Consider the following 94,099-nt stretch of genomic DNA (forward strand, 5'->3'; position numbering starts at 1 on the left):
AGACGTTTAATACCATAACAAATAGTTTTATAACATTCATTTTTACTGGTTAAAGGCACAAAAAGCTTCATTCGGGCTTTCTTTAGTACATTATAAATCGTAGGCCGACTGACCATAAAGCGTTTAGCCAAATCAGTGACGGTGATTTTTCTTTATGATATAGGCATCATCATCTGTTTGGGATACAGAGTTATGTCTATGCATTACAATTGTTTTTCAAATTACGGTAAACAACGCAAGTCATTCCTACAAATACTTAATGTGCTATCACTTAACACATTTTAACCAGCAGCGTTCAACTGCTGGTAATGAATTGTACGTTCTTGCTAATTCAAAACAACACCTTGATCTTTCATATTATAATTTACCTGCACTACCGCAAATACGAATTTTATCTTCAACAATTTTTTTCATGGCAGCTTTTGCTGGCTGCATATAGTGTCTTGGATCGTTGACGTCAGGATGGAGTTTAAAATCTTGTTTTAAAGCATCTGAAAAGGCAATTTTTAATTCAGTTGCCACATTTACTTTGCAAATACCCAATGAAATCGATTTTTTTACCATCGCCTCAGGTATACCCGATGCACCATGTAACACTAGTGGAATATCAACTTTATTTCGAATTTTGGCTAATCGTTCAAAATCAAGTTTAGGCTCACCTTTGTACATACCATGAGCTGAACCAATAGCTACCGCAAGTGAATCTATTCCTGTGCGTTCGACATACTCTTTTGCCGCATTGGGATCTGTAAAAGCACTATCTTTGTTATCGACAATAAGATCGTCTTCTTGCCCGCCAAGCCGCCCTAATTCGGCTTCAACACTAGCATTATATTTATGACTAAAAGTAACCATTTTACTAACTATATCAATGTTTTCTTCAAAGGGGTGATGCGAAGCATCAATCATAATCGATCTAATTCCTGCCTCTATTTTTGTTTGAATATCACTGATATTTTCATGATGATCCAAATGTAACGCAAAAGGAAAATGATGAATGCTTGCTGCTGTTTCACAAATACTGATTAAATACTGTATTCCTGCGTAACTATAAGTTGCTGGCGTTGCTGCAAGTATCACGGGGGATTGCATCTGTTTAGCGGTATCAATAACAACTTGGATAGTTTCAAGGTTGTGTATATTAAATGCGGGCACAGCATAACATTCACGTTGAGCTTTTTTTAACATCTCTTGACTAGAAATAAGATACATAATTTAATCCTCATTAATCTGTTATTTTGCAATGATTTTGGTGACTTTAACGTGTTGATAATACTTGTCATAATTATCCATATTGACAAAACCGGTTTGCGATTCCATTGCATTTAGCATTCCCATAGTCATCGCACGTTTAAGCATTACCTCTACAGCTTCATTTTCATGAATGCTAACAGCAAGCCCAGCTAACGTAACATCACCCGATCCAACAGGATTAACCACGTTAATTTTAGGAATTGAAACTTGGTAATAATTGTGATGACAACGAGCAAAAGCACCGTTTTTACCTAATGAGATGATGATAAAAGCAATATCATTTAGTAAAGGATGATTAACGGCTTTAACTAATGAAGTTACATCATTTGGATCGATATCCATTTGAATAATCTGCTGTAGTTCATCTTTATTGGGTTTGATTAAAAAAGGTTTATTTTTAGAGATGAGCGTTTCTAATAACATCTTACCGGATGAGTCTAGCAATACAGGGATCTGATACTTATTTGCCTTTTCAATTAATTGAGTATAAAAACCGACTGGAAATCCTTGTGGCAATGACCCTGAAATAGCAATAACCTGCGCTTGGCTAAGCAAATTTAGGTAGTGTTCCAGAAAAACATTGACATCATGATTATCTAATACTGGCCCTGACTCTAGGATTTCAGTTTGATTTCCCTCATGTAAAATGGCAATACAGTTTCTTGATTCATGTTGGGTGATATAAAAGTTGTAATTAATATTATCGTTATCTAATTGTTTTTGAATATACTCGCCCGTTGTTCCACCAATAATGCCTGATGCAAGAACAGGAATACCTGAGTATTTAATGCCTCGAGTTACATTAAGCCCTTTACCTCCTGCGGTTTTTTTTACCTCTGAAACTCGATTAATATCATTAATCGCTAATTTATTTAATGGATACGATATATCCACCGAAGGGTTCATCGTAATTGTTAATATCATATTTTCTCCTACGCATTGATATCGTTGGGAGAAATAACAAGCTTAAATGATCACTACCATTAAATCGACTTGGCTAGAAGCAAAAATTTTTATCATTTAGGGTATCGAACCTAAACGAGTAATGGTTTTTAATATTTATGACCAATTAAGATATAAAAACACACGAGTGTAAGCACAAATATTAAACCGCTATTAATTTAATACCCTTTACCACAAATTCTTGTTTACAGCTACTGTCAACATCAGTATCAGTAATAATGGTATCAAGTTGGCTAAGTGGTAACACAACATTAATCCCATTACGACCAAATTTTGATGAATCGAGCACGGCAATCACATTTTTGGCGACATTAGCCATAACACTGCTGATAGTGTAACCTTCGTTAAACGTTGTTATTCCTCTTTTTGCATCAATTCCATCTGCACCAACAAACAAAATATCAGCAGAGATGCCAGTTAACGATTGCTCAGCAATTTTTCCATGAAAAGAACGCGTTTTATGTCTAAGTGTACCACCACACATAAATAGCATAATGTCACTATTGTCTGATAATATAAATGCAGAAGTAAGACTATTGGTAATCACAGTAATATGCTTCAATTTTACGAGTTCTTCAGCTATCAACATGGTTGTACTACCACTATCTAAAATAATAGTGTCACCTTCTTTAACATGTTTAACCGCTTCAATTGCAATACGTTTTTTAGCTTCTATAAATCGCTGATAACGTTCTTCTAATTGCAGTTCTTTAAATGATTTTAAGTCACCGTTATTTATGATTTTGGTTGCTCCGCCATGAAATCGTGTTAGCACTCCTTGTTTTTCTAGCAATCTCAGATCGGTTCTGGTTGTGACCTCAGAAACATTGAACTGTTCCGACAAATCAGAAACTAACACAGTTCCTTTCATATTAAGAAGTACTACTATCTGTTGGCGTCTTTCACTTGCATTCATAATATTTCCTTTTTCGAAAATTTTTTAGCAGTGTATAACAAACAGAATCAAAAAATAAGATTTCATTTTCAATCGCTGACTTAAATCAAAATAATTACATGCAATTTAATAAAATTTTGCCATTCATAGGACGACCATTTAAGGCAGTCACTTGTTTAATAAATGAATCAAATTCCTCTATGCCAGCAATCAGCTCATCAAGTTTAATTTTTCCATCCATAAAGTACTGACTTACTAATTGCCACTCTTTACCTGGCCATGGCGCTGAATAGTTCATCCAACTGCCTAAAATTTGTAACTCTTTTCGTAAAATCAGTCCAAATGTTTTTTCTGGAAGTGTAATATCATGATGAAGTGTACCCACCAAGGCTATCTTCGCTCTAGGGCCTGCAATTTCAATGGCTAAGTTGACCGTAACTGGTGAACCCGCCGTTTCTAATACAATTTGATCAAAGCGAGATAAAGATAAAGCTTGGTAAATCGCATCGGTGCTAAGATCTTGAGAATGATATACCATATCAGCGCCTAGTTGTTTGGCTAGATCGAGGCGCTGCTGGTTAATATCAAGCACCGCAACTGATTTTGCCCCCATTGCCTTGGCACATTGCATAGCAAGTAATCCAATTGTGCCACCGCCAACGATGACAACATTTTTGCCCTCACATCCATTAGCCAATAACAAAGCATGCATTCCAACAGTCATTGGTTCAAAAAATGCACCCTCAAGCGGGCTGATACCTTTAGGTAATTTAAACGCATTTTTCTTATCTAACACAATATACTCAGCAAAACCGCCTGTTATCCTTGAACCAACAAAAGTATAATTCTTACAAAGTGAATAATAATGATTTTGGCATTCATCACATTTAAAACATGGTAACAATGGCACGCAAGATATTAAATCATCAATCTCAAATTCAGTCACACCACACCCAATTTCAACAACTGTGCCACTAAATTCATGTCCCAATGTAATGGGATAAAAATGAGCACCATGGTGAAATATACGCGGAATATCTGAACCACATAAACCACAATAAGCCACTTTAACTAAAATTTGATCTGGAGATGTTATTTTGGGCATTTCTATATTTTGTATAGATAAAGCTCCCCCTTCATTGACAACAACCGCTTTCATGTTATTTTCCTTTATTGGTAAACAAATTACGTTGATGTATTGCTTTCACTCGTTACTGAGTGAAAGCTTTCTGATTGATTTTGGTGATGACTGTTTTGGGATTATTTTATTACTCCATCTTCTTGATATAATGATTTATTTTTTAAAAATAACTGGTATTTTTGTGCACGTTTCCATGTCAAAAATAAGCAGAAAAGGTAAAACAATCCAATAAGGGCAAAACCAATAGGTTGTTTCAAGTTGACCAACTGAACCATAAGATAAGTAATGGGTGACCCACCTTGATCCATTGCACCAACTGAAATGCCATTATTCGTAGCCATCGTGCCTGCATTAATGGCTAGTTGAGTAGTCAATGGAACCATTTGGGTGGCAATCCAAAGTGTAATGGCGATAATGATAGAACCAGAAATAATGATTCTAAACAGGTTACCTTGATGAACCGCTACCCCCATTGCGATAAAAAAGCCAATAGTTGCCAGATCACCAAAAGGTAAAACTTCATTACCAGGTAGGATGATGGCGATAAAAATACTTAATGGAATAAATATTAAACTTGCCGATACTACCGTTGAATGTCCTAATAACAATGCTGGATCTAAACCAATAAGAAAATCTTGCCCACCAAATTTTGATTGCAAATGTTTACGAGCTTGTTTAGAGATCGGTGTTAATCCATCCATAATAGGTTTAATTACGCGTGGCATTAATAACATTACCGCTGCAGTTTGAATCGCTAGTTGTAGCGTTTCTTTCACACCATACCCTGCTAATAAACCTAATATGATGCCCATGAATAAGCCTACGGTAACAGGCTCACCAAACGCACCAAACCGCTTTTGCATATCAACAGCATTAAAATTAATCTTATTAATGCCCGGGATTTTTTCAATGACAGCGTCAACAAAAACAGCAATTGGACCACAATATGCAGACGTACCATGAGGAACCGCAATACCGTCAAGCTCAAAAAAATTTTTGGTATCTTTGGCAAACCAATCACCCAGTTTATAAGCAATAATGGCATGAACAATAACCCCTACAATACCAAGCCAGTAAGAGCCTGTTGCAATGTAAACAAGCGCGCCAGTAAATGTCATGTGCCATATATTCCAAATATCAACATTAACAACCCTAGTTAATCTTAAAACTAACATAATAATATTTACTGCAATAGCGATGGGAATGGCTACTAAAGCAATTTGTGAAGCCCAAGTCATAGGCGCTGCACCAGGCCAACCAACATCGATAACATTTAGACTAATATCAAATCTTTCAGCCATCGCTTGAGCAGCAGGCCCAACAGAACTGGTTAACAAACCAACAACTAGTCCTATACCAACAAACCCTATTCCTATATGAATTCCAGCTTTTAGTGCATCACCCAACTTCATTCTTAAAGCTAATGAAAACAAGATAATCACAATGGGTAGCATCACCGATGGGCCTAGATCAAGAATGTACTGCATAATTTCAGTAAACATAGATTTATCCTTTTAAAATAGATAATATTTTTTCTTTTAGTTGATCAATACCAACCCCTGATACAAAAGGCATTCCATGAACAATTGGAATATCACCAAAATTCTGATCCATTCGGGCTGTAGTACAGATCAAATCAACATCATCAATAAAAGTATTAATTTCATTAATGCGACATTGAATAAGATCAAATTGAATATTATTCTCGTTGCACAATTCTTTTATCTCTTCAGCAGCTAAAGTGGAAGTTGCAACAGCACCACCACAAGCAACAATAATCTTCTTTTTCATAATGCCTCCTGAAACTTATTGATTAAATATCACGTTATTAAAATGATCCACAACTTCATTTTGCGGAGCGTTTAATAAAAATTGGTAAAAGTCTTTATTTTGTAAATTTGAAAAAAGCGCTTTTAATAGCTCAATTTGATCCTCAGGTGAAGTCACAACAAGTGAAATAATCAATGAAATATCAATATTGCTATCATCATCAGCTCGATTAAAAGCAACTGGGGATTGAGTGCGAATAATAAAGATTGCAGGAGTATTTGCATGTTTTGCTTCACAATGCGGAATCGCCACAGCATAACCATCAAAAGCAATACCCGTTGGAAATAATGCTTCCCTTTCGATTAAGGCTTTTAAATGACTTTCTTTAACAATGCCCTTTTGTTGTAATTGCTCACTAATATAAGTTAATGCTTCTAATGCATTATCAAATTTAAGGTTGTTTTCGAAAAAAAGCTGAAATTTATTCATATTTGTTCTCCACTATTTTTTAGTTTATTTTTTCGAATTTGACTTTCGAAAACAAAACAATAACGAAAGATTATTGCCTTTCGAATTAAAAAGCAAATAAGATTTTATATTTTTGTGATCGGAATCTATTTTTCAATAGTAACGCTCAACTAATAGATAATTTTCTATTTATTAATAATTAAAAGTAAAACCTGATCCAGATCACAAATAAACTTTTTTTATATTGCAAATAGAGGTTAGCATGTCAAAATGTTACCCGTAACTAGTTGGATGTACGAAGGATCAATAATGGCTAAAAAAAATAAACAAGTTTTTGTATTAATGGGAGTATCTGGTTGTGGTAAATCAGCTGTTGCCAAACAAGTTGCTTACAATCTGGATGCTGCTTTTTTAGATGGTGATTTTTTACATCCAAAGGCTAATATTTTAAAAATGCGGAGCGGTACACCTTTAAACGATGAAGATAGAATGCCTTGGCTTAGCTTAATCAGTAATGCCGTATTTGCTATGAGTAATGTTAACGATGTCTCAATTATTATCTGTTCGGCATTAAAACGAAAATATCGAGATATTATTCGCGGTGAGAATAAAAACGTACATTTTATTTATTTGAAAGGAAGTTTCGATGTAATCGCTGAAAGACTAGCTAAACGTAAAGGACACTACCAAAAAACAGGGATGCTTCAATCTCAATTCGATACTCTAGAAGAACCAACTACTGATGAAAAAGATGTCTACCACATCAATATTGAACAACCATTAGAAAAGGTTGTGCACGATACTGAAAAAGTAATACGCACAATATGTCATTGTTAAAAAAATAGAAAAAAAATAAGACGAGGTCAATGTGAATCCGACTATTCAGGCTGTAACTCAACGTATTATTGAGCGTTCTAGGGCATCTCGTACCGCTTATCTGCAAAAAATAGAAAGAGCTATGCATAAAAAAGTAACTCGATCTAGTTTACCATGTAGTAATTTAGCCCATGGTTTTGCTGCTTGTTGTAGCGATGATAAAAGTGATCTAAAAAACATTTTAAAAAGTAACATAGGGATTATTAGTTCTTATAATGACATGTTATCAGCTCATAAACCGTATGAGTTTTATCCTGAACAAATTCGAAAAGCACTTCACGAAGTTGGCGCAGTTGGGCAAATGGCTGGTGGAGTACCTGCCATGTGCGACGGTGTAACTCAAGGCGAGCCTGGAATGGAGCTATCATTAATGAGCCGTGATGTGATTGCAATGTCGGTTGCTGTCGGGCTTTCACATAATATGTTTGATGGTGCTCTATATCTTGGAATATGCGATAAAATTGTACCAGGTCTATTTATTGGCGCATTAACGTTTGGTCACTTACCTGCTATTTTTGTACCTGCAGGACCAATGCCATCGGGCTTACCTAATAAAGAAAAGGTGCGTATCCGCCAGCTTTACTCAGAAGGTAAAGCTTCGCGTGAAGACTTACTTGAATCAGAATCGGCATCTTATCACACTAGTGGTACTTGTACTTTTTATGGTACCGCAAATAGTAACCAAATGGTTATTGAATTAATGGGACTACATTTGCCAGGGACGGCCTTTGTTCATCCTGAAACAGCATTACGTTATGAATTAACCAATGCTGCTGCTAAACAAATTACTCGCCTAACCAACCAATCAGGAAACTATATGCCTATTGGTAAAATGGTAGATGAAAAGGTGATTGTCAATGGTCTAGTTGCACTACTCGCAACTGGCGGTTCAACTAATTTAACAATGCATATTGTGGCGATGGCTAAAGCAGCAGGCATAATTATTAATTGGAATGATATTTCAGATCTATCAACAGCAGTACCACTACTTTGCCGAATTTACCCGAATGGTCCAGCCGATATAAACTATTTTCAAGCCGCTGGAGGGACATCTTTATTGGTTCGCGAATTATTATCGGGTGGTTTATTACATGAAGATGTTGAAACTGTAGTAGGGCGTGGACTTAGTCGTTATACTCAAGAACCTATTTTAGAAAATGGCAAACTTACTTTCCGTGAAGGTCCAACAAAATCATTAGATGACAGCGTCATTGCATCAATCAAAAGACCATTTAATTCTCATGGTGGATTAAAAGTGATGTCAGGAAATCTTGGTCGTGCAATTATGAAAACATCAGCCGTTGCACCTGAACATCAAATTATTGAAGCACCAGCAGTCATCTTTAATAGCCAATATGATTTAGATGCCGAATATAAAGCAGGCAAACTAAATAAAGACTGTGTAGTTGTTGTCCGTTATCAAGGCCCAAAAGCAATTGGCATGCCAGAATTGCATAAACTAATAACACCGCTAGGTGTTCTGCAAGATAAAGGTTATAAAGTTGCGTTATTAACTGATGGTCGATTATCGGGGGCTTCAGGCAAAGTGCCCGCCGCAATTCATGTCACCCCTGAAGCTTATGATGGAGGTTTACTCAGTAAAGTTCAAGAAGGCGACATGATCCGTGTTAATGGTCAAGCTGGCGAAATAACATTATTAGTAAGCGAGGCAGAATTAGCCAAACGTGAACCTTATTCTTTCGATTTAGCGGATTCACATCTCGGTTATGGGCGTGAACTATTTACCGTTATCCGAGAAAATTTAACTTCCGCAGAAGAAGGCGCCGTTAGTTTTTAATTCATTTATTCTGCCGCAAATCAGCTGCAGATCCCCCCAAATTATACTGACCCCCCCCTATTTCCTGAAACTTTTTAACAAAAACTCTCTGTAAACTTGTCATTTAAAATAAATATAAAAAATAATATAAACTATTTCTTGATAAAATTATCCACCAATAGATTTACTACATCGCCCATTTTCCCTTGCAAAGAAGCTTTTACACTGTAAAGCGCCATTCCCATAACCTGCGATGCTTGAATTTCAGGCGGCATAACTAATTCATTAGAGCTGGTTTTAACATCTAATAATGCAGGACCTTGATGCGATAAAAATGATTGCATTGCTTCATCAAGAGAATCAGAGTTATCAACTCTTATCGCAAATAATCCCATCGAATCGGCAACTTTTGCAAAATTAGGATTCTGTAAATCGGTATAGTGATCAACTAAACCTTCAGATTTCTGTTCCAATTCAACAAAATTAAGTGAACTATTATTAAGCACAATAATTTTAATTGGCAAATTTTCTTGAATTGTAGTTAACAAATCGCCTAATAACATACTAATACCACCATCACCTGATAAAGTAATGACCTGACGATTAGGAAATGCTTTTTGCACACCTAACGCTTGCGGCATTGCATTTGCCATTGTGCCATGTTTCAAACTAATTACAGTACGTCTTTTTCCGTTGGTATTAAAATGCCTACAAGCCCAAACCATAGCTGATCCAACATCAGCACAAAGCACAGCGTCTTGTGTCGCATATTTATCAACAAGCTCGGTTAAATATTGAGGATGAATCATTGTTTGAGATGGTACAGCTTTCTTATTCAATTTATCCATTGCTTTTATATACAATTGGCGACATTTTTCTAAAAACTTAGAATCTTGTTTTTCATCAACTAAAGGAATTAAAGCGGCTAACGTTGGCTTACTACTACCAACAACCCCCACACTCACTGGATGACGCCGCCCAAGATGAGTGGCATCAATATCAACTTGAATAATAATCGCTTTATCAGGATAAAATTGTGACCACGCAAAATCAGCACCTAACATAATTAACACATCACACTCTTTAATCGCTGTTGTTCCTGACTCCATACCAAACATACCAGTCATACCAACGTTATAAGGATTATCATACTCAACAAAATCTTTACCCCTCGATGTATGCACAATAGGTGATTTTAATTTTTCAGCAAAGGCAATAAGCTCATCGTGAGCCTCACACACTCCTTGCCCAGCGAAGATAGCTATTTTATGATTATTATTAAGTATTTCTGCGATTTGATTCAATTCTTCATTTGACGGGCGAATAATAGGTTTAGGATGATAAATTTTATGCCCACTATTATCTTCAACCTTAATTAAACTAATATTATAAGGTACCACTAAAACAGCTACACCTCGTTGATTAATTGCAGCTTGAACTGCTGCGGTTGTTATTTGTCTTACTTGGGTTGGATCATTGATTTGCTGACAAAATACAGAACAATTTTTATAAATAGATTCAAAGTCAACTTCTTGCGGAAAATCGGTACCTTGTTGCGAAGTCACCAATTGGCTTGCCAATAAAACAACAGGTACTTTATTACGGTGTGCTTCATAAATACCGTTAATAAAATGCAAACTTCCTGGACCACAAGATCCAGCACAAGCTGTAATTTGGTCTGTTAAATAAGCTTCTGCCCCTGCGGCAAAAGCACCGACTTCCTCATGACGAACATGTACCCATTCAATATTACTTTTTTTAATAGAAGAAGTAATATGATTCAAAGTATCCCCAACAATACCATAACAATGCTTAACACCTGCTTCAGACAAAACATCAACTATAATTTGTGCAACAGATTTTTTTGATGACATATTCTCTCCTAAAGAGTTAACGATTAAATAGGTTTAGTTGCTTAAATTACACCTACTTTTCAATAATGCGAATAGGTCATAAAGAAAATAGCAAAAAATGTTAAAAAACGAAAAATAACGTAAAAAAAATTAACGATAAAGTAATTATAGCCATATAAACTTTATTTAGAGATATTCCCTATTACAATAAATCAAGGTATTATGTACAAAATGTAATCTGTATCATAGAGCTACTTTTTGTGGAACATTTGTCATCTGAGGATGGTTTAGTATCATCAATCGCTAAATTCTTACCTAATTATTTTATTGAATATTACCCACTTATTACTGTCTGCATATTATTATTAATAGCAATTTTAATGTTTTCGTTCAGCAAATTAAGAATGGACATTATTGCATTGCTCACAATCACGGCAATCACCATCACAGGCGTATTAACACCAGCTGAAGCCCTCGCTGGATTTAGCGATCCTAATATTATCTTAATTGCTCTTCTATTTATTATTGGTGAAAGCTTGGTTAGAACAGGCATTTCATACAAAATGAGCGAATACATATTAAAAGTTGCAGGCAAAAACGATATTCGCATTATCACCTGTATTATGTTAGGCGTTGCTTTGCTTGGCTCAGTGATGAGCTCAACTGGCGTAGTTGCAATTTTTATACCTGTTGCCATTAGCATTGCTAACCATACCGGTATTCATGTAAAAAAATTAATGATGCCACTTTGTATTGCGGCATTAATAAGTGGCATGATGACACTGGTTGCCACCGCACCAAACCTTGTGGTAAACAGTGAATTAAACCGTGCCGCTTTGACTGAATTCAGTTTTTTCTCGATCACCCCAATTGGTATTGGTGTTCTAATTGTCGGGGTTATTTATTGCATATTAACACGCAATTGGTTACTCACAGCAGAACAAGTTACCCCAACTAATACCCAACCACAAAGACGAAAAATCACCGATTTAATTCGAGACTATAAATTAATTGGCCGAGCCCATCGAGCACAAATACTAGCTGGCTCACCTTTTGTTGGGCGCACAATTGATGGCTTACATTTGCGTAGTGAACATGGTGTAAATGTTATTGGTATTGAACGTTGGCGCAAATTCCACAAAGTATTAATCCCCGTTAATGGCTCAACCGAATTTCGTGAAAATGATATTTTATTACTCGATATGTCACACTCCGAAGCCGATTATCGAACCTTTTTAAACACTAACAACCTTGAACCGAAAGTATTACGAGGTGAATATTTTTCAGAACAGGTTAAACAAGTCGGCATGGCCGAAGTTGCCCTGCTCCCAGAATCGACACTGTGTGGAAAAACACTTAATGAAATTGATTTTAGAGGAAAATATTTCCTGACTGTAATTGGTATTTGGCGTAATCATGCACCAGTTGAAACAAACAACTTATTCCAAGAACGTTTAGAAATGAGTGATACATTATTAGTTTGCGGTGACTGGGGTTCGATCCAAAAACTACAAACTCGAACCAATGACTTTGTTGTATTAGACTTTCCAGCCGATATCGACGATATTGCACCAGCAAGCTCACAAGCACCAGCGGCTTTAATTAACCTAGCCATTATGATTATTTTAATGGTGACAGGTATTGTGCCTAATGTGGTTGCGGCATTAATCGCCTGCTTACTGATGGGGGCAACACGATGCATTGACATGACCAATGCCTATAAATCCATACATTGGCCAACCTTAATTCTAATTATAGGTATGATGCCTTTTGCACTAGCACTCAACAAAACGGGGGGAATTTCACTCATATCAGCTTGGCTTGAAGTCCATTTACGCTCTTTCGGCCCATACATGGTGCTAACATTTATTTTCTTATTATGCTCAACAATTGGATTATTTATATCCAATACTGCAACAGCAATTTTAATTGCGCCAATCGCTATTGATTTAGGACTAAAATTCGGTTACTCACCTTATCCATTTGCCATGACGGTGGCAATTGCCACATCAGCGTCATTTATTACGCCCGTATCCTCACCGATTAAAACCATGGTGGTGGCACCGGGAGGATACAGCTTTAGCGATTTTGTCAAAATTGGTGTACCATTAACGTTTTTAGTAATGGCGGTAGATATTGCTTTAGTACCGGTGTTTTTTCCGTTTTAAAGCCTAACTATGGTAATGATTGAAAATAATACTAATATAAAAACATATTTTATTAAATTGAGAAATAGGAGAATTTAAAAATGATGAATTTTTTACAAACCATTATGGGACTTGCAGTTTTTGCTGCATTAATTATCGGACTGTTGACTTTCTTAGGCATATTTATTCTATTGCTATGTTACACAATTATAAAGCAAGTAAAATCAGATAAAAAAAGTGATAAAATAAGTGATGAAATATTAATACAACACTATAATATGTTTAAAAAATACAAAGATAGTGTTGCTCTTGCAGTTTTGTGCTACGGCATTCTTTATATGTATGGCATGAAATTAAATCAAAAAGCTTTTGATGCTTATAAACAATGTATGATTAAACGTAATTTACCTTTATAATTTTTACTCACCAATTTAAACATAGTAATGGCAACAACAAAATAATCCACCAAACCTCCTGTTTTGCGTGCTGCTCTTACTTATAATTGTCATTACATTCTGACACCATAAAGAAGATTCCCATATTTACTTTACGGTGTTGTGAGCGTTTATTTTGATTTAAAACCATCAAGATATAGAATTTGATTGTATTGGAATTTTTGTTTTGCTTTTTTAAATTAAATCTGTTGGTTACAGCGTGCTAAGATTTTGTTTGGTGTAGTGGTTTTAGACGTTTTAGCCTTTTGGTGGAATAAATAACAATAGTGGCAAGCAAGCTATGCGAATTGCCAGATCCCATTTAACAATCTCATTCTTAGCTGTACAGAATAAAGCCTACTTATATTTACTCATATTATCCTGATACTCGCCTTTTCGAGATCATTTTCACTTTGCTCAAATATTCAAATTTGTTACAGAAAATATATCCGCCAGCGCTCAGTTTTAACTCATCCGCTATAATTCGTTCTTGACTAGCGCAGCCAAACATTCCTGTTGGCTTGGCCTTATGGAATTTCGCATAAAATTCGCCAAATCGGACGTTAGTACGAATGTTATTTATTCTATAAAAAAGTCTGAAACATTGTCGAGCTCAAATAACTGTATAGCTGTATAATTGAATTAAAAAAACTCAATAAAATTAGTTAATATAATTTTTTATTATTTATTGGCACACAGGCCTATCAATTTTCAAATTTGAAACCGCTTTATTCATTTGTTTAATCATATCTTTAGGGCTTTGAGCAATATAAACTTTTCCTCCTGTTGCATTAGCAATACAGTCAATTTTGTGTTCACCAGCAATATCCACAATATTAATCTTTAATCGTGGTTTTTGTGCAGCTATATAATTTGCTAATGTACAAATATTTTTCCTTGTACAATTATCTTCACCATCGCTAATAATAAGAATATAATCATCACGATTTATGCCATCAAGCATTTTACTCGCTTTTTCTAAACCATTATATAAAGGTGTTCCACCTCCTCCGGCTGCAGTCGGTGTTAAGTTTCTAATTCTATGCTTTAGTGATGGGCGATTTTTGTAATTATAAAACGGCGAAACTTCTGCTGCTGGGCAATTAGTCAACGTTACCAGTGAAATACCAATATTCGGTTGTATCTTATCAATACTCGATGTGGCCACACTCTTACTACTTGATAAACGAGTTGGTAAACGGGTCATACGCTTTTCGTATTTGATTCTTTCTTCTTCTGACATATTACTACCATACGTCAAATATCGAAAATATTGTTCAACCGCTGATGGTGATTCATTTAATGTTACTGTCATTGATAATGAATTATCAAACACTATTGCCATTTTAGATGGATTAGGATCTTTATTCATCTCTTCTTTGGTTATACAGTTCGGTGGATTTTTTACCTTTGGCTTTAACGGTGGCTGAGGTATCGGTTCAGGTTTAGGCTCTGATGTTGCAATTGGCGTAGATTCTTCAGGCACGGTATCTTTTGGCTCAGTAACAGGCTCAGACGCCGGTTTAGGTTCAGGCTTCTTCACTATAACAGCCGGCGCAACAATAGCTATAGGATCGGGAACAACTGTTTTTTGTTTACCAAAAGGGCAAAATAAATACCACAGAATACCAAGCAAACCAACAAGCAATAAGGCTAATAGTAAAAAATGCCACCAACGCCAAAATGGTTTTAGTGGAATAACTGGAGCTACTACAGGTAAAACTGGTTCTTCAAAGGTATTAATAATAACGGGCTCATCATTAATAACATAAATTAGGTTACCTAAACTTTTAATTCTTGGAAGCCATGCTGAAACTAAATTTCGCTCTTCATCGTTTAATGGCATTAGTTTAATAGCATTTTCAATATCATTAATACGTGTTTGTAATGTCTTGGCTATTTTGTTTCTATGCGATTCATCGACAAGACTATCAAGTAATATAGGTTGCCCTTCAAGATTAGTGTACCATCCAATATATTCATTGTTATCAATCAATTTTGGTATTGCTAAAACCGAAAAAGTACGATCAGTTAAATGTGATTTTAATAATAATATTAAGGAATTATATTGTTCTAATAGAGAAATTTTCTCTAGATTATTATAATCAAAGACTATCCGCGTTATTCGTTGCATTATTGATTTAATTCCTTACATTCTCATATTATTACTCTAAATAATGTGCTAAATCTAACTTTTATAGATAAAAATATAAAAAACGATACATTCGAGCTATGTAATTGTATCGTTTTATTTAAAATTGATTATTCGCATATAGGTTTACTAATATTCATACTCGAAATAGCTTTATCCATTTGGTTAATTATCTGTTTTGGACTTTGAGCTATATAAACCTTACCTCCAGTTTTGTTTGCTACACAGTCAATTTTATGCTGCCCAGCGATATCAACAATATTTATTTTTAAACGAGGTTGTTGAATGGCAATTTTGTTCGCTAAAGCACAAATATTAGCTTTGGTACAGTTATCTTCACCATCACTAATAACTAATATGTAATCATCACGGTTTACACCATCAAGCATTTTACTTGCTTGTTTTATACCACTATATAAAGGTGTTGCGCTTTTATTTTCTAATGGTTGTAACCTATTTATTTTATTTTTTAACTTGCTTCTATTTTCATAATGATAAAATGGAGTAGTTTGTGCAACAGGACAAGCAGATAGAGTTACTAGCGCAATATTAACGTCTGCTTGTATTTTATCAATGCTCGACAATGCTACTTTTTTACTTGTTGATAACCGATTTGGTAAGCGAGTCATTCGTTTTTCATATTCATCAATTTCTTGTTGTGTCATTGAATAAAAATCAGCATGCAAGTATTGATTAATGGATGCCTGAGTTTCCATTAAAGTCAATGACATCGATGCTGAATTGTCAAATATCATAACCATTTTTGGTGTGTCTGTATTATTCGCAATTTCTTCACGAGTAATACAACTTTTAGGTGCTGGTATCGGTTCAGGCTCCGATTTTACAACAGGTTGTTGCTCTTCTTTTTGTGGGTCTGATTTCTTTTCTTCAACTGGCTGAGTAATTACAGGCTTTGTATCAGGAATCGTAGGCTTTGCTTTTCCATATGGGCAAAATAAGTACCAAATAATACCAAGCAAAGAAAGTAATAATAGGGCCAGAAGTAAAAAATGCCACCAACGCCAAAATGATTTTGGAAGAATAACTGGTGCTGGAGCAGGTAAAACAGGGTCTTCAAAGGTATTAACAATAACCGGCTCATCATTAATAACATAAATATGATTGCCTAAACTTTTAATTCTAGGTAACCATGATGAAATGAATGCCTGCTGCTCAGCTGTTATGGGTATTAGCTTAACAGTTGTTTCGATATCGTTAATACGATATTGTAGCGTTTTTTCTATCTTAGCTTTAAGTGATTGATCACTAATTTCGTTCAATAAAACAGGTTGTCCTTCTAACTCGGTATACCAACCAATATATTGATTATCGTCAATCAATCTTGCTATTGCTAAGATAGAAAAAGTACGATCAGTTAAATACGGTTTTAGCAATGCTAACAATGAATTATATTGATCTAATAAAGATATTTTTTCAGAATTATTACGATCACACATAACTCTTGTTATTCGCTGCATTGCCTATTTATTCCCTTTTATTTAACTTCAGTTTTTGTTTGAATATTGATTAAACCAGAATATATTTATATATTCAGTGCTTTTTGCAATTGTTGAAGTTTTTTATTTAACTTTTCTAACTCAACTTGTTTTTCAAGTTCAGAACTACCTGAATTGTTAACTTTTTTCAGTTGCTGTTCTATATCTCTGACTTGAGCCTGTAGATCGTCACGGCCTTGGGCTTTTTGTTTAACTTCATCAGTTAGTTTAGTTAAATCAGTTTTTAATTTTTGCTGCTGTGCCTGTTTTTGTTTAATGCTTAATGAAGTGTCATTTTTTTGTTTTTCAATTACGGCATAAATTTCTTTAAACTGCTGATTAGCTCTTACTTCATTCTCTAGAATTTGCTTTTTTTGATCAATTCGAGCTTGGTAATTCCCTGAATAATTACAGCTGATTTTGTCCATAATACCAATGTTAGTATTAGTTGGATCACACTGTTCGGGCGTTGTTGAACAACCAACTAAAAAAATAAACGGGCTGAGTAATAGAAGATATTTTTTTTTCATAATTAGCTAACCTTAACCGCTGAACGTTGTTTTGTAACAAGATTAATTTGATTTTCAAGTACTGAAATTTGTTTATGTAATTGGCTTATTTGTTTATCAAGTTTTGATACATTCATACCTGATTGTCGTTCTTGAGATGATATTGAAATCCAATCATTTTCAACGCCTCTCATACGTTGTAATTTATCTTGTAAATAAGCAATATTAGCATCAATTTGAACTAAATCTTTTTGAGCCTGTTTTTTATTTAAGGTTTCTTTTTTAATTTGATTATTTAATACATTAAGTGTCGCTAAATTCTTATCTAATACAGCTTTAGCTGTTTCAGTTACAGCTTGTACTTCGTAAGTGTTTTGTTGAATATCTTGGATGTAAACATCGAGGCGCATTTCAGCATCCGCATATTCTGCTCGTTTGTTGTCAAGATAATAGTTTGCTCCCATCATAACACCACAACCTACGGCTGCAGACGCAATACATACACCTGTTTTTCCTCCTGCTAGCATACAGCCAATACCGCCCAAACCAGCACCAATAGCACAGGATTGCCACGCTGATTTACTAAAAAATTTAGCTGTATTACTTTTGGCCAATGCAGGATCGACATTTCTGGAGCTCACTCCGCCAGAACCTTGGCATCCTGTTAGAATAAGCGATACACACAAAGCAAGTGTTAGGATAATTTTATTCATCATTTATTTCCTTTTATTTCGGTACATGTTTGTAGCCAAATCGTTCGTTCGATTTTTCCCGATTCAATATATTGATTAATATGTTTGAAGTAAAGTTTTAAATAATCACTCATATTAGCTTTGCCACTATTTTCTAAAATAAATTGAGTTGATTTGGCTTGATCATTAATCGTATTTTTTTCGTAATTTGACGCAGTATTAACTATTGTGTCAGAATAATATTTCAATATAAAATCCCGTGCACTTTTAGATTCATCAACAACTTTTTTTAAATTATCTAGCTTCGCTTTTGAGCACATATTGTCATCTTCCAATGCGTCTGTTTCTTTTGGATCACAAACCTCATTGGTCATTGTTTTATATAAATTGTCATTATACTCAAATTTGCTGTTTAAATCTGAAACATTAGCGCACAAAAATGCGCCTAGCTGTAATGCCGATTGAATGGAACGATCCCGTTGTTCATCTCGAGCTTGATTAGCACTTCTTAAAAGCGTATTTAGTTTATTTAATTCTTTTTTTGTTTTTTCATCTTCAACTTGTTTGGTGATTTTTTCAAGCTCATTAACGACATTACCATTTTTTGTACTGTCTGTTTCGTTACCTAACTGACTCCATTCTTTATCTAACTCTTTGATTTTGTCATTCGAATTCATCACTTCGGTTGTATAAACTAAACGAAATCCAACATCTTTACTTTTATACGCACCTTTATCATCATAAAAAGGTTTTTCGGTACGAAAAGCACTGGTAGTTGATGATTCTGGTGTTAAATAACTCCCACCACGGACAATCACTCCACCTTGTTGACCATGGTAGCGATCTAGTTTATTCATTCGAAACGAATCAAACATCATTTCGCTTGCATTACCTAAAATATCATAAAGATCTAGCGGGTTAGGTTCTAACCTACCAATCAGTTGTAATTTACCATTAGCAGATTTTGCGCCAGAAAACCATGCATAGCTTTCGAGATTACCTTTCATCGGAAATAGGGATTCACGAAACTCCGATTCTGTCACTTTTGACCCACCGCGAGCGGCATACTCCCATTCGGTATTATTAGGTAAACGAACATAACCATTAGGTAAATTACTTGATTTTATTTTTGATTGGTTTTCAATTAACCAACGATTATATTTATCCGTAAAGGCGATGACATCAAACCAGCTAATATCAGTAATGGGAAAAGAAAGATTTACTTTAGGAGTTGGACAAGTCTCGTTCATTACTGATTGATATTGCAATGCGGTAATCTCATATTTACCTATCAGGTAATACCGTTCTTTACCTGCATCAGAAAAACTACCAGCAATATAATTAGGTGTTGCATACTCGGCAAAACCGAGTTCTTTTTGGTTACTACCTAAAATGATTTTAATATCATCTAACGGTTTATTGGTCGGGGTAAAAACCTTTTTCATCACTAAACTGCCATCACATGGCATAGGTAAAATCACGTCATCTTTTGTTGGTTTGGGATTATAAAATTTACTATCCCAAGGTTGAGCAAAACTTAATGATGGATGTAGATTAATTGCAGCCAATCCCCAACAAGCTAGTCGGACGTATCGAGTACAATTATGCTTCACGTAAGCTTTCTGCTGGTTGAATTTTGATAGCACGTCGCCCTCCTATAAGCACAATGCCTGCAGCAATAAATAAAGTGAGTAAAAAGGCTATGATAAGATGATAAAATTGTAATTGACTTACAACAGATTGTGAAACCAAATTTTTACCTAAAACTAAATTAAACGCATAATTACCTATTACAAAAAGAGTACAAGAGGCAACAAAAGCCAAACAGCTTAAAATCATAGCTTGGTTTATTAAATAAAGCATAATACCTTTAGAGCGAAAACCGATTAATCGCATAAAGGCAATATCTTTACGTTTGCGTTCAATATTTGATAAAAATGATCCTATAAATGATAAAACACACCCCAAAATCGCTGTAATTGCAATAACGCTAAAAATAAAATTAAGTACTCTATTAATCGCTTGCATGTTTTCAATTGCGTTAGCCTGTGTACGCGTTTCAATGTGTTTTTCTCTTAATTTAAATGCTAGTGGTGATACATTATCAAGTGAGTCTGCATAAATACGAGCTCGTGCGAACGAGGTATGTTCAGGTGGATTTAATTGTCCTGTTGAGGTTGGAAAAATGTCACTTTGATAACCATCATAATAATTTTCCATATCAATAAGTAATTCTAAAGTAACAAAAACCGCGGCACGGCTATAACGGTTTTCGGGAATAATGCCAACCACATCTAATTCAGTCATGCCTTTTTCTAGTTTTCCATCAAGCTGCCTAGTAATTACCATTTTGACTCGACTTCCTACTGTTACTTGCATTTTTTCGGCTGATAATGAACTTAATAAAATTTGTTTTTTATTATTAAGTAATGGCAAGTTTTTTGTTATTGGATCATCTTTGGCCGTAGGTATAATTTCGGCATTATTAACAAAATGGCTAGCATCTTTCATTAAATCAGCTTGCGTATTTAATGAACGAGTTAATGGAATAACAAAAGCTGTTTCTGGCTGTTTCTTTATCCACTCAAACACTTCATCTTTTAGTTGTAAATTACCAACTATTTTTACTTCTAAATTTTGCGGGTCATTAAGCAATTGCTCTCGAAGTTGAGAAACCACACCATATTTTAAACTAAATAGCAATAATAGCGGTGTAATTACTGATATTACTGAGGCAATAATACAAAATGAAACTTTTTTGTCATACCATAAGTCAGCTACAGACAAACGAGTTATAAGTAACCATTTTGATATTGCTTTAGTCATCTTTTATGCCTTATCTTGTAATGGTAGAAATTCCGAAGATTGTGAGGAGGTTAATTTAGCCGATAAAGTAAATAATCCTTTGTTAGCTATACGCTGCAGGTCATGTGTTACAATCATGGCAGCTATATTATCCTGCTGAGCTTGTTCTATAATTAAATCAAAAAGTAAATTTGCATTATAGGGATCTAATGCCGAAGTCGGCTCATCGGCGAGTAATAACGCAGGTTTATGAATAATAGAGCGAATAAAGGAAGCTCGTTGCCTTTCACCAATTGATAACTGTTTAGGATATTTATTTAGTAAATGAATAATGTTGAGTTTTTGCACTAAATAATCAAAGCGATCATTATCCACTTTTTTCTGTAATAACTTTAACGATAATAAAATGTTGTCACGAACCGTTAAAAATGGCAGTAATCCACCTGTTTGTAACATAAAACCTAAATACTTAGCACGAACATCTGCCAGTTGATCTATTTTATCTTGTTTGATGAGTGTTGCAATATCAATATCACAACTATCTATAGCCAGATTATAACAGCCAATTTCGTCTGGTTTTAGAATCATCCCCACCATTTCAAGTAAAGTACTTTTACCTGCACCACTGTCGCCCTGAATAACGACCACCTCACCAGCTTTTACAGTTAGCTTTGGTAGGCAAACACTAAAAAAGGATTTGCCTGTTGAGCGTGAAATTGCAATTTGATTGATGGTTAACATATTTTCTAACAACACAACTTTATGGCAACATTTCTAATGGTATAGGATACACATTCTCACGCGGATCGCTACCTTCAGCTAATGAAATCCAACGATCTACATCTGCATTACATTTTTGATAATAGCGAATTTTACTATTTAAATTACGAATAAATTTTTCTTGTTCAAGCCCACTCATACTTTTCCATGTATCTTGATCAAGCCCCGTTACATCGCTCTTATAAGGGATATTATCTAAATATTCACCAAGTAGACCCAAATCTGCAATTTTTGTGACAGAATCTGATTTTAATTTACTTGGATCTTGCCCCATTGCGGCAGCAACAGAGCGAAGTTGCGAAAACATATCATCGGCAGAAATCAATCCATCATTAGCTGCATTTGCAATTTTGCTAACAACATCACTCAGATCACTCAGTTGTGATTTTGTTAATAATATACGTGGCTCTGCTGTTGGTATAGTTGGTTTAACAAAATCTTTATCGGCAATCCAAGCCTTAAAAACTGACGGTGCTTTAGTACCTTTTACATCCCCTAAATAAGCAAGTTGCATTGCCTTACTTAATAACAATGCATCTTTTAACATATCAGAGTTATCATCTTTTGCATTTAGAGCATTACCAACAGAAGCTTCACCTTTATATGCTAGTTTGACTTGTTCAGATAGTGCTTGCGCTAATAAATCTACTTTTTTACCAAATTCATTAACATCACCAGCATTAACTGGGTAATAAAGTGATTTATGAATGAAATCGTTATAAGTTAAGTCTGAATATTGTGCTGCCGCTACTTGGTGATCTTTTGCACCACTTGGCGTTTTTAAATGTAGTGCATAAATGGCAACTCCTTTATGCTGAGCTTCTAGCCTTAATTGCGCTGCATCCATGCCAGTACTAGAAAGCTTATCATCCCCCGGAATCGCACTAGCATCTGTTATTAAAATCATATAACGTGCGCCAAAACTATTCCAATTAATATCATTTAATGCTTGAGCAATGCCCGCATAAGAATCTTCCGCAAAATACGAGGTAGAAACAGAAGCTTGTTTAAGTGAAGCACTTAACTTTTTAAAGTCTTCTTTATCCTTAACTTTATTTGGGTCAGCAAAAATCTTGGTAACAAATTCGAGCTTATCCGATGCTTTTAAGCTTGAGCGGAATGATATCAATCCGAATTTTACTTGTTCTTGTAGCTTTTCTTTTTCAATATGCTGATAAACTCGCGTTACCGCTTCTTTAGTTCTTGAAATATAAGGATCCATAGAAATAGTTGAATCAATAACAAACACAATAGCGGCTTTAAAAGGTACTACTTGATTTGCACTATCATCAGCAGTTTGAGCAGTGTTTTGCTTTGGGTTATTTTTTATCAATGATTCTTGTTTACTTACTGATGCGACTTCTAGCACTCGCTCATAAAATCCTCGCCCATTCATTACTTCTTCACCTTGCAAAATAGGTAATAAATAGAAATTACTTTTAAAATCTACAAACTCTTTAGGTTCTTGAGCAAGCACTTCTGGAGCTGCTTTATTCGCTTTTAGAGCTTCACGAATAGGTTTTAATAAAGTTTCAGGTTTATCGGCATCAACAATCGCAGTCAATGCAGCCTTATCCTTGAAAAATAGCAAAGGATCACGATCAACTGGATTAGTAAAAACTAATGTCATTTGCATATTCCAAGCAATAGTACATGAATCATTAATCCAACCAATAGTTTTTCCATAAGAATCTGGTCCTACATTAAGCCATTGCTGATTATTCTGATTTTTGCGCTCATAAACATAATAACGTGAAAATGCAGGTAAAGATTTACCAGTAGGATCAGCAATATTACTTTTTAATTCGCATGTTGGCGTACTTAGTACACGCTGATATAGCGTTTTTTTACCTACCTGCTTAAGTGGCTCTGCGGCAAAACCAATTAATGGTAAACATGTTAAACCTATTGTGGAAATCAGTTTTGAGATAGCTAGCTTATTCATTCTTGCTCCTCACTATTTTTGTAATTGGGTTAAACGATCTTTAACGAATGTATTCTTTGGATCGTTAGTCAAAGATGTTTCATACCAATAAATAGCCGTTTCTTTATCAGATTCAAAACAATTATTCACTTCATAAAATTTTTCGTCATACTCTTTTGCATATAGCATAGCAATGTTAGCATTTGTTTGTGCTTGATTTGCATATAAACGCTGAGCTATATTACATTTTCCTGCTTTTTTAGCTTCAGTAATTATCTGAATAATTGCTCCCGTTTCAGGTTTAGTCTGTAAACATTGTTGAATAAATGTTAAATCATCAGTAGAAATGTTGCTTAAACTACATTGTTCACTAACTTCCACTGTGGGAGTCGGTTGTAATTGTTTTTGGAAAAATAAAAAATACCACGCCGCAAGACCTAGTCCAATTAGTATCATACATCCAACAACAATAGAAACAATTAGCCCTAGGCGACTTTTTGATTTAACTGGTTCCTCAGGAGTTATTCCAGATTCTGACTCCGTTTCAATAGGTTCGACTAATGTTTCCTTTTGAGAGGTAATATTAGATTCTTCAATTAATGGCGGTTCATCTTCAACAATAGGATCATTAACTGGCTCAGGATGTTCTATAACTTGTTCTTCATTAGATAAAGTTGTTTGTGCGTTTAATGCTGTTGAGGCAAAAACAGTTTCTGCAATACTAACAACACCACCATCAACATAACTTTGATTTTGCTTATCACGAATTTGTATAAGAAATCGGAGCTGACTTTCTTGTGTCACCAAAGAGTCGACCAACCATTCACCAACGTATCCCGTTAATTTTTCATTTTCAACTGACATATTTTCAAGAGTATGCCAATTTTTTTCGGGGTTCCATTGATTCAAACCAGATAAGTAATAGCCATCCTGATTGCGTTGTACAAGTATATCAATTTGAGAACTACCACTCCATTTTTGAGCTAAAAACTTCGCAATACCGGGTTTATAACTATCTAATTCAATTCTTAATGCCATGATATCCTCTATTTTTATACTCAAATACGCGAGTATTATTCATCCGATCTATTGAATAGGGAAACATTTTCAACTCAAATAAGACTTCCCTATTACTCTATTTTTTATTTAATTTTAATTAATCTGCGATTGTTTGAAAAAATTAAGAATTTCACCCAATCGGCTATTTTGTTCTTGACTAATTTCTCGTCCTGCATGGTGCCCCACATTTTCTTGCGCAAGCATTGCAAATGCAACAAACCAATCAAATATCGCATACTGGGAATAATTTTTAGTTTTATCGTCCAGTTTCGGTAATGAATGTGATGATTGAACATTCAATTCACTTAGCGGTGAAGAAAATATCGGTTTCCCCTGATTAACTTTACTCATTGGTATATCACCTCCCTGCCCTTGAATAAAACCAAGCCATGCAATAAAATCGGCTAGTAAAGTGTGAATAGTACTAATTTGTCTAGATTCTAGATCATCACGCTTACTACCAGTATTTTCGTTATTCAAAATATGCTCGGTTAAACTTGCTTCGAGTTTCATTCGATTAGCTGCAGTAATAAGTTCTTCTACAATAAAAGAGAGTGATTTTTGATTGATACCAAAAAACTGTAAAATATGCTTATCTAATACAATATTCCTTAAATGCTCTAACCATGCCGAAAAAACAGTTTTGGCAAACTTTGATTCGGTTGGTAATGTGGCAACTTGTTTAGTGGTCAATGGTGAATTCTCATCAGAAAATAACTCGAAATCAGCATTTAAACCAAAATCATTCGATAAATTATCTAACAAATTATCATTGCTATCTTGCTGTGTTTCATTTTCTATTGTATTGGAATGATAAAGTGCTCTAATTGTTTGATCTGGTAATTCAAACACTTTAAGTAGTTCACCTAATAATAGTGCTTTACTTTGCAATTCTTTAACTGCATCAGCAATTACTTGCTTTTTCTTAACTAGCTCTTCATCACTATCCGCTTGATACCAAGTATCAAAACGCATATTAATAATGTAATCAATTTTCTCATTAAGTTGTTCAACAATACGTTGTTGTTTTACTTCCGTAATGGCAACTTGCTCCAAGTATTGGCTAATTCGGCCTATACCGCCATCATTAAGTTTTAACATGGCATCCCATGCTTCTTCTGGCTGGAACACATATTCTTTAATATCACTATTTTGCACAAATGTATTTTTTAATACATTCATTTTATCTTGATAATTTTCTCTATAATCAATCTCTTGGCTAGTGCTCGGTTCGACATTTAAAAATGGCACATCAAATCCTGGTTTTCGAACTAGAAAAATATTATTAAATTTGTGATTGTTCGACCAATTACTTAACCAATCATAACTACCAAAACGTTCTAAGATAGTTTGTTGTAACAAACCTCCTTTGCCCCAGCTATTTTTTAAATTATCTTCAGATAGTGTTAATGATGTGCCAATGCGTTTATCAAACATGGTTATTGCCCATAATAATCCCGGCTTTTTAGTAGCTCTTTTTTCAGCTGTTTCACCTTGGGTTTTATCAATCCAGCGCTCAAGTACTGGACCTACATCATTAACATCAGATTGTTTATCTGATGGTGTACAAACAACTAGCACATTCATTTCCTGGCTGTCAGTATATTTTTCAAAAAGATAAGCAACTTTACCACGCAATAAAAGCTGAGCAATTGGATTACCTTCTTTAACATCAGAAATCGATATTAAGTTTAGACGGCCTCGGTATCCAGGAAAATCAAGTAAATCTACATTTTCAAATGTTGGTACTCTGGTTTTATTGACTAATGGAAAAATTAATTCGGCAGTTAAAAAAGCCAATTGAGCTAAAGATATAGTTGTTGGTGCGCCATTTAATGGCGTTATAGTGACAGATGAATCTTTGTCGGTATTTAATCGCTCAAGAATATCAACATTCATAATACTGTCAATTTGTGACTTAGTACCGTTATTATCTTTGATTAAGACAGAAAGCGGCGCATATACCGTTTCAGCATGACTAAAACTTGATAAGGTCGTCGCTAGTTGGGTATAGATTGTGGTGAGTTCAGAAATACCACCCCATAAAACAGAAATCAGTTCACCACGATCAGATACAGGCAAATAAGGAAGAAGGTGCGTTGCTTTTTCCCAATATCCCCCTTTCAAACCTTCAAGCGAGTTACCGAAGTTCTCAGATAAATAATCATAAAGATCAACAACATCATCTTCAATAATACCGCCAACATAGCTTATTTGTTTTTTATTTTCTAACCGTTGAATCAACTGATTTAGCTGTGAAAACTCAATTTTATTGGATACTTTTTGTTGGTCAAAATCTTTAAAATAGGCATTTATTAAGATTTTTACAATTTCTATCTCTTTAAATAATTTTAATTCTAACGGATAGTTAGCTATACCACCTTTAGCAATACGGCTAAAACGAGTAACAAGACCTGTCGCTTCTTTACCACTACCTACAGGGTTTACATGATCAATAAAGTCTAAAACTTCGTTATCAACAACCGTTTCAAGCTTACCATTTTCACCCGCAGCTAGCGCTGAAATAAGGTACGATTTACCTGCCTGTGATAATCCAAAAAAACCAACTGCAACAGACTTAGTTGATACATCACCCAATCGTTTTGCACTATTACGTAAACGACGTAAATCTAAAATTAAATTATCTGCTTCACTATCTAAACGTTTAGATGAATGGCGTGTTTGATCTACCCACTCAATGGCCTTTGCTGATGCTTGATAGACCTGTTCCCAAGATTTAGGAAGTTGTTCATTTAAGTTTTTCATCGTTTTATCATTCCACTATCAAGCCAATATTGCGTACTTATTAAACCAGAGTTAACCATTGTATTTAAACTTAGTTTAATATCCTGATTTTTATTACAGGCTCGCCCATCAGAGGCTTTTACATCCTTAATATAAAAATTTTCGACCGTTTTTTGTTTGTTTTTTATGCCGAGAGTAACTTCTAATACGACGCCTTCAGCACTTAATCGCTTGGCCACTTCACTATTTTCAATTGTTAAAATATAAATAGGCGATGCTGGCCACCTTTCAACTTCGAGTTGCCTAAAACCAAGTCTTGTGGTGCCTCTAATTTCAAATGAGAGATCAGGGAAATCATAATCAGGATTATCTAAGTCAATATCTTGATAATAAACATTTTCTTTTTTAATCATATTAAGATTATCTAAAAGTCCAATGTATTTAACTGTTGAATATAAATCCATATTAGAAGATCTAAAATAGAAATTAGGTAATCGTAAATTTTTGCTTAGAAAACAAAGCATAGCACCCACAGCAGCCGTTGTTTTAGGATCATCAATGCGTTCTTGTTTATGGAAAGGATACCAACCACCAGTATGATAACCATGTAAAGGCAAAATTCGCCCTGCAGGCATAGATAAGCGTGATCGGAAATAACTTTGAATTCCCGGTAATCGAGAAGGGCGACCAGTTAATAAAAGAACATCACACTGATAACAACTAATAATTTCGGATAATGCATCAAACGTTTTACAGATGTTGTAATAATCACCACGAATAAACAAATAATGTATACGTTTAAGGTTAATATCGATACTTAAATCAAGTACCGAAAACTCAGGGTTATTTAATGCACGCCTAATAGGTTCATTTATAAAATTAAGCACATTGTCAGTCATAGTATTATGTTGTAATAATTCGCCAAAGGTAGAACGATAATCATGTTGCTCTGAATGTAATGGATCATAAAGTTCATACGCTTTTAATATTTGTAATCCAACCGGTGTAAATAACTGTAAAGTGAGTTGTTGGCGCAATACCGCATCTTGGATAGATAGTTGTTGTGAACCAATAATAGTAGATAAAATTGGGTTTGGATCTGCAATTCCAGCTTGTTTTAGACCATTTGTTAAAGCGGTTAGAATGGTATCTTGAATGATATCAAGTAAAATATCATCCCCTGCAACCTTAAATCCATCACGAAAACGTTGCGTTGGTACAATATAAGCATTACTACTGTTGGTTTGACCACTTACACCATAATCTAATTGGTAATCGTTAATCACTAAATCTGTTGTGCCGCCACCAATATCAACTGTTGCAATAGTTAGTTTCTGTTTATTAGCTTTACCTGGACGTACCATTGAAGCAATAAATTCTTCACTGCGCCCATTATAATTATTTTGTGTCTCGTTAAAGAGGTAAACCACTTGCCCGCAAGTCGCCTCGTCCCATTGAATATACACTTCAGGGATATTTGGCCATACACTTTTTAGTTGTTCTGGATTATTGAAATCAATATTTTTATCTGAACTATCCCAACCAAGGCTTTTCCAAACCAAACCTATTGCTTGATATACGCAACTTTTAAATATTGCTTGTTCTGGTTTTGGCATAGCTGGCGGAATAGTTAAAATAATAGATCTTAAATTACGTGGCGTTTTAGCATGCTCGAGTTTATTACGCTGAGCAACACTATTCATTTGCATTAATGCATGCATTAATACTTCACATAACATAAAAGTCATCAAAGAACTACGTGAGTATTTGGGGTGGAAAACCGGCATTTTACGGTCATACTCTTCTTCAATATCATTACTTAAAATATGTAATGCTTCACCGTATTCATTAATTAAGCTTGAAAAAGGTTCTGCTGTTGCAAATGGTTCATGATCACTTTTTACATAATGAGAATTAAAACGCCAACCTTGTTCGTATTTATCTTGATCCCATAAATAGCGTTTAGGGCTTGAAAGACCCGTTGCACCTTCATTGCCCTCTCGCCGACTTGCAAGCCGACTTGCCTCTTGGCCAACACGGACAATACTAGGCCATCGGAATGTATCTCGTCGACCGCTTTGTAATGAAAAATGTTCTTTACCGAAAAAAGTTTGGGCAAATTCTACTCGGCTTTCAAACGGTTCATTGTAAATATGCTCTGGTTGGGTTAAGTCTCGAATTTCAAGCTCATAACGATGATTTAAACTATCTTTATCTTGGGCATGATCTTCAATTAAAATGCCACAAGTGCGTGAATTACCCACATCTAAAATCATATCAACAGGAATTGATTTAACAACATCATCTTTATTGTTTGACACAATTTTAATTGTTGGCAATTGCAAGGAGTCGGCAAGTAAGTGGATGATATTTAGGTAATGCGCATAATAAGATTTATTTTTAATCTCTTTATTAATATCATCTTTATGTATCTTTAAACGTTCAGGTTGTGGCGCGAGTTCTTGAAAGAGATCAATTAACCAACTGGTTATCCATTTGAGTTCTAAATACCATGAAACGTGATCTGAGCGGTGTGCTAAACTAAATACTGCACCAGTCATCACATCGTTTTCGGTTGGCGCAAGATAAGCAACATCTTGTAAGTTAGCAAATACTTTTGTATCAAAAGCAAAAGTGATTCGATGTGTATTACCATCAGGATCTTCACCTTCAGGAATACTAACGATTCGAACTCGGCTCCAGTTATGTGGCCCTTTATCAAAACGATTTGAAGGTATTGAACGTAACATAGGAACTGGTAACCAAATGCCATCGTATAGTTTTAAGGACTGTTCAACACTAATTTCCTGTGTTGGATTAACAGCAAATGTGGGATTATCTGGTGTAAAAAATTGACCACTTTCCACATCTTCAACCAACCTAATTAGCGCACCACTCTCAGAGGGATCCATAAAGCACCCATTAACTTTACTGCGCCATTCATTATCTTTCCAATCGATTTTAAGTGCAAAGTCAAGAAACTGAATACCGCTATTCATAATAAGTGTCACTTCTTGACCATAATTGCGTAATTCTGGAAGCATATACAACCTTTATTGTTTTTTCATTGTTATTGGGAATGAAGTCCCATTATTATAAATTCCCTGACAATTAGCATTATTATTTTTGTCTGGTGTACATTGAATCTTTGGTAATTGATATTTGGTATTGTCACTACAAACAGCCTCAGTGTTACCCGTTATATCTAAATTGGCATTTTTAATGTTTGTACCCACATTACCTGTACATTTGACACCATCACTACGTGTTACAGTGACTTCGCCATTCCCATCATTAAAGTTATAACTTAATTGTAATGGTTTACCAGTGGCTTTATCTTGAATACCACCATTTACAGACCATTGACCATTTAAGAATTTTGTCGATCCTTGTTTAATTGCATCAGCTGGCATAGCTAAATGATTAGTTTGATCAACAGCTGAATTAGAATCTGATTTATTATCTTTATCCGATGGCGAAGATGTCTGCTCAGCACTATCTTTATCTTGTTTATCTTGCTCGCTTTGATCATTTTGGATATTTGCATCATCTTTTTTATCAGGATCTAAAGGGGTAGATTTGTCATCTTTATCATCCGTTTTTGTTGCATCTTGCTCGCTTTTATTATCTTTGACACCAGGCTCTGGAATATTATTACTATCATTTCCATTGTCTGTAGGTAAAGAATGATCAACTGAATCACCAGCCACGTTGCTATTGGTAGGAATATTATTTGCATTGTCTAAAATCGTACCATTTGGTATAGCCTTATTGGTGACACCTAATCGATTATCAACGACAACATTTTTTGGCTCTGGATCTTTTCTATCTTGTTTTTCATCTTTTTCTGGTTGGCTAATATTACTATTATCTAAAGATACATTCGGGTTAATCGATATTTGAGGTTTTAGCCAACAGCCGCGTAATAAAAACAATGCTAACAAAAGTAACAATAAAGGTAATAACCCTAACAACCATACCCACCAACGTTTCCACCATGGTCTATTATTAATTTGTGGAGTAACTACTTCTGTGATTGTTGGCGTTACTTTTTTTGCCGGCTCTAAACAATAGAATGGAGAATTTACTTGAGGCGTTTGTGGATAAACAAACCCCCAAAAAGTAATCACAGGTTTACCATTAACAATATAAACAAATTGATTACTAGGAAAGCGTATTGCCATCAAGTTGGGTTCTAGGCTTTGTGGATTGTGTTTTGGATCATAAATAAGGCGGCTGAACAATAACTGATCGCCTTTAATATTTGGGTTACTAGCTAGTTGCTCACCTAGAGCCACAACTTTTCGCTCAAATTCCTTTAAAAGCTCAAGAGCTGATTCTTGTTCGGATTCACTAGCTGATGTCCAAGGAACTATATCATATTGCCCATCTGGTTGATTTGAATCAAAAGGAATATACCAATCAATAATATTACCTTGGTCATTGCGTTGAGGAATGGCTAAATAATCGGCAAATTGTTTGCCTAATTTAACTCTAAACGTTTCCCGAATTTGAGCTGCGACTAAATAAGCAGCTTTTCCATCATGCCCAAGCATTTTGAAATCTTTAATATCACCACTTCGAAGTAATGTATTTGCCATATATTTCTTTTCATTCCTTTATATCATTTTTATTTCTTATAATTTCTTTTTAAAATTATGACAAGTTTAACAGAAAACGCCATTATTGTAATTGATATCATCATGGATATTCTGAATTTTAAACATATCTTTTAATAGATTATGTCATAAATGGCAGAATTAATACAGATTATAAAAAATTAAATAATCAATTGAATTATAATAACTTTAATCATAATTGCGATACCATTGATGAGCTTAACTTTTATACTAAAACATATACTTTCCTGAAAGTTTTTTACAAAATTATTTTAAGAACTCATCATCTGTTAATACTCGTAATGGTTGCATATCGCTTTCACCTTTTATAACTAAAGAAGGATCGGAGCGTAAGCAAGTCCCACCATAATGTCCACCAACAGTAAAAGTACATAACTGTAGATAACGATCTTCGACTTTCGGTAAGCACCATAGTTCTTGATAAATATTTTCTTGTTTAGCAAATCGACCTACTGTTTTATCAAGGATCTGTTCTTGATTATTCACTAATTGAATATCACTACCACGGCGTCCAGCTATTGGTTTTATTGCATAACCTTTTTTAATTAGGCTTTCATTGAGTTCAAATGTAGACTCTAATAGGTAACGATGATTAGGAAATAAAGACCATAATACGGGTAAAATAGCTTTATTACTTGGAATAACCGTCCACAGTGGTTCGAAAACAGAGACTTCCGGTCGCAAAAGCACATCGAGCAATCTAACTGAATTTTCAGGATGCCATGTACGAATTGGTAAACCTGCAATTTGTGCCTCGCTTTCTTCTCGAAGTTGCTCTAATACCGTTTCCCAAGCCCATGTTTTCCAGACACAAGTTACTTGGCGATCTTCATCATCAACAAGTCGACCACGTTTATCCCATCTTAGTCCAGTAAGCCCTCGTAAAATTTTGCTATTAAATCCCGCTTGAGTAAGTGCTGTTTGCATAAATAATGCATGATAATTTTCTTCACTATCATTATCTTGCATAATATGAACAAAAGATTGAGCATCACTATGCTTCCAACAGTTAGCTAAAGAATTAAGCAAACCACTACTAGGATTGGTTCCTATATTCAGTCCAGCTTGAATAGCCCATTTTTGCAAAATATGACCTGCCTCAGTATGGCAAGAAGCAGAATCAGCATTATATTCATAGACTTTAAAGCCTCGTTCATCCATACAAAAATCTAACCGCCCAGTAATCATTTGGTAACGGCGCTGCTGCCATGAAAGTCTTAATCTTGGCCATAATATTTCTGGGATATTAAAATTAAGTAATAAATTATCGTCCTTTAATACTTTATCTGTGGCATGCAAATACATTAAATGTAATTCATTGGTTGCGCGAATAAGCTCTTGTTCGGCACTTTCAGAAATAGTGAAATAGCGATAGTGATCATCATGACTAATAGCATGACCTGTCGCTGAAACATACGCACTTTCTAATGGATCTGATTCATTTAACCAATTTTTATCAAATTGACCTTGGTTTTCAATATGCGCGCTATGAATTTCAAGTAACGGTTTAGGAATTTTAGGTTGCGGTAAACTATATTCAGTCTTGTCAGTTTGAATCATCCACCCTAAGATTTTCGTATCATCAAACGAGTCATGTAATTGGTAACCGTCACTGGTCACTGTCATTTTAAGTTCACGAGTCCATTGCTGCCCAATTGGTAAACGCTTATGTATGACATTTTGTTCTGCTATCCGTACTTTATCTTTAAATACTTCAGTAATGATAGCCACATGACCTGTACGGTCAAAAAAACCACCATCATCCCAAACAAGTAACGCACCAGCCTCGGGCTTTTTTTTGCTTCCGTTTGCAAAAGCTTGCAAAGGTAAAATCGCTTCATTAACAACTTTCCTTAGAAAACGTAGTGAAAAAATTTCATGCGCCATACCAACATCTGTAAAAACAATACCATAGTTTAAAAATAAAAATCGCCTTGCAAATTCAACGCATTGCCATTTATATCCCATATATTCATAACCAGAATAGCTACGAAAAGATGCATCATTAGGGTATTGTTTTTGATCTAAAGTTTCATAATCAGATGAATAAATGGCAACGCCACCTGGCGCATACCCTAATAATGTACCAAAAGGTTCTTTATTATTGGACTTAGATGACATGTTATTTTAGCCTTATTAGTAAATAGCAAGATACGTTAATTACACTATGTTATAATTTTCTATCATAGATCAAAATATATACTTTAAAAAGCAATGTTTATTATTCGTTACTTGAAGAATAGTAAATTGCCTATATATAGTGTTTATTCTTGGTAGTCGTAACGATACATCGAACCAAATAAACGAGAAAAATAAAATTATGCAAAAAACTAAATTAAATGAGTTATTAGAGTTCCCATGCTCTTTTACCTATAAAGTAATGGGAGAAGCAAAACCAGAGCTTGTAGACAAAGTGGTATCAGTGATTCAACGCCATGCTCCTGGCGATTATACGCCATCAATCAAACCTAGTAGTAAAGGTAATTATCATTCTGTATCAATTACCATTAATGCAACGCATATCGATCAGGTCGAAAATCTTTATAAAGAATTAGGCGAAATCGATATTGTAAGAATGGTTTTATAGTGTTTTACTTTTTGCTAAAAATTGAAAGTTTTATCGGTATAGATAAGGCTTTCTGCTATACAATAAAAAATTCAATAAAATCAATACCCTACCTGAATGATTTTTAGTGAATATTCATCTTTATTACAACAAAAGAATTAATTAGAAAATATTATAGAATCAATGTATTTTATTAAGATATTCAAATTAGTATTGTATAAGCAGTAACATAAATTCATTCAAGATGATAAAGCGCAAGATAGTGTTAACTGCCTTGCGCTTTTAATAAAAAACAAATTATCCTAAAATTTTCACTAATTCTTTTGTTACTTCAGTTACAGCTTGCGTTCCATCAATACGGAAATATTGTGTCCGCCCTTCTTTGGCTTCATGCTGATAATAACTAATTAGTGGTTTAGTCAAATCGTGATATTCAACAAGGCGTTTACGAACGATTTCTTCGTTATCATCTTTGCGAATAGTAAGTGGTTCACCAGTCACATCATCAACATTTTCAACCTTTGGTGGATTATGGCGAATGTGATAAACACGACCTGAAGGAGCATGAATTCGGCGCCCACTCATGCGATCAATAATCACTGCGTCTGGTACATCAAATTCAAGCACATAGTCAACCTTTATGCCAGCTGTTTTCATCGCATCTGCTTGTGGAACCGTGCGAGGGAAGCCATCTAGCAAAAAGCCATTAGCGCAATCGCTTTGTGCAATACGTTCTTTAACTAATGCAATAACGAGTTCATCGGTAACTAGCTTACCGGCATCCATTAACTCCTTAGCTTGTAAACCAAGTGGACTACCAGCTTTTACTGCTGCTCGCAACATATCACCAGTTGAAATTTGAGGAATACCATATTTTTGCATAATAAATTGTGCTTGTGTTCCCTTTCCTGCTCCTGGTGCTCCTAATAAAATAATTCGCATAAAATAACCTCTTATGGCTTTAATATAAATAAAGCTTCTATTCTGGTAAATAATGAAATATCACCTTACTGCTGGATATCAAACCATCAGTTGGGCAAATATAGTTAACCGCTCCACAACCTTTGATCATTTGAGCTTTTTGCAAACAAGTCGGGCAAATATACTGTTCAAGATAATGTTGCTTACAATGAGGACAATTAAAATTCTGTGGCGAAACAACACTCATTTTATGATGACACTTTGGACAAAGGCCTTCTTTCCCTGAATCATTCATTAATTTTCCTGACATAAATTAGTTTCGCCCTCTTACATGCTTCATTAATCGACGGCGTTTACGTTGCTGTGATGCAGTTAAAGTATTTTTTCTACCTTCGAATGGGTTAGCCCCTTCTTTAAACTGAATTCGAATTGGTGACCCCATGATTTTTAGTGATCGTCTAAAATAGTTCATCAAATAACGTTTATAAGAATCTGGTAGATCTTCTACTTGATTACCATGAATCACAACAATTGGTGGATTATAACCACCAGCATGTGCATATTTTAGTTTAACACGTCGCCCTCGAACTAAAGGCGGCTGATGGTCATCTTGTGCCATTTGCATAATCTTGGTTAATAATGCGGTATTAACGCGACGTGTTGCACAATCATATGCTTCTTGAATCGAATCAAATAAGTTACCAACACCACTACCATGCAACGCAGAAATAAAGTGCACACGAGCAAAATCAATAAAATCTAATCTATCATCTAATGTCGTTTTAACTTGCTCTTTGATATCTTGTGACAAACCATCCCATTTATTAACGGCTATTACAAGTGAGCGCCCACTATTAATAATAAAACCAAGCAATGATAAGTCTTGATCGGATACACCTTCTCTGGCATCAATAACTAAAATAACTACATTAGCATCTTCAATTGCTTGTAACGTTTTAATAACTGAAAATTTTTCAACTGTTTCAGTAACTTTTCCTCGTTTACGTACACCAGCCGTATCAATCAAGATATACTCACGTTCATCTCGATTCATTGGTATATAGATACTGTCTCGAGTTGTCCCTGGCATATCATATACAACAACTCGCTCTTCACCTAAAATTCGATTAGTTAGTGTTGACTTACCAACATTTGGTCGGCCAACAATAGCAACTTTGATAGGTTGATTGATTAATGATTCTGTTTCATCAACAAAATCATCACATAATTCAGTTAGATTATCTAATTGTTGATTATCATCCGAGTTATTATCTTCGTTATTATCGAACTGGAAAATAGGATCTAATACAGTTTCAATTAATGAACTTACGCCACGACCATGACTAGCTGCAATTGGGTGAATTTCTCCCAATCCTAAACCATAAAAATCAGAAATCGCAGTATCGACATCAATACCATCAATTTTATTGGCTACTAAAAAAGTAGCTTTATCGCGAGAACGGAGATGTTTTGCAATAGCATGATCAGCTGGCATTGTACCAGCTCTAGCATCAACCAAGAAAAGAACAATATCAGCTTCTTCTATTGCTTGTAGGGATTGTTCAGCCATAAAGCTTTCAACCCCATCTTCTGTTCCATCAATACCACCAGTATCAATCAAGATATATTCATGGCCCTTGATCTCAGCTCTTCCATATTTACGATCACGAGTTAATCCAGGAAAGTCAGCCACTAAGGCATCTCGAGTTCGTGTTAACCGATTAAATAGAGTCGACTTTCCAACATTTGGACGACCAACAAGCGCTACAACAGGTACCATGTTTCTTCTCTAGATTACTTTAATTCTTTGTAAAGGCGTAAATATCACCATTTTTAGCTTGGACAATTAACTTATTGCTTACAACTAATGGTTTAGATATTAATCCGCTACTACTCACTTGTGTTTTAGCAACAAGTTCACCGTTTTCAGCATTTAACCAATATAGGTAACCTTCAAAATCACCAAACACGACATAATTTTGGTAGATGACAGGATCAGTTAACAAACGATGAGTAAAGTTTGACTGAGTCCAAAGTTCTCCGCCACCACTCTTAGCGATGGCCCGAACATTGTCATCCTGATCAATAACAAACAATCTATCGGTATCAACAGCAAAGCTATGAATAGATCCAAGTACTTTACGCCAAACAGTTTGACCATTACTTAAATCAAGCGCAACAACACTACCATTATAACCAACAGAATAGACTAAATTACCTTCAACTACCGGAGTAGAATCAACATCATTTAATTTTGCTATTTCTGTAGAGCCTGATGGCTGTGAAATGCGTTGTTGCCAAATTAATTGGCCATCATTAATATAGTAAGCATTTACTCGACCATTATCATCACCAACGATTGCTGCACCATGAGCGATAGTGGGTGTAGAGTTACCTCTTATTGATAATGTTGGAACTTCGAAGGAAACATCCCACAAATAATCACCAGTGTCACGATTAATACCTTGAAGAACACCATTAGCAGTATGAATTATTAATTTGTTATCAGAAGATACCGGGCGGGCAAGTACTTCCCCTTTCACTGCTTTTTCCCAAACAACTCTACCGTTGAGACGATCTAACGCATAGACAATGGCACGTTCACTACCTACATAGACATATTTATCATCAGCACTTACACCACCTGAAAATAGTGCAGTTTTACTACTGAAAAGTGTACTTTTAGATAAATTGACATCCCATATAGTATTACCGCTTGATAAATCAATTGCCTTAACTTGTCCACTACGACTCGCTACATAGATAGCATTATCATAATTAATCGGACCTAATAATGAATAAATATGAGTATTACCAGCAGTACTATTTTTCCATACTTGTTGAATAGAAAATTGATTATCTACTTTCGGTGACGGTGCAATTTGTACAATCTCATCTTCTTTACCGAATAAAGAACACCCAGCTAGTGAAAAAACAAAAACACCAACAAAAAGATATTTTGATAACTTCATTGTATAGACCCTTATAGCAGGATAAATTAATTTTTACTTTCTTCAGATGCAGCTTGTTTCGCTTTAGCTTCTTGCTCTGCTTTTTCTTTGGCTGCCTGAGCCTCTTTTTCTGCCTTTTCTTTAGTAGCTAAAACTTCTTGTTCAACTTCTTGTTTTGCTTTTAAATATTCAGCTTGGTTCAACTTCATTTTAATACTTTCTTCTAAATCTTTAGTTGGTGAAGAAGTCAAAGCAACATTATAAGCACTCACTGCGTCAGCATAACGAGTCATTTTAACAAGCACATCACCTCGGAGATCATTAATTACGGCACCCCAACTTTCATTAGTTACATTACCTAAAGATGTTAGACTTTCTGGATATTGACCTTGTTGATACTGTAAGCGTGCTATACGAATATTGGTAATCGCTTTAACAGGCTCTGAATCCGCTTTCTTTAATGCATCAACTAACAAGGCTTGTGCCTCAGGATAATCTTTTAATACCTCAACATAAAATTTTGCTGCACGCAAATTAGCAAACACGCTATAAATAGTATCGTTGTTTTTAGCAAAAGATACTAATTCATTAACAGAATCTGGTTTATTATCATCTAATTGAGCAATTAATTGTTCATACTTATCTGATGATGCTATCGCCTTTTCAACTTTATATGATTGCCAATAACGCCAGCCATAAAAGGCCAATAATCCAATCACAATAATGGCAACCATAATTTTCCATGTTTTAGCAAAAAAACCTTTTATCTCTTCAATTTGTTCTTCACTGGATAACTGATGACTCACGTTTTTCTCCTATTTCCTTTACTTAATAGACAAACAAGTTTGGACAATATCTGCTTGTGCCACTTCAACTTGTTCGCCTGTTTGTAAATTTTTAATCATTACTGTCTGATTAGCTAATTCATTTTCACCAATAATAACTGCTATCTTAGCACCTAATTTATCTGCTTTGGTAAATTGTTTCTTAAAATTACTGCTACCATAATTTGTCATGATTCGCCAATCAGGTAGACCATCACGCAATTGCTCTGCAACACTTTGAGCAACTGAAATGGTTTTTTCATCACCAGAGGTGATCATATAAATATCAATCGAATTATCACCATTAAATGATGGATTAACCGCTTGAACTAATAATACTAAACGTTCAACTCCCATTGCAAAACCAACTGCTGGTGTTGGTTTTCCTCCAAGTTGGCCTACAAGACCATCATATCGTCCACCACCGCAAACGGTTCCCTGTGCCCCTAGGCTGTTAGTTACCCATTCAAAAACTGTTCGATTATAGTAATCCAAACCGCGTACTAATCTTTGATTAATATTATATTCTATCCCAGCACTATCCAATAGTCGGCATAAGCTTTCGAAGTGAATTTTGGACTCCTCATCTAAATAATCAAACAATTTTGGAGCTTGATTCAGCAGCTCTTGAACAACTGGATTTTTTGAATCAAGTATGCGCAACGGATTAGTATACATTCTACGTAAACAATCTTCATCCAATTTATCTTTATATTGTTCAAGAAAAGTAACTAATGCATTTCGATAGTTGACCCTAGCCTCAAGCGAACCAATTGAATTAAGTTCAAGAGAAGTATGCTGTTCGATACCAAGTGCTCTCCAAAAACGAGCCGTTAATAAAATCAGCTCGGCGTCAATATTGGGCCCTTCAAGTCCAAAGACTTCAACACCAAATTGATGAAATTGACGATAACGCCCTTTTTGTGGTTTTTCGTAACGAAATGCCGGTCCTAAATACCAAAGGCGTTGTTCTTGATTATAAAAAAGTCCGTGCTCAATTCCTGCACGAACACAACCTGCAGTAATTTCAGGGCGTAAAGTAATGCTTTCATCATTTCGATCATTGAAAGTATACATCTCTTTTTCAACAATATCGGTGATTTCTCCGACCGCTCGCTTAAATAGTGCGGTATCTTCAACAATAGGCGTTCTAATTTCGTTGTAGCCATAACTGTTTAGTACACCTTTAACGATTTTTTCAATCTGTTGCCAACTTGCACTATCTGTTGGGAGTAAATCGTTCATCCCTCGTATAGATTGGATCTTTTTCTCTGTCATTTATTTATTCACTATCTAATAAAATTATAATTCAGTTGCTGCAATTCTGTTTTTCAATATTAATGCTTTAGCACGAATTCTAGCTTCTAACTCATCAATCATTTGTTCATTATCAATACGACCAATACGTACACCATCTTCATAAAAACCACTTTTGTTATGACCGCCAGCAACTCCCATAGTTGAAGCTAATGCCTCCCCAGGACCGTTAACCACACAACCAATAATTGATACATCCATCGGTGTAATAATATCTTCTAATCGCTGTTCTAATGTATTGACTGTATTAATCACATCAAACTCTTGGCGAGAACAGGTTGGACAGGCAATAAAATTAATGCCACGAGACCGTATACGCAGCGATTTTAAAATATCAAATCCAACTTTCACTTCTTCTGTAGGATCAGCAGCTAAGGAAACTCGAAGTGTATCGCCAATGCCTTCTGATAGCAATAACCCCAATCCAATGGCCGATTTAATAGCACCACTTCGAACACCACCTGCTTCAGTTATACCTAGATGTAATGGCTGCTTTATTTGCTTAGCTAGCAATCGATAAGCATCAACGGCAGTAAACACATCAGATGCTTTTACACTGACTTTAAACTGCTCAAAATTAAGTCGATCAAGTATATCGACATGGCGCATCGCTGATTCAACTATCGCTTTTGGTGTAGGTTCACCATACTTTTCTTGAATATCTTTTTCTAGAGAACCAGAATTAACGCCGATTCGTATCGGGATATTTTTATCTTTAGCACAATCAACAACAGCTCGAATTCTTGATTCATTACCTATGTTGCCAGGATTGATTCTTAAGCAATCAACGCCATATTCAGCAACTTTTAATGCAATACGATAATCAAAATGAATATCAGCAATGAGTGGAACTTTTGCCTGCTGCTTAATAAATTTAAAAGCTTCAGCTGCATCCATTGTAGGTATAGAAACACGCACAATATCTACACCAACACGTTCAAGTGCTTGAATTTGGGCTACTGTTTTTTCTACATCTGTGGTTCGAGTATTTGTCATTGATTGAACTGCAATCGGAGCTCCACTACCAATAGGAACATTGCCGACATAAATTCGGGTAGATTCTCGTCTAACAATTGGTGAATCTTGATGACTCATACATACTTAACCATTTTACAAAATAACTAGTAATGATCTTAACAAGATTTAAGACAAATGTCTGTATGAGAATAAGAAAATTTGCTAACTATTAACACGAGTAGCTGAGGCTGGAGAAATATAATGACTTACTTCAATAAGATTACTTTTATTATCTTTATTGGCATAATATAAAATTACACCAAGCGCACAAAGAATTATAAATATTCCCCAAAAAATAAAAGGAGCTTTTCTAGTTCTTTTTGTTTTAAATGCTTGCGTTTGAACTTTCTTTTGTTGAGACTTAGATTGTTTAGTTAATTCATCGAAATACGGTTGATAGTGTTCTGATGATAAGCCAACAATTTCGGCATAAGAACGAATATAACCTTTTACAAAAACAAGTGGGACGTGAGGTAATTGGTCATTTTCGATATCAACAATTACTGTCTTTCGCACATGAATTTTATTGGCAATATCATCTTGAGTTAATCCCATTTGTTCTCGTAAATCAACGAGCATCACTCCTAATGAAATATTATCCATCATACCCTCATTTAATACTAATCGTTAGCTAATTTAATCTTTACAAACAGTTACATATTTTTACAATTAATCAATTTTATTTGCATTAAACCATTGTGCTGGTTTTTCAATTTCATTTTGAGCTGCAACTAATTGTAATTCATATTCATCTTGTTTTAAGGTTTCAAGCATAACCGCATACACGGCCGAAGTAGTATGTTCTAAAGCTTCAACCAATGATTTCCCAAGTAAAACATTAGCTAAAAAAAGTCCACTTGTCATATCACCAACACCAACGGGTTGTCTTACACCAAAGTCAACTAGTGGTCGGTCAATATGCCATGCTTCTCCGCTAGTTACAAGCAACATTTCAAAGCGATCAATTTTATATCCAGCTCTGCTTAAATGTTTAACTAAAATCGCTTTAGGCCCTTTTTTACATAACTCTCGACAAGCTAAAATTGCTTCATCAACATTATTAATACGTTGTTTTCCATTAAGCTCTTCAAGTTCCAAAATATTGGGTGCCATCATATCAGCCATAGGCAATGCTGTATTGCATAAAAACTCAGAAACACCTGGTGCAACAAAACATCCTTTTTCAGGATGTCCCATTACAGGATCGCAAAAGTAAATAGCATTAGGATTAACAGCTTTTACTTTTTTAACTATTTCAATAATTGCATTACCTTGTTCAGGTGATCCCATATAACCACTTAATACTGCATCACACCGTTTCAATTCATCAATTTCATTAATTCCATCAGCAATTTCGCTTAAATGCGATGCAGACATTACCGTTCCAGTCCATTGTCGATATTGAGTATGATTAGAAAATTGTACGGTGTTTAAAGGCCAAACATTTACGCCTATTCGACGCATAGGAAATACAGCCGCACTATTCCCTGCATGACCAAATACAACATGTGACTGAATCGATAAAATATTTCTCATGAAATTAACTCCAAATTAACAAACAGTAATATTTTTTACCACGACGAAGTAAAGTATAACGATTATATAGTTTATCGCTATCAGTAAAATGATAATCAGTTGTAGTGTTACGTTCACCATTAACAGAAATAGCATTAGATTCAATCATCGTTCTAGCTTGTCCTCTTGATGGTGCAAATTCCGCATTAACAATTGCTTGTTGTAAATCAACATTTTCCTCAACAGCTAATGTTGGCATACCATCTTGAGCTAATTGTTCAAAATCAGCTTCAGACAAGTCAGTTAATTTACCAGAGAATAGACTTTCTGTAATACGTTTTGCTGCGATCAATCCTTCTTCACCATGAACTAAGCGTGTAACTTGCTCAGCAAGTACATATTGAGCTCGTGGTGCAACACCACTATTTTTATCTTCCTCTTCCAATGCATCAATTTCACTTAGAGGCATAAATGTGAAGAATTTTAAGAATCGATAAACATCAGCATCAGCAGTATTTATCCAGAATTGATAGAATTTATAAGGACTTGTCTTCTTAGGGGCTAACCATACGGCACCACTTTCAGTTTTACCAAATTTGGTCCCATCGGATTTAGTGATTAACGGTACAGTCAAACCATAAACTTGTTTTTGATGTAAACGACGGGTTAAATCAATACCTGCAGTAATATTACCCCACTGATCAGACCCACCAATTTGTAAAACAACATCATGTGATTTATTCAAACAAGCAAAATCATAAGATTGTAACAAGCTATAAGAAAATTCAGTAAATGAAATACCCACCTCATCACGATCTATACGTTGTTTTACTGATTCTTTATTAATCATCGCATTAACTGAAAAATACTTACCAACATCACGTAAAAATGTCAGTACATTCATGCCACTAAACCAATCATAGTTATTAGCCACAATCGCTGAATTTTCACCACAATTAAAATCTAAAAATGGTGACACTTGTTGTTTGATCTTTTCACTCCACTCAATAACTGTTTCCTCAGTATTAAGTTTTCGTTCAACAGCTTTAAAACTTGGATCGCCAATTAATCCAGTTGCTCCCCCTACAAGCGCAACAGGTTTATGACCAGCTAACTGAAAACGTTTTAAACAAAGTAATGGAACTAAATGACCGAGATGCAAACTATCTGCTGTTGGATCAAAACCACAATAAAGCGCAATAGGATTTTGTTCAATTTGTTCTATTAGTGCTTTTTCATCAGTAAGCTGAGCAATCAGCCCACGTTCTTGTAGTTGTTTGATCACATTTTTTGTCATGATATTTTACCTATTAAATTTATTACAGTTATATTCTAGTTTAAATAAAATTTATTCTAATTTATTTTGTTGTGATAACGTTTATACGCTTGTTTAAAATGATCTGCTACTGTTTCGTTTGGTTTTTTATCAAAAAGACTAAAAATAATAATAGCTATAGAAGCAAATAAAAATCCAGGGATAAGCGAATACAAATTAAACCAATTAAAATTAATCCATAGCAACACAGTTACAGTACCAGTTATCATTCCAGCTAGCGCCCCATTACGTGTCATACGTGACCAAAAAACAGAAAATACGATTATAGGACCAAACGCCGCACCAAATCCAGCCCAAGCATGACTCACTAAATCAAGTACACTATTATTTGGATTAATAGCTAATAAAATAGCAATAACTGAAACTAATAGCACCATTATACGACCAACCCAAACCAGTTCCTTCTGTTTTGCTTTTGGTCTAAAAAACGCACGATAAAAATCTTCTGTTAGAGCACTTGAGCAAACTAATAACTGACAACTTAATGTACTCATGACTGCAGCTAAAATAGCTGCCAACAAAATACCAGCAATCCAAGGATTAAAAAGTAATTTCGACAATTCGATAAAAATACGTTCATGTTTACCATCGTTAATCAAGTAAGATAAATCTGGATTATGAGCAAAAAAGGCGATACCAAAAAAACCAACCGTGATTGCGCCAGCTAAACACAAAATCATCCATGTCATACTAATCCGTCGAGCGTTTTTCATTACTTCATGTGAATCAGCAGCCATAAATCTGGCTAAAATATGAGGTTGCCCAAAATATCCAAGCCCCCAACCTAATAATGAAATAATGGCAATAAAATCCATATGAGCAAATAAATTGGTATAATCTGAATTGAGCGATTCAATATATATCAATGCATCAGAAAGCCCACCAGCATTCACCATAACCATAATTGGCGTTAGAATAAGTGCAAACATCATTAAACTAGCTTGAATAGTATCAGTCCAGCTTACTGCTAAAAAACCACCGATAAACGTATAGGCAATTGTTGCACCTGCACCCGCTAACATCGCCCAGCCATAGCTCATACCAAATGTACTCTCGAATAACTTTGCGCCTGCAACTACACCAGAAGCACAATAAATGGTAAAAAATATTAAAATAATGACAGCTGAAATAATGCGTAGAAGTGAGCTTTTATCATCAAATCGACGAGCAAAATAATCGGGTAAAGTTAATGAATTATGATTGATTTCAGTAAAGACTCGTAATCGTCCTGCAATGAGTAGCCAATTTAAATAAGCACCAATAATCAATCCGATTGCAATCCAACTTTGTGAAATACCAAACAAAAAAACAGCACCAGGTAATCCCATTAATAGCCAACCACTCATATCTGATGCGCCAGCTGAAAGCGCAGTCACAACACTACCGATACGACGCCCACCTAAAATATAATCACCAAAATTTTGCGTTGAGCGAAACGCAAAAAAACCTATGGCAATCATACCTAAAATATATACAGCAAAGGTGACAATCATTGGTAAGGGCATATCTTTAAAAAACCTTATTTGATAAAATTAAGAAATAGTACGCTAGCTTATCATAAAATGACTATGCTAAAAAGTCAGTGAGTATAAATGTGAATAGACAAATAATAAAAAACTAAACAACATTAAAAATAAAAATATCTTACAATTATTAATCAGTATGTTTCATCGTTCCCATCTATATTAAAAAAACTAAAGGCAACTTACAGATAAACAGTAAATAAAAGTATATAATATGCACCTTACTATTTTTTAATAAAATTATTTTGTGAAACAATCTACCCGAATTCAAATTCTAGAAAGATTAAAGGATCATATTAAAGATCCAACAACAGAACTAGTGTATGCAACACCTTTTGAACTATTAATCGCAGTAGTACTTTCTGCTCAAGCGACTGACGTTAGTGTAAACAAAGCCACAAAACCACTGTTTGCTATTGCAAATACGGCTGAACAAATTTTGGCTCTTGGTATTGAGAAATTAAAAAGCTACATCCGCACCATTGGCCTTTATAACAGTAAAGCAGATAACATTATAAAAACATGTCAAATTTTGGTAGATAAATATCAGGGTGAAGTCCCTGAAAGTTTTGATGCACTAATTGAATTACCGGGTGTTGGTCGTAAAACGGCAAATGTTGTGTTAAACACCGCTTTCGGTTGGCCTACCATTGCAGTTGATACACACATATTTAGAGTAAGCAACCGTACAGGTTTTGCACCAGGTAAAACGGTAGAGGTTGTTGAAGAAAAATTACTGAAAGTCGTACCTAAAGAATATAAAATAAATTGTCACCACTGGCTAATATTACATGGCCGTTATACCTGTATTGCTAGAAAGCCTAGATGTGGATCCTGTGTTATAGAAGATTTGTGCGAATTTAAAGAAAAAATTTACCCAGAGTAGAAATCAATGCCAAATAAATTTAATTTAGACCAAGATGATATAAACTTGTTTAAAAATAGTATTGGTAACATCACCAAAAAACTAAAACAAGATACTGTCGTTCATAAACCACAAAAACGTTCACAAAAAGCAATAGAAACCCAAAAACAGCAATATGAAAAAATTAATGCTGAATTTTATTTTTCTGATGATTATCAGCCGCTATTGCAAGAAGACCCAATTCGCTATAGCCGAGAAAATGCAGATCCCTACGAAGTAAAAAAATTGCGTCGTGGATTTTATGAACCAGAATTCTTTTTGGATCTACATGGGTTAACTCAACAAGAGGCTAAAAAAGAAATTGCAGCTCTTATCGCAGCATGTTTACATGAAAGAGCTCATTGTGCTTGTATCATGTATGGACATGGGAAAAACATCTTAAAAAAACAAACACCCATGTGGCTAGCTCAACATCCTCATGTTATCTGTTTTCATCAAGCACCTAAAGAATTTGGTGGCAACGCAGCACTTCTTATTTTATTTGATATCGAGAACAAACTAATAAATAGTTAGCTTTTGAAAACTTAACTATCTAGATAATCATAAAAATAATTTTTTACTCTTCTTCCGTCAATTTTCATCTAAACCTTTGTGATGACATTAGCATGTAGATAAAAAAACAAAAAATAAAATAACGTTAACTAAAGAATAATGTTTAAAAAATAGTTGTTAATAACATAAAACAAAAAAACCAGCTTAGCGATAACGTCAAGCTGGTAAACATTGGAAGCAATGTGAGCAATGTCATACTTTTTCAAAAGCCTCTAAAGCTCTAACAAAGTACGAATTAATGATAATGATTATCATTAACAAAATCAAGCATTTTTTTATTTTTCTAAGCTAAATAAAAATAAACGCTTTATTCACTAATTTCATAATAAGAGGATTGATATTTAACAATATAAAAAATAAGCAGAATATTCCTATTCTGCTTTTTATAAAAAATTATACGCAATGGCTAATTTAGGCGAAATAAAATAGAGTATAATACTTATTATTTTTGATAAATAAATTCAACACCTTCTTCATCGCTTTCGTCCCAGTCATCAAAATCATCGTCATCATCAAAAGCCTCATCCATTGCTTGTTGATGGTAATCATCCCACATAAATTCCACTTTTTCAGGTGATGACTCTTCTTGTTCGGCTTCACGTGGATGCGCATTGATATATTCCATTAAGTCCCAACATAAGGCCTTTATACCTTCTTGATTAATGGCTGAAATAATATAATATTTATCTCGCCAATCAAGTGCCCTAGCTATTTCAGCTGCACGTTTAGTGCTCTCTTCAGGACCTAATACATCCATTTTATTAAATACCAACCAACGTGGTTTATTAGCTAATTTTTCACTATATTGTTGAACCTCTTTGATTATTACTTTAGCATTTTCTATCGGATCTGATTCATCTACTGGTGCCATATCGATCAAATGAACTAAAACACGACAACGTTCAAGATGTTTTAAGAAACGAATACCAAGTCCTGCACCGTCTGATGCCCCCTCTATTAAACCAGGAATATCAGCAACAACAAAACTTTGTTCATTATCCATTCTTACTACACCTAAACTAGGCACTAAGGTAGTAAATGGGTAATCTGCAACTTTCGGTTTAGCTGCTGAAACTGAGCGAATAAAAGTTGATTTACCAGCATTAGGCAAGCCCAACATCCCCACATCAGCAAGTAATAATAATTCTAATAATACATCGCGCTTTTCACCTGGAGTACCATCAGTTTTTTGTCTTGGCGCACGATTTACCGATGATTTAAAACGCGCATTTCCAAGCCCATGAAAACCGCCCTTGGCAACCAATACTTTTTGTTGGTGATGCGTTAAATCACCAATAATTTCACCTGTATATTTGTCGGTAATTCGTGTTCCCACAGGCACTTTAACGGTAATATCTCGACCACGCTTACCCGTACAATCAGAACCTTGTCCATTTTGGCCACGCTCAGCGCGGTAATTTTTTTCAAACTGAAAATCAACTAATGTATTTAAATTCTCATCAGCAATAAAAAAGACATCACCACCATCACCACCGTCGCCACCATCAGGACCACCTTTAGGTATATACTTTTCTCGGCGAAAACCGACACAACCATTTCCACCATCTCCAGCTTCAACACGGATTGATGCTTCATCAACAAATTTCATTATTCTTCCCCTTTATTGCGGTTAATTAGCCAGCCTTTCCTTGGATGCCAAATATAATGTCCAATGGTCGCAAACATAGCACCCGCAACAACAGATACTGCACCAATATAACCTAAAATATTTAAATATTGCATAGCAAACTTTTCAGGCAAAATTAAAGCAAACAAATCTGAAAAGATGAGCGAAAATAATGGCGTTAAAGTTGTTATTGCACTCACTTGTGCTGCTTGCCAGCGCTCCATAGCCATCACTAACGCACCATAAGCAATAATAGTATTTAAACCACAAAATATGATAGCAAACAGTTGAGTTGCATCAGCATTTATAATTTTACTTGACGACGTAAAAGGCAACAAAAAAACAGTACAAATAAGGTAAATTAACCAAAGTAACTGTTCTGCACGTAATTTCTGTAATAGTACTTTTTGAGCAAGCGCATAGCAAGCCCATGATACCGAAGCCAGTAAACCAAGCCAAACACCAATACCATACGAAGCCATATTAGAAAACAGATCTACAATATTTTTATTAAAAAATAACGCAAGCCCAACTAATAATACTAAAATACCAATAATTTGAGTCGGCCTGAGTCGCTCTCTAAAAATAAAAGCACTTGAAATCATAAAAATCACAATGCCAGTTTGCCCGACAACCTGAGCAGTTGTAGCTGAAAGATACTGAACTGCACTAGCAAACAGTGCAAAATTACCCAACAACCCAAAACCTGCAATCATCAATAAAACAAAACGACGATGTTTTCTGAACATCATTAAATTAGGAAATTGCTTTTTGTAAGCCAACCAAATAGTAATACCAAGAGCTGAAATAGCCAATCTCGACCAAGCTAATGTCAATGGATCAACAACCACTAGCGCATATTTCATTGCAATTGGCACAATGCCCCACATCACTGCGGTTAACATGGCAAGTGCAAAACCTAATTTAACATTTTGCTGCTTTATCATATCACCATCAATTTTATATTAACTTCAAGAAATGAAAAAAGCCCCACAATAATTGTGAGGCTTCCAAAACTTTTTGAACCGTTTATGAATTAACTGTTAGCAACTACACTAACATAACGACGATTCTTAGGTCCTTTAACTTCAAACTTTACTTGTCCATCAATTAAGGCAAATAAGGTATGATCACGACCACAACCTACATTAGTGCCTGGGTGGAATTGAGTTCCACGTTGACGAACTAAAATGTTACCAGCAAGAACTTCTTGACTACCATAACGTTTAACACCTAAACGTTTACTTTGGGAATCACGACCATTACGTGATGAACCACCAGCCTTCTTATGTGCCATTGTTCGATACTCCTATTAAGCGATTGCAGTGATCTTCACATCAGTGAACCACTGACGGTGACCTTGTTGTTTACGATAGTGTTTACGACGACGGAATTTAACAATTTTCACTTTATCGCCACGACCGTGTTCAACAATTTCTGCTTTAATTGTTGCACCTTCAACAAACGGAGCACCAACTTTGATGTCTTCACCATTTGCTACCATTAAAACTTTATCGAAAACAACTTCTGCGCCTGTTTCGACTTCAATTTTTTCCAAGCGAACGACTTGTCCTTCGCTAACTCGGTGTTGTTTACCACCACTTTGGAAAACTGCGTACATACTTAACTCCGCAATAAAAAGCAGACGATTACTTGATTAAACATATATGTCTGCGTGATTAATCTTATAGGGCGTGAATTTTACGCAAATTTTATTCTTGTTGCAAGCGCTGTTTAACAAAAGATCGCAAAAAGTTACAAAAAAGATCAGATAGATACTCTTTTCAAGCTACAATAACCATAAATTACTATTTAGCTAAAATAAAATTACAAAATAATATTGAGTGTTTATATGTCGAAAATAAAAATTCGCCCCACCGAATCAATTATTAATCGTTTAACACTATTACTGTTCTGTTTAGGTGCTATTGCTTTAATCGCTTTATCGTTTTCAATCCAGGTAGCCAATGATACAAAAGGTGGGGCATATATGGTTAATCAATTAGGCTTACTAAGAATGAAGAACTACCAAATACTAACAATGGTTCCACTCAATAAGAAAGATTATGATAATTTAAATATTTTTATTAATCTTTCTTCATCACAAAAACATTTAACGCTTTTAAAACGCTATAATTTAATTAATGAATTTAATCAGTTAGAAACTGATTGGAATACTCGACTTATTACTAAAATACAGCAAGCACAAAAAATCGATGAAATAAGAATTGATATTGAAAGCTATGTTGCTCGTATCAACCATTTGGTAGATAAGATTGATCAAAAAACCGAAAACAAAATTTATTATATTTCTCAAGTACAACAATTATTTATTGTTATTATCGTAATTTTTTTAGCTGTTCAAATTTATTACTTACGTTACTACCTTCTTGCACCATGGCAAAAATTAGTTAGTATGGCTGAAGCAATTTCTAGCCACAATTTTAAAGCGCGTTTTAATATTAAAAGCAGAAAGAATGAATTTGATCTTTTAGGGCTAGCTTTTAACAAAATGTCCGAGCAAATTGAATCACAATATTTATTGTTAGAAAAACAAGTTGCAGAAAAAACAGCTAAATTACAACAAACCAATAAAATTGTTTCATTTCAATATCAAACAATTAAGCAACTACATACTTCAGAGCCATTGTGTGAACGTTTTCTAAAAATACTACACAAATTAGAAGATTTAGTACCATTAACTCAATTTAAAATCCGTTTTTATGAATCAAATGATCCTGAGCATTATCAACAAATCAGTTACGATAATGAGCAAAAATTACCTTATTGCCAAAATTCTAAATGCAAAGCTTGTTTAATCTCATCAAAATCTTATCAAAAAAATAACTTTCAACGCCATTGGCACCTTCAAGAAAACGGGGAAAAATATGGGATATTATTTGCTTTGCAGCCAAAAAATATCATATTAACCAATGAACAAGAAAACTTAATTGTGGGAGTTATCGAGCAAATGACTACTGCAATGAAGCTCGATAGACAAATTGAACAACAAAAACAATATTTATTAATAAAAGAACGCTCAGCAATGGCCAGAGAGCTGCATGATTCCATTGCTCAATCTCTATCTTGTTTAAAAATACACCTCAGCTGCTTACAAATGCAATCAGATTTAACATCACAAAGCAGTATTGATTTATTGGCAACAATGCGTAAAGAAGTCAATATAACCTACTCTCAACTAAGAGAACTAATTACCTCTTTTCGCTTACGCCTTAACCAAACGGGTTTTTATGCAAATTTAATGGAATTAATTGAGGAATTTAATCAAAAATTACAATTCAATATTCAGTTTGAATATTTATTGCCGCTGAATATTATCAATAGTAAATATGCATTTCATTTATTACAAATTATTCGTGAAGGACTAAATAACATATATAAACATGCTAAAGCCACACAGGTTATTGTCAGTTTAAAAATTGATGATCATCAAATTATTTCTGTCTGTATTGAGGATAATGGCATTGGTTTACAAAACAATATTAAACAGGATAATAGTTATGGTCTAATCATTATGCGTGATAGAGTTGAAATACTAAATGGTAATTTAACAATAAACAGTCCTCCCCACAAAGGGACACAAATTATGATAGCATTTAAGGTTAATAAAACCATTTCATTCAAAGCAATAGAAGAGTAAAAATGGAACAAATAAATTGCTCAATACTTCTTATTGATGATCATCCAATGTTAAGAAATGGCGTAAAACAGCTGATAAATACAGTCAACCATTTTGACATTGTGGGAGAAACTGGCTCTGGAATAGAAGGCGTTAAATTAGCCGAAGAGCTTGATCCTGATATTATTCTACTTGATATCAATATGCAAGATGTTAATGGATTAGAAATATTACGCTACTTGCGTGAAAAAAAAATATCGAGTCGCATTATTATGTTTACAGTATCAGATGCAAAAGAAGATATAATCACCGCACTAAAAACAGGTGCTGATGGCTATTTATTAAAAGATATGGAGCCTGAAGATTTTCTAAAATCACTACAAGAAATCTCGATTGGAAAGCTAATTATGGATAATGCTATTTCACATATTATCCTCAATTATATGCGTAATAACGAACAACTAACTACAAAACAAATGCATGATGTCAGTTTATTGACACCAAGAGAAAATGAAATTTTTAATTTATTAGTACAAGGACTACCAAATAAGCTAATTGCAAAAGATTTAGGTATCGTTGAAAGCACAGTCAAAGTACATATCAAAAGTATATTCAAAAAACTTAATTTTAAATCAAGAATGGAAATGACAGTATGGTATTTACAAAGTAAGGAATAAACGTATACATTGAAAAATAAAATATATCTTGTTCAGCGATGCACCAGATAAAATCATTTATTCAACAGAATAACAAACATCACAAAACGGAGTATAGCATTTAAAAAATATAGAAAACTACCATGATCTATTATAGAATTAGATTAAAAAACAGCCACTATTTATAATAATAAAAATACCAAATCTAAACTAGGAATATTTGAAATGCCAATATTGATAAATGCTTATTCTACAGTCACTCATCCACCAGCCATTAATTTTCCCTGCGAGCGTCTATACCATCGCGGATTGGATGATTCTGAGTTGACGAAACACCTTGATGGTTTTATCGGTTATGTCATGCAAGCAGGAGATGGGCAGATGAATTCACGCCGTTATGCTTTGTATCGCCATATCCAACGAGTTAAACATCAATTTACCTTTGAGATTGAAGAAGATAATTTCAATGAATTTACCACTTGGGGCTGGCAGGCGAATGCAATTATATTTATGCCTGATGGAACTATTCGGAATCCTGACGGAGATGTATTACAAGATCCTGATGGTAACATTGATTTAGATGTAATCGTCCCTTATCCACTAGAAGCATTAAAGCGAAAAACAAAAACTGAACAGTATTTAGCCAAATTGGGGTTGCATACACCTACACATTTACCACCGGTTATTGCCGAATCGGAAGTAATACTTAGAACATCTGACGAAGTAGCTAAACGAGCCTTAGCAATAATGTTAACAGGTATTCAGGCTGAAAGTTTTAGAGAAAATGATCCAATTAATCCGATGGAATTTAAAGAACGTTGTCCAATGGGGTTTGAGGCTTTATCAAATAATGAGCGTGACTTTATTTATAGCGGGCAGCCGACAGAGCAAGATGTGATAGATATGTCTTGGAAATACGAAGCATTATTACCTTTACAATGGGCTATCAATTGGCAATCTGAGCTCCCTTTTGCTGATACTATCTGCGATGTTTCATCGTTAGTTGACCAAGGAATGCAACATAGTGGACAAGATTTTTCAACCGTGGCCTTAAGACCAGTTAGTGAATTGTTGGATGCTTTAGATTTACACTACCGCTTACATTGGATAACCACAGATTTTCGAATGAAAGATAAGCAACCTCCCGCATCGATTATAAGTGATGTTATTCAAGAGCGTCATTATGCTTTAAATTGGTTAACCAATTTTGAAAATGCTGATTGGGATGATGTCGATACACCAACCTAATATTTTCATCTTCTCATTTGTTGACATCATATTTAATATGGTGTCAAAGTTCTAAATATTAACCATAATATCAAAGCTAATAAATAGTTTAAACTTTCGTTTTCTATCTTTTTAAATCGCTAAATATTTGCTGATTATGTCACATCACCATAAAAAGAATTAACACGATCCTTACCAAAATATTATACATAGCCCCCTCTATCATTTTTTTATTTTGATAATATTGTTGTTCATATTGTTCTAGCAATACCTAGTTCTTGGCTGAACAACCACGCATACAATAATAATAGATTTCAATATATTTAAATAGTGCTTTATTGGCTAGCATCCTCGGTCACTGCGAACGAGCATATTTTTAAGAAAGTAGCGCCGAAACAAAGCTTGCTTTAATGTATTACAGACTAAATGACGGTCTAGGTAACGACTCGTTTGCCTAGCTTTTCGATATTATGAAAGTTAATATTCCCCCATAAAATCGTTCAGGTAGCGTATTGATTTTATTAAAGTTTTTATATTTAATGTTTTTGTAAAATCAAATACTTATAGTTTGCTTTATGTTTTTATTACGATGTTTTTTTGGATTATTTACCACTCTTACAAATTGCTGACAACTGCAACAGGATAGCAAAGAGACCATTTTATCCCAGCTAAAGCCAAAAATTGCTAAGAAAATCGCTCTATCTTCTTAGCTCATACATTGCTACTAAAACTATTTAAAGCAAAAGCTCAAAACGTCCGAAACTATACCGAATAAAAACAACCATTAAAGTTTACTTTTTTTAATAGATTGTCTGCTATTGAGAATATAATTCCCCCCAGCAGTCAAGGACTAAATCCGAAAGGCTAATTAGCAGCACAAAGTCCATTCCTACTAGCTCTCCCACCGAGCACATCACCGTCGTCCGAGTCAACACCGAATAAGTAATTATTTCCAGTATCACTTGTCCAGTAGTTGCGACTAGCAAAATCTGCGTTGGTATAACGGCTCATATCTCCCCACTCAGTAAAAAAGCCTACGCCAATTCGACGCTGGTAATGATTACCAGATGATGATGGGATGGCACCGACAGAACCTTGACACCAGTGACCTGACCACTTACCGGAACAAACCGCATTAGTTAAATCCCTTACCTGTGGAAAACGATAACCTAAATGGCTACACCAAGAAGCTTGTTTAGAAGCGTCAGTCGCTCGAAATCCACGATTAACGAACCATTGCTTCAACACAAACCCATACTTGACAACCACACTACCTTGACTATCTCTACCCACTAACTCGAATGTTTGAGGCAAGGTTGGCTTGCTAATTGGACTTGGGGAATCTGAGCTTTTTTGGTTATCACTTGCCCTAGGACCCGTTAACGTAACGCGCATTACCTCTACTGAATGATTGGATATCCAATTATCGCCTGCATTTGGTAACGTCCTTGTCACAGTAGCTGTTATTCCCCCATGTGTAACAGGAGTCCAAGTCAACTGACTACCTCCACCTATGTCTAAATCAAAGTACAAACCATCTGCACCTGTTGTCGGAAAATTTAATTCGTAAAATGTTGGATTAGTTGATTGAACTAGAAATCCTTTAGTTGGATTCCAAATATTAGCTGGACCAGCGTAATCACCTGCACCATAGGTTAGATTTGGTCTTACATGACAGATTTTAGGAGGTAAATTTGGGCTGATGTAGTACTCCACCGATTGACGGTGGAAATAATTTGTATCTGGTACACCGTACTGTGTTTTTAAAGACCCCTCTGTACTACTTAATATCACCTTATAAGGTGCTTTACAAATATCTAAAATATCATTACGACTAACAGCATTACCATTTTTATCGGAAAAATAAGCAGATAGATTTCCTTTTGCGGTTACGCCATTTATTCCCTGACCATCACCATCATCATCGCCCCAATAATGATAAGTGTTCACTATATCATTTAAACTGACTGAATCAACTGATGAGGGAATCAACATGTGAATATCACTTAAAGTACTTCCTTTAGGTAAAGTTATTGGATTTGTTACGCTTGATGTATTGGTTGATGGAGTAACTATTGTTCCATCCAATAGAGTGATATTCAATAAATCATCGGTTGTGATCGCTTTAGTTTTACCACCATCAAATGTTAAATATGGTGCACTACCTTGTATAACATTACTAGTATGCGCAGTTAATGCCTGCAAATTAGGCGAATACGGCAATAACAACAATGGCACTAATACCAACGTTTTTTTTGTAGATAATTGTATGGATAATTTCGATGCTAAAAATGAAGTAAGTGTAAAAACTCGTCTAACGTGGTTATTTAATAAATTTAAGACATAGGTTTGCCAGTGCTGGTGTCTGGTGTCTGGTGTTGATAAGTATACTGCATAACATCCCTTTTGTAAAGTAATGTATTGTTTTATTTTATTTTTTTAACGATCTATAATCTATAAAATATAGCTGAATTAATTCTAATTTTTAAAATTATAATGTTTAAAAAAAATTTGGCTACATTTTTAACTAAAAATTTTGTAAAGATTTATTAAGATACTTGATTTTTTTTGGATGTGCTGAGTTTCGATCGTTTTTATCTTGTGATAAAACACACTCGGCTCAATAAAACAGAGTATTATAAAAAAAATGAAAAATAGAAGAATTAAATTCCATTAACTCTTTTCCTTCATCAGGATGTGCTGTCACCTAAGCGAAATTAGCACGCCAAATAATAATATTTGGTAAATTATTGATATAAATGTTATTTCTTTCACGAAAAACTAAAATTTAAACACAGATTTTTATCTGTACTATTTCAATCAATTACGCCATAATGTTATAAAAATAACAGTGCTTGGCTATATTTGTTATTTTTATAACATCCCTATTTATTTACAGACTAACAATATTTAATTAAACATTATTACAAAGACATTTTAAGGATCTCGTTATGAGTTATGCAAAGTATATCGATCATACTTTACTTGCAATGAACGCAACAAAAGACCAAATAACTAAACTCTGTGAAGAAGCTAAACAATATCATTTTTATTCAGTTTGTGTAAATTCAGGCTATGTTCCTTTAGTGGCTAGTTTACTAAAAGGTAGCGACGTAAAAGTGTGTTCAGTCGTTGGCTTTCCTTTAGGTGCAATGCTAACTAGCGCTAAAGCCTTTGAAACCGAAATGGCGGTTAAAGCAGGCGCGCAAGAAATCGATATGGTTATTAATGTGGGTTGGTTAAAAAGCAATGATTGGGATGCGGTTAAACAAGATATTGAGGCGGTATTTAATGCTTGTGGTGCTGTGCCATTAAAAGTGATTTTAGAAACTTGTTTATTAACTAAAGACGAAATTGTTAAAGTTTGTGAAATTTGTAAGCAAATCGGTGTTGCTTTTGTTAAAACCTCAACAGGGTTTAGTGTATCTGGCGCAACGGTTGAGGATGTTAAGTTGATGCGTGATACCGTTGGCAATGAGATGGGCGTTAAGGCATCGGGTGGTATTCGTGATCGTCAAACGGCTGAAAAAATGGTTCAAGCGGGGGCTTCGCGTTTAGGGGCTAGTGCTGGTATTGCGATTGTTTCTGGTGATGTAACTTCGACCAGTGATTATTAATCAATGATATCAATTAATAAGCTACTTATGTAGCTTGTTATTATTGATTTATAGGATCAGCATGGAAACACAATCACAAAAAAGAGTGAATGATCTTATTCAACTTTTAAAAAAAACAGATAAGATTCATTTAAAAGAAGCCGCTAAGTTGTTGGCTGTTTCAGAAATGACCATTCGCCGAGATTTGAGCAATGTTGGTTGTTCCCTAAGTGTTTTGGGTGGCTATGTTGTTAGTGATGCTCGTCATCAAATTACCCCGTATTTTTTGTCAGACCAACAAGATAAACAGGTTTATGAAAAACAATATATTGCCAATATAGCTAGTAAATGCATTGTAGAAAACGATACCGTCTTTTTTGATTGCGGTACGACTATTCCTTTTATTATTGATGCCATTGATGATGAAATAACTTTTACTGCTATCTGTTATTCATTAAACGCATTTTTAGCATTACAAAATAAATCTAATTGTAAGACAATTTTATGTGGTGGTCATTATCAGGCTAATAATGCGATTTTTAGCACTATTGGACAGCATAGTGAATTAAATTCGATTTGCCCAAATAAAGCTTTTATTTCGGCCGCGGGGATTGATATTAAGCAAGGCGTAACGTGTTATCATTTTGATGAGCTTAATATGAAGCGTGCAGCAATACAACGTTCAGGTCAAGCTATGTTAATTGCGGATCATACTAAGTTTGATCAAGTTAGGCCAGCTTTTATTGGTGGGTTAACTTTGTTTAATCAAATTATTACAGATAAAGTGCCAACCAAGGAATTTATTAATTTTTTAGCTAATCATAATATAGATTTAATGTATTAATATGAAAAATATCACAATTTTAGGTTCGACAGGTTCAATTGGTTGCAGTACGCTAGCGGTTATTGCTCAAAATCCACATCTATTTAAAGCTTATGCTTTAGTAGGAGGTAATAATGTTGCCAAAATGACTGAGCAATGTCTGGCTTTTAAGCCTAAATACGTTGCCATGGCAACGGCGCAAGCCGCGACAGAGTTAAAAGCAAATCTTGCTAATTTAAAATTGGATATTGAAGTGTTAAGTGGTGAACAAGCCATTTGCGACTTAGCGCAGTTGCCCGAGGTCGATCAAGTGATGGCCGCAATCGTTGGAGCCGCAGGATTAAAACCAACTCTTGCTGCGATTAAAAAAGGTAAGCGTATTTTGTTGGCCAATAAAGAATCGCTAGTAACCTGTGGACATTTATTTATGCAAGCGGTTAAAGAGTATGGTGCTGAGTTGTTGCCGGTAGATAGCGAACATAACGCTATTTTTCAAAGTTTACCAACGACGGTACAGCATGATTTAGGTTTTGCTAACCTTGCTGAGCATGGTATTACTAAAATCGTGTTAACAGGTTCTGGCGGACCATTTCGTGATTGGGATTTAGCTAAACTGGCACATGTCACCCCCGAGCAAGCGGTTGCTCACCCTAATTGGTCGATGGGTAAAAAAATATCTGTTGATTCAGCAACGATGATGAATAAAGGGCTGGAATATATTGAAGCTCGTTGGCTATTTAATGCTAGTGCCAACGAAATGGAAATTATTATTCATCCGCAATCAATTATCCATTCAATGGTACGTTATCAAGATGGTAGTGTGATAGCTGAGCTTGGTGTGCCTGATATGTGCACGCCAATTGCTTATGCCATGTCTTACCCCGATCGTGTTCCTTCAAGCGTACCACCTTTAGATTTTACGCAAATTTCGTCGTTAACATTTAAACAACCTGACTTTGACCGTTATCCATGTTTAAAATTGGCAATCGATGCCTTTAATCAAGGCCAAGCGGCTACCACGGCGCTCAATGCCGCCAATGAAGTTGCGGTTGAAGCATTTTTGCAACATAAAATTGGTTTTATGGATATTGCTAAAAATGTATCAAAAGTATTAGATCAATTGGCTTTCCCTGAGCCATCGACAATTGATGATGTTTTTATGATAGATCAATGGGCAAGATCACAATGTAGTCGGTGTTAAATGCTATTTGATTTTATAAACAGTAATTTAACTAAATAGTTGAGTTATTAAATAGTTAAATTACTGAGTAGTTAAGTTATTGAGTGGTAAAGGGCAGTCAATAACAATTATATTTTGAAACTATTGTGCTCAATCTTGCTGCCCTATTAGTAAGTTTTTACTATTTTTATTATGCCATTTGTTTTGCTGTTAATGTTGGATTATCGCTAATAAATGATTGTAAAAATGTACTATCAGGTAGTGCAGTTAATGCGCCTTTTTTGGTTGTAGCTAAGGCTCCACAAGCACTGGCAATGGTCATCATGCTTTCTAACATCAGTTTATCATCAGGCATGCCTGATGATGCAATACTGCTGAGTAATCCTGCGACAAAAGCATCACCTGCACCGGTTGTATCAACACTATTTACATGGTACGAATCAAACGAAAATGTTTTGCCTTGCCATAATACAATGCTGCCATCTTTACCTTTGGTAATTAATTTTAATGATGCTTCATAGTGTTGTTGTAGTTTATTTAATGCTTCACTCCAATCATTGCTTTGAGTTAACCAAAATAGTTCTTCGTCTGATAGTTTGAGGATATCAGCATCATGACAAAATTGGGTAATGGTGGTGCGCATTTCGTCTTTATTGGCCCACATCTGTTCGCGCAAGTTAACATCAAAGCTGATTAGGCCATTTTTAGCGGTAAGCTGTTCAATCGCAATTTTAAGTGTTTGACGGCAGGTGTGGCCAACTAGCGCCAAAGAGCAAAAGTGTAAAATATCTTGGTTAAAATTAGGAATTGCTTGCTGAGATAAAAATTGATCAGCTGAAGGTGAAACCAAAAAAGTAAAACTACGTTCACCGTTTTTTCCTAAATCAACAACCACAGTACTTGTTCGATGATGTTCATCTTTTTCAAGGCTTTGGCAATCAACGTTATATTGGCGGAATGTGGTTTCCATAAAATCACCAAAAGGGTCATTACCAACACGACCAATAAACGCTGAAGACAGTCCTAATTTTGCAATACCAATTGCAACATTTGCAGGTGCGCCACCAGCACATGCTTTATAATTCATATCACCAAATGGCAATAAATCAATAACGGCATCCCCAAGGGACCAAACTTTAGTATTATTCATTTTTTAACTCGATTATAGTCAGTTACTGCGGTAATCTAGTATAGAGACAGATTACTTGAGTTTTTTGAAATATGTCATCTTTTTACTTTTTAGTAAAGTCATTAATAGTTAATCTGTTGTTGAATTTATAATAGTCATTTTTTAAAAGTCCATCATAGACTAAATCATTTGACAAAAAATTCATTGTTAACGTTAAAAATATGTGACTATCATCACATATTTTATCGCTAATTTCATTAACAGTTAACGTTAACAATTAAATTAAGATACTATTAAATAAAGGTATCTAATATTGGATAAAAAAGGGGTTTTTATGTCTACTGCTATTGATAAAGCCAATCTATCTGTTAAAAATTTAGAAAAAGTAATGAATAAACAATATTATCCACATTTTCATTTAGCTCCACCAGCTGGTTGGATGAATGATCCTAACGGTTTGATTTACTTTAAAGGTCAATATCATGCCTTTTATCAGCATCATCCTTATGATGAAAATTGGGGACCAATGCATTGGGGACATGTTGTTAGTGATGATTTAGTCACATGGCGAAGGTTGCCAATAGCTATTGCTCCCGATCAAGAATTTGATAAGTCAGGCTGTTTTTCTGGATCGGCCGTAGATAACAATGGTGAGTTATGCTTAATTTATACTGGTCATATTTGGTTGAGTGGCCAAGGTTATGATGAACAGATTCGACAAAGCCAATGTCTTGCAACTAGTAAAGATGGCATTCATTTTGAAAAGCAAGGCACAGTACTTATACCCCAAGACGGAGTAATGCACTTTCGCGATCCTAAAGTGTGGCAACAAGATGGTAAATGGTGGATGGTTGTTGGTCAAAGAACGCCAAATAATGTTGGTCAAGTTTTACTATTTAGATCTGATGATTTAAATGAATGGCAATTGGATCATGTTGTAGTGAGTGATATCGATCCTGATGTTTATATGCTTGAATGCCCTGACTTTTTTCCACTTGGTGATAAATGGGTTTTGATGTTTTCACCACAAGGGTTGAAAGCAAAAGGTTATCAGTATCGTAATCAATTCCAATCAGGCTATATAGTAGGTAATTGGCAACCTGGGCAGCAATTTTCAATAGTTAGACCTTTTCAAGAAATGGATTTTGGACACGATTTTTATGCACCGCAATCATTTCTTGCCGCTGATGGACGTCGTATTATTTTTGCTTGGATGGATATGTGGCAGTCAGCCATGCCAAGCAAAAAAGATAAATGGGCAGGCGCATTTACACTTCCTCGTGAACTGATTTTAGATCAAGATAATAAAGTCAGAAATCGCCCAATAAAGGAACTTGAAGCATTGCGCGAAAAGCCAAAATCATTTGGTGAAATAACGCTCAATAGTGAACTTAAAAATACCAATATTGAGTCAATTTGTTGTGAACTTTGTGTTGAGTTTGATCTAAAAGAAAGTGATGCTGAGCGTTTTGGTTTGCAACTTGCTGCCACTGAAAATGGTAAACAAGCAACATTACTATATGTTGATTTACAATCTAATCGTATTGTTCTTGATCGTAGTTTATCTGGTCTTGAATTAACTGGTTATCGTAGCGTACCATTACCAGAAAGCCAAAAATTAACTTTACATGTGTATGTTGATGCTTCATCTGTAGAAGTATTTGTTAATGGTGATTTATATAGCCTTTCGAGCCGTATCTATCCAAAATTACCAGCGGAGCGAGTAGTTAATTTATTTGCTGAAAATGGTAGCGCCAAAATAACCAAATTAGATAGCTGGCAGTTAAAATCTATTTATGCGTAATTGATGATTGAATTGATCGCCATTGGGCGGTCAATTTATTTAAGTAAGTTATAATGAATTCCTTTCTAAATAAGGTGATGCTACCTGTATTATCTGTTTTTGGTTTTTGTTATTAATTATATGTAAAGCTGCTTGTTCTCCAATCTCATAATGAGGCAATTGCACTGTTGTCAGTGGTGGATAAAATAGTTCACCAGTACCTACCATGTTATCGTAACCTAATACAGCCACATCAGAAGGAATATGAAGTCCTTGACCGAGTAAATATTGATAAGCAACAAAAGCTATTCGATCATTACCACAAATTAATACATCAAAATCGGGTTTTTTATTGCAATGTTGTTTCAGTATATCAACCGTCATCATATATTCTTGAGCAAGATCATCTGATAAAGTTGAGGTATGGTAACTAGTAATCTTATTTAAATTGTAACCCGCATCTAACCACGCTTGCTCAACAGCTTTACGTCTAGTTTTTCCTGCTAATGTGGTTTCTGATAAATAGATGCATAATGGTTTTTTATAGCCTTTCTTTATTACTTGTTGCATGGCTTGATATTGACCCAAATAGTCATTTGGAATATAGCAAGCTAGTTGTTTTGAATCACTTATACAGTTGGCTAATACAACATTTTTATCTAATAACTTTTCAGGAAGTTCAACTTTTCTTAATCCCATTGTGGTATAGATAATACCGTTAGGGCGATATGATAGCAGGGTGTTTATTGCATGATCGGGATCTTTATCATCAAATAAATTAACTATAAAGGTATTCCAGCCATGATCTTGTGCAGTCTTTTCTATGGCTTGTAGTAATTCTACCGAAAATGGCGTCATTGCTGTTTCTAATGCCAAAACACCAATTGCACTTGGTCCTGACTTATCACCACGAATCTTCCTTGCCGATAAGTCAGGTACGTAATTAAGGTGCTCAATAGCTTGTTTAACGCGCTTGTAAGTTTCTTTATTTAATTTTTCAGGGTTATTTATTGCGCGTGAAACCGTCATCAATGAAACAGATGCTAGCTTTGCAACATCCTTAAGTGAAGCCATAGTTAAATCCTTTTGTTTAACAAGATAAAAATGATTATCAGCCATTACTATGCATGATGATACCACAAATAGAAATGATAAAAAGTGTGAGGTAAGTAACATTTATGACAATTGGTTCTATCTATTTAGTATCAAATATGACAATAATGTTAACATTAACATGTTAACGTTAAACTTCATCGATTTTCAACAATATAAGAGTAATAAACATGAATATGATAAAAAATAGAAACTATTGGTTCTCGTCTGGTTACCTTATTACTTTTTATGCTGCGTGGTCGCTGTGGTGGTCTTTTTACGCAATTTGGCTAAAAAGTAAAATTGACTTATCAGGTGAGCAGTTAGGTATTGTTTATGCGGCTAATTCTGCCGCAGCTATGTTTTTCATGATTTTCTATGGCATTATCCAAGATAAATTACAAATAGGTAAAGCCGTAGTGACCTTCCAAAGTATTATCATGGTTCTTATTGGCCCTTTTTTAATTTATGTGTATGAGCCTTTATTAAAAAATGATTTTATTTGGGGTGTTTGTATCGGTGCACCAGTTTTAAGTGCTAGCTTTATTTCGGGCAGTGCTTTGATTGACTCTTTTATTGAACGTATTAGTCGATTATTTGGCTTTGAATTTGGTCCTGCTCGTTTTTGGGGATCATTTGGTTATGCTGCTGCAACGTTTGTTGCGGGTATTTTATTCGGCATTGATCCTCATATTAACTTTTGGATGGCGTCGGGTGTTGCGGTTATCTTTTTCACCATTAATATGATATTTAAGCCAAAACAATATCAAGCATCACCAACTGAAAATAACGATACTGCTTTAGTAGAAAAAACAACGACTATACCAACAATGGGCGAAATCTTATCGCTGTTTGGTTTGCAAAAATTTTGGTTGTTTGTGTTGTTTGTTATTGGTACTTATAGTTTTTATACTATCTATGATCAGCAGTTATTTCCTAATTTTTATACTGGTTTCTTTGAAAAACCAGAAGATGGCTATCAAGTTTACGGTTATTTAAATTCCTTCCAAGTCTTTTTAGAAGCAACTTGTATGATTATTGCTCCTTATTTTATTAACAAAATGGGAGCTAAAAAATCGCTATTAGTTGCTGCACTAGTTATGATTTGCCGAATTGCATTATCTGCAACGTTAGATAATATTTATCTGATATCATTCGTTAAGTTATTTCATGCAATTGAAATTCCATTATTTATTTTGGCAATGTTTAAATATATTGTAGGTAATTTTGATGCTCGGTTATCTGCTACACTTTATTTAGTTGGTTTTAATATTTCATCAAATCTTGGCGTTATTGTGTTGTCATGGTTTGTGGGTAAATTATTTGATAATACAGGATATGCGACAACATTTTATGTGCTCGCAGGTGTTGTTTTGATTACTTCGATAATAGCTATATTTACTTTAAGTGACGAAAAAAGAGCAAAACAACAATGATTTTAAATTAGCTCTAATAATTATAAAAATGGGGACATATTGTTTCCATTTTTCTTTTTATTGATGTCAAATCAATACAATCCTTGCTTCTAAGGAAAGTTTGCGAAACAATATTAGCAATTTAGATAATATGTATAGGGACTTGTAGTGAACGATGTAAAAGTAGTTGTTAAACCCGAGATGTTATGGCAAACCATTCGACAAGAAGCCTCTGAGTTAGTTGAAAGCGAGCCGATGTTAGCTAGTTATTTCCATGCAACTTTACTCAATCATGAAGATCTGGGGAGTGCTTTAAGCTATATTTTGGCTAATAAGCTTGTTTCTCAGGTTATGCCCGCTATTGAAATTCGTGAAATTGCCCGTCAGGCTTATCAAGCGGACCAAAATATTATTCAGTCGGCTATATGCGATATCATGGCTGTTTATATTCGCGATCCAGCCACTAATTACTATTCAACACCACTTCTTTATTACAAAGGATTTTTATCCTTGCAAGCTTATCGAATTGCACATTGGCTTTGGAAGGAAAACCGTAAATCATTGGCTATTTTTTTACAAAGCCAAATTGCGATTGTATTTGGTGTTGATATTCACCCTGCGGCAAAAATTGGCTGTGGAGTAATGTTTGATCACGCAACAGGTATTGTGATTGGAGAAACAGTAGTAATTGAAAATGATGTTTCTATTTTACAATCGGTTACATTAGGCGGAACGGGTAAAGAAAATGGTGATCGCCATCCAAAAATTCGTGAAGGGGTGATGATTGGAGCTCACTCAACGATTTTAGGTAATATTGAAATAGGTAAAGGTGCTAAAATTGGAGCTGGTTCTGTTGTGTTAGATCCCGTACCTCAGCATACAACCGTTGCAGGTGTACCAGCCAAAGTGGTGGGTTGCCCTGATTGCGAAAAACCAGCGTTAAATATGGATCAAGATATTTAATTGTTATTAGATAATAAAAAACTCCGTTGATAAACACAGACGGAGTTTTTAATAATTGATTGGCTACTTATTGTTAAGATTTACATCCATTGTTGGGTATGGAATATTAATATTATTTTCAGTTAATCCATTTTTGATATTTTCAAGCAGCTCACCTTTTACCGCACCATAATTTTCGTTTAATGTCCAAACTAACACATTAAAATTCATCGATGACGCATCTAAAACATCTAATCGAATGGTAGGCTCTTTGGATGTTAATATATTATTAGTTTTATCAACTGCTTGCTTTAACACTTGATAGACTTTTTGAATATCTGAATCATAACCAACATTAACCACCAAATCTAAACGTCTTTCTGGTAAGCGAGTATAGTTGATAATATTAGCACTTACTACTTGGCTGTTAGGAATTATAACTAGTTCATTGGTTGGTGTAACAATAGATGTTGAGAAAATTTGTATAGAATCAATAATACCTTGCTGACTATTGATTATTACCGTTTCACCGACTTTAAATGGGCGAAAAATAATTAAAATCACTCCAGCCGCAAAGTTAGATAGTGAACCTTGTAACGCTAAACCAACAGCTAAGCCAGCCGCACCAATCACTGCAACAATAGATGCTGTTTGTACTCCTAATTGACCTAAAACAGCAACCAATGTCATTACAATAGTCGCATAGTATGCTAATGCACTGACAAATTTAACAACAGTTGGATCAACGTGTCGATTTGATAATATTCTTTTTAATTGGTTGCTAATAAATCTAGCGATAGTTCTACCAATCACAAAAATAACAATGGCAAAGCAAAAATGAGCAATATAGCTAAATACAACCCCATCATATTTTTCAATAAATGAAAGGGTATAATTTAAAAAACCTTCAAAATTCATATTATTATCCTCAGTAATGGGTAATAGAAATTTTTTTTAAAGTATTTTAATTCACAATTGGCTAAACAAGTTGTTTGATTAATAAAGACCAACGTGTATCAAAATTAGTTGTTGGTAGATATTTAAAACCTGAACGAGAATAACGTGCCATCATTCCCTCGCAAAAAGCTAATAATTGGCTAGATAAAATACGTTCATCAGTTATGAAGGCAACACCTTCACGAATTTTTCGCTCGCGTAAAACTTGTTTAATTTGAGTTTCAATTCGTTCAAATAGCTGGCTAATACGTTCTTGTAACTGATCTTGCTCAAACATTAATGCGTGCCCAGTCATAATTCTGGTTAATCCTGGGTTCTTCTCAGAAAACCCTAATATCAAAGCAAGAATAAGTTGTAACCGAGTAAATGTATTTGGCTCTTCATGCATGATCACATTTATACGGGATAACAAGATATCTTCAATATAGACAATTAAACTTTCAAACATTTTTGTTTTACTTGGAAAATGTCGATATAAAGCTGCTTCAGAAACACCTACTGTTGCAGCTAATTTAGCTGTAGTTATTCTTTGAGTGCCTTCATTAGATTCAAGCATTTTTGCCAATGCTTGTAAGATATCTTCTTTGCGATTTCTATTTTTGCTACTCACGATCATTTTTTACCCGAATGTCCAAAACCACCTTCGCCTCGTACTGATTCAACAAATTCATCAACAATGTTAAATTCGGCTTGTACAACCGGAACAATGATTAGTTGGGCAATTCGATCGCCTGCTTCAATCACAAAAGGAGTTTGGCTTCGATTCCAAACAGGCACAAATAATTGACCTTGATAATCCGAATCAATCAAACCCACCAAATTACCAAGTACAATACCATTTTTTGAACCAAGCCCTGAACGCGGTAACACTAATGCCGCTAAACTAGGATCAGCAATATGCATTGATAAACCAGTCGGCGTTAGGATAGTTTCTCCTGGTTTTATTTCGGTTGTTTTATCAAACATTGCTCTTAAATCAATGCCTGCAGATCCTTCAGTTGCATAAGTAGGCAGAGGAAATTCGTTACCTAAACGTTTGTCTAATACTTTTATATCAATTTTTCTTTTCATCATGACTCGCTTTATATCGTGTTATAACAGTTTGAAGTAACTGTGTTGCTAATTGGTTTTTACTGCTTAATGGTAACGTTTGCTCACCATTTTGCCAATACAGTGTTAATGCATTTTGATCGGAATTAAAGCCAATGGCTTTATCGGAAACATCATTAGCACAAATTAAATCTAAGTTTTTTGCGGTTAATTTTTTTAGTGCATAAGCTTTAACATCATTAGTTTCAGCGGAAAATCCTACCACAAAAGGGCGATGTGTTTTTAGCGCTGCGACACTTGCTACAATATCGGGATTTTTAACTAATTCAATCACAAGCTCATCGTTATCGCCCGTTTTTTTAATTTTTTGTGTCGCAATTGTTTTAGCATGATAGTCGGCAACAGCGGCACAAGAAATAAAAATATTTGATTTTTTAGCGTAATTCATTGCTTCATCGTACATCTGTTTAGCGCTTTTAACGTCAATTCGGTTGACATTATTCGGCGTATGTAAATGAACCGGTCCACTAATTAATGTGACATTGGCACCCATTTGAGCAGCGGCGTTTGCAATTGCAAATCCCATTTTTCCTGAACTGTAATTACTAATATAACGAACTGGATCGATTTCTTCGATTGTTGGTCCTGCCGTAATGGTAATTGATATATCTGAAAGCACTGAGGTTGATTTAAAATAGTGGGTTATTTCTTCAACAATAGTGAGCGGCTCAAGCATACGTCCTGGTCCAACATCACCGCAGGCTTGAAAACCACTGTCTGGACCTAAAATTAAGGTATTTCTTGACGCTAATACAGATAAATTATGTTGAGTTGCGGCGGCTTTATACATTTGTTGATTCATCGCCGGAGCAATGGCAATTGGCGAAGATGTTGCTAAACAAATTGTTGATAACAAATCATCGGCAATACCATTTGCCATTTTAGCAATAATATTGGCGGTTGCAGGCGCAATTAATACTAAATCAGCCCATTTGGCAAGTTCAATATGACTCATAGAAAGCTCGGCCGATGGATCAAAGAGATCGCTAGAAACCTGATTGCCAGAAACAGCTTGAAGCGTCATTTTAGTGACAAAATGGCTAGCAGAATCAGTCAAAACAACACGCACTTGTGCGCCACATTTTTTTAAATGACGAACCAGATCAGGGCATTTATAAGCAGCAATGCCGCCAGTAATTCCTAATAAGATACGTTTACCTGTTAGACTCATAAGCCAGCTTCCTTCCTACCAAAATGAAAGCGTTATATTACCACAATTAAGTTAGATAATAAGTAGCTCTTTCGCATTGGCTAATGTTGCGTCTGTAATTTTATCGCCGCCTAATAATCTCGCTAACTCGTTTAATCGCCCATTTTCGTTTAATTTTTGCATATCTGTAGTGGTTTTTTTACCATTAGTTTGTTTACTAACAAAATAGTGTTGGTTAGCTTGTCCTGCAACTTGTGGTAAATGAGTAACGGTAATTACTTGAGTTGATTGTCCAAGCTGCCTTAATAGTTGCCCCACTTTTGCGGCGGTTGGACCGCTGATCCCAACATCGATTTCATCAAAGATTAGAGCTGGCGTATCCATTTTTTGAGCAGTTAACACCTGAATTGCCAAAGCAATACGCGACAACTCACCGCCTGAAGCAACTTTAGCCAGAGGTTGGGGACTTTGTCCTACATTAGTACTAACTAAAAAAGTGACTTGATCAGCACCATCTTCATTTAATCGATTTTCATCAAAAGCAATATCGATACTAAATTGTCCATTGGGCATAGATAATTCATGCATAATAGTGGTCACTTTTTTAGCTAATGTTTTGCTTATCGTTAACCTTTTTTGATGCAATTTTGTAGCAATTTCAACAGCGATTTGATGGTATTTAGTAATATCATTTTTAAGTTGTTCACTTTGTTCATCTTGCTGATTAATTTGTTTAAATTCAGCTAACAAAGTTTGATGTAAATCTGGCAATTCTTCGGGCAAGACATGATGTTTACGCGCCAAAGCAATCTGTTTAGATAACCGTTGTTCTAGTTGCATGACTCGAGCAGGATCAAGTTCTAAACGTTCACTATAATGACGAAGCTCATCGCTTGCTTCTTTAATTTGAATAGATGCCTCTTCCAACATGTTATAAACGTTATTTAACGCTGGATCGAGCGTGGTTAGTTCTTGAACACTATTTTTCACACTGCTTAGTAAATTATTAACGTTATAGTCGTCCGCCTCGTCTAACAACATGACAGATTGCTGGCTTAGATTAATTAACTGTTCGCTATTAGATAACCGTTTGTACTCTTCATCAATTTGTTGAAACTCCCCTTCAATGGGCGAAAATTCATTAAGTTCTTTTAATTGATATTGCAAAAGTTGCATATGTGCATCACGCTCTTGCCTTGTTGTTTCGTATTGCTGGTAAGCCCGTGTTGCTTCTTTCCATTTCTTATAGGCTTGATGCATTTGAGCAAGTAGTGTTGGTTCATTCATATAATGATTTAACAACAACTGCTGATAATCACTGCGTAACAGGCGTTGATGCTCATGTTGCCCATGAATTTGAATCAACATTTGCCCCAAATCTTTTAATTGCGAAATAGGAACAGCTCGACCATTAATAAACGCTTTAGAACGCCCATCTTGATTAATCACTCGGCGCAAAATGCACTCATTGCCCTCATCAAGTTGGTTTTCGCGTAACCAATTAAAAGCCGCTGGCGTATCATCAAGCACAAAACAAGCCGAAATATCAACACGATCAGCCCCATGCCGAATAGATGAAGCATCAGAACGATTTCCTAAACATAATCCCAATGCATCAATAGCAATCGACTTCCCTGCTCCTGTTTCCCCCGTAATAGCGGTCATCCCAGTAGTAAAGTCGACAAGAAGTTGATCTACAATAGCAAAATTATTAATAGTTAGTTGAGTTATCATAATAAATTAATACATAAGGCTAGTTATAATATTGGCAGTATAGCAGTAAAAACACTGTAAATAAATACAGGTTTGGTTTTTTTGTTTTTTGAAATGTTTTGGGGATATCTACAAGCGCTATTTATATGAAATCGAAACTATTTCACCTAGGAGGTATGCAACTTTTTGATGTTATTTACTATTTGGTTTGTCAAAATTACTATCATTTATTGAATTTTGATTTAAATAGTCAATAAATTATTAAAGTTAAATGGGCTTTAAGGACAAAGAAATGTATCTCGATTTTTGTACACGGTTTATGTACATTCCTCTTTTTAAACGATCATATTGTAACTATCCCCTAAAATAGTACAGTAAAAGAGTAGAAAATTCTCTTTATTAACCCACAGAGGATTTAAATATGAAAAAAATGACTGAACATCAGATTGTATCTATTACTAAATATTTTTTCTTAACAATAGGATTCAATGTATAACTTAGAACTCTTACACTTAGTCCTAAACGTTTATGAGCATCAAAAATCAAACTACTACTTAAATTATCTAGCTTCTTATCCATTTTTCTATCTCCCTAAAATGATTAATTAATATAACTGCCTCTCGTTCTACGGTCTTAACAAAACTATTATAAATACGAAGTCTATCTTGAGTCGTCAGACTTTCTATCTGCTGAAAAATACTATTTATGTCATGTTGTATATCTGGTATAAAAGAATGTAATAGTTCATCCATATATTTCTGAGAAGAAAAATGGGGGCCGTAATAAACCATAGCACCATAAAGAAGTGGTTCAAATAAACTATGTCCTTTTAAAGAGGAGTCAAAAGAACCAAATACAATCGATGCGTGTGACATAGAATAAATGCGATTCAAAACCCCATAACTTTTTACAAAAACAATATCTGACAATATATTTTCAATATCGTTACATTCCGATATAACCTCTACTTGATTATTATATTGCTTTTTAATCACCTGAATAAAATCATCAAAAAAATTAATATGTCTGGGCACAAGTATTATTTTATAATCAAGATGAATTAATTTAGATAAAAGAACATTAACAGTATTAAGTTCATTGGGATGAAAATTAGAAATTGCTATTACTTTCCTTTCGGAAGTGATATTTTCAACACCATTAACGCGAATATTTAAGGGAAGTTTGTAGCTAGGCACAACCGACACATTAATATCTGGCATTATATGTAGCAGTTTTGTTCTAAGGTCATCTGTTTGTACATAAGCATTTTTAATTGGCGAAAACATTAACTCTCTATAATACCTGTTACTAAGACGTTGTATTGTTTTATCTGAAATATGACCATTTAAAAGTATCACCTCTCGCTTTAGCATATTCATTACTGCAAGAAAGTTTGGCCAAAAATCATGCTCAATAATTATTGCTTTTTTGATATGAAAGTGACTAAGAAACAAAGTTTGATGAATTAATGAATCAAAAGGAAAATATAATATTTTCAAATTCAGTTTATTCTTATGTAGTTTTTTATAAGCCTGAATAGATGTTACTGTTAATATAATATTTTCATTTGATTCTGGTTCAAATGAATTAATTAAATTAATTGCTGCATCAACTTCTCCTAAAGATATTGCATGAATCATTATACAATTCTTTTTATTCCATCGATGAAACAAAGAAGTAAGAAAATAATGTTGACTAATATGTTGTAAATTATCTCTAGTTTTAATATTTTGTTTACGAGCCTTAATGAAAGAATAAACAGCAAGCACAGGCAAAAATATTAACAAAAACTGAGTGACTATCAATAAACAATATCTAAATAATTTATCCATTTTTTCTCTATCGTTTAAATAAAACTGTAACTATCCCCTAAAATAGTACAGCAAAAAAATAGAAAATTCTCTATGATAAAAGTAAAAGAGGATTTAAATATGAGAAAAATGACTAAACATCAAATCGTAGCTATTTTAAAAGAAGCTGAAGCTGGTATTCCCGTTAAAGAACTTTGCCGTGAATATGGCATGGAGAATTCAACTTTCTATAAATGACGGGAAAAATACGGCGGAATGGAAACTTCAGACATCAAACGCTTAAAGGAGCTTGAAGCCGAAAACCGTAAACTTAAACAGATGTTTGCCCAGCTCAGTTTAAAAGCTCAGCTTCAGGAGGAAATCATAAAAAAGCTCTAGAGTCTACTAAGGCACGGAAAACTTGGGCAGTGCAATTGCAAGAAAGTCATTTCATCACAATAACTTTTACACCAACCCCACTTATTCTTCTTTTATCCCAAATTACACAGGAGTATAATTTATACACCTATTATTATAATTATGGAAAACCCAGTATGTTTGGAAATAAAACAAATCGTCAAGTCATTATTTGGACAACAATCATTGGTGGTTTTATTAGTGCTTTAGTTAAGTGGGGATCCGAGGTTAATATGCCTCCTCGTGTTCCGGGTGAAATTTCGCCTCCAGCGGCACATATTGATGCATGGCTTGGTTGGTTAGGGATTGATTCTCATTCACTTGATTATATTTATCAAACAGCAACTGTTTCTGGTGCGGTAACGCTTTATCACTGGTTATTCAGTTTTGCTTTTGCCTTTGTTTATGTGGCTGGTGCATATTATTGCAACAAAATCCGACTATGGTATGGCGCTGTTTATGGCACGATTATTACTATCTCTATGCATGGTTTTTTAATTCCATTACTTGGCTTTCGTCATCCTGCTTATGATGCCGAAGGTACTGTTGGTTGGTTATGGAATTTAAATGGCTATGAACTTTGGAGCGAAATTTTGGGTCATATCTATTGGGGCGTTTCAATTGAAATTTGTATGATTGCCGTTCTTGCTCATTTTTCAAGACCTATTCGTGGCGAGTGGCGTCAATAATTTAAGTTAAATCACTTAATACTAAATCCTACTATTTAACTATAGTGGGATTTTTTATTTTATTAGTTATAGTTAAAAACTATATTAACCAATAAAAAACTAGAATTATTCAATATCTGTTTTTTTTGTTATCTTCTTTATCACTAAAGAAAGTCGATAAAAAGGAAATAAAAATGAATACTGCTGTTATTGGATATCCTCGAGTTGGTAAGCTTCGTGAACTTAAATTTGCAACAGAAGCCTATTTTAAAGGTAATAAAACACAAGCTGAATTATTAAACGAAGCTAAAGCGCTACGAGCTGAGCATTTAAAACAACAAGCGGCTCAAAAAATTGCCTTTATTTCATCTAATGATTTTTCATTCTATGATGCGGTGTTAGATACAGCGTGTTTACTTAATGTTATTCCAAAACGTTACCAAGATTTAGGTTTACCTGAACTTGACCGTTATTTTGCGATGGCACGTGGTTATCAGGGTGAAAAAGGCGATGTGCGAGCACTCGCTATGAAAAAATGGTTTAACACCAATTACCACTATTTAGTACCTGAAATTGAAGATTCAGTACAAATTAAGTTAACAGGCACTAAACCTTTTGACGAATATCAAGAAGCTAAAGCGTTAGGTGTACAAACCAAGCCGGTTGTGATTGGTGCATTAACCTTTTTTAAATTAGCGCAGTATTTAGGTAAAAAACAGCTTGTTGATTTTAAAGCTGATATTATTAAAGCTTATCAAGACATCATCCAAAAATTCACAACGCTTGGCGCTGAGTGGATCCAAATTGATGAACCCATTTTAGTCACTGACCTAAATAAAGACGATATCGCTTTATTTACCGAACTTTATCAAGCGATTTTATCGGTTAAAGGTAACACCAAAATTGTTCTACAGACCTATTTTGGTGATGTACGTGATTGTTATAAAGAACTTGTCGCTTTACCTTTTGATGGTATTGGTCTTGATTTTGTTGAAGGTAAACAATCATTAGCTTTACTTGAAAACAATGGTTTCCCTGCCGATAAAGTCTTATTTGCTGGTGTGGTAAATGGAAAAAATATCTGGAAAAACAATTACCAAAAAACCTTAGCATTACTTGGTAAAATCAAACAAAAAGCCGCAAATATTGTAATCAATACTTCTTGTTCATTACTGCATGTTCCTTATACATTGCAAAATGAGACCAAATTAACTATTCAACAACGTGCTTATTTTGCTTTTGCACAAGAAAAGCTACAAGAACTTGCTGAACTTGGTCAATTATTTAAGGATGCAAATCCTGAAAATAATGCCGCTTATAAAGCTAACCAAACATTATTTACTCGTGAGCGTGAGGGCGCAAACCAAGCGGTACGCCAAAAAGTGGCCGCATTAAAAGATTCGGACTTTACTCGTTTACCTGAATTTTCAGTGCGTGAAGCAGCGCAGAAAAAGGCCTTTAATTTGCCATTATTACCAACAACCACTATTGGATCATTCCCACAAACACCTGATGTACGTTTAAATCGTGCTAAATTCAAAAAAGGTGAAATTTGCCTGAACGAATACACTGAGTTTAATCAACAAAAAATTGCGCAGTGTATTAAATTACAAGAAGAAATTGGCATTGATGTGTTAGTACATGGTGAATTTGAACGTAATGACATGGTGGAATATTTTGGTGAAAGCTTAAATGGCTTTGTGTTTACTGAAAAAGCATGGGTGCAATCTTATGGTACTCGTTGCGTTAAGCCACCAATTGTTTGGGGTGATATTTCACGCTCAAAACCGATTACTGTTGCATATTCAAAATATGCACAAAGCCTGACAGACAAACCAGTTAAAGGTATGTTAACAGGACCTGTAACTATTCTAAATTGGTCGTTCCCACGAGAAGATATTTCTCAAAAAGAATCGGTATTCCAAATAGCATTAGCAATTGGTGATGAAGTATTAGATCTTGAAGCAGCGGGTATTAAGATCATTCAAATTGACGAAGCGGCATTAAAAGAAAAATTACCACTACGTAAAGCCGATTGGAACAGTGAATACCTTGATTGGGCGATCCCTGCGTTTAGATTGGTACATAGCAAAGTGCAAGCAGATACGCAAATCCACACCCATATGTGTTATAGCGAATTTGCTGACATTATTAAAGATATTGATGCAATGGACGCTGATGTTATTTCGTTCGAGGCTTCTCGCTCTAATTTGCAGTTGATTGACGTACTTAATGCAAACAACTTCAAAACTGAAGTAGGACCAGGGGTTTACGACATCCATTCACCACGTGTACCACCAGTAGCCGAAATCAAAGCAACGATTGAAAAGTTACTAGCGAAGATTGATAACCAAAAATTGTGGATCAACCCAGATTGCGGTTTAAAAACTCGTGGCGAAAAAGAAGTGGTTGAAAGCTTACAACATTTAGTACAAGCCACTTTAGAAGTAAGAAAAACACTGAACTAAGTACTATTTTTACAAAGTCGTTGAGTTTTTTATTAACAAATCAGGCTTTGTTCATAGCCTTACGTTTCCGCCGCCTATTTGGGCGGCGGAAGTGTCAATAAAGGAAATGAGTGACATAACCAATGGATGAAACAAATGAAAACAAATCTACTATTTAATAAAAAAACCGTATTCTCCTTTGAGGTTTTTCCCCCTAAAAAAACCTCACCTCTAGAAACAATTTATAGTACATTGCGTGAACTTGGTTATTTTAAACCTGATTTTATCAGTGTCACTTATGGTGCAGGTGGTAGCTTAAATGGTCAAACCACCATTGATATTGCCCACTCAGTCAAACACACTTATGGCATTGAAAGCGTCGCTCACTTGCCGGGGATCAATTTTGATAAAGCTGAAATGCAAAAAATCCTACACGATCTTAAATGTGCAGGAATTGATAATGTGCTCGCTTTGCGTGGTGACATCAGCCCGAATGTACAACCTAAAGATGATTTTCGATACGCTAGCGAACTGGTGACATTCATTAAAGAAAACGGTGATTTTAACGTGATTGGTGCATGTTACCCAGAAGGACATCTTGAAGCAGCAACACTAAAACAAGATCTGATCCATTTAAAAGAAAAGGTCAATGCAGGTACCGATCAACTTATTTCACAGCTATTTTTTGATAATGACTATTTTTATACATTTTTAGATAAAGCTCGCGATATTGGCATTAATGTTCCAATAGAAGCAGGCATCATGCCAGTGACCAATAAAAACCAAATTGAGCGTATGGTATCGATGTGTGGGGTGAATTTACCTAAAAAATTCAAACAAATGATGGAAAAATACGAACACCACCCAGAAGCATTTCGTGATGCCGGTATTGCTTACGCAATCGATCAGATTGTTGATTTGGTTTCGCAAGATGTCGATGGCATTCACTTATACACCATGAACAATAGCTACATAGCAAGACGCATTAGCGAAGCAGTATCTACATTGCTAGCGGTGCCAAAATTGGAATAGTGAATATAAAAACAGGAAAGTATAAACAATGATTTAGAATTGGTTGCGGGGGCTGGATTTGAACCAACGACCTTCGGGTTATGAGCCCGACGAGCTACCAAGCTGCTCCACCCCGCGTCAAAGAAGTGGCTATATTATAGCAATAAAATAATAAAGCAATACCTATTTAGCTTAAACGCCACATTTTTAAACATTCTTGAGTTAATCTAGATTATTTTCTTACATAAACACAAATTCACTTGAAAGTTTTTAACAAAAATTTTAGTCTCCTCCAAAACCAAAGACAGCAAAATCCAACTACACTGAAAATAGCAATAATTTTATAACCATAGGATTTTAATAAAAAAATCAAGGTAAAAACTTAAATAAAATCAATGCTCTACCTGAACGATTTTGATAAGTAACACACTGATTTTTTTACATCAGTATTTCAGTACACTCAGATAAATAAACAAAAGCCATTAACATTAATATAATGATTAACAAATATCGAGGAGTGATCAACATAATGCTACTATTTGATTATCTAAAATCTACAGATATTGAATTAATCAATACTAAATTAAAAAAAGTTGCTATGACAAACTTAAAACATATTCTTAATGATCACTACACAGAATTAGAGCTTAATACTAAACAAGAGACCCAAACACTTACTTTTCATGAAAGCTTAAGTGTGATTTTAACGGGAGATTATAATGAACCCGTTTTTCAAATGTGTTTAAAAATTTATAAAGATGAAATGTATCTTGGTTATTATCACTATTTAACAACATTAGACCTTACCTTTGTTGATGAATTCTTTGTTATTAGATAACCAATAAAAGCACGTTGTTTTGCATTCTATAGATGATCAACTACCGCTCTTTTTTAGTTTATATTAAATACAGGTATTATCGATTTTTACAATTCCTCATGCTCCGTATAATCTTCTAACACCGCATCAGTCATACGGTCTAAATGTTTGACTTTGCTAAGGTCTTTTAAATTACTGTAAGGGATATAGCTACAACGCTCCGATAATGGCCCACTTTCTAGTAACGAAAATACAGGGCGACGGATCTCTTGAAATACTTTTTCCTGACGACTGTCTGGGGCGACAATATGGAGATTAATATTCATATTGGGTTGTAAGGCGAGTAAATCCGCCATGCGTAAAATACCAGAGTAAACCGAAGTGGTATGTTCGACTTCAAACGCGCGTGTGATAGCGCGCCCTTTTAACCAAATCACATCAATTTGTTCAATGGTGCTTAAGGTGGTTTCGTCATAATTAAGTGGTAATTTTTCTAATAATGCTTCGGTGCCTTTTTTCCACTCTTTTAATACCCGGCTGCGATCCGCTTTCGGTAGCCAAATCTTCATCCCCATACAGGCACCAATTTGGGCAAGTAACGCCTGCATTTTGATCGATTCGCGTACTTCTGGGGTTGTTTGGTTTGGGGCTTCATCATCGACCAGTTCATTATCACTCGGGACCGAAACCTCAACCACTTTATCGGTTCGATTGACAGTATGGGTTTTTAATTTCTTTTGATCTTGCTCATTAAGGGGATAATCAGCGGCGATGTCATGTTGCTGTAATAGACAGTGCATTAATAACTTGCCATCTTTTTCATTAATTTTATTTAAACTATTACGCAGCAATCCGGTCCAACCTTTACTGTTTTTCTCAATGTTTTGGGTAAAAGAAAGATGTTGCCAAATTTGGTCAGTATACATAGGGATAGCTTGGGGGAATGGTAACCACACTTTAACCCGAACATGAAAACGTATAATAAACGGATCATCCGATGCTAAAAAAAGGGGCGTGCTATCTTCATAAGGACCATCAACCACTTCAAGCAGCCCGCACCAGCGAGATAGTCGGGTGAGATAACAAATAAAAATATCCCCAGCTTTTACTTTTTCTGCCAATAATTTTTGTCGAACCCGAAAACCAGATACTGTCTTATCTGAATTCATAAAAGCTTGATACGTTTCGGGTGAAAAGATGTTGGTATAGTAAGCCATAAATAATTATCCGTTTTTAATTAACCTTACTTTAATGGTTTGGATCTATTTAAAAGTAATCAGTTAAATTGTTGTTTAATCTCGGTCATCCAACGTGGAAGTTCGTCATGTAAGGCTAAATTTAGCATAAATAAGTTATCAATATCTTTATTCGCTTTGCTTAAGTCAATTGTTTGAATAATTTCAGCAAAATAAGGCACAATGTCCGATTTTGATAGTTCAAACTCAGTTATTGCTTGTAATAATAGCTTGCTATCAATACCCCATTCGTTGGCAAATTCGTTTGCAGCATGTTTGATTTTATCGTTTTTCCAATTGGTAAATGCTTGATCAAAATGGACTTGGCTAGATAGGCGACCGGTTAATAATTCGGTATCGACAAATTCCTTTAATATTTTTGCTTGCTGATCTTCGCCCATTTGGCTTAATTCTTGAATTTGTTCGTAGATAATGCGCCTAGTTTCGTCGTTAATGGTTTGTACACCATCAACATGCGACACTTTAGATCCAATTAAGCTAAGGATATGCGCAGCATCAATCACCTGTGTGCCTGCTAATTTGGTTTTACCAATTAAAGTGGGCACAATGGTTGGCGTTTTAGTGGTAGTTTCTTTAGCGGTTAAGTTTTTAAATGCGCCAACATATTGCAACCAACGGTGCTCGGTCATACCAAAAGTGGCATTATCCCATTGATATTCATAATATTGTTGGACAATATTAAGCTGATCAGCCGCTATTTTAAATGCTTTGCTAAATTCAGTTAGTTTTTTATCATCATGTTGAATTAATTGCCATTGGGTTGGATCGGCTAAGGTTAAAACTAATTGCTCCAAATCGTTAGCTAAAATTCGCACTGCAGTGGCATAGGTTTCAACAATCGCTTTGCTACTACCACCACCACTACCATATAGCTCAAGGGCTTGGTTAACCATTTGTTCGGTTAGGCGAGGGGTTTGGAAATTTACAATTGTGCCAAACTCTTTGCTAGAACCAAACACGCGATTGGTGCGTGAATAAGCCTGAATTAAATTTTGTAGCTTTAAGGTGCGGTCAACATAAAGAGTATTGAGTCGTTTAGAATCATAGCCTGTTAATAGCTGATCAGCAACAATCACTAAATCGATATTCTTACTATTACGACCACTACCGCCACGGGTAGTACGCTCGACCACATCCTCAAAATAGGCTTGTTCACCATGTTTTTTATCACCTGCTATAAACTTAATGCCAGTAAATGCAGCGTAATCATTAAACATGGTATTGATAATTTCGGGATCGACATTATCCGGATCATTTTCGTTACCAAAGCTAAAGGTCATGGCAATATTGATTTTTTGCTGTTGGCTTGAAAGTTGTTTTTTAAATTCCTGATAATAGGCAATCACCCGTTCCTTATAAGCGACGGTTAAAATAGCATTAAATTGTTGCTGTTGCGATTGCGCTTGCCAGTTGCTTAAAATCTCTGTAACCACTTGCGGTATATGGGTTTGATCATGATAAACTAATAGCGCTTTATCAATGGCTTGCTTTTCAACTTCGCTTTCGCTCCAGCTATGTACTAATCGGGCGATTTCGCGATCGGATTGTTCTGGCTTTTCGATTTTTATACGCTCAATAAGCTTATCACGCAAATCGTCATAACTGTTAAATTCGCCAGTATTGATGTAATCAACATGAAATCCAAGCACGTTACCATCAGCAATAGCTTCATCAATGGTATATTGATGTAATTTAGGACCAAATAACTTTTCGGTAGTGTTAATCACTTCGCTGTTTTCGTTTATTTTGCCTTTAATTTTGTTTTCGTCAAAAAGCGGCGTACCTGTAAATCCAAAAAATAGCCCATTTTTTCTAAAATGGCTTTTTATGTCGCCCATCATATTTTTCATAGTGGAACGGTGCGCTTCGTCAACAATAAAGACGATTTTTTTATCAGCTAAACAACTATCTTTGCCCTCTTCAAGGGCTTTAACCAAATTATGCAGTTTAAAGATAGTGGTTACCACAATACCATTGTGTGGCGAGCTAAGGTGTTTTCTAAGTTGCGCTGTGCTGTGCGTATCATCAACCGTGACAGGCTCAAAAGCAGCATAAGCTTTAAAGTTATCACTGGTACGACTATCAAGTTCACGCCGATCGACCAAAAAGACCACTTTATCAAAACCGGCGCGCGTCGATAAAAATAGGGCTGTTTTAAAGCTGGTAATGGTTTTACCTGAACCCGTCGTATGCCAAACAAAGCCGCCATGTGGTTTTTTATCGGGATTATCCCAACCAAATGCCGCCCCTTCAACCGCTTGTAAAGCAAAGACCTGATAAGGACGCATTAGCATATGTCGGCGGTTTTCTTCTTCTTTGGCTTCATCAATGACTAGGTAGTCGCCCACCATTTGATGCGCCATTGGGATCATTAAAAATTGTTCTATTACTTGCTGCCAATGATTAATCGGTTGATTTGATTTATTCGCCCAATGAAACACAAAGCTAGGATTAAAGTCATTAATTGTTTTGGGCGTGGCAAAGTAACGGGTTTCGATTTCGCTACTGATTACCATCATTTGCGAAAAAGCCATAAAATTGTTGCTATATTCGCCATCTCGATAATAACGCTTAAACTGTTCGAATGCTTCGTCAAGGTTTTTATCGGTACGTTTTTGTTCGATATTAATTAACGGTAAACCATTAATTAACAGCACCAAATCAAAACGGTTACCGTTAGGTGTTTGCACTTCGCGGGCAATGCGATAACAGGAATCACCGCCACGCACCTCGGGTTTTTTAAAGATAGTTAAGGTGATTTGTTTACGGGTGATAAGCGGGTTATCATCGCGATAGATGCCATCGATTTTGCCTTTTGACTCTTCCATGGCGAGCAGTTTTGCCGCTTGGTAGCTGTTTTGTAGTTGGTTAACTTTTGCCATTACTTGGCTAAATTCGTTATCGGTTAACTCAACGCCTTCAAGCTGATCGGCATTAAGCCGATTAAGTTCTCCTCTCCAATGTGTGACTAAATCATTAACCGTTACTTTACGTCGATTACCATCTAAAAAGTCAGGTGCCTGCCATTGTTGTTTTTCTAATTCCCTGACAAAGTTTTCTTGAAAGGTTTTTTCTGCGGCATCTTTTACAACCTGACTCATTCCTTAGCTCCTTTTTATACAAACATTTCGTTTAAATAAGCTTGTTTGATGTTTTTTAATTTATCTAGTTTTTTTTGTTCTAGGGCGATTTTGTTATCGAGTAATTTAAAGAAATTACCGATTTGTTGTTGTTCTACTTCACAAGTAACAGAAACCTCAAACTTCGAAAATTTTGAAATCCAATGCCTTTCATGATTTTGAGGTACATACATAATATTTCTCAATACGTAATAGACAAAGACAGAATTATAATTCTGATTTTTTAGCGTTAAAATTTTTATTGCTGAACTCTTAACTTTAAAGGGGAAGTCAACATAGTGTGACAAAGTAGTAAAATCATCAAATATGAAGACAGGGTTATTAATATTTGCTTTATAAATATTGTTTTTTTCATTCGTATAACCCAATATAAAACTTTTCCCTGCTGTTAAAACAGGGATTTTATAAGCGTCATTATAGTCAACATTATTTACAATATACTTAGTTGGTTGTTCATATTTTAATAACTGAACCAGTTCCTTATTATTCCAGTCTTCTTTAAACCCACTAAACCGTAACTTAGGTTGTAATTTTCCCCTACTTGGAAACATTTCCGTCAGATAGGCAGATTTTAGGGTTTTGGCTTTTTCTAATTTTTTTTGTTGAGTATTAATAAGGTTATCAAGTTTCTTAAAGAATTCACCTATTTGGGTTTGTTCAGTTATTGAGCTAGGTAAATTAATTTTTAATGTACTTAATGATTTTTGACTAACTCCTTTTGCTGTGCCACCACTTGTCATCATCAATAATGAATTATATATGCTAGGTGATTTTAACAATATAGCTAAAAAATCATCAGTAATTTCTGATTTGTTAACTTCAAAAGCAATTGTGCGTTGGCTTAGAATATATCCATTATCGTCGGGGATTTGTGCTACATTTCCCATTGGAGCTTCTGTAGTAAATATAACCTGCCCTTTTCTTAATTCATTTCCCCCCATCCATTTTAGATACAAATTATTATCCCCATAATGTGCATCTGCACTAAAATCAATATAACCATTTTTAACATTTAAGGCAGAAAGCGCCAAAAAGCCGCATTCACTCCAATCCATGCCTAATTTTTTAGGAGTCCTACCTCTAAAGTCGATAATATGAATGATAACTTGTAAGAAATATGATTGTTTCCAAATTTGAGCTCCCTCAAACCCCTTAAACCGTCGCCTAGGAACTAATTTTTTACTTGCACTCATTGCGTTACCACCAGATCTTGCATCATCGCTTGTAACTCGGCTTCGAGTTGCTCGATCTCTTTATCAATCGAAGTTAAGGTATCTTGATAACGTTCGTTTAACATTTGTAGGGTTTTTAATTCGGCTTTAATCGGTTTTTCGATTAATTCGCTCAGTAACGCAATGGTATTACCAAACCATTTTTTGTACATTAGTGTGTTAATTTCTTGATCCGTTAAGCTTAAAATCCGTTCTTGTACCGCTTCTTTTAATGCTCGTTCGTCCGTTTTAATTTGCTTACTTAATGTCGATTTTTGGCTGATTAATTTATCGACTTTTTTCAGTAATGGATAAGTTTCCACCTCTTTTGCGGTATTTTTTAACTCATCTTTGAGTTTTTTGTTATCAAATGTATCGAGCGGTTCGTCATCATCGTTCTTTTTCAACGATTCATACAGCGCATCGTACTCCGGGCTGTCTTCGACTTTGGCCGCTTCAATAAGATCCGCAAGTTCGCTTTCTAGCGTTTGGATTTGCTGTTTATTGTTGTCGATATTGGTTAACTCATCGGCATATAATTCACTCGCAATTAATTCGCTTGGGATCAGGCTGCTAATAAAGCCGTCTTGCTCAGACCGTTTTTTAGCACCGCTACCTTTGTTGACCATATTCGGCACTCGGTTACGTGCTGCGGTATAAAAATCAGTGGCGGCAATAATTTCAGCATCATGGAGTAATGCATTTTGCCAAATTTCGGCAATAATCTGATAGCCGTCATAGATATCAAGATGATTAAAGCTGGCTAGTAGGCTTTTTATGTCGTTTAACATCGCTTCCATTAGCGGGTGAATCTGCTCAGGATCATTAATTGCAATGATTTGTGACCAATAGCTGTCAATATAAGCTTGCGTTTGCTGCGCTAATTGCGCCGATTGCTGTCGTACCCGTTCATCATTTAAGATTTTAGTGCTTAATTCGCTAATCTCTTCTTTTAAGGTGAAATAGTGCGGACGCACAGGCACTAATGCCGACTGCAATAAGTCGGGCGTGGTGGCACGGATAACGGCAAGTTGTTCAATATTGTGCTGTGGTATGCCACCTAATAGATGACCTTCAACATCGTGGGCAATATCATCGTCAATAGCATCGATATAACGGGGTATATTCAGGTTATATTCGTTAGCAATAATCTCTTGGCGATTGGCTAAATGGCTATACCCCGCTTGCTCTTGGCGTGATACATAAGTATCAACAATTTTGGCGATGTCTTTTTCTTGCAAGACATTTTGCTTACCGACTTTTATAAAGGTATTTGAGGCATCAATGATTAATACCGGATCAGTCAGTTGACGATTCTTTTTTAACACTAAAACCACAACGGGGATGCCTGTATTGGTAAACAGGTTGCTTGGCAAGCCGATGACGGTATCAATGTAATTCTTTTCTAATAATCGTTTGCGGATTTCACCTTCAGCTCCACCACGGAATAAGATTCCATGTGGTAACACGATTGCCATAGTGCCACTTTGCCCTAAATGGAATAGTCCATGTAATAAAAAGGCAAAGTCACCTTTTGAATCGGGCGGCAATACGCCTGCTATTTCAAAACGGGGATCGCTCACTTTTAATCCTGCGCGATTCCAGTTTTTGACTGAATAAGGTGGATTCATGACTACCGCATCAAATTGGACGCCCTCACTAGGACGCTCAGGATCTTCAGGCCAATCATGAGCTAAAGTATCGCCATTTCTAATGGTCATTTTATTGGGTTTGACTTCATGCAGTAATAAATTCATCCGCACCAAATTATAAGTAGCGGTATTTTTTTCTTGACCGTAATAGGTCAAACTTTGTTGCGCTTGTTTGGTTAGATGTTTTTTAACTGTTAGCAGTAATGAGCCAGATCCAACCGTCGGGTCATAAATAGAACGAATATTGGGTGTTTTGGCAGCAATTTGTGCCATTACTTCACTTACTTGGCGTGGTGTATAGAATTCCCCGGCTTTTTTACCGGCTTCCATAGCAAATTTACCAATCAGATATTCATAAGCATCGCCTAATACATCGCCTTTTTGTAAAGCGACCATATCAAGATCGGCAAATAATAAGATTAAGGCTTTAATATTTTTACTGCGCTCATGTAAATTACTACCAAGTGCAGTATCGGTTAAATCTAAGGTTGAATTAGAAAACAGATTCTTAAAGTCATCGGCATCTTTGCTATTGGCAATTGACCGTTCAAAGTGATTTAAGCTGTCGATTACTTTTTGTACTTCAAAATTACCTTTATTAATATCTGCGATCCAAGTTTGATAAAGGTGCTCCGGTAAAACATAATAACCCAGTGTTCTTTGCAGCATGCTTTCTAATTGAGGACCACGTTCAGCCATGCCATTATAATAGTTGGCGATAAGTTCGGACTGCGTGATCTCATCTCGGGTTGTCATCGTTTTAAATGCAGATAATGTTTTATCACTTAAAAATTTATAAAACATTAAACCTAACATATAATCTTTATAACGACTGGCATCCATCGAACCACGCAGCTCATTGGCGCCATCCCATAACCGACTTTTAATCTCTTCAGATGTAATCACAACGTATAACCTCGTTAACTCATTTACTTTGGCATGAAAGTATCATCGGTTTATTTTTGATTTATCCCATAGCCAACACAATTGCGTCGTATTTTAGCGGTAATTAGTTTCAAATCCTAGCTAAATAAGTAAAAACCCATACCATATAGAAATCACTCAAGTTTTTTACAATAATTTGGAAACGATTGTAATGAATATAAAATATAACGCCTTTTCATAAAGAAAAAATGACTATCACTGATTGGGTTAAACGTTTTATAGAGTGATACGAAATTAGAATTGAGATATGGAATAATCTATAGAAAAACGCCGAGTTGTTTGCACTTCATAGGTTAAAATAATCCTCTAAAAACTCATAAAATGTTTTTCCAAAAATCACTTTATTCGGTTTAGCGATATTATAAAAATTAATAAAGCGTTCAAGTTTTTGTTTTCTACCTTTTGAATCGCTAAATATTTGCTGATTATGCCACATCGCAATTCAAAGTTCGTGTTACTCTTTCGACTTTCCATTTGTTTGTGGGTAGGCTGCTTTGGTGAATTTTTGATTAATAAGGTAGTTATGACTCATTTTTATTTTCTCACTTTTTAAGATGTTCACCACTGCTGTTTATTTTCCCATACTACTTTATTCAAAAATAAGCACATAAAAATTATAGAAGCATTGATTTATTTAATTTGTATAGATAGAATCATATTTTTAATATATCCAAAATAAATAATAACTTATAATGAAAAAATTAACTTTATTGAGCTGTTGTCTTTTCTTACTACTACCACTAAAAGCGCAAGCTGTCGTTGTAAATGATGTTACAGGTATGACACCAGTACAAGCATCTGCGGTTATGCAACCAGAATCGACTCAACAGGTCTCTGAACTAGTTAAAAATACCTCTGGTCCAATTAGTATAGCTGGTGGCAAATACAGCATGGGTGGACAAACAGCAATAAACAATGGAATTCAAATAGATACACAAAAACTCAACCATGTGATTGATTTCAATCCTGAGAAGAAAATTTTAACCATTGAAACAGGCGCAACTTGGCGTCAAGTACAGGAATTGATTGATCCCTACAATTTATCGGTAAAAATCATGCAAAGCTATGCCAATTTTAGTATTGGTGGTTCGCTTAGTGTAAATGTGCATGGGCGTTATATTGGAGAAGGCCCTATGATTTTATCTGTTGAGAAGTTCAAAATTGTCCTAGCTGATGGCGCTATTGTCGAAGCCAGTCCAAAAGAAAATCAAGATATATTTTATGGCGCTATCGGCGGTTATGGTGGATTAGGTGTAATTACAGAAGTCACTTTGCGACTTGTTGATAATGTTAAAGTAAAACGCATTAGCGATGTTATGCCAATTGCCAAGTATTACCCATATTTTATGCAACAGATTCGTTCTGACAAAAGTGCCATATTCCACAACTCAGTAATTTACCCACCTGATTTTGAAGAAGTTCGTGCTGTCACTTTTAAAGAAACACAAGAACCATTGACTATTTTGGACAGATTACGCCCAACCGACCAATATTCGTTTGAACAGGAACAAAAAATAAAAATTGTCGCCTCATCAAATTTAGGCAAACATTTACGTAAATTGTATGATGATATAGATTATATAAAACAACCAGTAATGTGGCGTAATTATGAAGCCAGTTATGATGTGTCGAATTTACAGCCAATTAAAAGCAAAAATAAAAGTTTTGCTCTACAGGAGTATTTTATCCCCATAGAACGGTTTGAGGATTTTTATCCTGAATTAATTGCTATCCTAAAAAAACATCAGGCCAATGTGATTAATATTTCGATTCGTCATGCAAATCCTGATAGCGGTTCATTACTAGCATGGGCTAAAACCGAAGTGTTTGCTTTTGTTATTTATTATCAACAAGATACTGATGAACAAAGCAAAAAGAAAGTAGGAATCTGGACACGAGAATTAATCGATGCAGTATTAGCAAAGGGTGGAAGTTATTATTTACCGTATCAATTACATGCAACTGGTGAACAATTTCAGCGCGCATACCCACAAGCAGATCGCTTTTTTAAACTTAAAGCACAATTAGACCCAGAAAATAAATTCAATAACATGCTATTAGATCGATACCACCCTAAAATAATTCAGTAAACAAAATAAGGCATATTTATCTTGTTTATTATTACTATTTAACAATATTGGACGTACTTTTTTTGATAAGTTTTATACTCAAACACCATGTTACCTGAAACTTTTTAACAAGAATGTACGCTTATTTGTAGAATGAATTAAGTTAATTTGTCTTCTAATCAATATAAAGGAGGCTTAGAGCCTCCTTAATTCAAAACAAAAATCTTATATTATTGGTTTTCTGATTTTGCCTTCCAACGTTTAAGTAAAAGTGCATTGGTTACAACGCTAACACTACTTAACGCCATAGCGGCACCAGCTATCATTGGATTTAAAAATCCCAATGCCGCTAGCGGAATACCAATTAAATTATAGAAAAATGCCCAAAATAAATTTTGTTTAATTTTATTATAGGTTCGGCGCGAAATATCGATCGCATCAGCAATCAAAAACAGATTACCACGCATTAGAGTAATACTTGCTGCATGCATAGCCACATCGGTGCCTGTGCCCATAGCAATACCAATATCGGCAGCCGCTAAGGCTGGAGCATCATTAATACCATCTCCTACCATTGCCACTGTTTTATTGCCAGTTATATCTTCACTTTTTTGTAGTTGATAAATATAGTTTGCTTTATCTTGCGGTAATACTTCAGCAATAACCTTATCTAAGCTTAACTGCTGCCCTACATAATTAGCTGCTTTCTGATTATCGCCAGTTAACATAACGGTTTTTACATTTAACTGATGTAATGCTTGAATAGCTTTTTCGGCTTCCCCCTTTATTACATCAGCAAAACCCAAGAGTGCTAATATCACCACATTACCTTCTGATTGCTGTTTCGCTAAAAATGAAATGGTATAACCTTTACTCGATAACTGATTAGTTTTATCGTCCATACCAACAAAATAGGCATTTAATGATTTCATCCAACGCAAACTACCTAAATAATATTCGGTGTTATCAACGGTTGCCATCACTCCTGAACCAGCTACCGAAGTAATATTTTGAGCATAATGATACTCTTTAGCTTTACTTAAAATAGCTTTAGCAAGTGGATGCTCACTACCTGCTTGTAATGACGCTGCGAGCGATAAAATTTGATCGGGCGTCTCACTACCCATAACATCCATTTCAACTAATTCTGGTTTACCAATGGTTAATGTGCCTGTTTTATCAAATGCAACCATATTAATATTATGCAGTGTTTCTAATGCCTCGGCATCTTTAATTAAAATACCATGACGAGCAGCCACTCCTGTACCAACCATAATTGCTGTTGGTGTTGCCAAGCCTAATGCACAAGGGCAAGCAATCACTAACACAGCCACCGCATGGAGTAATGCTTGTTGCCAATCATGCGATATCACACCCCAAGCCAATAACGTAACAAGTGCAATCAATAAAATCACTGGCACAAAAATAGCGCTAATGCGATCAACAACTCGTTGGATTGGTGCTTTTTTAGCCTGAGCAGATTCAACCATTTCAATAATTTTGGATAAAGTAGAATCCGCTTGAATCGCTGTAGTTTTAACGATAAGTAACCCTTCGCCATTAATTGTACCGCCAGTAACAACATCATTAACGGCTTTATTTACAGGAAAACTCTCACCTGTTAGCATTGATTCATCACTACTAGATGCACCTTCAATCACAACGCCATCAACTGGAATGCGCTCTCCAGGCTTAATAATAACAATATCATCCACTTTAACTTGGTTAATGGGTAAACTTATTTCTTGATTATCACGCCTTACTAAAGCAACATCAGGGCGTAGCGCAGACAGGGCTTCAATTGCTTGTGTTGTTTGATGTTTAGCTCTTGATTCTAACCACTTACCAAGCAAAATTAAGGTAATAATAATAACTGAAGATTCAAAATAAAGGTGCTCATCATTGCCCATGATAAGCTGATAAACTGATAACCCATATGCCGCACTAGTACCAATGGCCACTAATAAATCCATATTACCCGACAACGCTTTAGCCGCATTAAAACCGCTTCGATAAAATTTAGCACCAAGTCCAAATTGCACAATAGATGCAATAACCAGTTGTAACCAAGCTGGCATCATCAAATGAAATCCAAAAGGTTCTAATAACATAGGTAACACAAAAGGAATGGCTAAAATAACAGAAATCACAATCGGTAAAATAGATGCTTGTTTGTTAACTTTATTTGCACCTGATTGTTGATCTGAAATTTTAATAGCGCGATAGCCAGCTTTATCAACCGCAGACATTAATGCTTCAAGTTTAACATGAGTATCTGCATTAATTGTTGCTTTCTCAGTTGCCAGATTAACACTGACATCAATTACACCATCAACTTTTTTAATTGCTTTTTCTACACGACTAACACAAGAGGCACAACTCATTCCTTCAATATTAAGATGATATTGTATTGTCTTCATAAAATGCAGCCTTAATTTTTATACGATTATTGATTAGTATATACTCAAAATTGATAACAATGCAGAAAAATACTAGACAGATCGCAAGAATTTAACTTGCGATCAAAATAAGAGGAAATAAAAAAGATAACGTTAGTTACGTAATTTTTCGGGCCACTCGTTTTGAGTAGAAACTAATAAATCCTTAACAATTCTAGGATTACCCGCAACAACATTGCCCGAAACCATATAATTATTACCACCTGCAAAATCGGTAATAACACCACCTGCTTCACGCAAAATCAACTCACCGCCAGCAATATCCCATGGTTTTAAGCCAATTTCAAAAAAGCCATCTAAACGACCTGCGGCAACATAGGCAAGATCTAAAGCGGCAGAACCAGTGCGACGAAAATCGCCACATCTAACAAATAATTTTTGTAATACGCCAAAATAACTATCGCTATATTGTTTAGCTTTAAACGGAAAAGCCATTGCTAGCACGCTACCGTCTAAATCTTTCGCATTACTCACTCGAATACGATAACCATTAAGTTGAGCGCCTTTACCACGAGCAGCAGTAAACAGCTCATTACTCATTGGATTATAAACAACAGCAATTTCGGTTTTACCTTTAACCCGAGCTGCGATAGACACTGCAAAATGAGGGATATTTTTAATAAAATTGGTCGTACCATCAATTGGGTCAATTATCCACTGAGTATCGGCATCATTACCTTTAGCTAAGCCGCTTTCTTCGGCAATGATAGTATGGTCAGGATAAGCTTTTTTAATTGTTTCAATAATCAAAGCTTCAGCCGCACGATCGGTATTAGTGGCAAAATCATTAGCGCCTTTGGTTTCGATTTCGATTGAACTAGGGTTTTCATAAGCCTTGATGGCTACATTACCTGCTTTACGAGCAGCACGAATAGCAATATTCAGCATCGGATGCATAAATTTATTCCAATTGATGATGTTAAAGAACGAATTATATTAGTATGCCATTTGTCATACTAAAAACTGTTATATAGTATAAAGGTTTTGTGGCTTTATTGCCAGTGTGTGTGGAGTGTTTTTCGGTAAAAAAACAGTTAAGAAAACTTTAATAAAATCATCATCTTTTCTGACTGATTTTTAGTGAAAAATAATTTCTTTTTGTTTTGGTGAATAAAATAGATTGGTGCGGTGGTTTCAGCGTCGGTGGCGGTAGGGGCGGCGCAGTTTTGTGGCTTTGCCACAACTGCGCAACCCTAAGGGAAAATACCCCCAACTTGTGCGGGGGCTTTATTCTTGTCTATATTGTCCTCTCAGAAAACATAAGCACCTTTTGCACCCTAAAGATTAATTAACCACTACCTTAAGCAAAGACCGTAGCTCTCAGAACCGGCTAAGTTATCACTGTGCCTATAGACGTAGCCTCTGCTCGAACTAACAGCGGACATATTACCTGATCGGCCACCTAACCAGTAGCTAACGCCAAGGAATTCTGCATTAGGGTAGCCGTATATGTAACCCCACTCCGTAAGAAATCCAGCGCCTATTTGACGTTGGTATTCCCCATGTCCTGACGATGGCTTGGCGCCATCGTTCATTATGACATAATCTCTACCCACTTTTATTTTAAAACATGGGAAAAAATGATCTCCTCTTACACCACACTTCGCATTGGTTAAATCACTTGTCCCCGGCATGCGATAACCCAAACCACTACACCATCCAGATTGTTCATTATAATATCTTCTTACGGCCCCACTACTGATGAACCACTTCTTCAACACAAATCCATATTTTACTAACTCATAACCATCTTTATCTCTACCCACTAACTCAAACGTCTGCGGTAACCTTGGTACAGTAATTCGGCTAGGGTTAAACCTTTGATTTCTTACCTCTGGACCTGTTAGCTTAACACGTGCTACAACTTGTCCCCTATCTTCATAAGGAATCCAGTAATCATTAGGTACAACATTTATCACGCTTGCAGTAATTCCCTCATGCCTGACAGGTGCCCATGTCAATTCTCTTACATCTATTCCTGTAATGAGTAAATCAAAATATAAATTATCCGCACCTGTAGTTGGAAAATTGAGGTTATATGATCCTGGATTGGTTGATTGAACTAAAAAGCCCTTCTTAGGATTCCATATGTTAGCAGGGCCTGCGTGTTTGCCGTCACCCATTTGTAGATTCGGTCTTGCATACTTGATAACTGGCATAACTGGCTCCGCTGGTAATGGTTCGGATAGTAATATTATTGCATCACTACGATTACCCGCTCGATACTTTTTGCCATTCGCCTGTACATTCCATGACAATGACAATAATAACAGTGCTGATACTAGCAAAGCTGTTTTAGGTGATTTAGGTGATTTGAGCGATAATTTCGATAATTCGTTGAGAAATAATT

At 35.2% G+C, this 94,099-nt stretch carries 75 protein-coding genes, 1 tRNA gene and 1 pseudogene; 22 read left to right on the forward strand and 55 right to left on the reverse strand.

From position 1 onward, the window contains the following. The 8 genes from J6569_RS11220 to gatA form a co-directional block, all read right to left on the reverse strand. Positions 1-146 (reverse strand): HTH domain-containing protein (locus J6569_RS11220; RefSeq protein ID WP_366941228.1); only part of this gene is annotated, 146 nt, incomplete at its 3' end. Positions 147-357: 211 nt separating this feature from the next. Further along, complete coding sequence (locus tag J6569_RS02530) at positions 358-1,212, reverse strand: tagatose bisphosphate family class II aldolase (RefSeq protein ID WP_085164531.1); 855 nt, start codon at positions 1,210-1,212, stop codon at positions 358-360. A 21-nt stretch (positions 1,213-1,233) separates the two neighbouring features. After that, the gene (locus J6569_RS02535) at positions 1,234-2,178 is read right to left on the reverse strand and encodes a hexose kinase (protein WP_085164533.1); all 945 of its coding nucleotides are present in this window, start codon (positions 2,176-2,178) and stop codon (positions 1,234-1,236) included. Positions 2,179-2,359: 181 nt separating this feature from the next. Further along, entirely contained in the window at positions 2,360-3,133 is a 774-nt protein-coding gene (locus J6569_RS02540) for a DeoR/GlpR family DNA-binding transcription regulator (RefSeq protein ID WP_085164535.1), read from the reverse strand. A gap of 94 nt (positions 3,134-3,227) precedes the next feature. After that, complete coding sequence (locus J6569_RS02545) at positions 3,228-4,271, reverse strand: alcohol dehydrogenase catalytic domain-containing protein (RefSeq protein ID WP_085164537.1); 1,044 nt, start codon at positions 4,269-4,271, stop codon at positions 3,228-3,230. A 101-nt stretch (positions 4,272-4,372) separates the two neighbouring features. Further along, complete coding sequence (locus tag J6569_RS02550; protein WP_174798848.1) at positions 4,373-5,755, reverse strand: PTS galactitol transporter subunit IIC; 1,383 nt, start codon at positions 5,753-5,755, stop codon at positions 4,373-4,375. Between the two features lie 4 nt (positions 5,756-5,759). After that, positions 5,760-6,044 (reverse strand): PTS galactitol transporter subunit IIB, encoded by a 285-nt coding sequence (gene gatB / locus J6569_RS02555; RefSeq protein ID WP_065606572.1) that lies wholly within the window; start codon positions 6,042-6,044, stop codon positions 5,760-5,762. A gap of 15 nt (positions 6,045-6,059) precedes the next feature. Beyond that, on the reverse strand, positions 6,060-6,512 hold the full coding sequence (gatA, locus tag J6569_RS02560; protein ID WP_085164542.1) for a PTS galactitol transporter subunit IIA: 453 nt from the start codon (positions 6,510-6,512) through the stop codon (positions 6,060-6,062). 288 nt (positions 6,513-6,800) lie between these two features. On the opposite strand from gatA, the gene gntK reads away from it, so the two are divergent. Continuing rightward, positions 6,801-7,328: a gluconokinase gene (gene gntK, locus J6569_RS02565; protein ID WP_296317449.1), complete on the forward strand. Its 528-nt coding sequence runs from the start codon at positions 6,801-6,803 to the stop codon at positions 7,326-7,328. Between the two features lie 31 nt (positions 7,329-7,359). After that, a complete protein-coding gene (edd, locus tag J6569_RS02570) occupies positions 7,360-9,165 on the forward strand; it encodes a phosphogluconate dehydratase (protein WP_296317452.1) in 1,806 nt (601 codons plus the stop codon). A 131-nt stretch (positions 9,166-9,296) separates the two neighbouring features. On the opposite strand, the gene J6569_RS02575 is transcribed toward edd, so the two are convergent. Further along, positions 9,297-11,018 carry a thiamine pyrophosphate-dependent enzyme gene (locus J6569_RS02575; RefSeq protein ID WP_296317454.1) on the reverse strand — a complete coding sequence of 574 codons (1,722 nt, stop codon included), beginning with the start codon at positions 11,016-11,018 and terminating at the stop codon, positions 9,297-9,299. A gap of 305 nt (positions 11,019-11,323) precedes the next feature. Here J6569_RS02575 and J6569_RS02580 point away from each other — a divergent pair, with 305 nt between their 5' ends. Further along, on the forward strand, positions 11,324-13,165 hold the full coding sequence (locus tag J6569_RS02580) for an SLC13 family permease (RefSeq protein WP_363318992.1): 1,842 nt from the start codon (positions 11,324-11,326) through the stop codon (positions 13,163-13,165). Between the two features lie 80 nt (positions 13,166-13,245). Next, entirely contained in the window at positions 13,246-13,560 is a 315-nt protein-coding gene (locus J6569_RS02585; RefSeq protein ID WP_065609344.1) for a hypothetical protein, read from the forward strand. A gap of 703 nt (positions 13,561-14,263) precedes the next feature. Here J6569_RS02585 and J6569_RS02590 read toward each other — a convergent pair. From J6569_RS02590 to gss, 13 genes are all read right to left on the reverse strand, one after another. Next, complete coding sequence (locus tag J6569_RS02590; protein WP_085164549.1) at positions 14,264-15,712, reverse strand: VWA domain-containing protein; 1,449 nt, start codon at positions 15,710-15,712, stop codon at positions 14,264-14,266. 128 nt (positions 15,713-15,840) lie between these two features. Continuing rightward, the gene (locus tag J6569_RS02595) at positions 15,841-17,208 is read right to left on the reverse strand and encodes a VWA domain-containing protein (protein ID WP_296317458.1); all 1,368 of its coding nucleotides are present in this window, start codon (positions 17,206-17,208) and stop codon (positions 15,841-15,843) included. A gap of 65 nt (positions 17,209-17,273) precedes the next feature. Further along, positions 17,274-17,756, reverse strand: a complete 483-nt coding sequence (locus J6569_RS02600) for a hypothetical protein (RefSeq protein WP_174798843.1) — start codon at positions 17,754-17,756, stop codon at positions 17,274-17,276. 2 nt (positions 17,757-17,758) lie between these two features. Continuing rightward, a complete protein-coding gene (locus tag J6569_RS02605; protein ID WP_296299834.1) occupies positions 17,759-18,451 on the reverse strand; it encodes a hypothetical protein in 693 nt (230 codons plus the stop codon). Continuing rightward, a complete protein-coding gene (locus J6569_RS02610; protein WP_296299835.1) occupies positions 18,448-20,073 on the reverse strand; it encodes an SUMF1/EgtB/PvdO family nonheme iron enzyme in 1,626 nt (541 codons plus the stop codon). The genes J6569_RS02605 and J6569_RS02610 overlap by 4 nt, the downstream gene beginning before the upstream one ends. Then, a complete protein-coding gene (locus tag J6569_RS02615; protein WP_085164559.1) occupies positions 20,030-21,253 on the reverse strand; it encodes an FtsX-like permease family protein in 1,224 nt (407 codons plus the stop codon). The genes J6569_RS02610 and J6569_RS02615 overlap by 44 nt, the downstream gene beginning before the upstream one ends. Before the next feature lie 3 nt (positions 21,254-21,256). Further along, positions 21,257-21,973 (reverse strand): ATP-binding cassette domain-containing protein, encoded by a 717-nt coding sequence (locus J6569_RS02620; protein ID WP_065625390.1) that lies wholly within the window; start codon positions 21,971-21,973, stop codon positions 21,257-21,259. A 19-nt stretch (positions 21,974-21,992) separates the two neighbouring features. After that, positions 21,993-23,957 carry a vWA domain-containing protein gene (locus J6569_RS02625; protein ID WP_085164563.1) on the reverse strand — a complete coding sequence of 655 codons (1,965 nt, stop codon included), beginning with the start codon at positions 23,955-23,957 and terminating at the stop codon, positions 21,993-21,995. Positions 23,958-23,969: 12 nt separating this feature from the next. Continuing rightward, a complete protein-coding gene (locus tag J6569_RS02630; protein WP_296317460.1) occupies positions 23,970-24,974 on the reverse strand; it encodes a hypothetical protein in 1,005 nt (334 codons plus the stop codon). Between the two features lie 114 nt (positions 24,975-25,088). Further along, a complete protein-coding gene (locus tag J6569_RS02635; RefSeq protein ID WP_085164567.1) occupies positions 25,089-27,761 on the reverse strand; it encodes a virulence factor SrfC family protein in 2,673 nt (890 codons plus the stop codon). Then, complete coding sequence (locus tag J6569_RS02640) at positions 27,758-30,784, reverse strand: virulence factor SrfB (RefSeq protein ID WP_296317463.1); 3,027 nt, start codon at positions 30,782-30,784, stop codon at positions 27,758-27,760. The genes J6569_RS02635 and J6569_RS02640 overlap by 4 nt, the downstream gene beginning before the upstream one ends. Positions 30,785-30,793: 9 nt before the next feature. Next, a complete protein-coding gene (locus J6569_RS02645) occupies positions 30,794-32,341 on the reverse strand; it encodes an SrfA family protein (protein WP_296317464.1) in 1,548 nt (515 codons plus the stop codon). A 285-nt stretch (positions 32,342-32,626) separates the two neighbouring features. Continuing rightward, the gene (gene gss / locus J6569_RS02650; protein WP_034913310.1) at positions 32,627-34,501 is read right to left on the reverse strand and encodes a bifunctional glutathionylspermidine amidase/synthase; all 1,875 of its coding nucleotides are present in this window, start codon (positions 34,499-34,501) and stop codon (positions 32,627-32,629) included. A 199-nt stretch (positions 34,502-34,700) separates the two neighbouring features. On the opposite strand from gss, the gene ybeD reads away from it, so the two are divergent. Next, positions 34,701-34,967 carry a DUF493 family protein YbeD gene (gene ybeD / locus J6569_RS02655; RefSeq protein WP_034913328.1) on the forward strand — a complete coding sequence of 89 codons (267 nt, stop codon included), beginning with the start codon at positions 34,701-34,703 and terminating at the stop codon, positions 34,965-34,967. A 276-nt stretch (positions 34,968-35,243) separates the two neighbouring features. Here the strand turns inward: ybeD and adk are convergent, their stop codons facing one another. From adk to putP, 11 genes are all read right to left on the reverse strand, one after another. Then, the gene (gene adk, locus J6569_RS02660) at positions 35,244-35,888 is read right to left on the reverse strand and encodes an adenylate kinase (RefSeq protein WP_065574343.1); all 645 of its coding nucleotides are present in this window, start codon (positions 35,886-35,888) and stop codon (positions 35,244-35,246) included. Between the two features lie 37 nt (positions 35,889-35,925). Then, positions 35,926-36,177, reverse strand: coding sequence for a zinc-ribbon domain-containing protein (locus J6569_RS02665; RefSeq protein ID WP_081296711.1), 252 nt, complete (start codon positions 36,175-36,177; stop codon positions 35,926-35,928). A gap of 3 nt (positions 36,178-36,180) precedes the next feature. Continuing rightward, positions 36,181-37,647, reverse strand: coding sequence for a ribosome biogenesis GTPase Der (der, locus tag J6569_RS02670; protein ID WP_296317467.1), 1,467 nt, complete (start codon positions 37,645-37,647; stop codon positions 36,181-36,183). Between the two features lie 19 nt (positions 37,648-37,666). Continuing rightward, on the reverse strand, positions 37,667-38,839 hold the full coding sequence (bamB, locus tag J6569_RS02675) for an outer membrane protein assembly factor BamB (RefSeq protein WP_065590195.1): 1,173 nt from the start codon (positions 38,837-38,839) through the stop codon (positions 37,667-37,669). A 26-nt stretch (positions 38,840-38,865) separates the two neighbouring features. Continuing rightward, positions 38,866-39,624, reverse strand: a complete 759-nt coding sequence (locus J6569_RS02680; protein ID WP_296317469.1) for a tetratricopeptide repeat protein — start codon at positions 39,622-39,624, stop codon at positions 38,866-38,868. A gap of 18 nt (positions 39,625-39,642) precedes the next feature. Continuing rightward, complete coding sequence (gene hisS / locus J6569_RS02685; protein WP_065590197.1) at positions 39,643-40,920, reverse strand: histidine--tRNA ligase; 1,278 nt, start codon at positions 40,918-40,920, stop codon at positions 39,643-39,645. Positions 40,921-40,944: 24 nt separating this feature from the next. After that, entirely contained in the window at positions 40,945-42,054 is a 1,110-nt protein-coding gene (ispG, locus tag J6569_RS02690) for a flavodoxin-dependent (E)-4-hydroxy-3-methylbut-2-enyl-diphosphate synthase (protein WP_065590198.1), read from the reverse strand. Between the two features lie 84 nt (positions 42,055-42,138). Continuing rightward, positions 42,139-42,582, reverse strand: coding sequence for a helix-turn-helix domain-containing protein (locus J6569_RS02695; RefSeq protein WP_296299857.1), 444 nt, complete (start codon positions 42,580-42,582; stop codon positions 42,139-42,141). A 63-nt stretch (positions 42,583-42,645) separates the two neighbouring features. After that, entirely contained in the window at positions 42,646-43,512 is an 867-nt protein-coding gene (pdxY, locus tag J6569_RS02700) for a pyridoxal kinase PdxY (protein ID WP_296317471.1), read from the reverse strand. A gap of 4 nt (positions 43,513-43,516) precedes the next feature. Then, positions 43,517-44,791, reverse strand: a complete 1,275-nt coding sequence (gene tyrS, locus J6569_RS02705) for a tyrosine--tRNA ligase (protein WP_366941229.1) — start codon at positions 44,789-44,791, stop codon at positions 43,517-43,519. Between the two features lie 53 nt (positions 44,792-44,844). Beyond that, positions 44,845-46,332 carry a sodium/proline symporter PutP gene (gene putP, locus J6569_RS02710; protein WP_176701303.1) on the reverse strand — a complete coding sequence of 496 codons (1,488 nt, stop codon included), beginning with the start codon at positions 46,330-46,332 and terminating at the stop codon, positions 44,845-44,847. Between the two features lie 265 nt (positions 46,333-46,597). Here putP and nth point away from each other — a divergent pair, with 265 nt between their 5' ends. Together nth and smrB are read left to right on the forward strand one after the other, a co-directional pair. Beyond that, a complete protein-coding gene (gene nth / locus J6569_RS02715) occupies positions 46,598-47,236 on the forward strand; it encodes an endonuclease III (RefSeq protein WP_296317475.1) in 639 nt (212 codons plus the stop codon). A 6-nt stretch (positions 47,237-47,242) separates the two neighbouring features. After that, complete coding sequence (smrB, locus tag J6569_RS02720) at positions 47,243-47,788, forward strand: endonuclease SmrB (RefSeq protein WP_065590202.1); 546 nt, start codon at positions 47,243-47,245, stop codon at positions 47,786-47,788. A 481-nt stretch (positions 47,789-48,269) separates the two neighbouring features. On the opposite strand, the gene cgtA is transcribed toward smrB, so the two are convergent. From cgtA to rplU, 4 genes are all read right to left on the reverse strand, one after another. After that, complete coding sequence (cgtA, locus tag J6569_RS02725; RefSeq protein WP_085164585.1) at positions 48,270-49,436, reverse strand: Obg family GTPase CgtA; 1,167 nt, start codon at positions 49,434-49,436, stop codon at positions 48,270-48,272. Beyond that, on the reverse strand, positions 49,436-50,401 hold the full coding sequence (locus J6569_RS02730; protein ID WP_296317477.1) for a DMT family transporter: 966 nt from the start codon (positions 50,399-50,401) through the stop codon (positions 49,436-49,438). The genes cgtA and J6569_RS02730 overlap by 1 nt, the downstream gene beginning before the upstream one ends. An 89-nt stretch (positions 50,402-50,490) precedes the next feature. Beyond that, positions 50,491-50,751 carry a 50S ribosomal protein L27 gene (gene rpmA, locus J6569_RS02735; RefSeq protein WP_034915250.1) on the reverse strand — a complete coding sequence of 87 codons (261 nt, stop codon included), beginning with the start codon at positions 50,749-50,751 and terminating at the stop codon, positions 50,491-50,493. A gap of 15 nt (positions 50,752-50,766) precedes the next feature. Then, the gene (gene rplU, locus J6569_RS02740) at positions 50,767-51,075 is read right to left on the reverse strand and encodes a 50S ribosomal protein L21 (protein WP_025314436.1); all 309 of its coding nucleotides are present in this window, start codon (positions 51,073-51,075) and stop codon (positions 50,767-50,769) included. A 231-nt stretch (positions 51,076-51,306) separates the two neighbouring features. Here rplU and narX point away from each other — a divergent pair, with 231 nt between their 5' ends. The 3 genes from narX (at position 51,307) to J6569_RS02755 (ending at position 54,998) form a co-directional block, all read left to right on the forward strand. Next, positions 51,307-53,115: a nitrate/nitrite two-component system sensor histidine kinase NarX gene (gene narX, locus J6569_RS02745; protein ID WP_296301685.1), complete on the forward strand. Its 1,809-nt coding sequence runs from the start codon at positions 51,307-51,309 to the stop codon at positions 53,113-53,115. Positions 53,116-53,117: 2 nt separating this feature from the next. After that, complete coding sequence (narL, locus tag J6569_RS02750; protein WP_065590206.1) at positions 53,118-53,771, forward strand: two-component system response regulator NarL; 654 nt, start codon at positions 53,118-53,120, stop codon at positions 53,769-53,771. Between the two features lie 204 nt (positions 53,772-53,975). Further along, the gene (locus J6569_RS02755; protein WP_296299869.1) at positions 53,976-54,998 is read left to right on the forward strand and encodes a DUF4272 domain-containing protein; all 1,023 of its coding nucleotides are present in this window, start codon (positions 53,976-53,978) and stop codon (positions 54,996-54,998) included. An 843-nt stretch (positions 54,999-55,841) separates the two neighbouring features. Here the strand turns inward: J6569_RS02755 and J6569_RS02760 are convergent. Then, positions 55,842-57,215, reverse strand: a complete 1,374-nt coding sequence (locus J6569_RS02760; protein WP_065590208.1) for a hypothetical protein — start codon at positions 57,213-57,215, stop codon at positions 55,842-55,844. Between the two features lie 713 nt (positions 57,216-57,928). On the opposite strand from J6569_RS02760, the gene deoC reads away from it, so the two are divergent. From deoC to ispC, 3 genes are all read left to right on the forward strand, one after another. Then, on the forward strand, positions 57,929-58,594 hold the full coding sequence (gene deoC / locus J6569_RS02765; RefSeq protein WP_065639686.1) for a deoxyribose-phosphate aldolase: 666 nt from the start codon (positions 57,929-57,931) through the stop codon (positions 58,592-58,594). Between the two features lie 61 nt (positions 58,595-58,655). After that, positions 58,656-59,417: a DNA-binding transcriptional repressor DeoR gene (gene deoR, locus J6569_RS02770; protein WP_296299874.1), complete on the forward strand. Its 762-nt coding sequence runs from the start codon at positions 58,656-58,658 to the stop codon at positions 59,415-59,417. Position 59,418: 1 nt separating this feature from the next. Beyond that, positions 59,419-60,597, forward strand: a complete 1,179-nt coding sequence (gene ispC, locus J6569_RS02775) for a 1-deoxy-D-xylulose-5-phosphate reductoisomerase (RefSeq protein WP_296317482.1) — start codon at positions 59,419-59,421, stop codon at positions 60,595-60,597. Between the two features lie 169 nt (positions 60,598-60,766). Here ispC and J6569_RS02780 read toward each other — a convergent pair whose 3' ends face one another. After that, complete coding sequence (locus tag J6569_RS02780; RefSeq protein WP_296317484.1) at positions 60,767-61,726, reverse strand: aminoimidazole riboside kinase; 960 nt, start codon at positions 61,724-61,726, stop codon at positions 60,767-60,769. A 313-nt stretch (positions 61,727-62,039) separates the two neighbouring features. Between J6569_RS02780 and J6569_RS02785 the strand changes: the two genes are divergently transcribed. Then, positions 62,040-63,509 (forward strand): glycoside hydrolase family 32 protein, encoded by a 1,470-nt coding sequence (locus J6569_RS02785; protein ID WP_296317486.1) that lies wholly within the window; start codon positions 62,040-62,042, stop codon positions 63,507-63,509. Positions 63,510-63,557: 48 nt separating this feature from the next. Here the strand turns inward: J6569_RS02785 and J6569_RS02790 are convergent, their stop codons facing one another. After that, entirely contained in the window at positions 63,558-64,562 is a 1,005-nt protein-coding gene (locus J6569_RS02790; protein WP_065590231.1) for a LacI family DNA-binding transcriptional regulator, read from the reverse strand. A 209-nt stretch (positions 64,563-64,771) separates the two neighbouring features. On the opposite strand from J6569_RS02790, the gene J6569_RS02795 reads away from it, so the two are divergent. Beyond that, positions 64,772-66,016, forward strand: coding sequence for an oligosaccharide MFS transporter (locus tag J6569_RS02795; RefSeq protein ID WP_296317489.1), 1,245 nt, complete (start codon positions 64,772-64,774; stop codon positions 66,014-66,016). Between the two features lie 180 nt (positions 66,017-66,196). Continuing rightward, positions 66,197-66,958, forward strand: a complete 762-nt coding sequence (gene cysE, locus J6569_RS02800) for a serine O-acetyltransferase (RefSeq protein WP_075524262.1) — start codon at positions 66,197-66,199, stop codon at positions 66,956-66,958. Positions 66,959-67,021: 63 nt separating this feature from the next. Here the strand turns inward: cysE and J6569_RS02805 are convergent, their stop codons facing one another. The 6 genes from J6569_RS02805 to J6569_RS02830 all read right to left on the reverse strand — a co-directional run bounded on the left by J6569_RS02805 (position 67,022) and on the right by J6569_RS02830 (position 73,699). Then, a complete protein-coding gene (locus tag J6569_RS02805; protein WP_085164619.1) occupies positions 67,022-67,855 on the reverse strand; it encodes a mechanosensitive ion channel domain-containing protein in 834 nt (277 codons plus the stop codon). A gap of 61 nt (positions 67,856-67,916) precedes the next feature. Next, a complete protein-coding gene (slmA, locus tag J6569_RS02810; RefSeq protein WP_034909580.1) occupies positions 67,917-68,510 on the reverse strand; it encodes a nucleoid occlusion factor SlmA in 594 nt (197 codons plus the stop codon). Continuing rightward, entirely contained in the window at positions 68,507-68,965 is a 459-nt protein-coding gene (gene dut, locus J6569_RS02815) for a dUTP diphosphatase (RefSeq protein ID WP_034947500.1), read from the reverse strand. The genes slmA and dut overlap by 4 nt, the downstream gene beginning before the upstream one ends. Next, positions 68,949-70,175 carry a bifunctional phosphopantothenoylcysteine decarboxylase/phosphopantothenate--cysteine ligase CoaBC gene (coaBC, locus tag J6569_RS02820; RefSeq protein ID WP_296317493.1) on the reverse strand — a complete coding sequence of 409 codons (1,227 nt, stop codon included), beginning with the start codon at positions 70,173-70,175 and terminating at the stop codon, positions 68,949-68,951. Before coaBC ends, dut begins: the two co-directional genes overlap by 17 nt. A 51-nt stretch (positions 70,176-70,226) precedes the next feature. Beyond that, positions 70,227-71,888, reverse strand: a complete 1,662-nt coding sequence (recN, locus tag J6569_RS02825) for a DNA repair protein RecN (RefSeq protein ID WP_296317495.1) — start codon at positions 71,886-71,888, stop codon at positions 70,227-70,229. A 542-nt stretch (positions 71,889-72,430) separates the two neighbouring features. Next, entirely contained in the window at positions 72,431-73,699 is a 1,269-nt protein-coding gene (locus tag J6569_RS02830; RefSeq protein ID WP_296317497.1) for a glycosyltransferase N-terminal domain-containing protein, read from the reverse strand. A gap of 99 nt (positions 73,700-73,798) precedes the next feature. Between J6569_RS02830 and J6569_RS02835 the strand changes: the two are divergent. The 4 genes and pseudogenes from J6569_RS02835 to metF all read left to right on the forward strand — a co-directional run. Then, positions 73,799-74,050: pseudogene (locus J6569_RS02835) on the forward strand (transposase); the annotation flags it as partial. A 161-nt stretch (positions 74,051-74,211) separates the two neighbouring features. Beyond that, positions 74,212-74,763 carry a DUF1440 domain-containing protein gene (locus J6569_RS02840; RefSeq protein ID WP_065561279.1) on the forward strand — a complete coding sequence of 184 codons (552 nt, stop codon included), beginning with the start codon at positions 74,212-74,214 and terminating at the stop codon, positions 74,761-74,763. Between the two features lie 173 nt (positions 74,764-74,936). After that, the gene (gene metE / locus J6569_RS02845) at positions 74,937-77,210 is read left to right on the forward strand and encodes a 5-methyltetrahydropteroyltriglutamate--homocysteine S-methyltransferase (RefSeq protein WP_296317499.1); all 2,274 of its coding nucleotides are present in this window, start codon (positions 74,937-74,939) and stop codon (positions 77,208-77,210) included. Between the two features lie 135 nt (positions 77,211-77,345). Continuing rightward, positions 77,346-78,221: a methylenetetrahydrofolate reductase [NAD(P)H] gene (metF, locus tag J6569_RS02850; RefSeq protein WP_296301672.1), complete on the forward strand. Its 876-nt coding sequence runs from the start codon at positions 77,346-77,348 to the stop codon at positions 78,219-78,221. Positions 78,222-78,261: 40 nt separating this feature from the next. Here metF and J6569_RS02855 read toward each other — a convergent pair. Next, positions 78,262-78,338, reverse strand: a tRNA-Met gene (locus tag J6569_RS02855). A 391-nt stretch (positions 78,339-78,729) separates the two neighbouring features. Between J6569_RS02855 and J6569_RS02860 the strand changes: the two genes are divergently transcribed. Further along, on the forward strand, positions 78,730-79,038 hold the full coding sequence (locus tag J6569_RS02860) for a hypothetical protein (RefSeq protein WP_065590221.1): 309 nt from the start codon (positions 78,730-78,732) through the stop codon (positions 79,036-79,038). 86 nt (positions 79,039-79,124) lie between these two features. On the opposite strand, the gene J6569_RS02865 is transcribed toward J6569_RS02860, so the two are convergent. The 4 genes from J6569_RS02865 to J6569_RS02880 are packed head-to-tail and all read right to left on the reverse strand — an operon-like array spanning position 79,125 to position 87,182. Continuing rightward, positions 79,125-80,234 carry a hypothetical protein gene (locus J6569_RS02865; RefSeq protein WP_296317501.1) on the reverse strand — a complete coding sequence of 370 codons (1,110 nt, stop codon included), beginning with the start codon at positions 80,232-80,234 and terminating at the stop codon, positions 79,125-79,127. 59 nt (positions 80,235-80,293) lie between these two features. Next, positions 80,294-83,374: an HsdR family type I site-specific deoxyribonuclease gene (locus tag J6569_RS02870; RefSeq protein WP_296317502.1), complete on the reverse strand. Its 3,081-nt coding sequence runs from the start codon at positions 83,372-83,374 to the stop codon at positions 80,294-80,296. A gap of 14 nt (positions 83,375-83,388) precedes the next feature. Next, positions 83,389-84,606 (reverse strand): restriction endonuclease subunit S, encoded by a 1,218-nt coding sequence (locus tag J6569_RS02875; protein ID WP_296317504.1) that lies wholly within the window; start codon positions 84,604-84,606, stop codon positions 83,389-83,391. After that, positions 84,603-87,182: a type I restriction-modification system subunit M gene (locus tag J6569_RS02880; protein ID WP_296317506.1), complete on the reverse strand. Its 2,580-nt coding sequence runs from the start codon at positions 87,180-87,182 to the stop codon at positions 84,603-84,605. The genes J6569_RS02875 and J6569_RS02880 overlap by 4 nt, the downstream gene beginning before the upstream one ends. A gap of 731 nt (positions 87,183-87,913) precedes the next feature. Here J6569_RS02880 and J6569_RS02885 point away from each other — a divergent pair. Next, positions 87,914-89,311, forward strand: coding sequence for an FAD-binding oxidoreductase (locus tag J6569_RS02885; protein ID WP_296317508.1), 1,398 nt, complete (start codon positions 87,914-87,916; stop codon positions 89,309-89,311). A 209-nt stretch (positions 89,312-89,520) separates the two neighbouring features. Here the strand turns inward: J6569_RS02885 and J6569_RS02890 are convergent, their stop codons facing one another. The 4 genes from J6569_RS02890 to J6569_RS02905 all read right to left on the reverse strand — a co-directional run. Continuing rightward, positions 89,521-91,710, reverse strand: coding sequence for a cation-translocating P-type ATPase (locus J6569_RS02890; protein WP_296317510.1), 2,190 nt, complete (start codon positions 91,708-91,710; stop codon positions 89,521-89,523). Between the two features lie 132 nt (positions 91,711-91,842). Next, positions 91,843-92,646, reverse strand: coding sequence for an inositol-1-monophosphatase (suhB, locus tag J6569_RS02895; RefSeq protein ID WP_065590228.1), 804 nt, complete (start codon positions 92,644-92,646; stop codon positions 91,843-91,845). Between the two features lie 137 nt (positions 92,647-92,783). Further along, positions 92,784-92,930 (reverse strand): hypothetical protein, encoded by a 147-nt coding sequence (locus tag J6569_RS02900; RefSeq protein WP_167370059.1) that lies wholly within the window; start codon positions 92,928-92,930, stop codon positions 92,784-92,786. A gap of 114 nt (positions 92,931-93,044) precedes the next feature. Next, positions 93,045-94,099: hypothetical protein (locus J6569_RS02905; RefSeq protein WP_296317512.1), on the reverse strand; the 1,055-nt coding region annotated here is incomplete at its 5' end.

It is taken from the genome of Gilliamella sp. (assembly GCF_024104075.1).
Classification (GTDB): domain Bacteria; phylum Pseudomonadota; class Gammaproteobacteria; order Enterobacterales; family Orbaceae; genus Gilliamella; species Gilliamella bombi.

Excerpts from the sequence above, each read along its gene's own strand:
- J6569_RS02540 (WP_085164535.1), bottom strand. The coding sequence starts at position 3,133 with ATGAATGCAAGTGAAAGACGCCAACAGATAGTAGTACTTCTTAATATG.
- narX (WP_296301685.1), top strand. The coding sequence starts at position 51,307 with ATGTCGAAAATAAAAATTCGCCCCACCGAATCAATTATTAATCGTTTA.
- J6569_RS02730 (WP_296317477.1), bottom strand. The coding sequence starts at position 50,401 with ATGATAAAGCAGCAAAATGTTAAATTAGGTTTTGCACTTGCCATGTTA.
- smrB (WP_065590202.1), top strand. The coding sequence starts at position 47,243 with ATGCCAAATAAATTTAATTTAGACCAAGATGATATAAACTTGTTTAAA.
- cysE (WP_075524262.1), top strand. The coding sequence starts at position 66,197 with ATGTTATGGCAAACCATTCGACAAGAAGCCTCTGAGTTAGTTGAAAGC.
- J6569_RS02890 (WP_296317510.1), bottom strand. The coding sequence starts at position 91,710 with ATGAAGACAATACAATATCATCTTAATATTGAAGGAATGAGTTGTGCC.
- J6569_RS02875 (WP_296317504.1), bottom strand. The coding sequence starts at position 84,606 with ATGAGTGCAAGTAAAAAATTAGTTCCTAGGCGACGGTTTAAGGGGTTT.
- J6569_RS02615 (WP_085164559.1), bottom strand. The coding sequence starts at position 21,253 with ATGACTAAAGCAATATCAAAATGGTTACTTATAACTCGTTTGTCTGTA.
- J6569_RS02795 (WP_296317489.1), top strand. The coding sequence starts at position 64,772 with ATGAATATGATAAAAAATAGAAACTATTGGTTCTCGTCTGGTTACCTT.
- J6569_RS02620 (WP_065625390.1), bottom strand. The coding sequence starts at position 21,973 with ATGTTAACCATCAATCAAATTGCAATTTCACGCTCAACAGGCAAATCC.
- J6569_RS02645 (WP_296317464.1), bottom strand. The coding sequence starts at position 32,341 with ATGGCAAATACATTACTTCGAAGTGGTGATATTAAAGATTTCAAAATG.
- slmA (WP_034909580.1), bottom strand. The coding sequence starts at position 68,510 with ATGATCGTGAGTAGCAAAAATAGAAATCGCAAAGAAGATATCTTACAA.
- deoC (WP_065639686.1), top strand. The coding sequence starts at position 57,929 with ATGAGTTATGCAAAGTATATCGATCATACTTTACTTGCAATGAACGCA.
- gatA (WP_085164542.1), bottom strand. The coding sequence starts at position 6,512 with ATGAATAAATTTCAGCTTTTTTTCGAAAACAACCTTAAATTTGATAAT.
- J6569_RS02625 (WP_085164563.1), bottom strand. The coding sequence starts at position 23,957 with ATGAATAAGCTAGCTATCTCAAAACTGATTTCCACAATAGGTTTAACA.
- J6569_RS02575 (WP_296317454.1), bottom strand. The coding sequence starts at position 11,018 with ATGTCATCAAAAAAATCTGTTGCACAAATTATAGTTGATGTTTTGTCT.
- J6569_RS02665 (WP_081296711.1), bottom strand. The coding sequence starts at position 36,177 with ATGTCAGGAAAATTAATGAATGATTCAGGGAAAGAAGGCCTTTGTCCA.
- J6569_RS02640 (WP_296317463.1), bottom strand. The coding sequence starts at position 30,784 with ATGCTTCCAGAATTACGCAATTATGGTCAAGAAGTGACACTTATTATG.
- bamB (WP_065590195.1), bottom strand. The coding sequence starts at position 38,839 with ATGAAGTTATCAAAATATCTTTTTGTTGGTGTTTTTGTTTTTTCACTA.
- J6569_RS02550 (WP_174798848.1), bottom strand. The coding sequence starts at position 5,755 with ATGTTTACTGAAATTATGCAGTACATTCTTGATCTAGGCCCATCGGTG.
- ispC (WP_296317482.1), top strand. The coding sequence starts at position 59,419 with ATGAAAAATATCACAATTTTAGGTTCGACAGGTTCAATTGGTTGCAGT.
- gatB (WP_065606572.1), bottom strand. The coding sequence starts at position 6,044 with ATGAAAAAGAAGATTATTGTTGCTTGTGGTGGTGCTGTTGCAACTTCC.
- J6569_RS02630 (WP_296317460.1), bottom strand. The coding sequence starts at position 24,974 with ATGGCATTAAGAATTGAATTAGATAGTTATAAACCCGGTATTGCGAAG.
- J6569_RS02865 (WP_296317501.1), bottom strand. The coding sequence starts at position 80,234 with ATGGCTTACTATACCAACATCTTTTCACCCGAAACGTATCAAGCTTTT.
- J6569_RS02600 (WP_174798843.1), bottom strand. The coding sequence starts at position 17,756 with ATGAAAAAAAAATATCTTCTATTACTCAGCCCGTTTATTTTTTTAGTT.
- ispG (WP_065590198.1), bottom strand. The coding sequence starts at position 42,054 with ATGAGTCATCAAGATTCACCAATTGTTAGACGAGAATCTACCCGAATT.
- J6569_RS02780 (WP_296317484.1), bottom strand. The coding sequence starts at position 61,726 with ATGAATAATACTAAAGTTTGGTCCCTTGGGGATGCCGTTATTGATTTA.
- ybeD (WP_034913328.1), top strand. The coding sequence starts at position 34,701 with ATGCAAAAAACTAAATTAAATGAGTTATTAGAGTTCCCATGCTCTTTT.
- cgtA (WP_085164585.1), bottom strand. The coding sequence starts at position 49,436 with ATGAAATTTGTTGATGAAGCATCAATCCGTGTTGAAGCTGGAGATGGT.
- coaBC (WP_296317493.1), bottom strand. The coding sequence starts at position 70,175 with ATGAGTCTAACAGGTAAACGTATCTTATTAGGAATTACTGGCGGCATT.
- hisS (WP_065590197.1), bottom strand. The coding sequence starts at position 40,920 with ATGACAGAGAAAAAGATCCAATCTATACGAGGGATGAACGATTTACTC.
- J6569_RS02785 (WP_296317486.1), top strand. The coding sequence starts at position 62,040 with ATGTCTACTGCTATTGATAAAGCCAATCTATCTGTTAAAAATTTAGAA.
- J6569_RS02585 (WP_065609344.1), top strand. The coding sequence starts at position 13,246 with ATGATGAATTTTTTACAAACCATTATGGGACTTGCAGTTTTTGCTGCA.
- J6569_RS02695 (WP_296299857.1), bottom strand. The coding sequence starts at position 42,582 with ATGATGGATAATATTTCATTAGGAGTGATGCTCGTTGATTTACGAGAA.
- metF (WP_296301672.1), top strand. The coding sequence starts at position 77,346 with ATGAAAACAAATCTACTATTTAATAAAAAAACCGTATTCTCCTTTGAG.
- J6569_RS02590 (WP_085164549.1), bottom strand. The coding sequence starts at position 15,712 with ATGCAACGAATAACGCGGATAGTCTTTGATTATAATAATCTAGAGAAA.
- gss (WP_034913310.1), bottom strand. The coding sequence starts at position 34,501 with ATGTCATCTAAGTCCAATAATAAAGAACCTTTTGGTACATTATTAGGG.
- J6569_RS02870 (WP_296317502.1), bottom strand. The coding sequence starts at position 83,374 with ATGAGTCAGGTTGTAAAAGATGCCGCAGAAAAAACCTTTCAAGAAAAC.
- J6569_RS02860 (WP_065590221.1), top strand. The coding sequence starts at position 78,730 with ATGCTACTATTTGATTATCTAAAATCTACAGATATTGAATTAATCAAT.
- J6569_RS02605 (WP_296299834.1), bottom strand. The coding sequence starts at position 18,451 with ATGATGAATAAAATTATCCTAACACTTGCTTTGTGTGTATCGCTTATT.
- J6569_RS02530 (WP_085164531.1), bottom strand. The coding sequence starts at position 1,212 with ATGTATCTTATTTCTAGTCAAGAGATGTTAAAAAAAGCTCAACGTGAA.
- J6569_RS02755 (WP_296299869.1), top strand. The coding sequence starts at position 53,976 with ATGCCAATATTGATAAATGCTTATTCTACAGTCACTCATCCACCAGCC.
- J6569_RS02635 (WP_085164567.1), bottom strand. The coding sequence starts at position 27,761 with ATGAAAAACTTAAATGAACAACTTCCTAAATCTTGGGAACAGGTCTAT.
- J6569_RS02595 (WP_296317458.1), bottom strand. The coding sequence starts at position 17,208 with ATGCAGCGAATAACAAGAGTTATGTGTGATCGTAATAATTCTGAAAAA.
- rplU (WP_025314436.1), bottom strand. The coding sequence starts at position 51,075 with ATGTACGCAGTTTTCCAAAGTGGTGGTAAACAACACCGAGTTAGCGAA.
- J6569_RS02805 (WP_085164619.1), bottom strand. The coding sequence starts at position 67,855 with ATGAATTTTGAAGGTTTTTTAAATTATACCCTTTCATTTATTGAAAAA.
- pdxY (WP_296317471.1), bottom strand. The coding sequence starts at position 43,512 with ATGAGAAATATTTTATCGATTCAGTCACATGTTGTATTTGGTCATGCA.
- J6569_RS02535 (WP_085164533.1), bottom strand. The coding sequence starts at position 2,178 with ATGATATTAACAATTACGATGAACCCTTCGGTGGATATATCGTATCCA.
- gntK (WP_296317449.1), top strand. The coding sequence starts at position 6,801 with ATGGCTAAAAAAAATAAACAAGTTTTTGTATTAATGGGAGTATCTGGT.
- J6569_RS02840 (WP_065561279.1), top strand. The coding sequence starts at position 74,212 with ATGTTTGGAAATAAAACAAATCGTCAAGTCATTATTTGGACAACAATC.
- narL (WP_065590206.1), top strand. The coding sequence starts at position 53,118 with ATGGAACAAATAAATTGCTCAATACTTCTTATTGATGATCATCCAATG.
- suhB (WP_065590228.1), bottom strand. The coding sequence starts at position 92,646 with ATGCATCCGATGCTGAATATTGCTATTCGTGCTGCTCGTAAAGCAGGT.
- metE (WP_296317499.1), top strand. The coding sequence starts at position 74,937 with ATGAATACTGCTGTTATTGGATATCCTCGAGTTGGTAAGCTTCGTGAA.
- J6569_RS02545 (WP_085164537.1), bottom strand. The coding sequence starts at position 4,271 with ATGAAAGCGGTTGTTGTCAATGAAGGGGGAGCTTTATCTATACAAAAT.
- putP (WP_176701303.1), bottom strand. The coding sequence starts at position 46,332 with ATGCCCTTACCAATGATTGTCACCTTTGCTGTATATATTTTAGGTATG.
- J6569_RS02885 (WP_296317508.1), top strand. The coding sequence starts at position 87,914 with ATGAAAAAATTAACTTTATTGAGCTGTTGTCTTTTCTTACTACTACCA.
- dut (WP_034947500.1), bottom strand. The coding sequence starts at position 68,965 with ATGAAAAGAAAAATTGATATAAAAGTATTAGACAAACGTTTAGGTAAC.
- J6569_RS02790 (WP_065590231.1), bottom strand. The coding sequence starts at position 64,562 with ATGGCTTCACTTAAGGATGTTGCAAAGCTAGCATCTGTTTCATTGATG.
- deoR (WP_296299874.1), top strand. The coding sequence starts at position 58,656 with ATGGAAACACAATCACAAAAAAGAGTGAATGATCTTATTCAACTTTTA.
- adk (WP_065574343.1), bottom strand. The coding sequence starts at position 35,888 with ATGCGAATTATTTTATTAGGAGCACCAGGAGCAGGAAAGGGAACACAA.
- recN (WP_296317495.1), bottom strand. The coding sequence starts at position 71,888 with ATGATAACTCAACTAACTATTAATAATTTTGCTATTGTAGATCAACTT.
- J6569_RS02830 (WP_296317497.1), bottom strand. The coding sequence starts at position 73,699 with ATGGATAAATTATTTAGATATTGTTTATTGATAGTCACTCAGTTTTTG.
- der (WP_296317467.1), bottom strand. The coding sequence starts at position 37,647 with ATGGTACCTGTTGTAGCGCTTGTTGGTCGTCCAAATGTTGGAAAGTCG.
- rpmA (WP_034915250.1), bottom strand. The coding sequence starts at position 50,751 with ATGGCACATAAGAAGGCTGGTGGTTCATCACGTAATGGTCGTGATTCC.